The sequence below is a fragment of the Microbulbifer agarilyticus genome (genome assembly GCF_019800665.1).
Classification (GTDB): domain Bacteria; phylum Pseudomonadota; class Gammaproteobacteria; order Pseudomonadales; family Cellvibrionaceae; genus Microbulbifer; species Microbulbifer agarilyticus_C.
Window position 1 is genome coordinate 1 of sequence record NZ_JAHVKO010000004.1, and the last position, 115,343, is coordinate 115,343.

Annotated in this window: 104 protein-coding genes, 1 tRNA gene and 1 pseudogene (1 of these 106 running past the window's edge); 44 read left to right on the plus strand and 62 right to left on the minus strand. The window is 54.7% G+C overall.

From position 1 onward, the window contains the following. Positions 1-768: 768 nt before the first annotated feature. The 16 genes and pseudogenes from KUV22_RS09390 to proC all read right to left on the minus strand — a co-directional run bounded on the left by KUV22_RS09390 (position 769) and on the right by proC (position 15,713). Positions 769-1,680, minus strand: coding sequence for a DKNYY domain-containing protein (locus tag KUV22_RS09390; protein WP_222230484.1), 912 nt, complete (start codon positions 1,678-1,680; stop codon positions 769-771). Next, a complete protein-coding gene (locus KUV22_RS09395) occupies positions 1,650-2,009 on the minus strand; it encodes a hypothetical protein (RefSeq protein ID WP_222230486.1) in 360 nt (119 codons plus the stop codon). The genes KUV22_RS09390 and KUV22_RS09395 overlap by 31 nt, the downstream gene beginning before the upstream one ends. A gap of 156 nt (positions 2,010-2,165) precedes the next feature. After that, positions 2,166-2,627 (minus strand): hypothetical protein, encoded by a 462-nt coding sequence (locus KUV22_RS09400; RefSeq protein WP_222230488.1) that lies wholly within the window; start codon positions 2,625-2,627, stop codon positions 2,166-2,168. Positions 2,628-2,753: 126 nt separating this feature from the next. After that, on the minus strand, positions 2,754-3,143 hold the full coding sequence (locus KUV22_RS09405) for a hypothetical protein (protein ID WP_222230490.1): 390 nt from the start codon (positions 3,141-3,143) through the stop codon (positions 2,754-2,756). A 29-nt stretch (positions 3,144-3,172) separates the two neighbouring features. Further along, the gene (ubiD, locus tag KUV22_RS09410; RefSeq protein ID WP_222230492.1) at positions 3,173-4,636 is read right to left on the minus strand and encodes a 4-hydroxy-3-polyprenylbenzoate decarboxylase; all 1,464 of its coding nucleotides are present in this window, start codon (positions 4,634-4,636) and stop codon (positions 3,173-3,175) included. A 157-nt stretch (positions 4,637-4,793) separates the two neighbouring features. Then, positions 4,794-5,063 (minus strand): RNA recognition motif domain-containing protein, encoded by a 270-nt coding sequence (locus KUV22_RS09415; protein WP_010133764.1) that lies wholly within the window; start codon positions 5,061-5,063, stop codon positions 4,794-4,796. A gap of 296 nt (positions 5,064-5,359) precedes the next feature. Further along, entirely contained in the window at positions 5,360-6,619 is a 1,260-nt protein-coding gene (gene rho / locus KUV22_RS09420; RefSeq protein ID WP_010133763.1) for a transcription termination factor Rho, read from the minus strand. Between the two features lie 510 nt (positions 6,620-7,129). After that, on the minus strand, positions 7,130-7,456 hold the full coding sequence (gene trxA / locus KUV22_RS09425) for a thioredoxin TrxA (RefSeq protein ID WP_077399614.1): 327 nt from the start codon (positions 7,454-7,456) through the stop codon (positions 7,130-7,132). 170 nt (positions 7,457-7,626) lie between these two features. Continuing rightward, the gene (hemW, locus tag KUV22_RS09430) at positions 7,627-8,868 is read right to left on the minus strand and encodes a radical SAM family heme chaperone HemW (RefSeq protein WP_222230494.1); all 1,242 of its coding nucleotides are present in this window, start codon (positions 8,866-8,868) and stop codon (positions 7,627-7,629) included. Then, on the minus strand, positions 8,869-9,513 hold the full coding sequence (gene rdgB, locus KUV22_RS09435; RefSeq protein WP_222230496.1) for an RdgB/HAM1 family non-canonical purine NTP pyrophosphatase: 645 nt from the start codon (positions 9,511-9,513) through the stop codon (positions 8,869-8,871). 84 nt (positions 9,514-9,597) lie between these two features. Beyond that, positions 9,598-10,047 carry a DUF4426 domain-containing protein gene (locus KUV22_RS09440; RefSeq protein WP_077399605.1) on the minus strand — a complete coding sequence of 150 codons (450 nt, stop codon included), beginning with the start codon at positions 10,045-10,047 and terminating at the stop codon, positions 9,598-9,600. Positions 10,048-10,133: 86 nt separating this feature from the next. Next, positions 10,134-10,730 (minus strand): annotated as a pseudogene (gene metW / locus KUV22_RS09445) (methionine biosynthesis protein MetW); the annotation flags it as partial. Continuing rightward, positions 10,724-11,947, minus strand: coding sequence for a homoserine O-succinyltransferase MetX (gene metX, locus KUV22_RS09450; protein ID WP_222230500.1), 1,224 nt, complete (start codon positions 11,945-11,947; stop codon positions 10,724-10,726). The gene metX and the pseudogene metW, both read right to left, overlap by 7 nt. Positions 11,948-12,070: 123 nt before the next feature. Then, positions 12,071-14,047, minus strand: a complete 1,977-nt coding sequence (locus KUV22_RS09455) for a dynamin family protein (protein ID WP_222230502.1) — start codon at positions 14,045-14,047, stop codon at positions 12,071-12,073. Positions 14,048-14,258: 211 nt separating this feature from the next. Next, a complete protein-coding gene (locus KUV22_RS09460) occupies positions 14,259-14,864 on the minus strand; it encodes a YggT family protein (RefSeq protein ID WP_222230504.1) in 606 nt (201 codons plus the stop codon). Between the two features lie 12 nt (positions 14,865-14,876). Then, positions 14,877-15,713, minus strand: a complete 837-nt coding sequence (proC, locus tag KUV22_RS09465; protein WP_315857529.1) for a pyrroline-5-carboxylate reductase — start codon at positions 15,711-15,713, stop codon at positions 14,877-14,879. Between the two features lie 237 nt (positions 15,714-15,950). Between proC and KUV22_RS09470 the strand changes: the two genes are divergently transcribed. Next, positions 15,951-17,987, plus strand: coding sequence for a S9 family peptidase (locus KUV22_RS09470; protein WP_222230506.1), 2,037 nt, complete (start codon positions 15,951-15,953; stop codon positions 17,985-17,987). 72 nt (positions 17,988-18,059) lie between these two features. On the opposite strand, the gene KUV22_RS09475 is transcribed toward KUV22_RS09470, so the two are convergent. Continuing rightward, positions 18,060-18,755, minus strand: coding sequence for a YggS family pyridoxal phosphate-dependent enzyme (locus KUV22_RS09475; RefSeq protein ID WP_222230508.1), 696 nt, complete (start codon positions 18,753-18,755; stop codon positions 18,060-18,062). Positions 18,756-18,851: 96 nt separating this feature from the next. Here KUV22_RS09475 and KUV22_RS09480 point away from each other — a divergent pair, with 96 nt between their 5' ends. The 5 genes from KUV22_RS09480 (at position 18,852) to KUV22_RS09500 (ending at position 24,447) form a co-directional block, all read left to right on the plus strand. Beyond that, positions 18,852-19,886 (plus strand): type IV pilus twitching motility protein PilT, encoded by a 1,035-nt coding sequence (locus tag KUV22_RS09480; protein ID WP_222230510.1) that lies wholly within the window; start codon positions 18,852-18,854, stop codon positions 19,884-19,886. Between the two features lie 215 nt (positions 19,887-20,101). Then, the gene (locus KUV22_RS09485; protein ID WP_222230512.1) at positions 20,102-21,250 is read left to right on the plus strand and encodes a PilT/PilU family type 4a pilus ATPase; all 1,149 of its coding nucleotides are present in this window, start codon (positions 20,102-20,104) and stop codon (positions 21,248-21,250) included. 66 nt (positions 21,251-21,316) lie between these two features. Then, the gene (locus tag KUV22_RS09490) at positions 21,317-22,093 is read left to right on the plus strand and encodes an SDR family oxidoreductase (RefSeq protein WP_222230514.1); all 777 of its coding nucleotides are present in this window, start codon (positions 21,317-21,319) and stop codon (positions 22,091-22,093) included. Positions 22,094-22,108: 15 nt separating this feature from the next. Further along, positions 22,109-22,726: a LysE family translocator gene (locus tag KUV22_RS09495; protein ID WP_222230516.1), complete on the plus strand. Its 618-nt coding sequence runs from the start codon at positions 22,109-22,111 to the stop codon at positions 22,724-22,726. A 32-nt stretch (positions 22,727-22,758) separates the two neighbouring features. Next, positions 22,759-24,447, plus strand: coding sequence for an amidohydrolase (locus tag KUV22_RS09500; RefSeq protein ID WP_222230518.1), 1,689 nt, complete (start codon positions 22,759-22,761; stop codon positions 24,445-24,447). A 69-nt stretch (positions 24,448-24,516) separates the two neighbouring features. Here KUV22_RS09500 and KUV22_RS09505 read toward each other — a convergent pair whose 3' ends face one another. Together KUV22_RS09505 and KUV22_RS09510 are read right to left on the minus strand one after the other, a co-directional pair. After that, positions 24,517-25,275, minus strand: a complete 759-nt coding sequence (locus KUV22_RS09505; RefSeq protein ID WP_390625267.1) for a LytR/AlgR family response regulator transcription factor — start codon at positions 25,273-25,275, stop codon at positions 24,517-24,519. After that, entirely contained in the window at positions 25,272-26,543 is a 1,272-nt protein-coding gene (locus KUV22_RS09510; RefSeq protein WP_222230520.1) for a sensor histidine kinase, read from the minus strand. The genes KUV22_RS09505 and KUV22_RS09510 overlap by 4 nt, the downstream gene beginning before the upstream one ends. Before the next feature lie 100 nt (positions 26,544-26,643). Between KUV22_RS09510 and argH the strand changes: the two genes are divergently transcribed. Further along, on the plus strand, positions 26,644-28,056 hold the full coding sequence (gene argH, locus KUV22_RS09515) for an argininosuccinate lyase (RefSeq protein WP_222230522.1): 1,413 nt from the start codon (positions 26,644-26,646) through the stop codon (positions 28,054-28,056). A 58-nt stretch (positions 28,057-28,114) separates the two neighbouring features. Here argH and cyaY read toward each other — a convergent pair whose 3' ends face one another. Continuing rightward, positions 28,115-28,447: an iron donor protein CyaY gene (gene cyaY, locus KUV22_RS09520; protein ID WP_222230523.1), complete on the minus strand. Its 333-nt coding sequence runs from the start codon at positions 28,445-28,447 to the stop codon at positions 28,115-28,117. Positions 28,448-28,549: 102 nt separating this feature from the next. On the opposite strand from cyaY, the gene lptM reads away from it, so the two are divergent. Genes lptM through KUV22_RS09540 form a run of 4 tightly spaced genes read left to right on the plus strand, consistent with a single transcriptional unit; the run spans position 28,550 to position 31,773 of the window. Continuing rightward, the gene (gene lptM / locus KUV22_RS09525) at positions 28,550-28,819 is read left to right on the plus strand and encodes an LPS translocon maturation chaperone LptM (protein WP_222230524.1); all 270 of its coding nucleotides are present in this window, start codon (positions 28,550-28,552) and stop codon (positions 28,817-28,819) included. Beyond that, on the plus strand, positions 28,816-30,075 hold the full coding sequence (gene lysA / locus KUV22_RS09530) for a diaminopimelate decarboxylase (protein ID WP_222230526.1): 1,260 nt from the start codon (positions 28,816-28,818) through the stop codon (positions 30,073-30,075). The genes lptM and lysA overlap by 4 nt, the downstream gene beginning before the upstream one ends. Before the next feature lie 46 nt (positions 30,076-30,121). Then, positions 30,122-30,952 carry a diaminopimelate epimerase gene (gene dapF / locus KUV22_RS09535; RefSeq protein ID WP_222230529.1) on the plus strand — a complete coding sequence of 277 codons (831 nt, stop codon included), beginning with the start codon at positions 30,122-30,124 and terminating at the stop codon, positions 30,950-30,952. A gap of 59 nt (positions 30,953-31,011) precedes the next feature. Next, positions 31,012-31,773, plus strand: a complete 762-nt coding sequence (locus tag KUV22_RS09540; RefSeq protein ID WP_222230532.1) for a DUF484 family protein — start codon at positions 31,012-31,014, stop codon at positions 31,771-31,773. A 268-nt stretch (positions 31,774-32,041) separates the two neighbouring features. On the opposite strand, the gene KUV22_RS09545 is transcribed toward KUV22_RS09540, so the two are convergent. The 5 genes from KUV22_RS09545 to KUV22_RS09565 all read right to left on the minus strand — a co-directional run bounded on the left by KUV22_RS09545 (position 32,042) and on the right by KUV22_RS09565 (position 35,599). Then, positions 32,042-32,254 (minus strand): hypothetical protein, encoded by a 213-nt coding sequence (locus KUV22_RS09545; RefSeq protein ID WP_222230535.1) that lies wholly within the window; start codon positions 32,252-32,254, stop codon positions 32,042-32,044. A 422-nt stretch (positions 32,255-32,676) separates the two neighbouring features. Then, on the minus strand, positions 32,677-33,015 hold the full coding sequence (locus KUV22_RS09550; protein ID WP_010133727.1) for a P-II family nitrogen regulator: 339 nt from the start codon (positions 33,013-33,015) through the stop codon (positions 32,677-32,679). Positions 33,016-33,130: 115 nt separating this feature from the next. After that, positions 33,131-34,390, minus strand: a complete 1,260-nt coding sequence (locus tag KUV22_RS09555) for an ammonium transporter (RefSeq protein WP_077399553.1) — start codon at positions 34,388-34,390, stop codon at positions 33,131-33,133. A gap of 91 nt (positions 34,391-34,481) precedes the next feature. Continuing rightward, positions 34,482-34,820 carry a P-II family nitrogen regulator gene (locus KUV22_RS09560; protein ID WP_222230538.1) on the minus strand — a complete coding sequence of 113 codons (339 nt, stop codon included), beginning with the start codon at positions 34,818-34,820 and terminating at the stop codon, positions 34,482-34,484. Positions 34,821-34,876: 56 nt separating this feature from the next. Further along, a complete protein-coding gene (locus tag KUV22_RS09565) occupies positions 34,877-35,599 on the minus strand; it encodes a TorF family putative porin (RefSeq protein ID WP_222230540.1) in 723 nt (240 codons plus the stop codon). 436 nt (positions 35,600-36,035) lie between these two features. On the opposite strand from KUV22_RS09565, the gene KUV22_RS09570 reads away from it, so the two are divergent. The 4 genes from KUV22_RS09570 (at position 36,036) to KUV22_RS09585 (ending at position 39,381) form a co-directional block, all read left to right on the plus strand. Further along, complete coding sequence (locus tag KUV22_RS09570; RefSeq protein ID WP_222230543.1) at positions 36,036-36,275, plus strand: accessory factor UbiK family protein; 240 nt, start codon at positions 36,036-36,038, stop codon at positions 36,273-36,275. 101 nt (positions 36,276-36,376) lie between these two features. After that, entirely contained in the window at positions 36,377-37,867 is a 1,491-nt protein-coding gene (locus KUV22_RS09575) for a YifB family Mg chelatase-like AAA ATPase (RefSeq protein WP_222230546.1), read from the plus strand. Between the two features lie 31 nt (positions 37,868-37,898). Beyond that, positions 37,899-38,063, plus strand: a complete 165-nt coding sequence (locus tag KUV22_RS09580) for a DUF2256 domain-containing protein (protein WP_222230548.1) — start codon at positions 37,899-37,901, stop codon at positions 38,061-38,063. Positions 38,064-38,076: 13 nt separating this feature from the next. Continuing rightward, positions 38,077-39,381 (plus strand): DASH family cryptochrome, encoded by a 1,305-nt coding sequence (locus tag KUV22_RS09585; protein ID WP_222230551.1) that lies wholly within the window; start codon positions 38,077-38,079, stop codon positions 39,379-39,381. 23 nt (positions 39,382-39,404) lie between these two features. On the opposite strand, the gene KUV22_RS09590 is transcribed toward KUV22_RS09585, so the two are convergent. The 4 genes from KUV22_RS09590 to KUV22_RS09605 are packed head-to-tail and all read right to left on the minus strand — an operon-like array spanning position 39,405 to position 41,149. Further along, complete coding sequence (locus KUV22_RS09590) at positions 39,405-39,950, minus strand: GNAT family N-acetyltransferase (protein ID WP_222230554.1); 546 nt, start codon at positions 39,948-39,950, stop codon at positions 39,405-39,407. After that, positions 39,940-40,461 (minus strand): GNAT family N-acetyltransferase, encoded by a 522-nt coding sequence (locus KUV22_RS09595; RefSeq protein WP_222230557.1) that lies wholly within the window; start codon positions 40,459-40,461, stop codon positions 39,940-39,942. Before KUV22_RS09595 ends, KUV22_RS09590 begins: the two co-directional genes overlap by 11 nt. Then, entirely contained in the window at positions 40,461-40,916 is a 456-nt protein-coding gene (locus tag KUV22_RS09600) for a YaiI/YqxD family protein (protein ID WP_222230560.1), read from the minus strand. The genes KUV22_RS09595 and KUV22_RS09600 overlap by 1 nt, the downstream gene beginning before the upstream one ends. Next, on the minus strand, positions 40,916-41,149 hold the full coding sequence (locus KUV22_RS09605; protein ID WP_222230561.1) for a DUF3565 domain-containing protein: 234 nt from the start codon (positions 41,147-41,149) through the stop codon (positions 40,916-40,918). The genes KUV22_RS09600 and KUV22_RS09605 overlap by 1 nt, the downstream gene beginning before the upstream one ends. 191 nt (positions 41,150-41,340) lie before the next feature. On the opposite strand from KUV22_RS09605, the gene rep reads away from it, so the two are divergent. Continuing rightward, positions 41,341-43,374, plus strand: a complete 2,034-nt coding sequence (gene rep / locus KUV22_RS09610) for a DNA helicase Rep (protein WP_222230564.1) — start codon at positions 41,341-41,343, stop codon at positions 43,372-43,374. 69 nt (positions 43,375-43,443) lie between these two features. Here the strand turns inward: rep and KUV22_RS09615 are convergent, their stop codons facing one another. Further along, positions 43,444-44,334 carry a hypothetical protein gene (locus KUV22_RS09615; RefSeq protein ID WP_222230567.1) on the minus strand — a complete coding sequence of 297 codons (891 nt, stop codon included), beginning with the start codon at positions 44,332-44,334 and terminating at the stop codon, positions 43,444-43,446. Further along, the gene (locus KUV22_RS09620) at positions 44,334-44,699 is read right to left on the minus strand and encodes a hypothetical protein (protein ID WP_077399516.1); all 366 of its coding nucleotides are present in this window, start codon (positions 44,697-44,699) and stop codon (positions 44,334-44,336) included. Before KUV22_RS09620 ends, KUV22_RS09615 begins: the two co-directional genes overlap by 1 nt. A gap of 273 nt (positions 44,700-44,972) precedes the next feature. Between KUV22_RS09620 and KUV22_RS09625 the strand changes: the two genes are divergently transcribed. The 3 genes from KUV22_RS09625 to KUV22_RS09635 are packed head-to-tail and all read left to right on the plus strand — an operon-like array spanning position 44,973 to position 48,784. Further along, entirely contained in the window at positions 44,973-46,868 is a 1,896-nt protein-coding gene (locus KUV22_RS09625; RefSeq protein ID WP_222230569.1) for a DUF3604 domain-containing protein, read from the plus strand. A gap of 33 nt (positions 46,869-46,901) precedes the next feature. Further along, a complete protein-coding gene (locus tag KUV22_RS09630) occupies positions 46,902-47,780 on the plus strand; it encodes a peptidyl-prolyl cis-trans isomerase (protein WP_222230572.1) in 879 nt (292 codons plus the stop codon). 35 nt (positions 47,781-47,815) lie between these two features. Then, positions 47,816-48,784, plus strand: coding sequence for a HupE/UreJ family protein (locus tag KUV22_RS09635; protein ID WP_222230574.1), 969 nt, complete (start codon positions 47,816-47,818; stop codon positions 48,782-48,784). A gap of 61 nt (positions 48,785-48,845) precedes the next feature. Here the strand turns inward: KUV22_RS09635 and KUV22_RS09640 are convergent, their stop codons facing one another. Next, positions 48,846-49,271 carry a c-type cytochrome gene (locus KUV22_RS09640; protein WP_077399507.1) on the minus strand — a complete coding sequence of 142 codons (426 nt, stop codon included), beginning with the start codon at positions 49,269-49,271 and terminating at the stop codon, positions 48,846-48,848. 240 nt (positions 49,272-49,511) lie between these two features. Here KUV22_RS09640 and KUV22_RS09645 point away from each other — a divergent pair. Then, positions 49,512-49,588 (plus strand) — tRNA-Arg (locus KUV22_RS09645). Between the two features lie 253 nt (positions 49,589-49,841). Here KUV22_RS09645 and KUV22_RS09650 read toward each other — a convergent pair. Together KUV22_RS09650 and KUV22_RS17500 are read right to left on the minus strand one after the other, a co-directional pair. Continuing rightward, positions 49,842-50,096 carry a DUF2164 domain-containing protein gene (locus tag KUV22_RS09650; protein ID WP_222230577.1) on the minus strand — a complete coding sequence of 85 codons (255 nt, stop codon included), beginning with the start codon at positions 50,094-50,096 and terminating at the stop codon, positions 49,842-49,844. Positions 50,097-50,574: 478 nt separating this feature from the next. Beyond that, positions 50,575-50,814 carry a hypothetical protein gene (locus KUV22_RS17500; protein WP_315857530.1) on the minus strand — a complete coding sequence of 80 codons (240 nt, stop codon included), beginning with the start codon at positions 50,812-50,814 and terminating at the stop codon, positions 50,575-50,577. A 280-nt stretch (positions 50,815-51,094) separates the two neighbouring features. On the opposite strand from KUV22_RS17500, the gene KUV22_RS17380 reads away from it, so the two are divergent. Further along, entirely contained in the window at positions 51,095-52,054 is a 960-nt protein-coding gene (locus tag KUV22_RS17380; RefSeq protein WP_261319530.1) for a polysaccharide lyase, read from the plus strand. Between the two features lie 88 nt (positions 52,055-52,142). On the opposite strand, the gene KUV22_RS09660 is transcribed toward KUV22_RS17380, so the two are convergent. The 6 genes from KUV22_RS09660 to KUV22_RS09685 form a co-directional block, all read right to left on the minus strand. Next, positions 52,143-52,670: a hypothetical protein gene (locus tag KUV22_RS09660; protein WP_222230583.1), complete on the minus strand. Its 528-nt coding sequence runs from the start codon at positions 52,668-52,670 to the stop codon at positions 52,143-52,145. Between the two features lie 69 nt (positions 52,671-52,739). Then, positions 52,740-53,132 carry a DoxX family protein gene (locus KUV22_RS09665; protein WP_315857531.1) on the minus strand — a complete coding sequence of 131 codons (393 nt, stop codon included), beginning with the start codon at positions 53,130-53,132 and terminating at the stop codon, positions 52,740-52,742. A 79-nt stretch (positions 53,133-53,211) separates the two neighbouring features. Next, a complete protein-coding gene (locus KUV22_RS09670; RefSeq protein WP_222230589.1) occupies positions 53,212-53,895 on the minus strand; it encodes a methyltransferase family protein in 684 nt (227 codons plus the stop codon). A 322-nt stretch (positions 53,896-54,217) separates the two neighbouring features. Beyond that, a complete protein-coding gene (locus tag KUV22_RS09675; RefSeq protein WP_222230591.1) occupies positions 54,218-54,688 on the minus strand; it encodes a helix-turn-helix domain-containing protein in 471 nt (156 codons plus the stop codon). A gap of 977 nt (positions 54,689-55,665) precedes the next feature. Then, positions 55,666-57,408 carry a phytoene desaturase family protein gene (locus KUV22_RS09680; RefSeq protein ID WP_222230594.1) on the minus strand — a complete coding sequence of 581 codons (1,743 nt, stop codon included), beginning with the start codon at positions 57,406-57,408 and terminating at the stop codon, positions 55,666-55,668. A 125-nt stretch (positions 57,409-57,533) separates the two neighbouring features. Next, a complete protein-coding gene (locus KUV22_RS09685) occupies positions 57,534-58,469 on the minus strand; it encodes a LysR family transcriptional regulator (protein ID WP_222230598.1) in 936 nt (311 codons plus the stop codon). A 160-nt stretch (positions 58,470-58,629) separates the two neighbouring features. Between KUV22_RS09685 and KUV22_RS09690 the strand changes: the two genes are divergently transcribed. The 4 genes from KUV22_RS09690 (at position 58,630) to KUV22_RS09705 (ending at position 61,521) form a co-directional block, all read left to right on the plus strand. After that, entirely contained in the window at positions 58,630-58,863 is a 234-nt protein-coding gene (locus KUV22_RS09690; protein WP_222230601.1) for a hypothetical protein, read from the plus strand. After that, a complete protein-coding gene (locus KUV22_RS09695; protein ID WP_222230604.1) occupies positions 58,864-59,805 on the plus strand; it encodes a sodium-dependent bicarbonate transport family permease in 942 nt (313 codons plus the stop codon). A 72-nt stretch (positions 59,806-59,877) separates the two neighbouring features. Continuing rightward, on the plus strand, positions 59,878-61,113 hold the full coding sequence (gene nhaA / locus KUV22_RS09700; RefSeq protein ID WP_222230607.1) for a Na+/H+ antiporter NhaA: 1,236 nt from the start codon (positions 59,878-59,880) through the stop codon (positions 61,111-61,113). 159 nt (positions 61,114-61,272) lie between these two features. Beyond that, entirely contained in the window at positions 61,273-61,521 is a 249-nt protein-coding gene (locus KUV22_RS09705) for a DUF6482 family protein (RefSeq protein ID WP_077399450.1), read from the plus strand. Positions 61,522-61,626: 105 nt separating this feature from the next. Here KUV22_RS09705 and KUV22_RS09710 read toward each other — a convergent pair whose 3' ends face one another. After that, a complete protein-coding gene (locus KUV22_RS09710) occupies positions 61,627-62,130 on the minus strand; it encodes a YHS domain-containing (seleno)protein (protein ID WP_222230610.1) in 504 nt (167 codons plus the stop codon). Positions 62,131-62,548: 418 nt separating this feature from the next. On the opposite strand from KUV22_RS09710, the gene KUV22_RS09715 reads away from it, so the two are divergent. From KUV22_RS09715 to oppF, 5 genes are all read left to right on the plus strand, one after another. After that, a complete protein-coding gene (locus tag KUV22_RS09715) occupies positions 62,549-64,225 on the plus strand; it encodes a peptide ABC transporter substrate-binding protein (protein ID WP_222230612.1) in 1,677 nt (558 codons plus the stop codon). Positions 64,226-64,357: 132 nt separating this feature from the next. Further along, positions 64,358-65,281 carry an oligopeptide ABC transporter permease OppB gene (gene oppB, locus KUV22_RS09720; protein ID WP_222230615.1) on the plus strand — a complete coding sequence of 308 codons (924 nt, stop codon included), beginning with the start codon at positions 64,358-64,360 and terminating at the stop codon, positions 65,279-65,281. Positions 65,282-65,296: 15 nt separating this feature from the next. Continuing rightward, a complete protein-coding gene (gene oppC, locus KUV22_RS09725; RefSeq protein WP_222230618.1) occupies positions 65,297-66,205 on the plus strand; it encodes an oligopeptide ABC transporter permease OppC in 909 nt (302 codons plus the stop codon). A gap of 11 nt (positions 66,206-66,216) precedes the next feature. Then, positions 66,217-67,194, plus strand: a complete 978-nt coding sequence (gene oppD / locus KUV22_RS09730; protein ID WP_222230620.1) for an oligopeptide ABC transporter ATP-binding protein OppD — start codon at positions 66,217-66,219, stop codon at positions 67,192-67,194. After that, positions 67,194-68,201 carry a murein tripeptide/oligopeptide ABC transporter ATP binding protein OppF gene (oppF, locus tag KUV22_RS09735; RefSeq protein WP_222230621.1) on the plus strand — a complete coding sequence of 336 codons (1,008 nt, stop codon included), beginning with the start codon at positions 67,194-67,196 and terminating at the stop codon, positions 68,199-68,201. The genes oppD and oppF overlap by 1 nt, the downstream gene beginning before the upstream one ends. Positions 68,202-68,347: 146 nt before the next feature. On the opposite strand, the gene KUV22_RS09740 is transcribed toward oppF, so the two are convergent. From KUV22_RS09740 to KUV22_RS17510, 4 genes are all read right to left on the minus strand, one after another. Next, entirely contained in the window at positions 68,348-68,755 is a 408-nt protein-coding gene (locus tag KUV22_RS09740; RefSeq protein WP_222230624.1) for a hypothetical protein, read from the minus strand. 42 nt (positions 68,756-68,797) lie between these two features. Further along, on the minus strand, positions 68,798-69,619 hold the full coding sequence (locus tag KUV22_RS09745; protein WP_261319362.1) for a zinc metalloprotease: 822 nt from the start codon (positions 69,617-69,619) through the stop codon (positions 68,798-68,800). 508 nt (positions 69,620-70,127) lie between these two features. Then, the gene (locus KUV22_RS09750) at positions 70,128-70,541 is read right to left on the minus strand and encodes a DUF1330 domain-containing protein (protein ID WP_222230629.1); all 414 of its coding nucleotides are present in this window, start codon (positions 70,539-70,541) and stop codon (positions 70,128-70,130) included. A 106-nt stretch (positions 70,542-70,647) separates the two neighbouring features. Continuing rightward, positions 70,648-71,496, minus strand: coding sequence for a prolyl hydroxylase family protein (locus KUV22_RS17510; protein ID WP_222230632.1), 849 nt, complete (start codon positions 71,494-71,496; stop codon positions 70,648-70,650). Positions 71,497-71,652: 156 nt separating this feature from the next. Between KUV22_RS17510 and KUV22_RS09760 the strand changes: the two genes are divergently transcribed. After that, a complete protein-coding gene (locus KUV22_RS09760) occupies positions 71,653-73,491 on the plus strand; it encodes an IlvD/Edd family dehydratase (RefSeq protein ID WP_222230635.1) in 1,839 nt (612 codons plus the stop codon). Positions 73,492-73,551: 60 nt separating this feature from the next. Here the strand turns inward: KUV22_RS09760 and KUV22_RS09765 are convergent, their stop codons facing one another. Next, positions 73,552-74,580: a zinc-binding dehydrogenase gene (locus KUV22_RS09765; RefSeq protein WP_222230638.1), complete on the minus strand. Its 1,029-nt coding sequence runs from the start codon at positions 74,578-74,580 to the stop codon at positions 73,552-73,554. 229 nt (positions 74,581-74,809) lie between these two features. Between KUV22_RS09765 and KUV22_RS09770 the strand changes: the two genes are divergently transcribed. The 3 genes from KUV22_RS09770 to KUV22_RS09780 are packed head-to-tail and all read left to right on the plus strand — an operon-like array spanning position 74,810 to position 79,788. Then, entirely contained in the window at positions 74,810-76,477 is a 1,668-nt protein-coding gene (locus KUV22_RS09770) for a VRR-NUC domain-containing protein (RefSeq protein WP_261319363.1), read from the plus strand. Next, positions 76,474-78,981: an ATP-dependent DNA helicase gene (locus KUV22_RS09775; protein ID WP_222230641.1), complete on the plus strand. Its 2,508-nt coding sequence runs from the start codon at positions 76,474-76,476 to the stop codon at positions 78,979-78,981. The genes KUV22_RS09770 and KUV22_RS09775 overlap by 4 nt, the downstream gene beginning before the upstream one ends. Before the next feature lie 12 nt (positions 78,982-78,993). After that, positions 78,994-79,788, plus strand: coding sequence for a CLCA_X family protein (locus tag KUV22_RS09780; RefSeq protein ID WP_222230644.1), 795 nt, complete (start codon positions 78,994-78,996; stop codon positions 79,786-79,788). Here KUV22_RS09780 and KUV22_RS09785 read toward each other — a convergent pair. Continuing rightward, the gene (locus KUV22_RS09785; RefSeq protein ID WP_222230647.1) at positions 79,745-81,544 is read right to left on the minus strand and encodes a DUF885 domain-containing protein; all 1,800 of its coding nucleotides are present in this window, start codon (positions 81,542-81,544) and stop codon (positions 79,745-79,747) included. The two genes, KUV22_RS09780 and KUV22_RS09785, sit on opposite strands and share 44 nt — an antisense overlap. 187 nt (positions 81,545-81,731) lie before the next feature. After that, the gene (locus KUV22_RS09790; RefSeq protein WP_222230650.1) at positions 81,732-82,526 is read right to left on the minus strand and encodes an SDR family NAD(P)-dependent oxidoreductase; all 795 of its coding nucleotides are present in this window, start codon (positions 82,524-82,526) and stop codon (positions 81,732-81,734) included. A gap of 185 nt (positions 82,527-82,711) precedes the next feature. Here KUV22_RS09790 and KUV22_RS09795 point away from each other — a divergent pair, with 185 nt between their 5' ends. Next, positions 82,712-83,371 (plus strand): DsbA family oxidoreductase, encoded by a 660-nt coding sequence (locus KUV22_RS09795; protein ID WP_222230651.1) that lies wholly within the window; start codon positions 82,712-82,714, stop codon positions 83,369-83,371. 41 nt (positions 83,372-83,412) lie between these two features. After that, positions 83,413-84,030: a hypothetical protein gene (locus KUV22_RS09800; protein ID WP_261319364.1), complete on the plus strand. Its 618-nt coding sequence runs from the start codon at positions 83,413-83,415 to the stop codon at positions 84,028-84,030. A 40-nt stretch (positions 84,031-84,070) separates the two neighbouring features. Here KUV22_RS09800 and KUV22_RS09805 read toward each other — a convergent pair whose 3' ends face one another. Both KUV22_RS09805 and KUV22_RS09810 read right to left on the minus strand, forming a co-directional pair. Then, positions 84,071-84,994, minus strand: a complete 924-nt coding sequence (locus KUV22_RS09805) for a hypothetical protein (protein ID WP_222230653.1) — start codon at positions 84,992-84,994, stop codon at positions 84,071-84,073. Beyond that, entirely contained in the window at positions 84,987-86,183 is a 1,197-nt protein-coding gene (locus tag KUV22_RS09810; protein ID WP_222230660.1) for a glycosyltransferase, read from the minus strand. The genes KUV22_RS09805 and KUV22_RS09810 overlap by 8 nt, the downstream gene beginning before the upstream one ends. 547 nt (positions 86,184-86,730) lie before the next feature. On the opposite strand from KUV22_RS09810, the gene KUV22_RS09815 reads away from it, so the two are divergent. After that, a complete protein-coding gene (locus KUV22_RS09815; RefSeq protein WP_222230663.1) occupies positions 86,731-87,279 on the plus strand; it encodes a putative glycoside hydrolase in 549 nt (182 codons plus the stop codon). Positions 87,280-87,424: 145 nt separating this feature from the next. Here KUV22_RS09815 and KUV22_RS09820 read toward each other — a convergent pair whose 3' ends face one another. Beyond that, positions 87,425-89,608: a carbohydrate-binding protein gene (locus KUV22_RS09820; protein WP_222230665.1), complete on the minus strand. Its 2,184-nt coding sequence runs from the start codon at positions 89,606-89,608 to the stop codon at positions 87,425-87,427. A gap of 342 nt (positions 89,609-89,950) precedes the next feature. After that, positions 89,951-92,542: a glycoside hydrolase family 3 protein gene (locus KUV22_RS09825; RefSeq protein WP_222230666.1), complete on the minus strand. Its 2,592-nt coding sequence runs from the start codon at positions 92,540-92,542 to the stop codon at positions 89,951-89,953. Between the two features lie 249 nt (positions 92,543-92,791). On the opposite strand from KUV22_RS09825, the gene KUV22_RS09830 reads away from it, so the two are divergent. The 3 genes from KUV22_RS09830 (at position 92,792) to KUV22_RS09840 (ending at position 97,700) form a co-directional block, all read left to right on the plus strand. After that, a complete protein-coding gene (locus tag KUV22_RS09830) occupies positions 92,792-93,925 on the plus strand; it encodes a sensor histidine kinase (protein WP_222230667.1) in 1,134 nt (377 codons plus the stop codon). Beyond that, on the plus strand, positions 93,912-94,748 hold the full coding sequence (locus tag KUV22_RS09835; protein WP_222230668.1) for a LytR/AlgR family response regulator transcription factor: 837 nt from the start codon (positions 93,912-93,914) through the stop codon (positions 94,746-94,748). The genes KUV22_RS09830 and KUV22_RS09835 overlap by 14 nt, the downstream gene beginning before the upstream one ends. Before the next feature lie 255 nt (positions 94,749-95,003). Then, entirely contained in the window at positions 95,004-97,700 is a 2,697-nt protein-coding gene (locus tag KUV22_RS09840; RefSeq protein ID WP_222230669.1) for a TonB-dependent receptor, read from the plus strand. Positions 97,701-97,826: 126 nt separating this feature from the next. Here the strand turns inward: KUV22_RS09840 and KUV22_RS09845 are convergent, their stop codons facing one another. The 8 genes from KUV22_RS09845 to KUV22_RS09880 form a co-directional block, all read right to left on the minus strand. Further along, complete coding sequence (locus KUV22_RS09845) at positions 97,827-98,834, minus strand: fumarylacetoacetate hydrolase family protein (protein WP_222230670.1); 1,008 nt, start codon at positions 98,832-98,834, stop codon at positions 97,827-97,829. A gap of 28 nt (positions 98,835-98,862) precedes the next feature. Further along, entirely contained in the window at positions 98,863-99,411 is a 549-nt protein-coding gene (locus KUV22_RS09850) for a VOC family protein (protein WP_222230671.1), read from the minus strand. A 39-nt stretch (positions 99,412-99,450) separates the two neighbouring features. After that, positions 99,451-100,542, minus strand: a complete 1,092-nt coding sequence (gene hppD, locus KUV22_RS09855) for a 4-hydroxyphenylpyruvate dioxygenase (RefSeq protein WP_222230672.1) — start codon at positions 100,540-100,542, stop codon at positions 99,451-99,453. 339 nt (positions 100,543-100,881) lie between these two features. Next, positions 100,882-101,616 (minus strand): tyrosine-protein phosphatase, encoded by a 735-nt coding sequence (locus tag KUV22_RS09860; protein ID WP_222230673.1) that lies wholly within the window; start codon positions 101,614-101,616, stop codon positions 100,882-100,884. A gap of 145 nt (positions 101,617-101,761) precedes the next feature. Beyond that, positions 101,762-103,945 (minus strand): GumC family protein, encoded by a 2,184-nt coding sequence (locus KUV22_RS09865; protein ID WP_222230675.1) that lies wholly within the window; start codon positions 103,943-103,945, stop codon positions 101,762-101,764. 8 nt (positions 103,946-103,953) lie between these two features. Next, the gene (locus KUV22_RS09870) at positions 103,954-104,517 is read right to left on the minus strand and encodes a polysaccharide biosynthesis/export family protein (protein WP_222230677.1); all 564 of its coding nucleotides are present in this window, start codon (positions 104,515-104,517) and stop codon (positions 103,954-103,956) included. Positions 104,518-104,528: 11 nt separating this feature from the next. Then, complete coding sequence (locus tag KUV22_RS09875; RefSeq protein ID WP_222230679.1) at positions 104,529-105,740, minus strand: outer membrane beta-barrel protein; 1,212 nt, start codon at positions 105,738-105,740, stop codon at positions 104,529-104,531. A gap of 50 nt (positions 105,741-105,790) precedes the next feature. After that, complete coding sequence (locus KUV22_RS09880; RefSeq protein WP_222230681.1) at positions 105,791-107,203, minus strand: undecaprenyl-phosphate glucose phosphotransferase; 1,413 nt, start codon at positions 107,201-107,203, stop codon at positions 105,791-105,793. A 571-nt stretch (positions 107,204-107,774) separates the two neighbouring features. Here KUV22_RS09880 and KUV22_RS09885 point away from each other — a divergent pair. The 4 genes from KUV22_RS09885 to KUV22_RS09900 all read left to right on the plus strand — a co-directional run bounded on the left by KUV22_RS09885 (position 107,775) and on the right by KUV22_RS09900 (position 113,969). Continuing rightward, entirely contained in the window at positions 107,775-108,437 is a 663-nt protein-coding gene (locus tag KUV22_RS09885) for a hypothetical protein (protein WP_222230683.1), read from the plus strand. A gap of 138 nt (positions 108,438-108,575) precedes the next feature. Beyond that, complete coding sequence (locus KUV22_RS09890) at positions 108,576-111,281, plus strand: AMP-binding protein (RefSeq protein ID WP_222230685.1); 2,706 nt, start codon at positions 108,576-108,578, stop codon at positions 111,279-111,281. A gap of 41 nt (positions 111,282-111,322) precedes the next feature. Beyond that, the gene (locus KUV22_RS09895; RefSeq protein ID WP_222230687.1) at positions 111,323-112,966 is read left to right on the plus strand and encodes an MBOAT family O-acyltransferase; all 1,644 of its coding nucleotides are present in this window, start codon (positions 111,323-111,325) and stop codon (positions 112,964-112,966) included. A 4-nt stretch (positions 112,967-112,970) separates the two neighbouring features. Next, positions 112,971-113,969 carry a hypothetical protein gene (locus tag KUV22_RS09900; RefSeq protein WP_222230689.1) on the plus strand — a complete coding sequence of 333 codons (999 nt, stop codon included), beginning with the start codon at positions 112,971-112,973 and terminating at the stop codon, positions 113,967-113,969. Positions 113,970-113,993: 24 nt separating this feature from the next. Here KUV22_RS09900 and KUV22_RS09905 read toward each other — a convergent pair whose 3' ends face one another. Together KUV22_RS09905 and KUV22_RS09910 are read right to left on the minus strand one after the other, a co-directional pair. Then, positions 113,994-115,217: a sulfotransferase family protein gene (locus KUV22_RS09905; protein ID WP_222230691.1), complete on the minus strand. Its 1,224-nt coding sequence runs from the start codon at positions 115,215-115,217 to the stop codon at positions 113,994-113,996. Between the two features lie 18 nt (positions 115,218-115,235). Continuing rightward, positions 115,236-115,343, minus strand: the 3' portion of a protein-coding gene (locus KUV22_RS09910; RefSeq protein ID WP_222230692.1) for an oligosaccharide flippase family protein. It continues 1,272 nt past the right edge of the window; only the last 108 of its 1,380 coding nucleotides appear in the window; the start codon falls outside the window, past its right edge; it ends in the stop codon at positions 115,236-115,238.

Consider the following 115,343-nt stretch of genomic DNA (forward strand, 5'->3'; position numbering starts at 1 on the left):
TAACGGCTTGAAGCTTATAAGCCAGAGTATAACGATCGTAATTACGCTTTTTTGTTTGTCCCATACTGGACCTCTTTCGTGGATAAAAATACCGTCCACGAAAGTGGTTTCAGATCAGCAGCTTACCTTGTGCACATTTTGCGCAAAAATGGGAGCGTAGCGACCTGCGCAAAAGGTGCACAAGGTAAGCTGTCCCGCGGAGGGCCCCAGGCCCGGAGCATTTTGCCCGGCTTTGTTATGTGGAGCTACCTTGATTTGTTGTAGCTTATTTCGATCTCAGCACCTAAATCTTTAACTAAGATAGGCGAGATGCCTGATTCAATATTTTTGGCTATCTCAACAGCGACCATCCTATAACCTAACTGATCCTTGGGGACTCTAGCGCTTGCGTTATACAAACATAAGCTCGCCAATTTATTTAGATATGGATTTACTTCCTTCTGAGTCATATTTGTCCGTATCTGAATATATCCGGTTACGGGTGAACTTACATTCTGAAACTGAGTAAAAGTCTTTTGCTTTACATTAAATGAAATTCTTGTTCCTTGAAATTTCTCACTCCACGAATTCGCTTGATCTGGCGCACTAACAGCGCAAGACCTAGTAATTGGTATCTCCGCGACAATTGGAGAATCTCCGGTGCAAGAGGAGACAAGTAGTAGCAATGCTATAAAAACTAGTGGTTTCATTATTCTCATGAATTTGATCTACACATAACGCCGCAAGTTGCGGCAAGCTTTGCTTGTCCGCAACCTTGCCTCGTTATATTCATTCATTTTTATGCCACCTGTCGTAATCGCGACCACTCTCACCCACCACAACATCGTTTAAATATCTATTATTCTTGTCTTTAGCTAATTGTGAAAATCCGTCTTTTGGAATGACAACTTCGAATGTATCTCTATCTGCCTCTTTAATAATTCTATTATAATAAAAAACATTTCTTTTATCTTTAGAATAATAACCACCTAATTTTTCCCAGCTTTCTACCTCTACTTTTTGCAAAACAGAGGCGCCACAAAAGACAAAGTCATCATCTTTACCGAAAACACCATCATTAAGTGATACAAAGTTTTGAGGATTAGCCTTTCTAACTATTTTTGCTTTACCTTGGAAATCATAATAAAAAACATTGTTGGCATCTTTCCCATAACCATATGGGGTTAACAAATTACACCCATAATTTATTTTTCTACCTTCATCACAAGCTTCAAATGTTGAGGAATCAGCTTCTTTGAGAGAACCCATCAAATAATAAACATGGTTCTTATCTTTGTAGAATGTATTACTCAGTGCATGAAACGAACTGGGGTCCGCCCCGCTTATTCTTTGGGCGCCATTCCAACAATATTTTTTATCTTTTGCAAAACCGCCTAAATAGAACAAGAATGTTTCAGGGTCTGCTCCTTCCAGAATATCTTCCTCGTTAAAGTATATGTTTTTACCATTACTTGCGTATTGCTTATATGGATTTTCTTCATCATATTCAGATGAAGGTTTCATTTCTTTAACCAAATCTTCAGATGGAATTATTATCTGCTTCATATGCTTTAAATTTTGGAATATAACGCCCGGCTTTGGGGCGGACTTGGAGCCGCAAAGCGGCGGAAAGGCCGTCCCAGCCCCGCAGGGGCGATAACAGCCGTTTGTTATGTTTCGACCCCACTTTTTACTCGCCAATAGAGGTCCACGGAGACTAATGGGATAAACGCTGCAAAAATTGCCAGCGTTTTCCGCGTAATCTCAACTCTGCCACCAAATAGATCGATGGGAATTTTACCCTCAAAAAATTTGAACACTGCGACCATTGTGACAAGACCGATAATCAGTGGAATCTTTGACTCGACAATTCTCAGCATTTTTCCAAGACTAATGCTCAGTATTATCGCAAAAAATATTATCCCAAACTCGAATACTGGATACTTCTCAGTCGAGACTAGCAATGCGCCAAGTGTTGGTGTTACAGCCAATGCCGTTCCAGGTATGTAGGCTCCGTAATTCGGTTTCACTCAACGTCCTTGCCAGAAACATAACGCCCACGGCAGGGGCGGCTTACCTTATGCGCGTTTTGCGCGAAAATAGGAGCGAAGCGACCGCGCAAAACGCGCATAAGGTAAGACGTCCCGCGGAGGCCCGAAGGGCCGTAGCCTCGCTGCCCGTGATTGTTATGTATTTTGCACCAGTTGCGCCGCAACGACAGCTAGAACAGCGACAAGTAAAAGATATCTGGCTCCAGTTTTTTTGCTTTCGGCTTGAGTTTTTATGCCTGTAACTTGCGTTGGGTCTACACTCAGGAAGCCATTTTCTGATATTTCCTTGACGAACCGATCGAGATTTTTCTGAAAGCGAGGCTTCATCATAAGTGGTTCAAATGGAAACCCCCAGTTCCCGACGCGAATTTCTAGCTCATGGCCGACAACTTCGAGAAACACCTGCATCTCGATCGTCTCTGCGGAGTAGTCAAGCTCTAAGGCAAGTGCAGCCCCCCGCTTATAAAGCCACTTATTATTGCCACACTCTTTCTCAACGAAGCCATTTTCGACAAAAGACTCCTGCAAACGAGCAAGGTCACCAGGAGTTGCGATTCGTTCCGCTACATAGCAATAAACAATTTCTTTAAATTTCACGGAATCACTCCGAATACATAACAGTTTTATTCATAAGCCCCAGATATAGACATAATTGCCATATCTGGTCATGACATGGCTACATCTAGGAATTATTGCTAAATATAGCCATGTTGCGACTTGCGCCTAGATGTCTACATCTAGACATTGATCGATCAAGCCTTCAACTATGCGATGCTCAATATCCATGCGTTTTGCAACTGAGCGTTTGGCTACCCAAGCTTTGGCAACGCGGCTCCAGCGGCCACCCATCCTTCGCACTTCGTTACGCAGCTCGATTTCTTCAAAGGCGATTTTTATCGCCACCCAGTCGTTTTTGTTAATCGCCTGGGGAGTTGCCTGAGGCCTTTTTTGAACATAAGCCTCCCTTTGCGCGACAACAATTTCTACCGTGGTATACACGGTTTTTTTGCATGGCGAGCGTCGATAACGCACGGCGCAAAGTTGCTCGCCGTATTTTTCTTGGTAACGCTTACTACCGTCGTGGCCTGGCCTGATTGTTTTTATGATTTCCATACGCCCTCCTTGGCGTTGTGGTGGCTTATTTAAAGTCCGAGTTCATCCCAGATCTCATCAACCTTCTGTGTTACTTCTGGGTCTTTCACAATTGGGCGTCCCCATTCGCGGGTTGTTTCACCCTCCCACTTGTTGGTGGCGTCAAAACCGATTTTGGATCCAAGGCCAGATACAGGCGAGGCGAAGTCCAGGTAATCGATAGGTGTGTTTTCGACCATTACGGTGTCCCGCGCGGGGTCCATCCGGGTGGTCATGGCCCAGATCACATCCTTCCAGTCGCGGGCGTTCACGTCGTCGTCGGCGACGATGACGAACTTGGTATACATAAACTGGCGCAGGAAGGACCAGACTCCCATCATCACGCGCTTGGCGTGGCCGGGGTACTGCTTCTTCATGGTGACCACGGCGAGGCGATAGGAACAGCCTTCCGGTGGCAGGTAGAAGTCGACGATTTCCGGGAATTGCTTGCGCAGGATGGGCACGAAGACTTCGTTCAGCGCCTCGCCGAGTACCGCCGGCTCATCGGGTGGGCGGCCGGTGTAGGTACTGTGGTAAATGGGATCCTTGCGGTGGGTAATTTTCTCGACGGTGAATACCGGGAAGCTGTCGACCTCGTTGTAGTAACCAGTGTGGTCCCCGTACGGGCCCTCATCTGCCATGTCTTCGGGGTAGATATACCCCTCGAGCACGTACTCGGCGCTCGCCGGCACTTGCAGGTTGCTGAGTTTGGCCTCGGCCACTTCGGTTTTGCTGCCGCGCAGCAGGCCGGCAAAAGCGTATTCCGACAGGGTATCTGGTACGGGGGTGACAGCGCCGAGGATGGTGGCGGGGTCGGCGCCGAGTGCGACAGCCACCGGAAAGGGCTCACCGGGGAATTCCTGCTGCCACTCGCGGAAGTCCAGGGCACCCCCGCGATGAGACAACCAGCGCATGATCAGGCGGTTCTTGCCGATCAGCTGCATGCGGTAGATGCCCAGATTCTGGCGCTTCTTCTCCGGTCCGCGGGTAATCACCAGCGGCCAGGTGACCAGCGGTGCGGCGTCGCCGGGCCAGCAGGTCTGAATCGGCAGTTTGGTGAGGTCGATGTCGCCAGTTTCGATTTCGATCTGCTGGGAGTCGGCCTTACTCACGACCTTGGGCCCCATATTCATGACTTGCTTGAATATGGGGAGCTTCTGCCAGGCGTCCTTGAAACCCTCTGGCGGCTGCGGTTCCTTGAGGAAGGCCAGCAGCTCACCGACCTGGCGCAGCTCGGAGATGGACTCTTTACCCATACCGAGGGCGACACGCTCAGGCGTACCAAATAGATTGGCGAGCACCGGGGTATCGTAGCCGGTGGGGTTTTCAAACAGTAACGCCGGGCCACCGGCACGCAGGACGCGGTCGGCGATTTCTGTCATTTCCAGATAGGGGCTTACCGGGTGGGTAATACGCTTCAGCAGGCCGCGCTTTTCCAGCAGCTTGATAAAGTCGCGCAGATCTTTGTATTTCATGCTTTATTGGTCGACGGGAAATTCACCGGCCAGTGTAAAACAGTCAGCACAAAATAGGGAATGAACGCTGCCAATTCGACAGAGTTGGGGGGGGGATTTTGAGAGGGAAGAACAACCCGCAGTACAGGACTGCGGGCTGCCGAACTTCTAAGAGATCTTAGAAGCGGGGACGACGCGGACGGTCTTCGCGCGGCTTGGCTTCGTTAACACGGATGTTACGGCCAGACAGCGGCTGATCATTCATTTCTTCGATTGCCTTACGCGCTTCGTCGTCGTTCGGCATTTCTACGAAACCAAAACCTTTAGAACGGCCAGTTTCCCGGTCAGTGATTACAGTAGCCCGGGAGATTTCACCGAACGCACCAAAAGCTTCGTGCAGTTCGTCAGAGGTTACGCCGTAGGCCAGATTTCCGATATAGATATTCACAAAAAAGTCTCACATGAGTAAGTGGGCTGTCGTGCATTCACAAACGGATAACCAGCACCACCACGTTATCCACTTGAGTTTGGTCCGGAGTCAGACAACTTCCCAGTTATCTGGAACCAATTCGGTAAGTGTTGAAATACCGATCAACACATTGGTGAAAGCCTTTATATGCCTAACACCGCGGCTTTTCAACTTAATTCGGCGTTATTTCACGCCTCATTCAACGCATTGCAAATTTCATCTGCATTACACGAAAAAGGCCGGCAATTAGCGCCGGCCTTTACAATAAAAGAGAATTATTTCCGTTTCATGGACAGGAAGAATTCGTCATTCGTTTTAAAGTCTTTGAGCTTATCGATAAGGAATTCAGTGGCGGCCAAATCTTCCATATCGTGAAGCAACTTGCGCAGAATCCAAACCCGCTGCAGCTCGCCTTCCGGCATTAGCAGTTCTTCGCGGCGAGTACCGGAGCGGCGCACGTTAATTGCGGGATATACGCGTTTTTCAGCGATCTTGCGATCCAGCTGCAGTTCCATGTTGCCGGTACCTTTGAATTCCTCAAAGATCACTTCGTCCATTTTGGAGCCGGTATCCACCAGTGCGGTGGCGATAATCGACAGGCTGCCGCCCTCTTCGATGTTACGCGCCGCACCAAAGAAGCGCTTCGGGCGTTCCAGTGCGTGCGCATCCACACCACCGGTGAGTACCTTACCGGAGCTGGGCACGGTGGTGTTGTACGCACGTGCCAGACGGGTAATGGAGTCCAGCAGGATGACCACGTCTTTCTTGTGTTCTACCAGGCGCTTGGCTTTTTCAATCACCATCTCTGCAACCTGCACGTGACGTGCAGGCGGCTCGTCAAAGGTAGAGGCAACCACTTCACCGCGCACCGAGCGCTGCATTTCAGTTACTTCTTCCGGGCGCTCGTCGATCAGCAGAACAATCAGGTGGCATTCCGGGTTGTTACGGGTAATCGCCTGGGCCATGTTCTGCAACATGATGGTTTTACCAGCCTTGGGCGGCGCCACGATCAGGCCACGCTGGCCCTTGCCGATTGGGGCGACCAGATCGATGATGCGGCCGATCAGGTCTTCAGAGGAGCCATTACCGCACTCCAGTCCCAAGCGGTCATTCGGGAACAGCGGCGTGAGGTTTTCAAACAGAATCTTGTTGCGCGCGTTTTCCGGCTTGTCGAAGTTGATGTCGCTGACTTTCAGCAGGGCGAAGTAGCGTTCACCTTCTTTGGGGGGACGAATTTTGCCGGAGATGGAGTCGCCGGTGCGCAGATTGAAGCGGCGAATCTGGCTCGGGGAGACATAAATGTCGTCCGGGCCTGCGAGGTATGAGGAGTCTGCGGAACGCAGGAAACCAAAACCATCCTGAAGGATTTCCAATACACCTTCGCCGTAGATGTCTTCACCGCTTTTGGCGTGGCGCTTGAGGATATTGAAAATAATGTCCTGCTTGCGCGAGCGGGCGAGGTTTTCGAGCCCCATGCCCTTGGCAATTTCAATCAGCTCTTCAATGGGTTTGGTTTTTAATTCAGAAAGGTTCATACCAATTGCTTTATTACGGTTTCTTCTGTCGGTTCGCGCGGACGCGCTGGACGTTTCTGCGGAGGGAGTTGAAGTTTCGATGGTGATAATGCCTGGTTCGACATGCTGACTGGATTACTGACCGAAGCAACGCTCATTCAAGTTATTCACATTCGATCCCGAGCCCTAATCGATAACAACGGCTCAGATAAAACGAATACCCACTTACCACGGCACTAGTGCCAGATTGCCAATATGGCTGCGGCAGATATGCCTGTGGGGGATGTTCAACTTGAGGAGTTTGCGCCGGAGAGGCCGCGTCAGCAGCGGGGTTGGCGACTTGGCTCAGGTTTGGACTGAACAGTTAATTTGATTACTAGCCAGTATAACCGCAGTTCGGCATCCTGCAAGGGCTATTTCGCAAGCTTGGGGCGCCATTACCCGGGGGCTGCAACCCTCTTATCTCCTGCCCCGCACGGGGCCCAATGCCCCAAAACGACACAGGGCGCCAATGGCGCCCTGCGGGATCAATCAGATCTGGCTGTCGATGAACTCGGTCAGCTGAGCTCGGGACAGGGCGCCAACCTTGGTGCCTTCCACGTTGCCGCCCTTGAACAGCAGCAGGGTCGGGATGCCGCGCACGTTGTACTTGGCCGCAGCCTCTTTGTTCGCATCTACGTCCACTTTGACGATTTTCAGCTTCTCGCCGTAGTGACCGGAAAGATCTTCCAGAACCGGAGCGATCATCTTGCAGGGGCCACACCACTGTGCCCAGAAGTCTACCAATACCGGGCCTTCGGCCTTCAGTACTTCGGCTTCAAACTCTGCATCGGTTACGTTTACGATGTTCGCGCTCATAATGCTTTCCTGTGGTTCTGTTTCTTCAGGCCGGTGCCCGGACTGGCAGACATAATAAGTAGGGTCCGCAGCCCCCGCAAGGCAATTACTTTCACCATTCATGGCGTTTTGCCCTATATGCGGCCCGATTCCGGGTTTTCAAGGGCAAAGCTGTGGAATGCTGCAGCGGCTCAGCTTTCCGTCAGGTATCGCTGCAGTATCTCGTCTATGTAGTCATACCCAAATCGGCTGGTACCGATGGTAGGTCCCAGCGGGCGCACCAGTTCCATCGCCTCGAGGTGCCGCCATTCCCGCCGCAGGGTGTCGAGCGGCAGGCCGGTATATTGCTCAAAACTCTCCGCGGGCACCCCGGCTTCAAGCCGCAACGCATTCATCAGGAACTCCAGCGGACGCTGCTCCTCCACCACCTCCTGTAATTTGGGCAAAGGAAATTCCACGCCGCCCGTACCGGTTCCACACCCCAGCGCCAGGTAGTGCTTGGGCGCACGGGTGCGCTGAGTGCGCAGAATCCTCTCGGTTTGCGGCAGGGTGACCTTGCCGTGGGCACCGGCACCAATCCCCAGATAGTCGGCAAACGACCAGTAATTGAGGTTGTGCCGGGAGGCAAGCCCCGCGCGGCCATAGGCCGACACCTCATAGCGGTCATAGCCCTGCTCTGCCAAGTACGCCCGGCCGACCTTTTGGATCGCCGCAATCTGCTCGGACCCGGGAGTAACCGGGGGTGCCGAGTAAAAGGCGGTATTGGGCTCGATGGTGAGCTGGTACCAGGAGATATGTTCAGCACCCAGATTAACCGCCTGCGCCAGATCCTGCAGCGCTTCGGCCTCGCCCTGCCCCGGCAGGCCGTGCATCAGGTCGATATTGATATTGTCAAAACCCGCCGTGCGCGCCTGGGTCGCCGCGGTCAGTGCCTCGGGGCCCGAGTGGATGCGCCCGAGGTTCTGCAGCTGCAGCGGGTCGAAGCTCTGCACGCCGATCGACAGGCGATTGACGCCGGCATGGCGATAGCCGGCAAACTTGGCCTGCTCAAAGGTACCCGGGTTCGCCTCCAGGGTGATCTCGATGTCGTCGGCAAAGCCCACCAGCGACTCGGCGAGATCGAGAATGCGGCCGATGGCCAGCGGCGAAAACAGGCTCGGCGTACCGCCGCCAAAGAAAATGGACCCAAACTTGCGCCCCTGGACCCATGGCAACTGGCTGCGCAGGTCGCGCTCCAGCTGATCGACATAATCTGCCTCTGGCAGATGGCGTTCACCGGCCGGACTACCCTGCGCATGCTCCAGCGTGCCGGCAACAAATTCATGAGAGTTGAAATCGCAATACGGGCACTTGCGCACACACCAGGGGATATGCACGTAGAGGCTGAGCGGAGGCAACGCCAACAGTGAGCGGCTGGTACCCTGAGCATTCATTTAGAAAAACTTCGTGCCGGTTGCGCTGTGGGCCTGCTGCTCCGGCACCACCATTTCCTCATGCCACAGCTGCTCGAATTTCTTCACCGCATGCGCCCGATGACTGAGACGATTTTTCACTTCTCGTGGCAACTGCGCCGAGGTGAGCTGTTCCGAGGGAACGTAAAACAACGGATCGTAGCCGAAACCCTGGTCGCCGGCGGGCGCAGTCAGAATTACCCCACTCCAGCGCGCGGTACATACCAGCGGCACCGGGTCGTCGGCGGTGCGCACAAAGGCCAGGGCGCAGTGAAAACTGGCACCACGTTTTTCTGCAGGCACGTCTTTAAGGGCTTGTAACAGTTTCTGGTTGTTCTCTGCATCACTCGCGCCGGCACCGGCGTAACGCGCAGAATAGATTCCCGGTGCACCGTCGAGCGCATCCACCGCCAGTCCCGAGTCATCCGCCAGTGCGGGCAAGCCGCTCGCGCGGCTTGCATGGCGCGCCTTGATCAGCGCGTTCTCGATAAAACTGAGGCCAGTTTCTTCCGCCTCCTCCTGCAAAAATTCGGACTGTGGCAACACCGCAATCTGCCAGCCGGAAAACAGCTGGGAAAACTCTTTCAGTTTGCCCGCGTTGCCGCTAGCGAGGACGATTTTTTCCATGGGAAGCGAGTTCCATTCAACGCAAAACAGCGAACGCGGTGCGCTCGCTGTTAGTCAGATAGTTAAAAGGTGACGGGGTGCGATTCAGTTCTTGTGCAACTGGCGGCGGAAGGTCAGCTGCTGCTTGCTGCCGTCGGGCATTACCAGATCGATTTTGAAAGTCAGGCTTTCTTCGTTCTCAAAGCGGAACGGTGCCAGGTAATACACCGCGTCGCCATCGCGGACTTCCTGAAACACCAGGGGGCGCGACTGCTGGATCAGGTTCATCGCGTTGCCGGAAACATCGGCACTCTCGCCTTTGGTGCCGTCTTTTTTACCCACGGAAATATTCACAAAGGCGCGGTCACGGGCACGCACCAGATTGTACTCACGGGCAATTTCCGGGGTGATGAAATCGCTGTTAAACACCGAATAGCTCACCCGATAATCGCCGAAATCCTGATGGTTCTCGATGATTTTGGCTTGTTGCGCCGCGGCCGCTGCAGCCCACAGCAGTAAGGCCACAGAAATAAAAGCAGCAAAATAACGTTTCACGGCGTCCTCCTGTCAGGTTTCCGTGCGAAACCAGGCTTATCGCGGCCTGTCCGCATGGCGGATAAAACGACCCACTACAGATAATATTAGCGAGTCAGATGGTAAATCGCTGTCTCGCCGAATAAATTCGGCAAAAAGTCCTTCAACACGCCGGAAACCGGGGACTCCGATACCGCCTGGCGGTGCAGAATCTTCCAGTTGTGCTCCCGGCACAGCACTTCAAAGTCTTTGAAAGTACAAAAGTGAATATTGGGCGTGTCGTACCATTCGTACGGTAATAAATCCGATACCGGCATGCGGCCGGAGAAGGCCAGGTGCCAGCGCGCTTTCCACTGCCCGAAATTGGGGAAGGTAATAATGCATTCACGCCCGACCCGCAGCATTTCCTCCACCACCAGATGGGGGAAGCGCAGGGTTTGCAGCGCCTGGGTCATTAGTACGGTATCGAAACTGTGGTCGGCAAAGTTTTTCAGGCCGTTATCCAGGTTCTGCTCCACCACGTTGACACCGCGCTCGACGCACTTCTGGATTTCTTCCGGATCAATTTCAACGCCGTAACCACTGACCTGCTTCTCACTGGCCAGACGCTCAAGCAGCGCACCGTCACCACAACCCAGGTCGAGCACCCGCGATTGCGCCGGCACCCAGTTGTGGATGATATCGAGATCCTTACGCATCATTGGGCCACCTCGCTGCGCGCGCTGTCGGTTAGTTCGCGGGCAACATTGTTCATGTAAGCGGCGAAAATATTTTCGTAGCGCGCGTTCGGCAGCAGGAAGGCGTCGTGGCCCATGGGGGACTCTACTTCCGCATAGGTGACCGGGACATTGGCATGCATCAGGGCGTCGGCGATTTCGCGGGAGCGCTCCGGGGCAAAACGCCAGTCAGAGGTGAACGACACCAGCAGGAATTTACTGCGTGCATGGGAGAATGCCGCCACCGGATCGTCGCCGTACTCCCGCGCCAGGTCGAAATAATCCAGAGCGCGGGTCATCAGGATATAGGTGTTCGGGTCAAAGCTGCCGGAGAAGGAATCGCCCTGGTAGCGCAGATAGCTCTGCACCTGAAATTCCACCAGCTCTTCCACGCCCTGCTCAAAGGTACCGGAGCGCAATTCGCGGCCAAACTTTTTACCTAGCCCATCGTCCGACAAGTAGGTGATATGCCCGATCATGCGCGCAACGGCGAGGCCATGGCGCGGCAACGTATCTTCTTCCAGATAGCGGCCATCGCGAAAGTCCGGATCTGAAGTGATGGCCTGGCGGGCGGTTTCGTTAAACGCGATATTTTGCGCAGACAGTTTCATCGCCGAGGCGATCACCACGCAGTGGCGCAGGCGCTCGGGGTATTCCAGTGACCAGCGCATGGCCTGCATGCCGCCGAGACTGCCACCGACCACCGCCGCCCACTGCTGGATACCCAGCAGGTCGGCCAGTTGGGCCTGGCTGTGCACCCAGTCGCGCGCGCGCAGCGGCGGGAAGTCCGCCCCCCAGGGCTTACCGGTTTCCGGATTGATGGAGGTTGGCCCGGTGGAGCCGTGGCAACCGCCGAGATTATTCAGGGCAACCACGAAAAACTTGTTGGTGTCGATGGGTTTGCCGGGGCCGATATAGTGGTCCCACCAGCCCGGGCGCTTGTCGCTGGCACTGTGGTAACCGGCGGCGTGGTGGTGGCCGGACAGCGCATGGCAGATGAGTACGCCGTTACTTTTATCGGCGTTCAGTTGCCCGTAGGTTTCGTAGACCAGGGTGTATTCGTCCAGCACCCGGCCACAGGCCAGTTTGAACGGGCCGGGGAATGTGTGGCTTTTTGACTCGACAATACCGACGGAGTTGGCGGGCAGCCCTGCCGGTTTTCCTGAGTGGTGAGATTGCGCTTCCGTGGTCAAAATTTTTCGCATTTACTTACTGGGCGGGGCGCCAAGTTTACGAAAGCTGGGGACTGGAGTACACCTGTTAGCTTGTTGTGGTCACTCGCCGCCGTGCCCCCGGGGGCACAGCTAACCGCGAAAATTGCCCACAGGCTAGGAAGTGGCGGGCGCCTTTAACGGGGTGACGTTATCCGCAACCGCAGCCACCGGCGCCGGTGCGATCGGCTGTGGCGTCGCCTGAGTGTGTTTGAGCAGATCTTCCAGCGCACCCAGCGCGCTGTGGTTGCGCACCAGCTCTTCTTCCAGTGTACGCAGATCGGTGCGCTTGCTCTGGGTTTTCTGCTTCAGCTCGGTGAGCTTGATCATGTGGCGATTCAACAGGTGCTTCTGGTACTGCACATGCTGTTTCAGCGGTTCGAGTACCTGTTCCAGCCAGCCATCCACCGAGGAGATCATCTGGCTGTACATGCGGCCCACCTCGTTGGCGAGGGTTGCCACGAAGCGTTCGGTCAGGCGATTGCGTCGCGCCAGCAGCAGCTGCGGTGAACGGCGCAATTGCGCCGCCTGGCGGTGCAGACCGCGCAGTGCCGCCCGGAAGCCGCCAATATCAAAGTGCTGCTCGTTGGAAACGATGTTGTTCAGGGTGGAGCGATCGTAAATCGCGTCTACCAGACGGTTGGTCTGATCCACTTCCCGCTCGAGGTTGGACAGCTGATATTCCACGCCACCCATGAAGCCGTCGATGGCGCGGGCCAGTCCCAGCGGTGACCAGCGCTCATTCAACGCTGTGCGCGTCTCGTCGATCAACTGCTGCAATTGCTGGCTAGATACCGGCGCCAGCAGGGAGGCGCGCTGGCGGGCCAGCATGCGCTGGCTGGATTTGAGGGTCAGCAGTTCCTGGTGACAGTACTTGTGCTGTTCTTTGGCAGTGGCGTGCAGCTGTCTCAGCTCTTCGAATTGTTCCGGGCTGGCGGAGCCACGGCGCTTCAGATGCTCCAGGGTTGCACGACCACTGTTGAGGCGGTTTTTGAGTAGGTCGCGGGTATCCGCCATCAGCGTCAGTGCCTGATGCAGCGAACGGTGGTTGGCCACCTTGTCGCGGTGCTCCATCAAACGCTGCACCAGCAGTTTTTCAAACTCGCCGAAGCAGCTTTGTTGCAGCAGCATCGGGTCGCGCTCGGCGCGCGCCAGCAAAGCTTTTTTCGCGGACACACCGACCACGTTTTCCTGCGGCAGCGACAGCAGCTTGCTCACCTCGCCGCGCATCTTGCGCAACATCTGGTCTGGATCTTCGTCCGGATCGTCCCACAGCACGTCGATCTTATTCAGCAACGCCATCACCGCGGTGCCGCGATGCTCCTTGAGCGGCACCAAGTGGGTTTCCCACATATTGAGATCGGTGCCGCTGACGCCGGCATCGGCGGAGAGCAGGAACGCCACCGCCTGCGCGCTCGGCAGGGTGGACAGGGTCAATTCCGGCTCGTTACCCAGGGCATTAAGCCCGGGGGTATCAATAATGCGCAGGCCCTGGGCCAGCAGCGGGTGCGGCAGGGAAATCAGCGCGTAACGCCACGCCGGGATCTGCACCAGATTGCCATTGCCATCCAGGTGGCGGCGATCAAAACCGTAGCGCGCGGCCTCTTCCGGCGTTACCGCCTTGGTGGCGGCGACTTTCATCAGCGCTTCGCGAGTAGCGCCAGCGTCTTCCGGGTCAAAATCGAAGTTGACCCACTTCTGCGGAATACGGCGGAAGCTTTCCAGGCTGGTATTGGTAGCGAGGGTCTCGATTGGCAACAGGCGCACCGAAGCCTGTTCGGTGCCATCGCTGTAAATTTCGGTGGGGCACATGGTGGTGCGGCCGGGGCGCGAGGGCAGCAGCCGCTTGCCATAGGTGTGCGACAACAGCGCGTTGATCAGCTCGGTCTTGCCGCGGGAGAACTCACCTACCAGCGCGACGGTGAACTGGTCGTCCACCAGCAGCTGGCGCGCCTGCTGCACCACCTGGCGGGCACCGGCAGAATTGGGAAAGTGCTCTTCCAGCCAGTGACTAAACCGGTGGAACTGCGTATCCAACCCCTTCTTCCAGAGATCGTAGTCGGCTATGTGCTGGCGCAAGGTCACATCTTCCATGTTTGGGAGTTCTTATTCTTACTACTTCAGATAGATTTTCAATTTCACCGGGCATTTTCCAGCAAGCGCGCGCGGAGTTAAACCCTGGCACAGGGATTTCGCGAACTGGATAGCGTTAGAAAAGTGAAATGCGGAGAGAGAAAAGAGGGGCTGACAGTTAAGACAGCTTTAATAGAATGGGAGGGGGCCGGCATGGCGACCCCCAAATGCCTTAAAAGGGGATATGCCAGAACAAGTTGTATACCAGCTGCGGCATGTTGGCGCTCTGGGCAAAACCCACCAACAGTTTGTCTGCCACCGTCAGCAGGATAAACACGAAGATCGGGCTGATATCGATCACCCCCAGTGGCGGAATGATCTTGCGCACCGGCGCATACACAGGCTCCAGCAGCTGGCGCAGCAGCATCAGCGCCGGGTGTGAGCTTTGCGGCGCGATCCAGCTGACCACAATGGAGATCAGCATACCCACAAACAGGATGGCGATCAGCGTCATCAGCACCCCCAGCAGCGACCACAGCAACGCACTCAGCGGGTTCAGCATGCCGGCACCGGCGAGAAAACCGGCGCCGATGATCATTACCCAGCCCACCAGCAGTGCGAGTACCAGAGAGGCCATATCGATACCGAACACGCCGGGCACAATTTTTCGCAGCGGGCGCAGCAGCGGGTTGGTTACCTTGACGATGCCCTGAGAGATTGGATTGTAAAAGTCCGCCCTCGCCAGCTGCAGCATAAAGCGCAGCAGCACCGCAAACAGAAATAGAATCCCGATGGTGGCGAGAATGAATACGCCAATATTGCTAAAGGTGTTGGCCATTAAGCTTCCTTTTTACTTATCCAGTTCTTGCGCCATTTCCGCCGCGCGCGCCGCGCAGTCTGTCATCGCCTGTTCCACCAGTTGCGGCAGGCCACCCTCCTGAAAACGCTTGATCGCCCGCTCGGTGGTGCCATTCGGCGACATTACATTGCGCTTCAGTTGCGCCACATCCACATCCGCGGCCACCGCAAGTTTCGCCGCGCCCAGAGCGGTTTGCAAGGTGAGGCGCTCGGCGTCGGCACGATCCATGCCCGCCTTCTCCGCCGCGTCGATCATGGATTCCATAAATTGAAAGTAGTATGCGGGGCCGGAACCGGATACCGCGATGATTTCATCAATGCCGGATTCCTCCGCCACCCACTGGGAAATCCCCACCGCCTGCGCCATCTGCGTGGCTACGGATTTGTGCTCGTCGGTGACACCTTCGCCCGCATAGAGACCGGTAACCCCGGCACCCACCAGCGCCGGGGTGTTCGGCATGGCGCGCACGATCGGCACACCTGTACCGAGCCAGCGCTGATACGCGGACAGGGGAATACCGGCAGCGAGCGTTATCACCAGCGGTTTGTTGGCACTTACTTCCGGTGCGATGGTTTCACACAGCGCCTGCATGACCTGTGGTTTCACCGACAGCACGATCACGTCGGCCTCTTTTACCGCCGCCAGATTATCGGTACGCCCGTGCACACCGGTGCGATCACAAAATGCCTTGAGCTTCTGCTCGTCGCGGCCGGTCGCGATAATCTTGTCCGCCGGATAACCGTTGGCCACCATGCCACCAATCACCGCGCCTGCCATATTGCCGGCACCGCCGATAAACACCATCGCTGAATGCTGCTGTCCTGACACCCTTTCGCTCCTCTTTGCTGGCTGCTGCCTATGGCTACCTGTAGCTGCGTAATCAACTACTTTTGCTGCCGCGAATTATGGACACTCAGCACACCAATTGAAATCCTCGTCAGCCGGCATCGGCTCACCGCAAATGCGCCCGCTAGCGGTGGCATCCAATAGCGAGTTGGATACCATGGTGGAGACGGTACAAACCAAAGATTCAAAGAATAAAGATACAAGCAATAAGGAAAGCCCATGAACAAACCCCGTATGTTTGCATCGCTGTTGCTCGCGTCGGGTATTGCCTGGTCTGCGGTTGTCTCCGCAGCCGTGGAAACCCGCACCCTCAATAACGGCAATCTCGTTCTTGAAGATATTCCCGCCCTCCCCGAAAAAGTCGCAGCAGACCTGAATCGCTACCAGAATGTGCGCTCCGCGGCGGTACTGGGCTGGACCGAGGAAGGCGACTCGCTTTTTGTTTCCACCCGCTTCGGCGACGTAAACCAGATCCACCGGATAGATCAGCCGGGCGGCGCGCGCCAGCAGCTGACTTTCTTCAAGGAGCCGGTTGGGCAGGTGGAACCGCGCCCGGGATCCAATGAACTGGCATTTACCATGGATGCCGGGGGCAGCGAGGATGCGCAGATCTTCCTGTTCGACGCGACCACCGGCGAAAGCCGCATGCTCTCCGATGGTGAATCCCGCAATAGCGCCATCGCCTGGAGCCCGGATGGCTCCTTGCTTGCCTACCAGAGCACCCGCCGCGACGGCCGCGCCAACGACCTGTGGATAACCCGCATCGAAGAAAATGGCGAGACCAGCACCCTCGCCCTCGAATCACCGGACGGCAGCTGGTGGGGGCCGGTATCCTTCAGTGCCGACAACCGCCGGTTGCTGGTACAGCAGTACATCTCCTCCACCAATTCACTGGTGCATGTCCTGGATCTGGAAAGCGGTGATTTACGCTTGATCGCCGGCGACAAGGACAAGCAATCGCGCAACTACGCCGCAGATTTCACCGCCAACGGTAACGGGGTTTTCTTTGTATCCGACCGCCGCGGTGAGTTTGCCGAGCTGGTGTTCCACGACCTCAGCAACGGCGAAGAGCGCGTAATCACCGGCGATATTGCCTGGGACGTTGCCTCGGTGGTGTTCAGCGAAGACCGCCGCCGCGGCGCCTTCACCGTGAATGAAAACGGTATGGACCAGCTGTATCTCCTGGACCCGCGCTCCATGCGCTACCGCAAAGTCGAGGATATGCCGATCGGGGTCATTGGCGGCCTGGCGTTTAATGACGACGGCGATCAGCTCGCCCTGTCGATCAACACCCCCAAAACCCCCACGGATACTTTTGTCCTGAACCTGCGCAGCAACCCGTTGCGTTCCGCCGGGCTGCAGCGCTGGACCTTCAGCGAAGTGGGCGGCCTGGATACCGATACCTTTGTCGAGCCGGAGCTGGTGCACTACCCCACCTTTGACGAGGTGAATGGTGAGCCGCGCAAGATTCCCGCGTTTGTGTACCGCCCGCGCAATAGCGAAGGCCCCGCGCCGGTGATCATCTCCATCCACGGCGGCCCGGAAGCCCAGTACCGCCCCTACTTCAGCAGCACCTACCAGTTGTGGCTGGAAAAGCTGGGTGCGGCGGTCATTGCACCGAATGTGCGCGGCTCCGCCGGCTACGGCAAGACCTATGTGGCACTGGATAACGGCTTCAAGCGCGAAGATTCGGTGCGCGATATCGGCGCCCTGCTGGACTGGATCGAAACCCAGCCCGACCTCGACGCGGACCGCGTTGCGGTATTTGGCGGCAGCTACGGCGGCTATATGGTCCTGGCCAGCGCCATGCACTACAGCGACCGCCTGCGCGCCGCGGTGGATATCGTGGGTATCTCCAACTTCGTCACCTTCCTGACCAATACCCGCGACTACCGCCGCGACCTGCGCCGGGTGGAATATGGTGATGAGCGCAACCCGGATATGCGCGCCTTCCTGGAACGCATCAGCCCGAGTAACAATGTGGAAAAGATTCAGGTACCGATGTTCGTGGTACAGGGTGAAAACGACCCGCGGGTGCCGGTAACCGAAGCGGAACAGATTGTGGCGGCGCTGCGCGAAGGCGGTAAGCCGGTGTGGTACATGAACGCCCTGAACGAGGGGCACGGCTATCGCAAGAAGGAAAACCGCGATATCTATTCGCAGGTGACCGCAATGTTCTTCTCAGAACACTTGCTGGAGAAGCCGGTAGCCAGCTGGCAGACCGAGACCAGCAAAGAGATGCGCGCCGAGCGTTAATTCCGCTCCCTTTTTCGCACTAAACTCTCACAATCAAGCCCCTGATTGGCCTGGTCGCAGTATGCGTCCAGGCTAATCCCGGCGGCCGAAGATATCGGTGCCGATGCGCACAATGGTCGCGCCGCTGAATATCGCCGCTTCCATATCCCCCGACATCCCCATCGACAGGGTATCCAGAGGCTGTTCCGGCAGTTGAGATTTGAGCTGGTCCAGCAGCGTCGCCAGCTGAATAAATGGTGTGCGCTGGTCTTCCGACGCACCGCGCGGCGCGGGAATCGCCATCAGGCCACGCAACTGCAGGTTGGGCAGGCCCGCCACGGCCGCAGCCAATTCCGGCAGATCCTCCGCACTCACCCCAGACTTGCTATCCTCTCCATCGATATTGACCTGCAGGCACACATTCAGTGGCGGCATATCCGCCGGGCGCTGTTCCGACAGGCGGCGCGCAGTTTTTAACCGCTCAACCGTGTGCATCCAGTGGAAATGCCCCGCCACATCGCGGGTTTTGTTCGACTGCAGCGGGCCAATGAAGTGCCAGGTGATGGCGCAATCGGTCAGCTCGGCCTGCTTGTCCAGGGCCTCCTGCAGGTAGTTCTCGCCGAAATGGCGCTGACCCGCCTCATAGGCCACCCGCAGGTCCGCCGCCGGACGGGTTTTGGACACCGCCAGCAGCGTGACATCGTCGGCTTGCCGGTCACAACTGCGGCAAGCTGTGACGATTCGCTCAGCGACGGAATTCAGGTTTTCGGGGATCGACCCTTTGCGCATATACTGGGACCCAACTTTTGCTCGGCGGGCATTCTATGTGCTTGCGGCCCCCGCGTCATATCGACCAGTGAATGTAAGAAGAATAAAGGTAGCAGTATGGACATTACAGAACTCCTCGCCTTCAGCGCCAAGCAGAATGCCTCGGATTTGCACCTCTCCGCCGGTCTGCCCCCGATGATCCGGGTAGATGGCGATGTGCGCCGTATCAACCTGCCGCCCATGGAGCACAAGCAGGTGCACGGCCTGATCTACGAGATCATGAACGACAAGCAGCGCAAGGACTACGAAGAGTTCCTGGAAACCGACTTCTCCTTCGAGGTCCCCGGTGTGGCCCGCTTCCGTGTGAACGCGTTCAACCACAACCGCGGCGCCGGCGCCGTATTCCGGACCATTCCTTCCAAGGTACTCACCATGGAAGACCTGGGGATGGGCCAGGTGTTCAAGCAGATCTCCGACACCCCGCGCGGCCTGGTACTGGTGACCGGCCCTACCGGTTCCGGTAAGTCCACCTCACTGGCGGCGATGATCGACTACATCAATGACAACAAATACGAGCACATCCTCACCGTAGAGGACCCGATCGAATTCGTACACGAATCCAAGAAGTGCCTGGTCAACCAGCGGGAAGTCCACCGCGACACCCACGGCTTCTCCGAAGCACTGCGCTCCGCACTGCGTGAAGACCCGGACATCATCCTGGTTGGTGAGATGCGAGATCTGGAAACCATCCGCCTGGCACTGACCGCCGCGGAAACCGGCCACCTGGTATTCGGCACCCTGCACACCACCTCCGCCGCCAAGACCATCGACCGTGTCGTCGATGTTTTCCCCGCGGAAGAAAAAGCCATGGTGCGCTCCATGCTGTCGGAATCGTTGCAAGCAGTAATCTCCCAGACTCTGCTCAAGCGCAACGGCGGCGGCCGAGTGGCGGCCCACGAAATCATGCGCGGCACCCCGGCGATCCGGAACCTGATCCGCGAAGACAAGATCGCGCAGATGTACTCCGCCATCCAGACTGGTGCCAACGTAGGTATGCAGACCATGGACCAGTGCCTGCAGGACCTGCTTGAGAAGCGCATCATCACTCGCGAAGTCGCGCGTGAAAAAGCGAAGATGCCAGAGAATTTCTAAATAGCGCCTGCGTTACTGATTAAACGAGCGCTTACGAAGTACTGAAATAAGAATTGAAGGCGAGGTGCCGGGTAGGGATTTTCAGGAGCGTCGCAAACAGGATGTTTGCGACGCAGCGCCCAGGGATGGGTTTACAGCGGTTCTGAAAATCCCTGCCCGGTGCCTCGCCGCCACCGAATAAAGTTAAGAACGAACACCCCACGCGGTAAATAAAAATGGAAATCGAACGACTTCTACAACTGGTGAGCGAAAAAGGCGCATCCGACCTGTTCATCACCGCCGGCGTACCAGCCTCCATCAAACTGCACGGCAAAATCGTTCCCGTCACCACCTCACCGCTGTCCCCGGAAAAAGCCCGGGAAATGGTTGTCGGCATCATGAACGACCGGCAGAAAAAAGAGTTCATCGAAAACAAAGAACTCAACTTCGCCATCTCCCTGCGCAACGTCGGCCGTTTCCGGGTATCCGCGTTCTTCCAGCGCAATCTCGTCGGCATGGTACTGCGTCGAATCGAAACCAAGATTCCCACCATCGACGGACTCGGCCTGCCCGAGCAGCTCAAAGAGCTGGCCATGACCAAGCGCGGCCTGATCATCTTTGTGGGCGCGACCGGTACCGGTAAATCCACCTCGCTGGCCTCCATGATCGGCCACCGCAACGAAAACTCGAAGGGTCACATCATCTCCATCGAAGACCCTATCGAATTTATCCACCAGCACCGTGGCTGTATCGTCACCCAGCGCGAAGTGGGCCTCGACACCGAATCCTTCGAGACCGCACTGAAGAACACCCTGCGTCAGGCTCCCGACGTCATCCTCATTGGTGAGGTGCGTTCGCGGGAAACCATGGACCACGCCATTGCCTTCGCCGAAACCGGCCACCTGTGTCTGTGCACCCTGCACGCCAACAACGCCAACCAGGCGCTGGATCGGATCATTCACTTCTTCCCGGCCGACCGCCACGAACAGCTGTGGATGGACCTGTCGCTGAACCTGCAGGCCATGGTCGCGCAGCAGCTGGTGCCGACACCGGATGGCGACGGTCGCCGCGCCTGTCTCGAAATCATGATCAACACCCCGCTGATGTCGGACCTGATCCGCAAGGGCGAGGTACACAAAATGAAGGAGCTGATGAAGCGCTCCGTCGAACAGGGTATGCAGACCTTCGACCAGGCGCTGTACGAACTGTATGACCGCGGCGAAATCACTTATGAAGACGCTCTCGCTCACGCCGACTCCGCGAACGACTTGCGCCTGATGATCAAGCTCAAGTCCGAATCCGACGCCGAGTACCTCAACAGCGCCGCCGACGAACTAAGCCTGGCCGGCGACAACGACAACAGCAGCGGCCCGCAGCTGTATTGATTCAATGCCCGGCGGGAGCCATTCAATAGGCTCCCGCCCACTCCTCTACTCCACGAGAAGTTCACTGTGAAATTCCAGGAACCGAATGATGCTTCCGGGAAACCCATCGCCCTGGTGACCGGTGGCAGCCGTGGTATCGGTGCCGCCACCGCCGCTTTACTTGCCGAGCAGGGCTATGACCTGTGTATTAGTTACCGTGCCCGCGAAGCGGACGCGCACCGCATCGTGGAAAAATGCCGGGCAATGGGTGCAAACACGATTGCCATTCAGACCGATATCACCGTAGAGGCCGACGTTGAACGGCTGTTCCGCGAAGTGGACCAGCAACTGGGCCGACTGAGTGCACTGGTAAACAATGCCGGCATGCTGCTTACCCAGTCGCGACTGGAAGATATGACCGCAACGCGTATCAATCAGATACTGCAAACCAATGTAACCGGCACCCTGCTTTGCTGCCGCGAGGCGGTGCGCCGTATGTCCACACTGCGCGGCGGCACCGGCGGCGCCATAGTCAATGTTTCCTCCGGTGCCGCGCGCAGCGGCTCACCCAATGAATATATCGATTACGCAGCCAGCAAAGGTGCCGTAGATACCCTCACCATTGGCCTGAGCAAAGAGGTGGCCAAAGAGGGAATTCGGGTAAGCGGCGTGCGTCCGGGTTTTATTCACACCGAAATGCATGCGGACGGTGGGGAACCGGATCGGATCGCGCGTCTTACGCCGCAGATTCCCCTCGGGCGCGGCGGCAAAGATACAGAAGTGGCCGCAGCCATCGCCTGGCTACTCAGCCAACAGGCGGCATACAGCACCGGTACCTTTATTGACGTGACCGGCGGCTGCTAAACAGGAACAGCATTTATGACATTCGTTAACACCCTCGCCCTGTTCGGCGCCATGATCGTACTGGCGGCAATTCCCGGCCCGGGCACTTTTGCCGTAATGGCGCGCTCAGCCAGTGGCGGTATGCTGCATGGCCTGGTCACCACCATTGGTATTGTGTTCGGTGACTATGTCTTTATCGCCCTGTGCCTGTCTGGCCTCGCCTATATTGCCGATGTGATGGGCAATGCCTTTGTGATCCTGAAATATGTGGGCGCGGCCTATCTGATCTGGCTTGGCCTCAGCCTATTGCGCGCGCGCGGTACCGCGGAGGTAAACGCAACGCCGAAGCAAAGTTCGCTCGCCTCCAGCTGGTTGCTGGGCCTGACGACGACGCTGGGCAACCCCAAGGCGATCCTGTTTTACCTGAGTTTTTTCCCCGCATTTCTGCCCATCACGGAAATTACCGTGATGGATACCATTATTATTTTCGTCGTTGTTACCCTGGCGGTAGGCGGTGTTATGTTGACCTATGCGTGGGCCACGGTGCGCGCACAGGCGATATTGAAAAACCGCGCCGAGAGCCGGCTATTTAATTATATCGGCGGCGCCACATTAATCGGCAGTGGTATCTGGATGGCCGCACGCGGTAACTGAGTTAAGCGACAGCAGTAACAATAAGAATATAAATGCACTACACGAACCTTCTACGTTTTCTGCTTATTATTTTCGGCGCATTGATTTGCGCCTGTTCAAGTTCCGATAAAGCCGACCGCATTTTCATCAACGGCACCGTGATCACGCTGGACGGGAACAACACCATCGCCGAGGCAATTGCGGTCAGCGAAGGCCGAATCCTCGCCGTCGGCAGCACCCGCGAAATCCAGGCGCTGGCCAGCATCGATACCGAAGCCGTCGACCTCGCAGGCAAAACACTACTTCCCGGCTTTGTTGCCGCTCACGAGCACCCCGCCATCAGCGCCGTGTTCGGCAACTTCCTCGATATGAGCGGCTTTACCCATGCCTCGGCAGCGGAAGCCTGGCAAGCTCTCGAGAATGAAATCGCCAACACTCCGCACGGAGAGTGGGTGTATGCCATGGGGCTGGATCCAATTCTGCTTGCGGACCTGCAAACACCCGACCGCGCACAGCTGGACGCGCTGGCACCCCACAACCCGGTATTTATTCTCGCGGCCAACCTGCACACCGCCTGGGTAAATTCTGCCGCTCTAGTCGCCGCCGGAATCGATGAAAGCACACCGCCGCCCGGTGAAGGCTCATATTTCGGGCGGGACGAAGACGGGCGCTTGAATGGCATGCTGGTGGAAAAGGAAGCGATGGAACCGTTTACCGCGGTGCACAAAAAACCACTCAAAGTGGCTGCGGCATACCAGGCGCGTCTGGATGACCTGCGTGCTGCGGGTTTCACCAGCGTGGCTTCCCTCGGCTTCAATGTACCCGCGTGGTTGGCACGCTGGGCCGCGAGCGATAACTTCGCGCCGCGTATTCGCCAGTTCTTTTACTATCGCGGTGAGAACCTGACCAAGCTGGATGGGAAACCGGATTTCGACAGCGATTTCTTCCGCGTACTCGGCGCCAAATTCTGGTACGACGGCTCACCCTACAGCGGCACCATGATGGTGGAGCAGCCCTATCGCGATAGCGCGCTCAGCGAGCAGTTAGGCATTGGCCATGGCAGTCACGGTGAGGCGGTGATTACCGAAGAGTCCTTCCGCGCTCAGCTGCGCGATAAAAATGCACGCGGCTGGCAAACCGCCACCCATGTGCAGGGTGACCGCGCCGCACAAGAATTTGTCGAACTGCTGCAGCGGGAATTCGACGCGCTGGATGCGCGCGAACGCGCAGCATTTATTGGCAGACGCCACCGGCTGGAGCACGGTCTTTTAGTCGACCGCGCAACGCTCGCACCAATGGCCAAGCTGGGCATAACCCCCAGCTTCCATATCAACCATCTCTACTATTACGGCGATGCGTTGAAAGAAAGTTTACTGGGCCCCGCGCGCACCGAACAAATTCTGCCGGTAAAAACCGCGTTTGATCTCGGCATGTACCCAACCCTGCACGCGGACAGCCCGATGTTCCCGGCCGAACCGTTTAGCCTGATGCAGACTGCCATCACCCGCATGTCCCGCGCCGGCACCCCAATCGGTCGCCATGAAGCGATTACCCCGCTACAGGCACTGCAGTCCATGACCATCAACGGCGCCTGGCAACTGGGGATGGAACGTGAGATCGGCTCGCTGGAAGTGGGTAAGTATGCGGACCTGGCGATTGTGGATCAAAATCCACTACAGACGCCTGCACAAAACTGGCGGAATATTCGGGTACTGGAGACCTGGATTGCCGGCAGGCGCTGAGCCTTTCCAGGCTTCTCACACTCAAATCGGCTCACACTCAAATCGGCTCACATTCAGGCCACCGCAGACTCAGGCCATTTCCGTAAGCAGCGCCTTGATACCGGCGAGCAAGCGGCGCGAAACCGCCGGGCGGTGCGCGCAGCCCGCCAGGGCTACCCGGTAGCCGTCGCCCTCTTTTTGCAGGCCGGTGATATGCGTCTTTGCCACAATGGTATTGCGGTGCACCCGCGCAAAACGCTGGCCAAATTCCGCTTCCAGCTCCTTCAGCGATTCGTCCAGCAATGTCTCGCCGGCACTGTGGTGGGCAATCACGTATTTATCTTCCGCCACGAAACAGCGGATATCTTCAATATTGAGCAGCTGTACACCGCGGCGGCTCACCGCCTTGATCTGGCGACGGCCACCCGTTGCTTGCGCGGGTTCCGCGTTGCGGTCCAGCAGTTGCGGTTTGCTCAGTCTTCGCGCCTGGGCAATCGCCTGTGCCAGTTGTTCCACATTGACGGGCTTGAGCAGGTAACCCGATGCAGCAACCGCAAAGGCAGGGAGCGCAAATTCGTCGTGGGCGGTGCAGAATATGATCGCGGGTGGATTGGGACGGTTGGAGATTTGGTTGGCGAGTTGAAGCCCGTTTTCTCCGGGCATTTCGATATCCAGTAACAGCAGGTCCGGGTCGAGTGAATCCAGCTGTTGTAACGCGCTTTCCCCATCGGCAGCTTCTCCCAGCAGTTGGCAACCATCAATACTCTGCAACTGTCGGGCCAGTCTGGCCCGCGCCAGTGGCTCGTCATCGACGATCAGCACTCCCAGAGGGCGTTCGGCGACATTCACAACGCCACCTCGTCTCGAGCGCTAGCTTGAGGTCGCTCGCTCCGGGCCGGTGCATGCACTGGCTGAGTTGATCTGGTTTCCACTTCCGCGTTCATCGGCAGGTGTAGTTCTACTTGGTAGACGCCACCTTTCTGCTCCGCGCTAAAGCGGAAGCGATTGCCGTAAAACGCGCTGAGACGCTGGCGAATATTTTCCATCGCCATACCGTTGCCATCGTGTGCATCAAGATGGGCATTGCGGTTGCGTGCACTCTCAGTGTTAGCTTCTGCAACTGGATTATGAATCGACAATAGCAGTTCGCGTACCTCACTGCCAATGACATTTTGACGAGCACTTTGCTGCTCGCGCACCGCGATTTCTATCACACCACCACCGCGCAAGCGCGCCACACCGTGCAGCACCGCGTTCTCCAGTAACGGCTGCAACAACATCGACGGCACCTGTAGGCCATCACTCACAACATCGACCTGCCACTCCTGTTGCAGGCGATCCCCGAGGCGCAGGGACTCAATTTCCAGATAGCGTTTTGCCAGCGCAATTTCCTGCTCCAGCGGTACCATTTTCGAGTCCGCCAGTGATGCGCGAAACAGCGCGGACAAATCCTCCACCAGCTTTTCTGCACGCTCTGCGTCCACAGCAATCAGGCTGGCGAGGCTGTTCATGCTGTTAAACAGGAAGTGCGGGCGAATGCGCGACTGCAACGCCTCGATACGCGCGCCGAGTTCGGCCTGCTGCTGGTTGTGCAACTGCTGTTGCACATAGGCGTAGCGCAACACCACTCCCGCGCAGATAGCGCCAACTAAGAAATTCGCCAGCAGCGACAGCCAATCGATAGAGGTGCTCGCCATATCCGCCGCCCACCAGTGCTGGCCGAGCAGCACCAGTAACAGCACCGCAAGTACCGCGCAGTAGCTGAGTGCAGCGGCGAGCTTGTGAGTAAGTTGTGCCAGGAATGGACGCAGGCGGCACAGAATGGCGGCGGCAGGCAGGGTCACCCACTGCACCGTAAGCGACACCAGCCCCAAGCGTTGCCAGTTAAACGGGTGGATACCATCGGTGGCGAGCACCAGCACCAAAGCCAACAGCTCGCCCATCAGAACCAGGGCAGTTACACCGGTCACACTGCACAGGTCGGGGAGGAAGTGGGGATACTGGGGAGTATCCGAATTGCCAGAATCCAGACGCGCAGAATCTTTGCCTTTGGGGGCAATTTTACGAATTTGCTGCGCTATAATGCCCGCCGCTTGCGCGGGCCGGGAAGATGTCATACCACTTTATCTTTATTCTGGAGCCGCTCTAGAGAGTAAAGAAGATACCGCCATCCCGGATCGACTTCCATATTCCAACGCACATTCGAGCAGAGGCAGCATGAGTAACGACAACGCATCCACCAACAATCCCGCAGCCAAGCTCTGGGGCGGCCGCTTCAGTGAAGCCACCGATGCGTTCGTGGAGCGCTTCACCGCCTCGGTAATGTTCGACCAGCGCATGGCACTGGAAGACATTCAGGGCTCCCTGGCCCACGCGCAGATGCTGTCCGAAGTGGGCGTACTCACCGCCGATGAATTCCAGCAGATCGCCGGCGGCCTCAAGGATATCGCCGAGGAGATCAAATCCGGTGACTTCCCCTGGTCGGTGGAGCTGGAAGATGTGCACATGAACATCGAAGCGCGCCTGACCGACCGCATCGGCGCCACCGGCAAGAAGCTGCACACCGGCCGCTCGCGCAACGACCAGGTGGCCACCGATATCCGCCTGTGGCTGCGCAACCGCATCGACCAGATCGCCGCCGAACTGACCCGCCTGCAGACCGGCCTGGTGAACCTGGCCGAGCAGGAAGCCGACACCATTATGCCGGGCTTCACCCACCTGCAGTCCGCGCAGCCGGTAACCTTCGGCCACCACCTGCTGGCCTGGAACGAAATGCTGACCCGCGACTTCGAGCGCCTGATGGACTGTCGCAAGCGTGTGAACCGCTCGCCGCTGGGTGCCGCGGCACTGGCCGGTACCAGCTACCCGATCAACCGCGCGCGCACCGCCGAGCTGCTGGGCTTTGATGCGCCCACCGAAAATTCGCTGGATTCCGTGAGCGACCGCGATTTCGCCATCGAATTCTGTGCCTTCTCCGCGCTGCTGCTGACCCACCTGTCCCGCGCCAGTGAAGAGCTGGTGCTGTGGACTTCCAGCCAGTTCGACTTTATCGACCTGCCGGACCGCTTCTGCACCGGTTCCTCGATCATGCCGCAGAAGAAAAACCCAGATGTGCCGGAGCTGGTGCGCGGCAAGACCGGCCGGGTAAACGGCCACCTGATTGCCCTGCTGACCCTGATGAAGAGCCAGCCGCTGGCCTACAACAAGGACAACCAGGAAGACAAGGAGCCACTATTCGACGCTGCCGACACCGCGCTCGACTGCCTGCGCGCTTTTGCCGATATGGCGCCGGCGCTTAAACCGAAGAAAGAAAACATGCTGGCCGCTGCCGGCAAGGGCTTCTCCACCGCCACCGACCTCGCCGACTACCTGGTGCGCAAAGGTGTGGCCTTCCGCGATGCCCATGAGATTGTCGGCCAGTCCGTGGCTTTCGCCATCGACAAAGACTGCGACCTCGCCGACCTCAGCCTCGCCGAACTGCAGAAGTTCTCTGACGTAATTGGCGACGATGTATTCGACGTGCTGACTCTGGAAGGCTCCGTCGCCGCCCGTGACCATATCGGCGGCACCGCGCCGAACCAGGTGCGCGCTGCGTGTGAGCGTGCCCGTACACTGATCTCCGCACGATAAGCAGGCATAAAAAAGCGGGCTTTTTGCCCGCTTTTTTATTGGTGTTGCACCGCCACAATCATAGGCCGAGGGCGACCGCACTCCCCTGCTGCTCGGTCAACACGCGGTCCAGCAAGGTCGGCAGGTCTTCACCGGTGGTGGTGCACTTCCAGCCGGGGTTTTCGAAACTCAGGTGGTAACCGCCGGAGCGCGCCGCCACCCACAACTCCTGCACCGCACTCTGGCGCGACAGAATCACCTGGGTGCCGTTGTCTTCCAGCACAATCGTGAGCACCGCATCCGCGCGCTCGTAATCCATATCCACATCGCAGTTATCCAGCGCATCTTCGATCGCAATCAGGGTTTCTTCGATGGCGGCGTTGTAGCTGGCTTGGGAGGCGGCCTGGGTCATAATTCGGTTACTTTTGTTACTGTGTTGCATTAGAGCGAGGGTCGCTATACTAGCAGGCTTTTCTGGTCTTCTCGTCCCGCGTCACGGCGGCAGGTATACCCAATGCGCACACAGCTGATTTCACTGACCGCCATCGTCGCGCTTTCCGCGACACTTGGCGCCTGCGGCCAGAAGGGCCCGCTCTACCTGCCGCAAGATCCAGCTGCGCCCGGCGCAACTGGCGCTCCGCGCGCCGCCAGTACGACCACCGGCGGTCACAGCCACGGGCAGCCTGTGAACAGTAGCGAGGAGAAGCGGAACAAAGCCGATTCTGCACAACAAGAACAAGACAACCACCAGCAACACACGGAAGCGGAAGCAGTATCCAAATGAGCGATTTTCACTATCAGCAGGGAAGCCTGTGGGCCGAGGGCGTCAGTCTCGAGGAGATTGCCGAACAGTTTGGCACTCCCACCTATGTGTACAGCCGCGCCCACTACGAGCGCCAGTATCAGGCTTACGCCGATGCACTGGGTGATCACCCAGGGCTGATCTGCTACGCCATCAAGGCCAACAGTAACCTGGGGGTCCTCTCGGTACTTGCGCAACTGGGTGCCGGTTTTGACATCGTGTCTGCCGGTGAACTGGAGCGCGTACTGATGGCGGGCGGCGACCCGGCCAAAGTCGTTTTCTCCGGCGTAGGCAAGACCGCCGACGAAATGCGCCGCGCGCTGTCAGTGGGTGTGCACTGTTTTAACGTCGAGTCGGAATCCGAGCTAAACCGCCTTGAAGCGGTGGCCGCCGAAATGGGCGTGACGGCGCCGGTGTCCCTGCGGGTGAACCCGGACGTGGATGCGAATACCCACCCCTACATTTCCACCGGCCTGAAAGAAAACAAATTCGGCATCGCCATCGAGCGCGCACGTGCGGTTTACGCGCGTATTGCGGACTCACAAAGCCTCAATGCGGTGGGCGTGGACTGCCATATCGGCTCGCAGCTGACCGAGCTTGCGCCTTTCCTCGACGCCCTCGACCGCCTGCTGGTATTGATCGATGAGCTCGCCGAAGATGGCACCAAGCTGAAACATTTGGACCTGGGCGGCGGCCTCGGCGTGCGCTACCGTGGCGAAGAGCCGCCGCAAGTGAGCGATTACCTCGGCGCGGTAAAAGAGCGCCTCGCTGGCCGTGACCTGGAACTGGTACTGGAGCCCGGCCGCTCCATTGCTGCCAACGGCGGCGCACTGCTGACCAAAGTGGAATTCCTCAAGCGCACCGAAGATCACAATTTTGCTATCGTCGATGCCGCCATGAACGACAACCTGCGCCCGGCTCTGTACCAGGCGTGGCAGGATATCGTTGCGGTCACCCCGTCCAACGGCAAAACCGAGAGCTGGGACATTGTCGGCCCGGTGTGCGAAACCGGCGACTTTCTCGGCAAGCACCGCCCACTGGCGCTCGAAGAGGGCCAGTTGCTGGCCATGCTGTCGGCGGGTGCGTACGGCTTTACCATGAGCTCCAACTACAACTCGCGCACCCGTGCCGCGGAAGTACTGGTAGACGGCGACAAGACCTACCTGGTGCGCGCGCGCGAAACCCTGGCGGACCTGGTGCGAGGGGAATCCACCGTGCCGGCCAAAGACGACCAGTAAACGCACAGCTAGAGCAGACGGAATAGACGGACAGGAAATACAGTAGATGCGGCTCAAATTCACCAAAATGCACGGACTCGGCAATGACTTTGTCATGGTCGACGGCATCACCCAGCGGGTGAAACTGTCGCCGGAAAAAGTCCGTCAGATCGCTGACCGGCACACCGGTATCGGCTGCGATCAGCTGTTGCTGGTGGAAGCGCCGCGCAATCCGGATGTGGATTTCCGCTATCGCATCTACAACGCCGACGGCAGCGAAGTGGAAAACTGTGGCAACGGAGCGCGCTGCTTTGCCCGCTTCGTGCGCGACCGCCGCCTTACCAGTAAAGAGCACATCCTGGTGGAAACCGCCGCGGGTATTCTCGAGCTCAAGGTGCAGGAAAAGGACCAGGTGAGCGTCGACATGGGTGCACCGGTGCTGGAGCCCTCCGAGGTACCGTTTCAGGCGGACATTCAGGCAGAGTCCTACCCGCTGGAAGTCGACGGCGAAACCTATAACGTCGGCGCCGTTTCCATGGGCAACCCACACGCGGTGCTGCTGGTGGATGACGTCACCAAGGCGCCGGTCGACAGCCTCGGTGCCGCCATTGAATGCCACCCGCGCTTCCCTGCCCGCGTCAACGTGGGCTTTCTGCAGATTGAAGAGCGCGGTAAAGCGCGCCTGCGGGTGTTTGAGCGCGGCGTCGGCGAGACTCGCGCCTGCGGAACCGGCGCCTGTGCCGCGATGGTGTCCGCACGACTGCGCGGGTTGGTGGATGAAGAGGTGCAAATCACCCTGCCAGGTGGCACCCTGACGATTCACTGGCCGGGGCCCGGCGAGCCGGTTACCATGACCGGACCCACTGCCTCCGTATACCACGGCCAGATTATTCTCTGAGCCCGTTTACGCTTTGCACGCAGTGACTGCGATTTCGACAATACATAACGAACCCGAACATGACCGATCACAGCGACGCCCCCCTGCTCGATAGCGAAGTCGAAGCCAATCTGGACAAACTGGAAGCGGCCGACAGCGAAAACCAGCGCAACAAAAAGCTGCTGTCGCGACAGGTGGCCCGCTACCTGATCCAGAACCCTACGTTTTTCGCCGAGAATATGGAATTGCTGGAGACCATCCAGCTGCCGAAAGAATCCGGCAAGACCGTGTCGCTGATGACGCACCAGACCAACCTGCTGCGCGAACGCAATATCGAAATGCGCCAGCGTCTCGACCAGCTGCTGCAGGCCGCACGGGACAATGACCAGCTGTTTATGCACAGCCGCCAACTGGTGCTGGCGCTGCTGGAAGCGCGCAGCGTGGGCGAAGCGGGCGATGCGCTGCTGCGCAGCTTCGCCGATGACTTCAGGGTAGAAACCACCTCACTAACCGTATTTGGCCCCCTGCCCGGTTCCGGTAAACACCTCGGCCAGGTGCGCACCAGCAGTCGCGTCAGCGCGGAAAATGCGATTGGCTCCATTCTGCGCAACGGTCGCACCGTGTGCGGCACCCTGCGCCCATCTGAAACCACCTACCTGTTCGGCGACGCCGCCGACAAGGTGGCATCGGCGGCGGTGGTACCACTGGCAGGCCAGCTCGGCATCCTCGCGGTGGGCTCCAGTGACCCCAATCACTATCGCTCCAGCCTGGGCACCCTGTTCCTGTCGTATATCGGTGAAGTGCTCGAGCGCCTGCTGCCCGACCTGCTGGCGCGCAGCTAATCCCGCTGCACGCTCTCATCTCACGCCGCGCGCGTCGCCACCTACACACCACATATCCGCAGGGTTGCCTGCAGGCCTGCGTAACAAGTGGTGAAGGGAAACGAGAAGCGGAAGGAGAGGTGAAAGAAAGACGTGAAAAAGGGGCGAGTTCGGTAGAGAACTGGACCCCGGCACGGGCCGGGGTGACGCATTCAATCGGCGGGTGAGCCCCTTCAATCTGTCGTCTTGCCGGCCGAACCGGCACCCAGTATTTCCTGTTCCAGTGCGCTTAGATCGGCCGACTGCCGTACTTCGGCTGCGGCTTGCGCGGAGGGTCAGCAGTTACATCTGGCGCCACTTCATCGATGGCGCCGCCTCTGGCGAGAAAGGCCTCGACTTCGGCACTCAGTTGACTGCGGGCCCGCTGGCGGGAGGAAAGCGTGCGCTCTTCGGCGAAATCCTCATTGTCTTTCGATCGAGCGCTGGACTGGTCGTCTTTCATGTCAATTACCCTGTAACTTGATACCCCTGTTACAGAGGGAATACCCCTGCTGCCGCAGCACATCTCCGACATGCGTCATCGCTTGGCGGCAACTTTGCCTTTTCTCCCGCCGGTAAAAAACCGGCGCGGGAAAAACAGCAAATAAAACTCGCCAAGCAGAAGATTACCTGCGGCGAAATATTTATAGGCAGTGTCCAACCAGCCTGCCAGAAAAGGTTCCCTTTTCCGGTAGAGTTTTTTTGTGCGATTTTTGCCCGATTTATTGCTGTTGGTTATGCTTTTTTCGGCGCCACAATTACGACGTCATCCACAGCGACAAAAGCTTTTAGCCGCCAGGCAACGCACGCCTATTCAACATTTCTTTCACGCACAAAAAAGCCCCGCAAAGCGGGGCTCATAAAACACTGTGTCCGATTCTTTGATCAGACCGCTTCGCTGCCGGTTTCGCCGGTACGAATACGGATTACTTCTTCGAGCGCAGTGATAAAGATTTTGCCGTCACCGATCTTGCCGGTTTGCGCCGCTTTGGTGATGGCTTCTACAGCGCTATCTACCATGTCGTCGCCAACCGCCAGCTCCAGCTTAACCTTGGGCAGGAAATCTACGACGTATTCAGCGCCACGGTAGAGCTCGGTGTGGCCTTTCTGACGGCCAAAGCCCTTCACTTCGGTCACGGTCATGCCCTGCACGCCCACTTCAGACAGCGCGGTGCGCACGTCGTCCAGTTTGAATGGCTTTACAACAGCCGTAATCAATTTCATGACTTATCCCCTAATTATGTTTCTTGCGGGTACCGGCCCGAAAACCGGTACCGGAAGATTCCTTACTGCCGTCGATATTGGGAGCCCAACTATCGACGGCCTTCTTTAAGAGCAATTACTTGCTAGTAAATTCCGGATAAGCTTCCATTCCGCACTCGGCCAAGTCAACACCTTGTTGCTCTTCTTCTTCGGTAACACGGATACCGGTGATGAGCTTCAGGGCGTACCAGACTACGAAGGAGGCAGAGAATACCCAGCCAAAGATGGTAGCAGCGCCAATCAGCTGACCGCTGAAGGAAGAGCCATCGTTGGTAACCGGTACCAGCAGCAGACCCAGCAGACCAACAACACCGTGTACGGAGATGGCACCAACAGGATCGTCGATGCGCAGCTTGTCCAGGGTGATGATGGAGAAGACTACCAGGATGCCACCCAGCGCGCCGAACAGAGTCGCCTGCAGAGGAGTCGGGGTAGAAGGCTCAGCGGTGATCGCTACCAGGCCAGCCAGTGCGCCGTTCAGCAGCATGGTCAGGTCGGCTTTACCGAACAGGATGCGGCCAGTAATCAGGGCGGCAACAGCACCACCCGCAGCAGCGGCGTTGGTGTTCAGGAATACCAATGCAACAGAGTGTGCACTTGCAGCATCGCCCAACTTCAGTACGGAACCGCCGTTGAAACCGAACCAGCCCATCCACAGGATGAAGGTACCCAGGGTAGCCAGCGGCAGGTTGGCACCAGGAATCGCGTAGATTTCGCCGTTCTTGCCGTATTTACCTTTACGTGCACCCAGCAGCAGTACGCCAGCCAGAGCAGCAGCGGCACCAGCCATGTGTACGATGCCGGAACCGGCGAAGTCGGAGAAGCCCAGGTCGCCCAGGTTGTACAGGCCGAATACATCGCCGCCGCCCCAGGTCCAGTTACCTTCCAGCGGGTAGATGAAACCGGTCAGAGCAACTGCGAAGATCAGGAAGCTCCACAGCTTCATGCGCTCGGCAACCGCACCAGATACGATGGACATTGCGGTAGCAACGAACACAACCTGGAAGAAGAAGTCGGAAGCACCGGAGTACACGGAATCGCCTTCGAAACCGTTCTCAGCAGATGCAGTCAGAACATCGGTAAGGCTGAAGGCCTCGATGCCACTCAGCAGCCAGCCGCCGCCGTACATGATCGCGTAACCGCTGATCAGGTACATGGTGCACGCAATCGCGAACAGCGCTACGTTTTTAGTAAGAATCTCGGTGGTGTTCTTAGAACGCACCAGGCCTGCTTCCAGCATGGCAAAGCCCGCTGCCATCCACATAACCAATGCACCACACACGAGGAAATAAAATGTATCAATTGCGTACTGCAACTGAAAAATTTGATTTTCCATTTTTCGCTCCGTTTAACCCAAACTAGTCCGGGTTACCCCGGCAGTTGTTGTCTATTGATCAAAGAATCGTTTTGGCAATCTGTTCTATTAATTAGATCGCTTCTGCGCCGGACTCGCCGGTACGAATGCGGATTGCCTGCTCAAGGTTTGCAACAAAGATCTTGCCGTCGCCGATCTTGCCGCTTTGCGCTGCTTTACCAATTGCTTCCAGCACGGCATCCACCTGGCTGTCTTCAACGGCAATTTGCAGCATGGTTTTGGGCAGAAAATCCACTACGTACTCCGCTCCACGATAGAGCTCGGTATGTCCTTTCTGCCGCCCAAAACCTTTTACTTCGCTCACGGTAATGCCATTTACACCGGCTTCTGCCAGGGAATCGCGCACTGCGTCGAGCTTGAAAGGTTTGATGATTGCGGTTACCAGTTTCATGGTCTCCCCCCTAAATAATTAAGCCCACTCAAAGAGCGGGCTCATTTTTGTTGCTGTTACCAGCTGTAAGAAGCACCAGCCAGAACGGTCGGCTCACACCAATCGGTCAGGAAGCACTCTTCGTCGCTTACGTCGGTACCAACCAGGGAAGCGCTCAGGGCCAGGCCGCCGAATTCTTTACCTACAGATACGGAGTAGTCGATGTAAGAATCGGAACCGTTCAGGAAGATTTCTTCGTCAAACAGGTTCAGGCCAGCGCTCAGGTCCAGGGAAATGTCGTTGGCCAGGCTGAAGGAGTAGCCAGCGTTCAGGTAGTAGAACGCACCACTCTGCAGCCAGTAGTCGTCGGAGTAAGCGAAGCCAACAGAAGCGTCGCCGAAGCTCAGGCTACCGTAAACTTCCTGGTAGTCTTCGTCCTGATCGCTACCGTGGTAGGCGTAGTAGATGTAGCCAACGTCGTAGCCAACACCGCCGGCAGTTTCACCGGCGTAACCGCCATAGAAGTCCTGTTCGAAATCGGTTTCGTCAGCACCGTAAGCGAAGTCAACCTGGGAAGCCCAGGTACCTGCGTAAAAGCCGTTGCCCAGGTCCAGATCTACACCAGCCTGAACAGCAGGGTTGCTGTCGGACTGAGAAATACCGCGGAAACGGTAGTCGGTAACAACACCAACATTGGCGCTGAAGCTGGGGCCAGATTCTTCGGCAGTAGCGGCGCTGGAAATAGCCATCGCCAGAACGCTACCGGATACGATTGCTGCAACTTTTTTATTGAATCCCACTTTTAGGTTCTCCTAGATCTCTGTGTGAAATATTTGTTTTGTATTTTTTATGTAACGGCGCTGACTACGTCGGGGAGACGACACTGACCGCTCTCGCCCGGGTGCTTCACTAGAAGACCTGTTCCCTGCCTTCGTTACCAGGGCGATTCGCTGAGACTACTTGCAGAGTTAGTGCCAACTTTTAAAAAGCCATAAAAATCAAGGAGTTAGATCTATATTTGGACATTTCTCACAGAAATCGCCACGACCGCCTCACACCGCTGCGCAAAAATAGTGCGCACCAAAATGGAACCTGCACCCAAAGTGGGCACCAATCTGAGCTGACTTGCCGGTGCGTGACCTAAATAGGAGCAGCGCCAGATTGCCTTGGTAGGAAATCCGGGCTGCGGTACTATTTGCAGCTACGAATATCGTGTTTTGTAGTGGAGAATTGCGCTTGGCCGCGGAAAAATTGCAACAGTTACTCAATGAACTGCAACAACAAGGGGCAGTCATCAGCAGCGATCTGAAGGATGCGCTGGCGGTGGCGCTGGGCAAACTCCCGCTGGTAAGCCAGCAGGAGTTCGATATTCAGGCCGCCAAACTGGCGCGTGCAGAGGAAAAGCTCGCGCAACTGGAAACGCAGATCGGCGCGCTGGAACAACAACTGGAACAACAGCTGCAAGATCCGCAGTAACTGCCACACCCAGTTACACAGCAAAGCTGCGGGTTAATTTGTCTCGCAGCCGCTCGCAATGAGCAAAAACTTTCACGGAAGACATTTTTTCAGGACGAAAAGTGAGCCTATCCATTACCTATGCCCGTGCCCAACTGGGGGTCGCGGCGCCACTGGTCACCGTAGAAACCCATCTCGCCAACGGTTTGCCCGCATTCAATATTGTCGGCTTGCCGGAAGCCGCCGTGCGCGAGAGTCGCGATCGCGTGCGCAGCGCCATTATCAACAGTCATTTCGAGTTTCCCCAGCGACGCATCACCGTCAATCTGGCGCCCGCCGATCTACCCAAGGCCGGCGGGCGCTACGATCTGGCGATTGCCCTGGGCGTGCTGGCCGCCTCCGGCCAGATACCCGGGGAAACCCTGGAGCAGCTTGAATTTATCGGTGAGCTGGCCCTGTCCGGCGGCCTGCGCCCGGTGCCCGGGGGGCTGCCGGCGGCCATGGCCTGCGGCGACAGCGGCCGCACCCTGGTGATTTCGGCAGAGTCGGCGCCGGAAGCGGCGCTGATCAAGACCCCGGTCAAATCCGCCACCAGCCTGCTGCAGGTCTGTGCGCAACTGCACGGGCGCGAGCCCTTGCCCGATGCCGTCGGCGATGAACCCATAGAAGAAGCACTGTATGCGGACCTCGCTGACGTGCGCGGACAGCTGAAGGCACGGCGCGCTCTCGAGGTGGCCGCCGCTGGATCGCACAATCTGTTGTTTTACGGACCACCGGGCACCGGCAAAACCATGCTCGCCAGCCGCCTGCCGGGAATACTGCCGCCATTGACCGAGCGCGAGCGCATCGAGGTAGCCGCGCTCTATTCCAGTGCAGGGCTCGCGCGGGAGAGCCAAAGGCCCTTCCGTGCACCACATCATTCCGCTTCACCTACCGCACTGGTGGGCGGAGGCAGCAACCCGCGCCCGGGGGAAATCAGCCTCGCCCACCGCGGCGTACTGTTTCTCGACGAGATGCCGGAATTCCCCCGTGCGGCGCTGGAGATTCTGCGCGAGCCACTGGAGAACGGCGAGGTACGCATTTCCCGCGCCCGCGCCCAGGTGACCTTTCCCGCCCAATTCCAGCTGGTTGCGGCAATGAACCCCTGCCCCTGCGGCTATCTGGGAGAATCCCGCTGCCGCTGCACCCCGGATCAGATCGACCGCTACCGCAACAAACTCTCCGGCCCGCTACTGGACCGCATCGATATGCAGGTAGAAGTCGCCAGCATGAGCGCGGCCCAACTGCAGGATTCGCCCGCTGGAGAATCCTCGGCAGTGGTACGGGATCGGGTGCGCAGCGCACGTCAGGCGCAATTGCAGCGGCAAGGGAAGATCAACGGCGAGCTGCAGGGCAGTGAACTGGATGAATACTGTCGTTTGGGAAAAGCCGAGAGCGCACTGTTGCGCGCCTCGGTAGAAAAGCTCGGGCTGTCTGCGCGCAGTTACCACCGGGTACTGCGAGTGGCACGCACCCTGGCGGACTTGAGTGAGCAGGAACATATCGGCACAGCGCACATCGCCGAGGCTCTGGCCTACCGCAACCTCGATCGCAAAACCGTTATCCCTGCCTGAGCATGCCGTCTATTTCACACTAGAGTAGAAAGTGACTCGGAAAAGCGCGCTACCCGAAAAAACCTGCCCGGTATGCGGGCGCCCCTTCAGCTGGCGGCAGAAATGGAAGCGCTGCTGGCATGAAGTGCGTTACTGCAGCGAACGCTGCCGGCGGCAGCGCCGCAGAAGCACGACGAAAACTAGCGATGAAAAATAGCGGCGGAGGCTAAATGAAGCTGGTCTGGTTTCTCAATAATCTGCGCAGCCATGACAATCAGGCGCTGACTCGGGCCTGCACTCCAGAGCATGGTGATGAACCAGTTATCGCACTCTACTGTTTTGATCCACAATTTTTCAGCAATGATCCATTCGGATTCCCGCGCACTGGAAAATTTCGCGCGCAGTTTCTCCTGCAGAGTCTGGAAGATTTACAACAGCAGCTAACCGACCTCAATATTCCGCTGCTGATACGCCAAGGTGCGCCGGCACAAGTGATTCCACAACTGGTCACCGAGCACAGGGTAACCGAGCTGTTTTTGCAACGTGAGTGGACGCGCGATGAACGCACTGCGCTGGCGTCCCTGCAAGCGGCACCGGCCATGGACGCAGTGCACTTCCACACCGATTACGACCAATTTCTTATTCACCCCGACGACCTGCCGTTTGCGGAAGTCGCAGCGTTGCCAGAAGTGTTTACCCAGTTCCGCAAGGTGGTCGAGCAACAGTTACCCATACGCTCGCCACTGCCCACCCCCACAGCGCGAGCCGTAAAAAACCTCACCTCGGCGGGTGGCAGCTCGCCGTTACCGGCTCTCGAAGTACTTGGTCTGGAACAGACCGTAGCGGATCCACGCAGTGCTTTTCCCTTTGTCGGCGGTAGTTCCGCGGGCAGGCAGCGCATGGAAGACTATTTTTGGCGTAGCGAAAACATTACTCGCTACAAGCACACCCGCAACGGATTAGTCGGCACCGAGTACAGCAGCAAGCTCTCCGCCTGGCTGGCCAATGGCAGCCTGTCGGCACGGGAGGTGTATGCCGAACTGAAACGTTTCGAGCGGGAGGTACAGGCCAACGAAGATACCTACTGGCTGCAGTTTGAACTGCTGTGGCGCGACTACTTCAAATACATATCACTCAAGCACGGCGATCGCCTGTTCGCTCTCAGCGGTATTCGCGCACGGGAATACGAATGGCAGCTGGATCCGGAAAAACTCGCGGCATGGATAGACGGGCGCACACCCTACGACTTCGTCAACGCCAATATGCGCGAATTCGCCGCCACCGGCTGGATGAGCAACCGCGGGCGGCAGAATGTGGCGAGCTACTGGGCGAAGGAATTACAGCAGGACTGGCGCGCCGGCGCCGCCTGGTTTGAAAGCCAGCTCATCGACTATGACGTGCACAGCAACTACGGCAATTGGATGTATAACAGTGGCGTGGGGAATGATCCGCGCGACCGGCGATTTAATATCGAGCGGCAAGCGGAAAATTACGATCCGGATAAACAGTATCGCACGTTGTGGTTAGGTAATTAGCTGAAATTAAACACGCACAACGATCACGCAGATCGCGATAGCCGGTACAACACATGGTCCTGCATCGGGTGCCCGGCGGGTAATCCCGGATGCAAAAAGTTATCTTCCCGCACCATGCCCAGCTTTTCCATCACCGCGCGCGAACGCAGGTTGCCAGCTACGGCAAACGAGACAATTTCCTCAAGCCCTAACCGGGTAAACCCGTACTCGATACTCGCACGCGCGGCTTCTGTAGCGTACCCCTTACCCCAGGCTGCGGGGGCCAGGCGCCAGCCAATCTCCACCGCCGGGGCAAACGGCATATCGTCGGTAACATTTTTGATGCCAACGAAGCCAATAAATTGCTTGTCTGCCAGAGTTTCTACCGCCCAGAAGCCCCAACCGTGCTTGTCGATATGCGCAATCTGGCGGTCGACGCCGGCATCACTCTCTTCACGGCTCAGCAGCTTGGGGAAATATTCCATCACCACCGGGTCAGCGTTCATTGCGGCAAACGGTGCCCGGTCGCTATCGCGCCATTGACGCAAACACAGGCGCGGCGTTTTTATCTGGTCGGAATTATCCTGCATCGTCGCCCTCCCTAATTACACTTATAACCGAGGCCACCATGTAATAACAGATATCCAGCCCCTGTTCCGGTTCTGGATACTCGCACTGCTGAAAACCCAGTTTTTGATACAGCGCCAGTGCCCGGGGATTATCTTTCAGCACAAACAGGGAAGCGCGCTCGAGTTGTAGTTCTTTACTACCGTGAGCTAACAGCTGGGTTACCAGCTGCCTGCCCAATCCTGCACCGCGCACCTTGGGCGACACGATCAGGCGCGCCAGGTGGCAACAATCCAGACGGTTGTAATACTGGCCGAACGCCAGAATTTCACCCTCCGCCCCTTGCAGCACGAAAGTGGGCAGGTCCTGCCAGCGGCAGTCGCGGGAAAAACTGTGCTGGTCAAACGGGTATTCAAACCAGGTCCCAGCCCACTGTCGACACGCCTGTTCGCTATCAATCCAGGACATCAATTCCGGTATGCAGTTAGCGGTAAACGGGACCAGCTCGGCTTTTATGGTTTCGCGTAACGGCACTAGGTTTTTCTCCTTTGCACCAACCAGCGGTCCAGCTGATCGGCAAACGCCTTGCGCTCCTGTTGCCCGAGCGGCGGCGGCCCACCGGTATGCACACCACTGGAGCGCAAGGTCTCCATAAAATCGCGCATGTTCAGGCGCGCGCGAATATTGGCCTTGGAATATTTCTCACCGCGCGGATTCAACGCGGTGGCACCCTTGTCGATCACTTCCGACGCCAGCGGGATATCCGCGGTAATAATCAGGTCGCCCGCCTCACAGCGCTGCACGATTTCGTTATCGGCCACGTCAAAGCCCGAGGTTACCTGTACCGCGCGGATGTATTGGGAGGGCGGCACGCGCACATACTGGTTGGCCACTAGGGTCAGCTCGGTCTCGGTGCGCTCGGCGGCGCGAAACAGGATTTCTTTGATAACGGTGGGACACGCATCGGCGTCCACCCAGATCTTCGGCATTAATTGGACTCTCTCGATTGTGAGGGCGGCTGTTCATCCAAGGGGACACCCTCGTCGCACTTTTTGCACTGGAGTTTGAACCCCAGCATCTTGGCCCGGCCCTCCGGGGTAGTGACCCACGGCCGATTTTGCCACGGCGGGTCGTGACGCACATGCTGGTTGTGGCCACAGGCCAGCTGCGCCACCCAGTGATCCTCGTCATCGCGATGGTAGCCGGTTATCGGCTGCTGCATAGCGCTCCCTCTTGCTGCTCAACCCCATCTCGTTTGGGCGCCCTTTATAGACAAAATCCTGTTGCAGGTAAAAGCGGCGGCCTGCTGGTCACAATAAAACCTCACCACAGGCACAGCCAAGCCGCCCTTGCGCTGGTAAAATCGCCAGATTCTGTCGCCCAACCCAGCTGTATCTCGATCCTGTTTCGCTTATGACCAAGCTCAATCCACGCCAGGCGGAAGCCGTCAAATACATCGACGGCCCCTGTCTGGTACTGGCCGGTGCCGGCTCCGGCAAGACCAGTGTAATTACGCGAAAAATCGCCTATCTGATCGAAGAATGCGGCTATCAGGCACGAAACATCGCTGCACTGACGTTTACCAACAAGGCCGCGCGGGAGATGAAGGAGCGGGTCGGCAAGCTGGTTACCGGCGCCGATGGCAAGAAATCCAAGGCCTCCCACGGCCTGACCGTGTCTACCTTCCACAACCTCGGCCTGAACATCCTGCGCAAGGAATACCGCGCCGCCGGCTTCAAGCCGGGCTTCTCCATCTTCGACGCCGAGGACGCCCGCGCCCTGATCAAGGAGCTGATGCTGCGCGATGGCGACCTGGATACCGACCTGCTGGATCGGGTACAGAACCAGATTTCCAACTGGAAGAACGACATGCTCACCCCGCGCAAGGCGCTGGAAATGGCGCAGAGCCCCGGTGAGCAGGCCATGGCGGTGGCCTACGGGCGCTACTGCGACGCCCTCAAGGCCTACAACTCCGTGGACTTTGACGACCTGATCATGATTCCGGTGGAGCTTTTCGATACAGACCCCGAGCTGCTGCAGCGCTGGCGCCGCAAGATCCGCTACCTGCTGGTGGACGAATACCAGGACACCAACAGCTCCCAGTACCTGCTGGTGAAAATGCTGGTGGGTAGCGGCGGTGGCCTCACCGTGGTGGGTGACGACGACCAGTCCATCTACGCGTGGCGCGGAGCGCGCCCGGAAAACATGAGCCAGCTGAAGCAGGACTACCCCAACCTGCGCCTGATCAAGCTGGAGCAGAACTACCGCTCCACCAGCCGTATCCTCAAGGTGGCCAACCACCTGATCGCGCACAACCCGCACGAATTCGACAAGGCACTGTGGTCCGACCGCGGCCTCGGTGACGAGATCCGCGTGCTTAAGGTGGCCAACGAAAACGAGGAAGCCGAGCGCGTCGCCAACGAGATCTTCCTGCAAAAGGCCCGCCGCGGCTGCAAGTTTATGGACTTTGCCGTGCTCTACCGCGGCAATCACCAGGCGCGCCTGATCGAAATGAAACTGCAGGAAAACCAGATTCCTTACCAGCTGTCCGGTGGCACCAGCTTTTTTGCCCGCGCCGAGATCAAGGACGTAATGTCCTACCTGCGCCTGCTGGTCAACCCGGACGACGACAACGCCTTCCTGCGCATTATCAACACCCCGCGCCGCCAGATCGGCACCAGCAGCCTGGAAGCCCTGGGCAACTATGCCAAAGGGCGCGAGATCTCCATGCTGAGCGCGTGTACCGAGATCGGCTTCAAGGAGCACATCTCCGAGGCCGGTTACGAGCGGTTGAACCGCTTCGCCCTGTGGCTCGAAGGGGTGGCGCGCAACTGTGCCAACAACAGCGCCGAATCGGCACTCCGCGAGATGCTCGACGATATCGATTACGCCGGCTGGCTGTCACAAAATGCCAGTAGCGAGAAGGTGGCCGAGAAGCGCATGGAAAACGTGTACTGGCTGCTCGACTCGCTAATGAAAACCATGGAAGGGACCGACGACGAACTGGAACAGGACGTGCGCCTGGAGCAGGCGATCTCCAAACTGATCCTGCGCGACATGCTCGACCGCCAGGAAGAGGAAGAAGCCACCGACAAGGTCAGCCTGATGACCCTGCACGCGTCCAAGGGGCTGGAATACCCGCACGTGTTTATGATTGGTATGGAAGAAAATTTGCTTCCGCACCGCAACAGCATCGAAGACGACAATATCGAGGAAGAGCGTCGCCTCACCTACGTGGGCATTACCCGCGCGCAGAAAACCCTTACTATGACCCTCGCCGGCAAGCGCAAAATGTTCGGGGAAAATCAGGATACGACGCCGAGCCGCTTCCTCGAGGAACTGCCCGATGAAGACTGTATCTTCGAGGGCTTTGGCAAGGCGACGCCGGAGCAGAACCAGGCCAAGGGTAATGAGACGCTGGGATCGTTGCTAAGTATGTTTGACTAGGTGGAAACGGGCGGCGCTATACATAGGGTGCTATCCATAGATAGCACCGCCGTCACCTCGGCACCGAACTTACAACCCCAGTGCCGCCAGGTCCCAGTTCCAGCCCAGCTTGAAGGTACTATCCGCAGCCCGATCCAATGGCAACTCACCATCGGTATAAGCAATAAACATATTGTTTTTCAGATTGAGGACCGCTTTGGCATGACCGAATCGGTCCAGCTCCGCTTGCTCGATAACCTCAGGCGCGTCCACCTCGGAAAAGTAACGGTAACTCAACTCCAGGTCTTCGGCATAATCCCCAAGCAATTGATCAACCCGCACTTTGTAAAGGGCCTGAAGATCCCAGCGATTAAATGGCTCCAATGCATCACCGAGTATTTGCTGGCGCTCGCCGTCCGCTATCGGAGTGACTTCCCCAAAAGCCACGCTTAGATACAAGTCGCTACTCGTTTTATAGGTACCCGGCACACGGAAACCATAATGGGACAGGTAGCGCAGCCCCAGCACCGTTTGCTTGTCATCTAAAGACTGGTCTGCCTCATATTTGTAAACGCCACCGAATTGGTGCTGCCAGGGATCGCAAGTAATACTCTGGCAGTCACTAATTGACTTAAGATCCGCAAGCTTCACGTAATTCAAGAAAAGATCAAACTCCATAAAGTTCTCCGGATTGTTTTCCGGATCACCCGTGATGGTACCTTTCAGGGTATAGCCCCACTCCAGCTTGTCGGTATCGATTTCCTCCCAATCATCACCACCATCGGCGGCTGGATTGGAAAAATCACGCGACGACTTGCGCTTGAATTCATACGCAAGCCCCAATACCGCAGACCCGGAATCACCAGTAACTACTATGGGAGAAACCAACCTTTTTTCTTCCTGCCCATCTGCGTGGGCCGGAAAAGCCAGCATTAATGCGGCGAGTGAGCCCAGGGCCCAACGTATCTTGCTAATTGGCATCAGAATTCATCCTCAAACTTGCAGAAGCGATCCACCGTCGACGCCAGGTCAGTCAAGGTTTTTTCATCGCTGGCAAACAATTCGATTAACTCCCCCAAGAATTGCTCACTGGTCATTTCCCGCTGCTCTTTCTTGGGGCTGTAATCGTCCCGTAGCGCGCGAAAAAACATCAGCGCGGTAGGCTTTGCTTCATAGCCATCAAAATTACTGGTACTGGTAATGCGAAAGCGCAGATTCTTCAGCTTGAGATCACCAGCCTGCGCAAGCGGATAGTCTTCCGAATCAAACTGGTCCATCTTGTTCTGGCCGGACAAGATCTTGTAGGTAGCCAAACAGGCCAGGTTATTTCTCCACTCGTAAGACACTCGGATCTCCTTTGATATTATTTTCAACCGAAATACTTAAACAAAAAAATTTCTGCAATTTGGCTCACAAAGAGGAAAAACACGCTAAAGGAAAATGAGACACGTGTCACGAAGTGATCGCACCCATGGCGCGATAAGCATCTTATAGCCTCACGCGCACTACGGCGCTACCAGCACGCGCGACGATAAATCCGCCCTAACCAAGAGTTCGCCAGAGCAGAGTCTCGCCATCTTCTATATTTGGGCAGTTGATCCAATCGGAGCACCCTGCCCATGCGCTTCCAGTTCACCCTGCCCGCCTCACTTTGCGCCTTCCTGCTTGCAGCCTTGGCCAGCCCAATAACGCTCGCGCAGGGCGCTAAATTCGAGCCGGCGCCGAAAGACCGCATTTATTCACCCTACCCCGCGGAGAATTTTCCGCGCCGGGTCTATTTTGGTGACACCCACCTGCACACCAGCTACTCCACCGATGCCGGCATGGCCGGGCAGGAAAAGGTTGGCCCGGATGAGGCCTATCGGTTTGCCAAGGGTGCGGTGGTGGAATCGCAAACCGGGCAGAAGGCGCGACTGCGTGCGCCACTGGATTTCCTGGTCGTAGCCGATCACGCCGAGCTTCTCGGCCTGGCCCCGTTTATCCGCAAGTCGGACCCGTCCGTATTGAATGATCCGCTGGGCAAGAAGTGGCACGACATGGTCAAGGCCGGCAAGGGCTATGACGCTTTTATCGAGTGGCTGAATTTCGGCTCCGAGAAACCGTTCGATAGCCCAGAAATGACCAAGTCTGCCTGGAGCGAAATCGTAGATGCGGCGGAGAAACACAACCAGCCGGGCGCCTTTACCGCGTTTATCGGTTTCGAATGGACCTCACACCCGGACGGCAACAACCTACACCGGGTGGTGATCTTCCGCGACGGCGGCGACAAGGCCAAACAGGTGGTGCCATTTTCCGCCTATGACTCGGAAGCACCGGAAGAATTGTGGAAATACATGGACCGCTACGAGCAGTCCACCGGCGGCCGTATGTTGGCCATCCCCCACAACGGCAACCTCAGCAACGGCCGCTTCTTTGAAAAGAAGAAGTTTGACGGTTCCAAATGGGATCGTAACTATGTGGAGGCACGGGCCAAGCGCGAACCATTAGTAGAAATCACCCAGGCCAAGGGCACCGGCGAGACCCATCCGTACCTCTCGCCCAAAGATGAATTCGCCGATTTTGGTTTGCTGGATAAAACCAACCTGCAGGGTTCCGCGCCCAAAACCAACGACATGTTGGCAAACGAATACGCGCGGCAAGCATTAAAAGATGGCCTGGCCCTGCAGGAAACCTACGGCACCAACCCGTTTAAATTCGGTTTGATTGGCAGCACGGATAATCACACCGGCCTCGCCACCTCCGCGGAAAACAACTGGTTCGGCAAGGCGCACTTTGTTGAGCCAAGCCCGGAGCGCTACAAGGATGTACTGATCAAATCCCTGGTTGATCCGAACCTGAATATTTCTGCGGTGGACCTGCAGGCATCCGGACTGGTTGCAGTCTGGGCCAACGAGAATACCCGCCCCGCCCTGTTTGATGCCATGGAGCGCAAGGAGGCTTATGGCACCAGCGGTACCCGCCTGCAGGTGCGGGTATTTGGCGGCTGGGATTTTTCCGAAGACGACCTCGCCAGTTCGGAGTTCGCAAAAATTGGTTACGACAAGGGCGTACCCATGGGTGGTGATTTGAAGAGTGCGCCCAACGGCAAGGCACCATCCTTCCTTGTGCGCGCCATGCGCGAAGTCGAGGGCGGCAACTTGGATCGTATTCAGGTGGTAAAAGGTTGGCTCGACAAGGATGGCAAAACCCACGAGCGCATTTACGACGTCGCCGTTTCGGGTGATCGGAAAATTGACAGCAGCGGGCGCTGCAGGACTGCGGTAGGTAATACCGTGAACGAAGCCGACGCGAGCTTCACAAATACCATCGGCGCGCCCTTTTTGCAGGCCTACTGGAAAGACCCGGATTTTAATCCGGAAGAAAAAGCGTTTTATTACATTCGCGTACTGGAAATCCCCACACCCACCTGGCTTGCCCACGACGCTAAGTACTACGGTCTGAAAATGCCCAAGGGTACGCGCCTGTCTTCGCAAGAACGCGCCTATACCTCGCCCATCTGGTACAACCCGAGTTAGCGGCCCACAAAAAATTTATCCCAGGGGCACCCCATGATCAAAAAAATAATCAAAGAGCCACTGCTGCATTTCGCTGTTATCGGCGGGCTGGTGTTCGCGCTCTATGCGACGGCACCGGGCGATACAGGTATTGGGGAAAAGCAGATCGCTGTGTCCGCGCAGGATATTGAGCGGCATGTGGCACTGTTCGAGCGCAAATGGCAGCGGCTTCCCACCGCCAACGAACTCTCCGCGCTTCTGGAAAATGATATTCGCGAAGAGATTTTCTACCGGGAGGCGCTGGCACTCGGGCTGGATCGCGATGACGCACTGGTGCGACGCCGGCTCGCGCAAAAAATGGAATTCATTTCTGCCGATATCGCACAAATGCGCCGGCCCAGCGACGAAGAGCTGCAAACCTATCTGGACAGCAACCCCACCGCGTTTACCGCGCAGGCGCGCTACCACTTCGAACAGGTCTACCTGGATCCCGCTCGCCGCTACAGCAATGCAGATGTACTTGAACTGCTCGGGCAACTGCGCGCAGCAGCATCCGTGGATCACCGCCAGTTCAGTGACCCGATCATGCTGCCGGCCCAGCTCGTAGATACCGACACCCAGACAATCGACCGCACCTTTGGCGAAGGCTTTGCCGCTGCGCTTGCCAATGCACCCACCGGCCAGTGGCACGGGCCCATCCAGTCCAGCTACGGCATGCATCTGGTGCGGATCGCCAGCCACCAGCCAGGCCGCAATGCCAAGCTGGTCGAAGTGCGCGATGCAGTGGAAGGGGCCTGGCGGCAGGCGGAGCGCAAGCAGGCACAAGCGGCACTCTACCAATCACTGCGAGCGCAGTATCAGGTGTTGATACCGGAGGCTGCGCATCACTTGCTGGCGCCAACTGAGGTGCAGGTTGAGGTAGCAGCCGAATGAGACGGGTATTGCTAATACTGGGATTGGGAATCCTAGTGCCGCTCGCACTTGTGACCGGCACGCTCAGCCATGCCCACGAAATAAAGCCCGCATATCTTGAACTCAAACAAGCCAGCAGCGATGTATGGGAGGTGCTGTGGAAAATGCCCATCAAGGGTGGCATCCCGGCACCGATGGAGCCTACCTTGCCGGCAAACTGCCGCGAACAGGGCGAGCGGGTTAGCTTTGAAGTCACTGGAGCGCGCGTGCACCGCTGGCGGCTGGCCTGTGAGGGCGGTATCGACGGGCAGCCCGTTGCCATCGCCGGCCTGCAGCACTCGATGACCGATGCCCTGGTGCGGATTGCCGGAATCGACCGGCCCATCCAGACCGTCAGGCTGACACCCCGGCAAAACAGCACCATCGTGGATGCCGCCCCCGGTACCGGGGCGATTGTGTGGAGCTATTTCACGCTGGGTGTCGAGCACATATTGCTGGGTATCGACCACCTGTTGTTCGTGTTCGCACTGTTGCTGATCGTAATTGGCTGGCGTCGGCTGCTGGCCACCATTACCGCATTCACCGTGGCCCACAGCATCACCCTCAGCGCAGCGTCGCTGGGTCTGGTCCAGGTTCCACAGGCGCCGGTTGAGGCGGTGATCGCCCTCAGTATTCTGTTGCTGGCCGCAGAAATCGTGCGTGCCCAATTCGGACGGCCCGGTCAGACCCACCGCAGCCCCTGGCTTGTGGCATTTGGCTTTGGCCTGCTGCACGGCTTTGGATTTGCCGGCGCGCTGACGGAAATCGGCTTGCCGGCGACGGATATTCCGCTCGCGCTGCTGTCGTTCAATGCCGGAGTGGAGGTCGGCCAGCTGCTGTTCGTGGCCGGGGTGGTAGGCCTTGGTTACCTGGCGGTCGGGGTGGCGCAGCGCTATCGACAACTGGCACGGCTGGCCGCCGCCTACAGTATTGGCAGCATCGCCATGTTCTGGACCATCGAGCGCATTAGCGCCTTCTACGTATAGCCGGGGCAACAAAAAAGGCCGCTCAGTGAGCGGCCTTTTTGCGGGATAAGTAAGCGGTCGCTTACTTGCTGCCTTCTACCATGTAGTCAACGGCAGCCTTGATCTCGTCGTCGGAGCAGGTCATACACAGACCTTTCGCCGGCATCGCGCCGATACCGCTGATGGCGTTGGTATAAAGGGTATCCATGCCCTTGGCAATGCGCGGCGCCCAGGCAGCGACATCTTCATACTTGGGTGCACCAGCTGCGCCGGTCATGTGGCACGCTGCGCAGTGCGCGCCGTACACATCGCTACCGCTGCGGGTACCGCCGGCAGATGCGCTGGCTGCAGGCGCTGCCGCCGCACACTCATCGCCCTGCATGCAGGTCTTGCCAGCAGGCGCCAGGCGCTCGGCAATCTCTTCATCGACAGACTGGGTCTGGGCTACTGCTACTGCTGCGCCCGCCGCCACGGCCAGGGCCGCTACAAAATTGAATACAACCTTCATCCATTCCCCCTAAAGGCCAAGTCCGGCCCGCAGATTCCGGCGCAATCGCCACAAACCTCTACCAAATTGCCGCGCATTATAAGCATTGCGCCGCCCGCTGCGAAGGGCCGCGAGCCATAAGTGGGCAAATCTCCCGGATTTCCTTTGCCCTGCCATAGCCCTTCTGTATAATCCGCGTCCGCGCCAGACGTCGGTAAACCCTTGATTTGGCGCCGTTTTGACCACCAAGGTCACCCCAATCCGCCCGTAGCTCAGCTGGATAGAGCGTCGCCCTCCGGAGGCGAAGGTCAGAGGTTCGAATCCTCTCGGGCGGGCCATATATAAAAAAGGCCACCCACCGGGTGGCCTTTTTTATATATCGTCCAAGCCCGAGGGCTTCGCCCAACTCCCAGGTTCGAGCCGGAGGTGGCAAAGCCACCGGAGACCAGCGACCGTAGGGAGCTAATCCTCTCGGTTGGCCTAGCTCATGTATCTAGTCCAACCCCGGGCACTAGGCCCGCGCCCAGCCCAACCCAGCCCCAAGGCCCAAAACCCACCAGCTTCACACCCTAGAGCAACCGCCGTGATGATCTACCTACTGAATTCCGTAGGGCGCTCCAGCTCATAGATCGACTCCCCCAGCTCATCAACCTTCTTTGAAAAAAGCGCCTGAGCATCATACAGGCCTCGATTGTAGAAATACGCACCTACTTCGTCAGCGAAGAAGTCGATAAGAAATTCCGCATCAAAATTTCCAATATCTTGATCCAACTCCTCAGTGAAGTAGATCTTTACTTTTTGGACAATCTGCCGTTTTTCTTCTTCAGAAAATTTTAGTTTTTCCATCTTCCCTTTTACATATCTATCAAACCCACCAAGAGGCGGAAAACAATGAAATAAGAATTATCTAAATCTTCGTTTTATTAAAGGCACACCGCGCATACGCGAACATTACCAATATCACATCTTTATCGATGTTGATCGCTAACGGATTCTTTTCAACACAATAAACTGGTAAATTACTTGGTAATAGCAGCCGTCAGAGCCCGCTAATATAAATAACAAGCCCCTACGCCAGAGAGAATATGTAATAAATTCAAATACATATGAGGCGTACCGTGTTCAAACATATTTCCCTGTGGCGCAATAGCGCTACGCTCGTTTCTTTATTTATCGCCCTTTATGGGAGCCAAGCGCAAGCTGCTGTCGATTGTTCGGCGATGGCCAACTACAGTCCCGGTGCGGTCGCTACGGGCGAGCAAATCCGACATAACGGCGCCGCGTTCGAATGCACCGTTGCCGGCTGGTGCAATACCGGCGGCCCCTATGAGCCCGGTATTGGCTGGGCGTATAGCAGCGCGTGGATCGATCTGGGTAGCTGTGCTGTGGGCTCTGGCTCGTCCAGCTCTTCCTCCAGCTCTAGTAGCTCTTCCAGCTCGAGCAGCTCATCAAGTTCTAGTTCGTCCTCGAGCTCAAGCAGTTCATCATCGTCCAGCTCTTCCAGTTCTGGCAGCTCCTCCGGCGGCGGCTGCGAACCAGTTTGGGATAGCGCTGCGGTATACACCGGCGGTGACGTGGTGGGCCATAACGGGAGCCTGTACCGCGCCAAGTGGTGGACCCAAGGTGAGAATCCCGACACTGCGGCTGTCTGGGAATTACAGGGATCCTGCTCTTCAAGCTCGTCATCCAGTTCCAGCTCCTCATCCAGCAGCTCGTCGTCTAGCTCCTCAAGCTCCAGTTCCGGCTCAAGTAACTCATCGGGCTCCTCCTCATCGGGTGGCAGTAGCGGCTTTGTCTATTACAACGATTTTCAAAAACACCCAGTCGGCCCCTATTCAGCAAGCATGTTTGAGAGCGACTGGGGTTTCAGTCCGAATACTTCCGCCGGCGTTGCCGATGGGCGACTGGATATCGTCAGCGACCCCTACGATAGTAATAACGCCATATTACGCGTGAGCTATACGGCGAACGCGGTGGGTGGTAGCTCCGCTTCGGTATTTACTTATCAAATACCCGATGCCCCACACAGTAACTTGTGGCTGCAATACCAACTCATGTTTGACGATCAGTTTACTTGGGTGAAAGGCGGTAAGTTACCGGGCCTGGGCGGCTATACAATCAAGAAGCCCACCGGTTGCCTTGCGAACAGCGAAATCGATGGTTTTAGCGGTCGCTTTATGTGGCGTGAGTCCGGGCATGTATTCCAGTATTTGTACAATCCCAGCAAGCGTGAATACTGTGGCGACTACTCCAGCCTCTACCGCTTCTTTAGTGTTGGCCGCTGGCACACTATTACCAGCCATGTTGAACTCAATTCGGTTGGTGCAAGCGATGGAAAGATTACCGCCTACCTCGACGGCGAGCTGGCTCTGGAGTTGACTGGCCTTAACCTGCGGACCGACGAATCGGTGAGCATCGATAAACTACTGTTCGAAACCTTCTTCGGTGGCAGCAGTAGCGAGTGGATGCCAAGTTCACAGCAGTACAGTTATTTTGACAACATCATTATTAGCACCACAAGTCCGTTAGATTTTGTCGCCACCACCCCAGATAACGGTACCTATGAAGGCCCCCACCCAGCGCCGGGTTACAGCGAGTGGCAGGCCGATACCGGTTATGATGAAAATGACCTGGTTTATGCGATCGATACCGATGGAACCTATCACTACTATCGTGCGCGCTACGGCATTGCGGCCAACAAAAATCCGCTCGATAACTCTCTGCCGGAAAATTATGTTGGAATCTATAGTCCGGAACGCCTGGATAATGGCGCCCCTTGGGTAGAGTTGAACTCGCCTGAATAATCAACAGCGTAATTTGAAAGGAAGATCGCTTTAGATTTACCGCGAGCAGTCTTATCGACTGCTCGCGGCTTCTGAAGCCACTTGCTCGTCAAGCGCGCTCCATACCACGCAATTTCCACAGCGCATTGCCCAACCCAGAGGCGCCAAAAGAGAGAAATCCACCAATCACTATCTCTATTACCGTAGTAATTTGCACTATTACTGTTTCAGCATAGTTACTATCGTTTGTATATGCCCTATCTGAGAAATGAGCAAGCCACATCCCGTTATTGATTAAGTCAGGAATTGCCCATGAGAGGATGTAGACACCCATGATGCAAAAAGCTACCGAGAGCAAGTACCGTCCATTCTTGGATAGCTCAATGCTTTCTTCGCACTCACTAGGCAACAGTTTACGTGCTAGCAAATTTGGAAATTTAATAAATACAAAGGCCAAGAAGAAAATCAGAAAAATCTGAACTACTGTCAAAACAGCATAAAATCGAATATTCGGATCTTCATTGAAAGAAAGCATTGCTAGGGACATATATTGATTAGATACAGTTCGCAGCCCCAGAAAAACCAATATCACGCCGCAAACTCGTAGCCCCACTGACATCAGTTCACGATATTTCATTTAATTTCCTTTTTCCTTCAATAGAGCCATCTCTAGCATCTTGTGACGCCCGCTGCTTTTTCGTTTTCATCAGCGAAAAGCACCTACTAGGTTCCTAATATCCGCACGACCAGACCAACCACGACACCCAGCAGCGAATGCTATAGCTACCGCAACAACCAACATGGGCCACTCTCCATGAATCAGATGAGTTGTGATGGCGCCTAGCATTAGCAAGGCAAGACAAAATGAAGCAAGTGCGGACACCCGAGGAGCGAGCAACCCAATCGCGCCAATCACCTCGAGTATACCAATGGTATACATGAAAACCGGGGAGTAACCCCAACGTTCAAATGCTTCAACCTCGAATGGCAATGACAATAATTTTGCACCACCTGAAGTGGCAAAAATAAGCGCGAGAACATAGCTTACGATTCTTGTGTGTATCGAGGGCTCCATTGAGCAGTTACCATTAAGGGGCATTTATTCCCGCAATTACCACCATCAAAAAAGAATTGCGAAGATAGCAGAATAGCCTGCATCTCATTCGACCCTTCCAAATTCAGTAAACACCTGGCATCAAACGGTAATGCACCCGTTGCGCATACTCTCGATAACCAGGCAACTCTTCTTGCAAAGTATGGTCTTCAAGCATGGTTCGAATAACAGTTATGATTGACGCGACTAGCGCTGGAATCAGTGACCAGAGCGAACCCAGAGCAATAGCAATGCCAAATAGTGCAAGGATACTTCCCGCATAACCAGGATGCCGAACCGCTCGATAGGGGCCGGTATCACACACTACATGACCTCTGTCCAACCGAATACAGACGACGCTGTAGAAAAACCGGTTTTCAGCCAGTGCCCATACAGAGAACATGTACCCTAAAGTGATAAAGGTAAAGCCAATCGCATTTAGCCAAAGCGGAATTTCCGGCGACCAGCTATAACGATGATCCAGCCCTGCCACAATCACCATAGGGAACACGATACTAACTGCCATCATTGGAGCCAGCAATTTATCCCAAGCCTTTGCTCCCTGAAAAATTTCCTTATTTTGCCTTGCTGAAATTATTCCTGGATGTCGATGCTCAGCCCAATAGTGGCCACCAATACCAGTGAGCAAGATCAACATGGAATATAACCAAGCCTGCCACCAACCCAGCTCACCGCCACAAACCAAAAGGGTCAGCGGGATTAGCAGATACACAAAGATTAACCTGGCCCATTGCCTGATGGATGCCATTTGCGCAGCTTCTTCACTAGTTATTTTTTTGAAAGCATGTCATTTCTGGGCCTGAAATCGATTAATGTTGACCTCAAACCATCAACAAAAGTGGTTACCGGCCATAGAGAGACACGTTAAAGATGAACGAGGTACGCCACTCCTTTTCAACCCAGACCCGAAGTAAATTGTCCGGATGCATTATCTCATCTAGTTGGGAGCATGCTAACGCCGCGTTCAAGGGCTACCGGAGGAGCACACCGCTTTGTGTAAAATGTGAACGCCGTGAACTACACAAAACGGTGTATAGCTTTGGAAACCTCCTGCAACACTTTGTTATTTACTACCAGATTTCGTAGCGATCACCCGCGCGAATTACATTGGCGATACCATAAGCGACAACCAATATCCACAATGGGCCTATAAATGCTTCAGTTTTGAACTCTCCTTGCAAGGCCATTACTACAAGTAGACCTATCGCAAATATAAAGGAAAAGACTGCTACTTGCTTCTCCGCCTTAACCCAGTCTTCCCGCTTAGACATACCGAGCCACCCAAACTCTGAGCCTATAAAGTTCATGCGAAATAATAAAGGAAGCTTTTTCCAATCATCTGTTGTTTTGTCTATCACGCCTATCTCCTGTTCCAATATTGAAATATCAACCTCAAATACTGAAGCAAGAGATTTTAAAGACTCCAGACTAGGCTTTTTGCCGCTCTCGATCCTCTGAATAGTACGAACATTCAGCCCACTAAATTCTGCAAGCTGTTCTTGAGTCCACTTTTGACGCTTTCTTAATTGTTTAAGATACACATTTCTATCTCTTGCTGTCAGTCAAACAGGATATTGACTTAAAACATGTAATGTCGGCCACGAAATTTACCCGTAATCGACCCGACATTTGGGTTTTCAACTATAAAAGCACATAACAGTTCATTTATGAGCCACAGGCTCTATATCCACTTGACCGCTGTTTCTGGATCTTGAGCCAAGGTATATTTTTGATTGGAAAATCACTAATTTTCAGTAGGTTATATGTTTCAGATCAAATAGCAACTAGCAAAGAAGAGCCGTTGGCGTAAGTCGGCTGATTCAACGTGTGGCTTTTGATCGAGTTTTCGCGCTAATAAAATCAATGTCGTGGACAAAATATTCTGAGATACGAGCGATAGCTCATTAATTGAGCCTTGACAGTTATTGAACGCAAACCACAAAAATCAGATAAATTTATCCCGAGAGCCCATAGTAATATACATGAGTCGGGCCCTCGCTTATCAAATAGAACAAACATACATCCATTTGATAAAGCGATTTATTCATTATTATAAATTGCGTCATCCCCGTGGAATTTGTCTTGCGAAGTTGAAGTTTTCCTCAGTTATTTCGTATTTGATTATATTTGCGCTGTCAATATCCAACGTATAACACTCAATGCCCTTACCTATCTATGTAAGCGAGTATTGGGGATAGACCAACGTGTCAACACGTGGCGCCTACCTGTTGTTTATAGTCGTGAAGAGATTAAAGCTATCGTTTCCCAGCTAAACGGAGTTTACCGACTGGAGGTGAAGCTGATGTATGACTCCAGATTGAGGTGAGCTAAGCTGCTATCTCTCAGGGGCAAGGACACTGATTTTGGCACTGATAATGTGTTCGTGCGTGCGGGCAAAGGGGTACTCAGCCCGTGGATAGATTATAGGCCCGAGAAAATAGGGAGCTCTTCTGATCAGTTTACCTGTGAGCGATCATAAGAACTCCGTATTGCAATCGATATGCTTGCGATCTAGCAGTTACTGCGTTGAAGTATCAGCGGCGACCGGCACAGCGCTCGGGAAAGTTACTTTCTTTCCAGAGAACACCTTGCGTAGCAACGGCAAGCCGCGACGTAAGCCGAGGATGCTCTGTGCAGTAATCACACCCCCAAACATGGCACCGCCGACGCCACAGCTGACGATATCCTGCCCGGTAAGATACAAACCTTTGATGCGTGTTTTTGGTCGCAACCAGCTCTGCTGCCAGCGCGACGGCCCGTGTTGCAAGCCATAGATCTCGCCACTGCCGTAAGCACAGAAGTGTTTTGTGGATAGCGGTGTGGACAGCTCGTAGTAGTCGATCTTATCGCGCAGGTGTGGGAAATGGGTGAACAGTTTCTCCAGCATACGCCGGCTGAATTTTTCTTTCAGTGCGTCGTACTCTTCACCGCGCTTGCCCCAGGTCTCCTCTTCCCACTGTTTGAACCATTCGTAGCGCGCCGGAGTGACAATTTCGATGGTGGCGCGCCCGGGGTAACGGCGCAGGAAGTCCGGATCTTTTGCCGAGGGGAATGAGATATAGGCGAGGGGGAAGTCCGCCTCCATATCTTCCACAAAGGCTTTTACGTCGCGATCGTATTCGGCGCTGCTGTAGACCCAGTAGTTGGTCTTGGGTAGCCCCAGCTCTTCGGCAGTGTGCTGCAGTCCGATATACAGGCACAGGTGGGACATGGAAGGCTCGACCGACTTGAGGTCACGGTCGTAGCCGGCGCGCTCGGACGCGCTGTGCGGCAGCAATTGTTCGAAGGTATTGAATACACCGGCACCGGAGATAACGATGGGCGCTTCGATTTCGGTACCGTCTTTCATACGCACGCCGCGGGCGCGGTTGCCGTCCAGCAGAATGGTTTCCACCTCTGCGTAGGTAAATACCTCGCCGCCGGTGGACTGGATTTGCGGAATAATCGTTTCGGCAATACGGCTGGAGCCACCCACCGGGTAATAGGCACCGTGCAGGTAATGCCGGGCAATCATTGCGTGAATCACGAAGCTGCTTTCTGACGGCGGCATGCCATTGTCACCCCATTGCCCGGTTAGCACCGCGATCAACTCTTCGTTGTCGGTGAGCTCCAGCAAGACTTCGCGGGTGGTTTTAAATACGTAATCGGGTAACCGCCAGCGGCGCAGCGCACGCATCATTGGCCCGCACCAGCGCGGCAACACCTTTTCCGTTACCAGCATCGGCATAAAGCGGTTGGCTTCCGCCAGGCGTTTGAGATATTCACGCAACGCGGGTTCTTCGTTGGGGAAGCGCTTGAGCAGCTCCTGAATAAACTCCTCGCGGCCGGCGACCAGGTCGGACTGTTTGTCGCCGTGAATAATCCGGTCGTAGGCGGGGTCCATGGGTGCCCATTTAAGGGCACCGGCGGAGAGAAAATCGTAGAGGTGGCGACTCATGGAGGGACGCTCGCCCACATCGCCAATGTAGTGCACCCCCACGTCCCATTCGTAACCGTTGCGATCGTAGGCGTGGGTCATGCCACCGGCGGTGTAATGCTGCTCCAGTACCAGCACTTTTTTGCCGGTTGCGCTCAGCAGTGTGCCGGTGGTCAGCCCACCAATGCCGGAGCCAATAATGATGGCATCGTAGGGGCCGTCGAGGCGACTGGGGCGATAGCGCCGGCCGATGCGCAAGCGGCTGGGCTTGGGCGCCGACTTGGATGTCGATTCGGCTTTGGACCCGGGGGCAGATTTTGGGGTCTCGGTTTGCTGGCGTTCCACGGTTGTTTCCACGGCAGTGGACCTCTGTCTGATTATAGTTATGCGTTCCCCACCTTAGTCATTGCCAACCCGCGCTGCAATGGCCGCTTTCTATCAGCTGCCTTGGCCAATTCCGTAATACGTTGTCACTCCCCCGGCAGCATTGTGGTCAGCTGGGCGAGGCGATCTTCCTGCTTCACATAATCCAGCAGCGCCTCGGCCACCGGGGAGATCGGGCGGCTGCGCGAGCGCACCAGAAACCAGTTGGTTTTGATCGGCATGTCTTCCACATCAAGCACCACCAGGCCAGAAGAATCACCCACACTCAAGGCGTGCTCGGACAGGATCGACACCCCCATGCCCGACATCACCATATGCTTGACGGCCTCGTTGCTTTCGATGGTCATGCGCACATTCAGGTCGCAGTTGTGTTTTTCCATATGCCGCTCGATGGCATAGCGGGTACCGGAGCCCTGCTCGCGCATCAGTACCGGCGCGCGGGCAAATTCCTGCAGCGGGATACGGCCGGCCTTGCTCAGGGCATGTCCACGCGGGGCGATGGCCACCAGGTTATTGGGCAGGAATTCGGTGAGCAGGTATTCGGCTTTCTTGGGTGGGTGGCTGAACACACAGAAGTCGTCGATGCCCTCGGCCATACGCGCAGAAATCTGCTCGCGGTTGCCCACCTTCAGTTCCACGTTGATATCCGGATACAGCTGGCAGAAATCGCCGATCAGGTGCGGAATAAAGTACTTGGCGGTGGTGACCACGGCGATGCGCAGGGTACCGGCCGTCAGTCCGCGCATCTTGGTGAGATTCATATCCAAGCGTTCAAAGCACGAGAGAATTTCCCGCGCACTGGCGACCACCGCAAGGCCCGCATCGGTCAGCTGGATTTGCCGGCCCACCTGGAAATACAGCGGCATCTCCACCGCTTCCGACAGCTTGCGCAGCTGCATGGATACCGTGGGCTGGGTCAGGTGTAGGGCCTTGGCGGCGGCCATCACGCTGCCGTGATCCTTGAGCGCACACAGGATCTCCAGCTGGCGGATGGTCCCCACACGGGCGTGTAATCGACTCATCGGCGCCACTCTCCTCATCTTTGGATATATAAATGTTTATCTAATTTAGCCTTAGATAATATCTATTTTTGTTTATGCATAACAGCTCACATACTTACCGCCAATTCAGCATCGGTCACACCTCTCACAGGGTGCATCAACCACTCAAAGGGTAAGCAATATGCAAAAACAGCAACGGATGTTTGGTCTTTTCTGCGGCGCCACGGTTCTCGGCCTCGGCGCGGCACTCGCCACGGTCGGCATTATCGGCTGGGCACTGGCGGCGGTGGGTGCGGGCCTGTGCCTGCTCAATCTCGCAAGCCTGATTGTGCCGATGGTCAAACGCGCCCGCGCGGTACCGGCGCGCCTGCCCTATCTAGCGAATTCAGCGCCAGCCGGTGAGGGTGCGCGCTAAATGGGCATCGATATTGTCGTAGCGTTCTTTCTGTTCGGTATGGCCGCCACGCTGATCGGCGGCCGTATTGAATTCCCGCGGGGGCTGTACCAGGGCCTGACCCTGTTCCTGCTTCTGGCGATCGGTTTAAAGGGCGGCGTCGCCTTGAGTGAGCATGCCAGTGCGCGCCTTATACCCCAGGCGTTGGTAGTACTGCTGCTGGGGCTGGCGCTGCCTTTTATTGCCTACCCGATTCTGCGCAAGTTTGGGCAGTGGGACCGCACGGATGCCGCGGCGACGGCGGCGCATTACGGTTCCGTAAGTGTCGGGACCTTTGCGGTTGCGGTGGCACTGCTGGAGAGCCGCGGTGTCGATTACGAGGCGTATTTCCCGCTGTTTGTGGTACTGCTGGAAGTCCCCGCCATCGCCCTCGGTATCTATCTGGCCAGCCGCCGCGGCGCCGAAGCATCGGCACTTAACTGGCGCAGCCTGTTGCTGAACCAGGGCTGTGTCTTGCTGTTGGGTGGCCTGCTGATCGGCTGGCTGGCGGGTGTCGAGGGGAGTGCGAAGGTCATGGCGATGTTCGAGACCGCCTTCCACGGTGCGCTGGCTCTGTTCCTGCTGTACATGGGCCGCCAGGCCGCGCGGTATTTCCCGGAAGTGGTGCGCAACGGCGCCTTCCTCACCAGCTTTGCCATCGTCATGCCGCTCATCGGCGCGACCGTCGGTGGTCTGCTCGCAGTGAGCATGGACTTCTCCACCGGTGGCGTTGCGCTGCTGGCAACGCTCGGCGCCAGCGCCTCGTATATCGCGGCACCGGCGGCACTGGGCGTCGCCCTGCCAAAAGCCAACCTGAGCCTGCCGCTGACCGCTTCACTGGCGATCACCTTCCCGTTCAACGTGCTGATCGGCATCCCCATCTATCTCTCGATCGCCACATACATTCACACGCAGTTCGCGTAAGTAATCGCAAACAAAGCGCGTTACGCCCCGAGCACCTTGCGTGCCCGGGGCAATCATGGAGGACAAACAGCAATGACTGCTGTACGAAAATTTATTGAGCACGAATCTTTCGGCGGGATACTGCTGGTTTCCGCCGCGCTGATCGCCATGCTGCTGGCGAACTCGGCACTACAAGGGTTTTACTTCGACGGACTGAACACCACCGTTGCGGTGATCTTCGGGGACTTCTCGATCCAGAAGCCGCTGTTGCTGTGGGTCAACGATGGACTGATGGCGCTGTTCTTTCTGCTCGTGGGACTGGAGATAAAGCGCGAAGTGCTGGAGGGCCACCTGTCTTCCAAAGACCAGGTGATACTGCCCGGCCTGGCTGCAGTCGCCGGTATGGCGTTTCCCGCGCTTATCTACACCGCAATCAATTTTGATAACCCGGAAACCATGCGCGGCTGGGCCGTGCCCTCGGCAACGGATATCGCCTTTGCCATCGGCGTCTTCACCCTGTTCGGCAAACGCCTGCCGGTGAGCTTGAAACTGTTTCTGCTGTCGGTAGCGATTTTTGACGACATCGGTGCCATCCTGATTATCGCGTTGTTTTACAGCAGCGATCTTTCCATGGTGTCGCTGGGCGTAGCCTCCGCAGGCTTTGCGGCGCTGTTTATGCTGAACCGGGCGCGCGTGACCAACCTGGCGCCCTATGTACTCATCGGCATCATCATCTGGATCGCGGTGTTGAAATCCGGGGTGCATGCAACGCTCGCCGGCTTCTTAACCGCTTGGTTTATCCCACTGCGGGTCAACCGTGCCAAGCCGCGCGTGCCTCTGCACCGCATGGAGCACGGCTTGCTGCCCTGGGTGACATTATTGATCCTGCCGGTATTTGCCTTCGCCAATGCCGGCGTATCCCTGAGTGGTTTTTCCCTCGAGCGCCTCTTGAACCCGGTGACCCTTGGCATCGCCCTCGGATTATTTTTCGGCAACCAGGTGGGGATATTTTCCACCGCCTGGCTGACCGTTAAGAGTGGCCTCGCCCGTCTGCCCGCTGGCGCCAACTGGCTCCATGTGTACGGCGTCGCGCTGCTGTGTGGTGTCGGCTTCACCATGAGCCTGTTTATCGGCACCCTGGCATTTGAAGGCTACCCGCCCGCGTATCAGGAAAATGTAAAAGTGGGCGTGTTACTCGGATCCTTCCTGTCAGCGTTTGCCGGTATTGCGGTGCTCTATTACTCCTGCCGCAAACCGGCAGAGGAAGGGTTGAGCCGCAACGAACAACGCGCCGGAATTTTCCAGGCATCATCCGCTGGCAAAGCGTAACCGTACAAACTTAAGGAGGTTGCAGTACCGAAAAGTCAGGCATAAACACACAGCGAACAGTGACTATCGCGGGAACCTGTTTGTGCCTGAAGCACCACATTAAGCTTTAACTGTGTAAGTGCGGCTCAACATACCGATTGAGCCGCCGAGGGAGGCAATATGAATCTGCAGATCATCTCGCTGGAAGGACAGACGTACTTGGTAAACACCATCGATGAGAACGGTGTTCACCCTCTTGAGGACCGCAATAAAAGGCCCATGCAGTTTCATTGCCTTGAGGAAATCAAGGATTACCTGAACCCCCGCGCTTACGATGAAGTGTGGCTGGAGCAGCGCACACCCTACGAAGAAATGTGTGGACTCGGGGACGATACAGGGCCGCTCAGGGTACAGCTGCACTGGAGCTGACCATCCGCAGCGAGCAAGACATCGACGGCATTTAGCAGAGAAAACTAACCTTCTCACGCAAACACACGGGGCTAACTTTTAGCATCGTGCTTTGCGTCGCAGGCTTCACTCTGCGCTGTTGATTTCCGTCCAAGCCTCGTCGGCCTTGCTGATATTGCCTGCGGTATCCCTTTCCCAAATTTCGAACGACTTGGCATTGTTGTTGAGGTACAGCTTGCCATCGATGATGACCCAGCTGTCCGGGCGCGGCGGCGCTTCAAAACCCTTGGACATGGCGTAGGCACAGTGACCGCCGTAAGCGGGCACGTACTTTGCAGGGTCTGCGGCAAACAGGTTGCGGTTTTCTCGTGTGGCGAAACGCCAAGTCACATCACCCCATTCATAGGTGATGCTGGCGGAACCTTTTACCGCTTTTTCACCGGGCTTGAGGCTGTAATAAGCAACAACGTCGGCGCCCTTGAGCGCGTCGCGGAAGAAGTGGGAATAGACATTCTTGTCGGCGGAGACAGCCGCTGATTGGACGGGGCTCGCTTTGGGCTCGCTGTCATCGGCCAGAGCGAATACTGAAATGATCCCTAAACATGCGGCGAGAGCGGTACGTAGCAACATAAAACATCCTTGAGTATGTGTTCAAAGTATTTTTATAGGCTTTGGGTACGTAACTAGATCACCCACTTCGAGTGTACGGGAAAAGCACGTTTTGGGTAGAGGATCGCGACCGGTTTATTGGTGCGCTGGGGTATCAGTTGCGGTGATAGGAAGGCCTGTTACGACAAGGCGAGTAGCACATTCGTCCGTTTTTCTGGCTGCCTCATGGAAGGAGGACGGCCAACCCACGAAATCCGCCCGGCGGGAGTCGCCACCTTTTGCTATACCTAGCAATTGAATGACAAGACCGGTATTTTCTGTGGGTAACGCGGAACTTTTTGCGACGGTCTGATGTATAAATTCTGACCAACTAATAAATCGACGAACCAAAGTCACAAAATAAGCACAGGTTCCTACAGGAACCGTTGAGGAAAGAACAATGCTTCCCCATCTTCAGCTGAAACGCAGCCGTCTCTGGCATACCGGGCCATTACTGGCAGCGCTGCTTGCACTCGGCGGTTGCGGCGCGCCCACCGATTCCGGCACCGAAACCAACAAGCAAGCGGCGGTCAAACTGGACCCAACCAAGCTTGCCGCTGACCAGACCCTGGTACGCGGTGGCGGCTCTGAACCAGAGACTCTCGACCCACACAAGATCTCCGGCACCGTGGAATCCGCGCTGCTGCGCGACCTGCTGGAGACACTGGTAATCGCATCCGCTGACGGCGGCGTGCGCCCGGGTGTTGCGGAGAGCTGGGAGACCACCGACAACCAGCATTACTTCTTCAAGATTCGCGAGGACGCCAAGTGGTCCAATGGTGATCCGGTGACCGCAGAAGACTTCGTCTACTCCTGGCGCCGCCTGGTAGACCCGGCCACCGCCTCCAAGTACGCCTGGTACCTGGCCGCCGGCAAGGTGAAAAATGCCCAGGACATTACCGAAGGCAAGCAACCCGTGGAAAGCCTCGGTGTAGAAGCGGTAGATGCAAACACCTTCAAGGTTTCCCTGGAAGCACCGGTACCCTACTTCGTCTCCATGCTGGTACACGCCTCTACCTCGCCGGTACACAAGGGTACCGTTGAGCAATACGGCGACCAGTGGACCCGCGTCGGCAACTTTGTCGGCAACGGCGCATTCCGACTGACCGAATGGGTGGTGAACGAGCGCATCGAGTATGTGAAGAGTGAAAACTACTGGGATGCCGCCAACGTCAAACTGCAGAAAGTACGCAGCCTGCCGATTGCTTCTCCCAACGCAGAACTGAAACGCTACGAGGCGGGTGAGATCGACTTCGCTTACGACATCCCCATCGAGCACATCAACCGCCTGCGCAAAGAGCGCGGCGATGAAGTAAAAACCACACCGTATATCGGTACCTACTACTACGAGTTCAACACCACCCAACCGCCGTTTAATGACGCGCGCGTGCGCAAGGCGCTGGCCTATGCCATCGATCGCGAAATCATGGCGTACAAGGTGATGGGTCGTGGCGAAGAACCCTCCTTCCACCTGACCCCGGGCGTGGTAAAAGGCTTTGATGCACCGCCTACCGCGTGGAGCCAGAAAACCCAGGCCGAGCGCGTGGCCAAGGCCAAGGAACTGCTCGCCGAAGCCGGCTACAACGCACAAAACCCGCTCAAGTTCAGCGTGCTGTATAACACCAACGACAATCACAAGAAGGTCGCAGTGGCGATCACTGCCATGTGGAAGCAGACCCTCGGTAATGTGGATGTCACCCTGGAAAACCAGGAGTGGAAAACCTATCTGGACACGCGCGCCAATACCGACTTTGATATTGCCCGCGCCGGCTGGATCGGCGACTACAACGAGCCGTCCACCATGCTGAAACTGTTGCTGACCGATGGCGGCAGTAACTATTCAAAATACAGCAATACAAAATACGATGAGTTGCTGGCAAAAAGCTCCAAGGAACTGGATGTTAACAAGCGTGCGGAATACTACGCACAGGCAGAAGAGATCCTTGCCGAAGATATGCCGATCGCGCCTATTTACCAGTACGTGATCCAGCATATGGTGAAGCCGCATGTGGGTGGTTACGCCGCAGATCCACTGGATAACTACTACTCCAAGGACATGTGGATCATCGAGCACTAATTGATTAAAAGCCCGGGAACCCGTTGTGGTTCCCGGGCTTTTTCAATTCCAGGGGAACCCAAAGTTCCCAAGAGGTATGGAAGCGCTTCAGAACAAGTACGTTCCAAACTAAAGCTATAACAGAAGACGCTTATGTTGAGATTTATCGCCAAGCGCGTGCTGGAAGCCATTCCCACGCTGTTTATCCTGATTACCGTCTCTTTTTTCCTGATGCGCTTTGCGCCGGGAAATCCCTTCTCCGCCGAAATCGCCATGACCCCAGAAGTGATGGCAAATATCGAAGCCAAATACGGTTTCGACAAACCGGTGCACGAACAATATTTCAGTTACCTTGGCGGCCTGTTGCAGGGCGACCTGGGGCCCTCGTTTAAATACAAGGACTTCACGGTTAATGAACTGGTCGCGCAGGCATTCCCGGTTTCCCTGAAAATCGGCCTGCTGGCATTTATTGTGGCGGTGACCTTCGGGATTACCTTCGGCACCATCGCCGCCCTGCGCCAGAACACCTGGCTCGACTACACCATTATGACCAGCGCCATGGCTGGGGTGGTGATCCCCAGTTTTGTACTGGCACCGCTGCTGGTACTGATTTTTGCCATTGGGCTCGACTTGCTACCCGCGGGCGGCTGGCATAACGGCGCAGCACAGTATGTGATACTGCCGGTAATGGGTATGTCCCTTTACTACATCGCCTCCATCTCGCGGATTATGCGCGGCAGCATGATCGAGGTGCTGAACTCCAACTTTATTCGCACCGCCAAGGCCAAGGGCCTATCGATGCCCTACATCATCGTACGCCATGCCTTGCGTCCGGCAATCCTGCCGGTGCTCTCCTACCTCGGCCCGGCCTTGGTGGGGATTATTACCGGCTCGGTAGTGATCGAAACCATTTTCGGTTTACCCGGTATCGGCCAGCTGTTTGTGAACGGCGCGCTGAACCGCGATTATTCCATGGTGCTCGGGCTGACCATTCTGGTTGGCGCCCTGACCATTACCTTCAATGCCATCGTCGACATCCTGTACGCGGTGGTCGACCCCAAAATCCGCTACGCATAACCAGAGGCTTACGAGATGTTATCCACAACAGCCAATAAAGAAGCGGTCGAAAACTTTTCCGAACAGCTGGAGGTCAAGGGCCGCAGCTTGTGGGACGATGCCCGCCGTCGTTTTTTCAATAACCGCGCCGCGCTCACCAGCCTGGTGATCCTCGGGTTTATCACCCTGTTTGTTTTTGCCGGGCCAATGCTCAGCCAGTTCGCGTTTGACGAGGTGGACTGGGGTGCAATGCACGCGGCACCGTCGGTGGCCAGTGGCCATTTCTTCGGTACTGACTCCCTCGGTCGCGACTTGTTTGTGCGCACCGCCATGGGCGGGCGTATCTCGCTGATGGTCGGCGTGATGGGTGCACTGGTGGCAGTATTGATCGGCACCCTGTACGGCGCCACTGCCGGTTTTGTCGGCGGCCGTACCGACCGCGTGATGATGCGCACCCTGGAAATCCTTTATTCCTTCCCGTTTATGTTCTTCGTCATCCTGCTGGTGACGTTTTTCGGTCGCAACATCCTGCTGATCTTTATCGCCATTGGCGCGGTGAGCTGGCTGGATATGGCGCGCATCGTGCGCGGCCAGACTCTGAGCATCAAGGGCAAGGAATTTGTCGAAGCGGCGACCGTGTACGGTGTTTCCAAGTGGGCGATGATCACCCGCCACATCGTGCCCAACGTGCTCGGTATTGTTGCGGTGTATGCAACGCTGCTGGTCCCGCAGATGATCCTGTTTGAATCTTTCCTCAGTTTCCTCGGCCTGGGTGTACAGGAGCCGATGACCTCCTGGGGCTCGCTGTTGAACGAAGGCGCGCAGACCATGGAAATTGCCCTGTGGCAATTGATTGTGCCGGCCGTATTTATGGTCACTACCCTGTTCTGTTTTAACTTTATCGGCGACGGCCTGCGCGATGCGCTGGACCCGAAAGATCGCTAAGGAGCTGCGCCATGACTTTATTGAATGTGAAAGACCTGCGCGTGGAATTCACCACGCCGGAAGGGGCGGTAACCGCCGTCAACAACCTGAACTTCTCGCTGAACGCCGGTGAAACACTGGGCATTGTTGGCGAATCCGGCTCGGGTAAAACCCAGACCGTGTTTTCCATGATGGGTTTGCTGGCCAAAAACGGCATCGTCAGCGGCAGCGCCAAATTCAAGGGACAGGAAATCCTCGGCTTGCCGGAGCGTGAACTAAACAAAATTCGCGCAGAAAAAATCGCGATGATTTTCCAGGACCCAATGACCTCCCTGAACCCCTATATGAAAGTGGGGAATCAGCTGGCCGAGGTGCTGGTGAAGCACAAGGGTATGAGCAAGAAAGAAGCGCTCGCGGAAGCCGTGCGCATGCTGGATGCAGTAAAAATCCCTGAAGCGCAAAAGCGCCTCAACATGTACCCGCACGAATTCTCCGGTGGTATGCGCCAGCGCGTGATGATTGCCATGGCGCTGTTGTGCAGCCCGGAACTGCTGATTGCCGACGAGCCCACCACAGCGCTGGACGTTACCGTACAGGCGCAGATCCTGGCGCTGCTGAACGAACTGAAGCGCGACTTCAATACCGCCATCATCATGATCACTCATGACTTGGGCGTTGTTGCCGGCGCTTGCGACAAGGTACTGGTGATGTACGCCGGCCGCACCATGGAATACGGCAGCGCGGACGATATTTTTTATCGCCCGACCCACCCCTACAGTGAAGGCCTGCTCAAAGCCATTCCACGGCTGGACAGCGTCGGCGAAGAGCTGCCGACTATTCCCGGCAACCCACCCAACCTGTTAAGCCTACCTACCGGCTGCCCGTTCCAGGAACGCTGCCACCGGGTGCAGGACCGCTGCCGCCAGGAGGCACCAGCACTGCACAATTTTGATGCCGAACGCCTGCGTGCTTGCCATGCAGATGCCAATCAGATTCTGGAGGCCAGCTAATGACTGTTGCAAAAAAAGAATTGCTGCTGGATGTGCAGGACCTGAAAGTGCATTTCCAGATCAAGAAGGAAAATGCCTGGCCTTGGACCAAGCCAGCCAACCTGAAAGCAGTGAACGGAGTCGACCTGCAACTGTATGCGGGTGAGACCCTGGGTGTGGTGGGCGAATCCGGCTGTGGTAAGTCCACCCTGGCACGGGCGATCATCGGCCTGATCAAGGCCACCGACGGCAACGTGCTGTGGCTGGGTCAGGACCTCACCGAGCTGGACGACAAGGCGCTGCGCGCGACTCGCTCGGATATCCAGATGATCTTTCAGGATCCGCTGGCTTCCCTGAACCCGCGTATGACCATCGGCGATATTATTGCCGAACCCCTGCGTACCCTGCGCCCAGACATTCCCAAGCAGGAAGTCAGTGACCGGGTACAAGCGATGATGATGAAGGTGGGCCTGCTGCCCAATCTGGTCAACCGCTACCCCCACGAATTCTCCGGCGGCCAGTGCCAGCGTATCGGTATTGCGCGCGCACTGATCCTGGAGCCGAAGCTGATCATCTGTGATGAGCCGGTATCCGCGCTGGATGTTTCCATTCAGGCGCAGGTGGTCAACCTGCTCAAGCAGTTGCAGCGGGAAATGAACCTGTCGCTGATCTTTATTGCCCATGACCTGTCGGTGGTGAAACACATCTCCGACCGCGTGGTGGTGATGTATTTGGGTAATGCCGTGGAAGTGGGAACCGCGGACGCGCTGTTCGCCGATCCCCAGCACCCGTACACCCAGGCGCTGATGTCGGCGGTGCCGATTCCGGACCCCAATATTGAGAAGGGAAAAGACATCCAGCTGCTGGAAGGCGAACTGCCGTCCCCCATCAATCCGCCCAGTGGCTGCGTGTTCCGCACTCGCTGCCCCCATGCTGATGCGGGCTGTGCCGAGCAGGTGCCCAGCCTCAGCGGTAGTGCCGATCACCAGAGTGCCTGCCTGCGCCTGGATGCACTGCAGGCCGGCTGATTCAAGAATTAGCTGGAGCTATGCTTGTAAAAATGGCTGAGTAAACTTGCGCAACAACAAACTGCGGAGTAGCTAGGCCAGCTATAAAAAAGCCCAGACATTAATGTGTCCGGGCTTTTTTATATCGCATAAATGATTGCAAGCCTTCAACGACCAGGAAGCTGCCAGTTTACGATAGGCTGCTGATCCGCAGCCTGGCACAACCAGACAATCGCACGCAATCCGGGCTGGTGATTACCCTCGGTATCGAAGAGCCGATCCCAGTCGTCAGCCCTAAAGGGCCGCCCTGCAAGGCGAAACTGTGCCAGAACTTCTTCCCAGCTTGCCCCGGTCATTGTCAGGGACTCGCTGGTACCGTAATCAGTTGCGATCGCGAGATCGATGCCATTGCCCTGGCGAGTTACTCGCGTTATTTCACCTTGCCAGGAAGTCAGCTGATTCCTGTCACAGGTAACGTATTCAGGGACGGCAAGCCGTTGCGCGGCCACTTCCAATGGGGCCACGAGACTGAGCATACAAGCGAGACTGAAATTGCGGATGGTATTGGTATTCATAGGTAACAGGATATCGGGGGGTGTTAGCCCCCCGTACAACAATTACAAACCGCGGTAGGTACTACTTTGCTCATCGGCACGCGCGGACTGACCTTCAGAAAATTCATACATACAGCTGTCGTCAGTGTAATCCATGAAGTTCGTGATCGGATCCAATCCATCTGCGTTTTTACCCTTTGTACAAGAGTCGCGCCCTACCGGACATCCGTAGGCCGGAGACTTTTCCGCAGGTGTGTCGGCAACATAATCGCCACTGCCGGAGCATCCTCCCTGGAAGGTGTGGTACAGACCCAGCCAGTGCCCGACTTCATGGGTCAACGTATCCCCTTCATTGTATGGGGCCGCATCACCGCCAGGCATTGAGCCGGTTAAAATCACTACACCGTCATCCAGCGGAGCGGAAGCGTAACTGCTCGGGAAAGTGGCCCATCCAAGCAGACCATCGCCAATATTCGCCGCGTAGATATTCAGCGTGCCGGCATCGCCCTGACGCAGGGAAGTTTTCATGTCCTGCTCAGCAGCAGTGTTATAGCCAACGTTGTACCAGGCATTGTTCGCGGTTACCGTGGTTGCAACCAGATTGAACGTAAACGGCGTGCCCGCATAGGCATCGTTGAGCACGGCCATCTGCGAGTTGATCTCGCCACTGGAGAGTGCGCCATTATTGGAACTGTCAGTGATCACATGGAAATGCACGTCGACACTCACCGAGCCGGCCGGGCGCGGTGTGTAACCGCCGCCATCTCCACTACCCGGTTTGCCCCGCATAGCGGTAAAGTGCTGTTCTTTCAGCGCCGCTTCCTGAATCGAGGGGTGTTTGGTTCCGCAGCGCTTGAACTTTGCATTGCTGTTTGCGTTATCCATAGCAGAACCGCTTTGCGCAAGTGCGATACCCGGTGATGCTAATAGACACAGAGACAGAACTGTTTTGATTGATACTGAGAGAGCGGTTTTTTTCATAAACCTAGCCTTACATTTATTATTGAGTTGGATACCTCTTCAGACCCAAGCAACCTTCGGTTCTAAACCAAACTAAAGTCAATAGAACTAGTGCATACAGTTATAATAACGGCGTCAAATCCACCAAATTGGCGCCGTTTTCAAAAAATATAAATGTATTTCGCCAGTAAGACAGAAATAGCCTCACCTTGAAACAAACCCGTCAGTGGCTCCGTTTTCTGAATCTGATGTCCCCATGTTTATGAGGACTGCATCGCGCAAGCAAACAACCAGGGGGAAAATATGAATCACCTGAACAGTTGTCTTTGCCCGGAGATTTAAAGATCAGATAAAAAAACGGCCGCGCCATAAATGGTGCGGCCGCGCTATTTAAGCATGGATGTTCAGGCGCAAGGCGGCGCCCAAGAGTTGCCTAGAAATTGACGTGTAAGCCACGCTCATAGATGGCTACCGTCAGATCACCGGCTTGCTCGCGGAGCACTGCTAACTCGGCGTTGCCTTGACTGCGCCAGAATGCTTTTGCGCGGTTTTCGCAGGGGAAGCGCGTCAGCATTAACACTTCGGCACCGGACTGGTTGCCTTGCAGTACCGCACTGGGTGATTGCTGTGTCAGAACCTGGCCATCGTAGTCTTCTATCTGCTCGGCGTATGCCGCACGGTAACTAGCCATGGCACCGTCACTACGTAGCGAACCGCTCTGTACCAGATAGGCAGTGCGGTTACAGCTATTGCTGTAGCCATTCTGGCCGCTATCGGTAACATTGATCGACACACATCCACTAAGGCTGGTGAACATGGCGGCCAGGAGTACTGCTCGAGTCATCATTGGTTTTCTCTCTAGTTCCTACAAATGGATCAAATCGACCATTTAGACGCGCAGCGGGAGCAACTGGATGCAGGAGGTCATATAATTAATTGAGCCACCATTCGATTCAGCGCAAAAATTGCTCCCCTGACCCCCGCGTGCGAAACCACTTGGTAAGAATTACCTTTTCACCACGGGTTACTGGCATGCCACAGTGCATACTGTCCGGGTTCGGCAATCCGTTTTTATCCAAGCTGTTCCAAATCACCGCTTGGCCGGTCTGCGGCTGGAAACTTCGGTTCAGTCTGGTAAACCGAGTCTCGCCTCCCTCGCAATCGCCGTTCAGATAAATCATAAATGTCCAGGTGCGCTGGCCTCTGTCGCTGGCAAAGCGGCGATATTCATCACTGTCCGGCTCAAAATAATCTGTATGTGATTTGAACTCTTGTCCTTCGCTATACCACTGTGCCTGGATTGATTCTGAATAACTCCAATGGATGCCAAGGACATGGCAGATACGTTGATCCACAACTTCTGTCAGTTGTTTTTGCAACAGACCTAAATCGCAGGTTCGGCTAGTTCTATAACCGCGATATTGATCCGCTGTATTGGTGGTAGTTGATGGGCGGAGATTTGGTCGAATGAAGTGGATGAGCTGACGGCACTCGGCGGCGCTTAACAAATTGTCTAGTGTGAAAAGTTGCAACTTGCCCTGCGTGTCGATCGACGTGGCACCCTTGGGCTGTACGAGCGCGGCGGCGATTTCGCCCTGGCTGGGTGACCAGCTGGTATTGTTTTTATTGCTACTTCCCGTAATTTGTGAGTTTATGGGAGCATAATTGAGTGTACGCGTCACCAGACGGGGGCAAAATTTATTCGCCAACAGAATCCGGTAGAGCTCGCTGAGTTCACAGCCGCGCGCAATATTGGTCTGGATCCATTGACGCCAGCGGGTATCGAATTCGGTGATAGACACCTAAAATTCCTGCATTGTTATTTTTATTTCGACCCGCTGAAATTGTTATTTTGACTAAGGCAAGTCTGTCTCGACAGCATAACCCATTTTTCATCCCGACTAGCAGTATCACTGCGCTGTTAATTTTTCAGCAATAACTAGTAAGCCAATTTAACTATGAGCGATTCCAGCAAAAAACCCGCCCGTCCGTTTCGCAGCGCCCGCTGGTTTGATGACAAGGCACACGCCGACCATACGGCGTTGTACCTGGAACGCTATTTCAATTTCGGCTTGACCCGGGACGAGCTGCAGTCGGGTAAGCCGATCATCGGCATTGCCCAGACCGGCAGTGACCTGACCCCGTGCAACCGTCACCACAAGGATCTCGCCCAGCGTGTAAAAGACGGTATCCGCGATGCCGGCGGTATTCCCATGGAATTTCCGGTGCACCCGATCTTTGAGCAGGGCCGCCGGCCGACAGCCGCGCTCGATCGCAACCTCGCCACACTGGGGCTAATCGAAACCCTGCACGGTTATCCTATCGATGCGGTAGTGCTCACCACCGGCTGCGACAAAACTACCCCGGCCACCCTGATGGCCGCCCTGCAACTGGACCTGCCCGCCATCGTGTATTCCGGTGGCCCCATGCTGAACGGGTGGAAACCGGTGAGCTGTGAAGGGGATGGGGATTCCAAAGAACAGGAACACGAAGAACGTGTTGGCTCCGGCACTGCCATCTGGCAAAACCGTGAGCGCCTGGCCAAGGGTGAGTTAGATTACGCGGGTTTTATGGATGCATCCGCAGAATCCGTACCCAGCGTTGGCCACTGCAACACCATGGGCACCGCACTTTCCATGAACTCTTTGGCGGAAGTACTGGGTATGTCTCTGCCCGGTTGTGCGGCCATTCCCGCGCCCTACAAAGAGCGCGCCCAGATGGGATACCACACCGGCCGTCGCATCGTGGAAATGGCGTTCGAGGACCTGAAACCTTCAGATATTCTCACCCGTCAGTCGTTTATCAATGCGGTGGTGGCGTGCAGTGCGCTCGGAGGTTCTACCAATGCACTTGTGCACCTGCTGGCGCTGGCGCGCACTCTTAAGGGTGTGGAGCTGAGCATGGACGACTGGCAGCAGTATGGGGAAGATATTCCATTACTGGTGAACTGTATGCCCGCCGGTAAATACCTTGGCGAGGAGTTCTACCGCGCCGGTGGTGTGCCGGCACTGCTCCGCCAAATGATTGCCGACGGCCTGATTGACGGCAACCAGAATACCGTCACCGGCAAGTCCATCGCACACAACTGTGAAGGTTTCCGTGTGCGCAACCGCGATGTCATTTTCCCCACCGAAGAACCGCTGATGGAAAAAGCCGGTTTCGCGATTATGCGCGGCAACTTCTTCGACTCCGGGTTAATGAAGAAATCGGTGATCACCGACGCGTTCCGTGAGAAATATCTGTCGCACCCAGATCACCCCCAGTGCTTTATCGCACGCGCTATCGTATTTGATGGCCCGGAAGACTACCGTGCACGTATCGATGACCCCGCTCTGGATATCGACGAGCACTGCATACTCGCGATTCGCAACGTCGGTCCGATCGGCTACCCGGGCTCCGCCGAAGTCGTCAATATGTTGCCGCCCAAGCGACTGGTTAAGCAGGGCATCACCTGCCTGCCGACGCTGGGTGATGGCCGCCAGAGTGGCACCTCCGGCAGCCCGTCTATTTTGCATATTGCACCGGAAGCAGCCGCTGGTGGCGGTATCGCACTAGTTAAAACCGGCGATCAGATTCGTGTGGATATTGCCAACCACCGGGTGGATGTACTGGTCTCGGACGCGGAGCTGGCGGAGCGCCGGAATGCACTGCAAGCACTGCCACTGGTAAACCAAACCCCGTGGCAGGAAATCTACCGCAATACGGTGAGCCAGCTGGATACTGGCGCGGTAATGGAAACCGAAGAGGAATACGTACGGATTCTCGACGAGCACCCGGTGGGACGCCACTCCCACTAAGCGTGGGCAGTAGCGTCTCGTGTGGCGATGCCATGCAGCAAAATTCCGTCAGCGTAAAGTTTAGCTGCTGATATTCAGCACCACCTTGCCGATGGAATTGCCACTGCGCAGGCACTCGATGGCATCGTGGGCGTGTGCAAAGTCGTATTCGTGACCAACATGGGGCGCGGGCAAACTCAGACCTGCGCAGCCGCTCAGCAGCTCATCGAACAGCGCCTGCTCCTGCCACAACCAGATCAGGTTAAATGCCAATACGGATTTGTTGGTGCTGATCATATCCATCACGTCATAGCGCGGACGCTTCAGGTACAGCCAGGCTGCTTTTAGCCAGTTGGGCTTGTCCCCCGGGGTAAATTCCGCCGCACCGAACACCACCAGGCGTCCGGTCGGCGCAAGTGCGGCGAAGCACTGCTGCTGGAGCTTGCCACCAATGCCATCGAGCACCGCGTGCAGCGGTTGACCGCTCAACTGCAACTTTAACTGATCGGCAAAATGGTCACCGCGCACAATCACATCGGTAAAACCCTGCGCGGCGAGAAACTCACGCTTATTTTCTGAACTGACCGTGCCGATGGGGATGGCCCCCATCTGCTCCGCCATGCGCATCGCCTGCAAACCCACACCGCCGGCAGCACTTTGAATCAACACCTGCTGCCCCGGCTTTACCGCCGCCAGATTGGTCAGCGCATAGTAAGCCGTGAGGCTCTGGGCGGGAAAGGCAGCACCCTCGGCAAAACTCCAGGTATCTGGGACCTTGCGGCAGTGTTGTGCGGGTACATCGATCACGGTGGCATAGCCACCAAAACGGGTACAACCGTACACACGGTCTCCCACCTTTAGATCCGTTTGCGTATCTGCGGCTACCTCACTCACCACCCCGGCAAATTCCAGCCCGGGAATAAAACTCCCTTCCGGTGTCGCGGAATACAAACCAGTCAGTGCAAAAATATCCGCGAAATTAAGCCCGACGGATTTCACCGCCACGCGCACCTGGCCACTGGCGAGGGGCGCAAGCGGCTCTTCTAGCAGCCGTAGATTGCTGATCGCACCCGCCTTGTGTGTACGCCATACGTGCCGGGTTTGCTCCATCTGTCATTCCTTAGTTTTATTTTCCGGATCCTACTGAGGACCGGTGCTATACCGTCTCTAGATCGGTATATGAGAGTAACGATATTCCGGGGCCAAGCGCCAGTGAACTGTGCATGGCTCAGCGGTCGATGTGAAGTTTGTCCCACTTCCACACATGCTGTATAACCATACAGCCCCTGGATGGCGTCCATACCCTTCAACAGCAATTGATTTCCCTAGCGAAACTCCCATGGCCGAGCCCGTCGAACTGGCACCAGACTATTACCTAAGCAATTTCCACGCCCTCGTGGAATTTGTGGTAACGCGTTATGACGCGCTGCTGTCTGACGAAGAGCGGTGTTTCCACCAGTGCTTCTGCGCACTCGATACCGATAGCCAGAAACTCTATGTACGCCTGCTGTCACGCAAGGGCGTGCCCTCCACCGCTGGTGCCCTCTTTCGCCAATCCAAACTGGCGTACCAGGAAATTCACAATCTGCCGCAAGCGGCGGAAACCCTGGTGACGACCGGCCTGTTCCTGCGCAACCCTGCCGTGGACCTGACAGAAATTCTGCCGCTATTCACCAAAAGCGAACTGTTCGCCAGTAGCGCTGAACCGCTGCCCAAAACACTCAAGCGCCCGGCACTGGAGCAGGCACTCCTGGAGCAGGACCACGACTCTGTTCGCGCACAGCTGACCCTTGATGAACCACTCCTCGCGGTACAGGCGGCAGCAAACTTCGAGACCTTCAAGCTACTGTTCTTTGGCAACCTGAATCAGGATCTTACCGATTACGTACTGCGGGATCTTGGACTATTCCGCTACGAAAATTATCCGCTGGAGCAGTCGCAACTGCCATTTAAAAGCCGCGCGCAGGTCGAGCGCCACCTGCACTATTACGCGTGTCTTGCACAAGCCGAGCAGGTACTCAGCGAAGATGCGCAAGCCATCACCACCCTCGCCACCCAACTACCGGAAAACGCGCAAGGTGATACCACACTGCAACGGCGACTGGATCGCCTGCGCCTGGCACTGGCGCGCCAACTGGAGCGACTGCAAGCATTGGAAGCGGCCAATACACTGTACCACCAATGCCAGCGCCCGCCGGCGCGCGAGCGCCGCTCCCGTATCGCCGCCACTCAAGGCAATACCGATGCGGCCCTGGCCATCTGTGCACAAATACTCGGGCAGCCGGAGAATGAGCAGGAGCGCGAATTCGCTGCGAGCTTCGGCCACCGCACCGCCAAGAAAACCCCACACTGCGACAACTGGCCTGCACCAAAGCGTTATCGGGCACCGACGCAAACTGTCACCCTCGTACAAACCGATGAGCGGGTGGAAGTCCGGGCTGCACAATATCTCGCTGACACCGCTGCCGGCAATCAATGCTTTTATGTGGAAAACACCCTGATCAACGGCGTATTGGGCCTGGCCGTATGGGATATCGTGTTCGCGCCAATTCCCGGCGCTTTCTTCAATCCTTTTCAGGTTGCGCCGAGCGATTTTCGCAGCGCAGATTTTTATCCACAGCGGCAAGCGGCATTCATCCAGCGGCTGGGGGAACTGCAGGAAACCGGGCTCGGTAAATGGGTATGGCACCACTATCGCGAGAAGCGCGGCATCGCCAACCCGCTGGTGCACTGGGACGGACTTTCAGAGCCACTACTGGAACTGGCACTGTCACAGATCCCCACCGGGCACTGGCTGGCACTGTTTCGCCGGCTGCTGAACGACATTGCCCATCACCGCAGCGGCTTTCCGGACCTGATTCTGTTCCCCGCTGGCGGCGGCTATGAGTTGGTAGAAATCAAAGGGCCGGGAGATCGCCTGCAGCAGAACCAGCAGCGCTGGCTGGCTTATTTCGCCCAGCACCGGATACCGCACCAGGTATTGCATGTTGAGTGGGGCACTTTGTGACTGGCACCGCGAACGCGCCTCTAGACAGCGCTGAGTGCCGTTCTAAAACGGAAGATGTTCTGCGACTCTCGGTAGGGGAACTGGTGGAGTTTGCCTGTCGCAGTGGCGACCTGATTAGCGAGCACAGGCACGGCGGGCCTACAGCCGCGGAAGGTATCCGCGCGCACCAGCGCCTGCAACGCAAACGCCCGAAAGGCAGCGAGGCGGAATATCGCTTGCAGGTAGAACTGGAACAGGACGGTCAGGCAGTGGCGCTCAATGGACGCGTTGACATACTGCACCCCCAGGTGGACGTGCACAGCCCAGTCCAACTCGACGAGATCAAAACCACCTATGTACCACCGGAAGTGCTCGGGGAATCCGCACGCGCCCTGCACTGGGCGCAGCTGAAAATCTACGGCTTCTGCTACGGTCTGCAGCACCAGTTCACGGCAGATACACCCGTGGCCCTGCAAATGCTCTGGCACAACCTCAAGGACAAGAAAACCTACCCCGAATCCCGCGAGTTCCGCTGGGGAGAACTTGAGGCCTTTACCCGCGAAGCGCTCACCACCTACATACAGTGGCATCGGCGCTGGCAGGCGCACCGGCATGCCGTGCGCGCGTCGGCTCGCGCACTGGCATTTCCTTTTCCAGACTACCGCGCCGGCCAGCGCGAACTGGCTGTGGCCGCCTACCGCCGCCTGCGCGACGGTGGCGAGCTGGTGGTGGAGGCACCCACCGGTATCGGCAAGACCATCAGCACGCTGTACCCTGCCATCAAGGCGATGGGAGAGACCCCGCTCGATCAGCTGGTCTACCTGACTGCAAAAAATTCTGGCCGTCAGGTAGTGCGGGAAACGGCCACACGCTTACATGATCGTGGACTAACACTGTCGGTGCTGGAGATTCAGGCGCGGGACAAAACCTGTGCGTGCAGCCTGGGCCTGTGCAGCCGCGACGACGCCGGCATTTGCCCACGCACCCGCGACTTCTTCGACCGCCTGCCGGAAGCCCGTATCAACCTCCTGGGCAAGCCGTTGCTGACCCCAGAAGTCATTGCCGAGGAAGCCGACCGCCTGCAGCTGTGTCCGTTCGAACTGTCACTGCAGATGCGCCCGTGGGTGGATTTGGTGGTATGCGATTTCAACTACGTGTTCGACCCGCTGGTACAAATACATCGATTGCGGGATACGAGCCGGCAACGCGCACTGTTAATCGATGAAGCCCACAATCTGGGGGATCGCGCCCGTGGCATGTTCAGCGCAATCCTCAAGCGCGGCGACAGCCGCCGTGCCGCAGCCGCCAGTAAAGGCTCCCACCCGAGCCTGCACCGAGCTATCCAGTCGCTGGTGAGAGCGCTGGACAAATGGGTAGAGGAGCAGCGCGGCAGTGCGGAAGGTCCGGCAGAGAACGCTGCCGAGATATCCACAGTGGCAGATTTTTCCACCGAGGGAACAAAAAAACGCGAGCTGTGGATAACTTCACTGGCGGACGGCTCACCGCAAAAGATCAGTGCCGCGGTGCAAAAAGTGCTGCTGGTTGTGAACCAATTGTGGGAGCAAGGCCAGCTACCCCCAGAGGACATCAATGACTGGCTGCGATCGCTGTTTCGCTATCAGGTAATCGAGCAGTTTGTGGCGGAACAGCATCGCTGTGTTACCCGCGCCCAAAGCGCCACGAAGCCCGACAGTCGCTGGCGGGAACAGGAAGTCGAATTACTTTGCCTGAATGCCGCCATGTATTTACAGCAGGCATACCAAGCCTTCCATGCCGTCATCGGGTTTTCCGCCACCCTGCGCCCGCCCGGCTACATCTACCAGCAGCTCGGCTGGCAACAAGATGCGCCTTACCTCGCCCTGCCCTCGCCATTTCGCAGCGAGCAGCTGGGACTTTTCCTGTGCCCATACGTGGATACCCGCTACCGTGCACGGAACCGTGCCGGCAAGCACCTGGTGGAGCTGATCGCGCGCACCTATCAAAGCCGCCCGGGTAACTACCTGGTGTTCTTCCCCTCCTACCGCTTCCTGCAACAGGTGGCCGAGCGCTTTGCCAGTACCTACCCGGAGGTCACGCTTCTGCTACAGGAGTCGGGTAGCTCCGACCAGCAGCGCGCGGAATTCCTGCAGCAGTTTCAGTCGGGTAACCGCACCCTGGGGTTTGCCATCATGGGGGGGATCTTTGGCGAGGGGATCGACTATGTGGGCGAACAGCTGATCGGTACCATTGTGGTCGGCACCGGCTTGCCACAGATCAATGAAGAGCAGGAACTGTTGCGAGCAACCTGGGAGCAGCAAGGGCAAAATGGTTTCGATATCGCCTATCGCTACCCCGGACTCACCCGGGTGCTGCAAACGGCCGGGCGGGTAATACGCACAGAGAACGACCGCGGCGTGGTGATTCTGGCAGACTACCGCTTCGCCGACCCTTTTTATCGGGCCCTTTACCCGCAACACTGGCAACCTCACAGCTGCCGCAACGGTCAGACGCTGTCCGACGCACTGGCAAGGTTCTGGAACGAATAATTTTCTGCAAGCATGGTTTTAGATCGCAAGTTTTACCGGCGCAGCCCACACCTGCGCCCCCAATCGGGTGCACAGGAAACTGTGGGCTTTAACGATGTGCGCAAACGCTTCGACTTCCGCTCCATCGCTATTGGGCGCTGGGTCACCGAGGCGGAAAAAACCCGCGCGGCGGGATTGTTTTACGGCGCGCTGGAAGATCTGATGACTATTTTGCAGGGGCCGGAATTGCTCATTTCCCTGCGCGGCACCCTCGCTTTCCAGTACGGCACCGGCGGCCGCCCGGGTATCTGTGCCCACTATGAACCCGGCACCCGCACCTTTGCCCTGGCAAAAAACGCCGGCCCCGGCTCCATTGCCCACGAGTGGTTCCACGCGCTGGACCACTACCTCGCCGGCAAAGCGTTTAGCGATGCACCGGGAAACATGTTCGCCTCGGAAGCCTGGCTGCGCGAAGCCACACCGGTGCCCCACCCCATCAATGACCGGCTATTTGCCTGTTTCCGCGCGATTATGCTGGATGAGAGTGGGGAGCACCCCAGTGACATGTTCCGCGCATCAAAAGCGGCGGACAAAGCGAATGGCTGCGTCTACTACGCGTCACCAGCAGAGATGTGCGCACGGGCCTTCGAAGCCTTTGTGCAGGACGCGACCATCTCCAATAATTTCCTGGTAGCCGGCACCAAAGCAACGGAAGAGGCAAGATTGGGGCTGTATCCACAGGACGCGCAACGCACGCAGATCAATCTTGCCTTTACGGATTACTTCACTGTGCTGGGCGCGAGCTTGCGGCGCGCTGATCAGCAATAAACTGGTTCATCTGCGCTTCCAGCATCTCCATGGGCACCGCGCCGTTGGCAAGCAGCGCATCGTGGAATGCACGCAGATCAAATTGATCGCCCAATTCCCGTTCGGCTTTTTCGCGCAACTCGCGGATCTTGATCTCACCCATCTTGTAAGACAGTGCCTGCCCCGGCCAGGAAATGTAGCGGTCTACTTCCGCGCGTACATTGCCTTCGGATAAAGAGGTGTTGTCGGCGAGGAAATCCAGTGCCTGCTGACGGCTCCAGCCCTGGGAGTGGATGCCGGTGTCGATTACCAGGCGCGCGGCGCGCCACATTTCATAACTCAGGCGCCCGAAACTCTGGTAAGGGGTATCGTATACCCCCATCTCTTCACCCAGCCGCTCGGTATACAGTGCCCAGCCCTCGCCAAAGGCGCTCAGGTACAGGTTTTTACGGAATGCGGGGACATCTTCCAGCTCCAGTGACAGCGCGCCTTGCAGGTGGTGCCCAGGTACTGCTTCGTGCAGGGTCAGCGCAACCAGTTCGTAGAGCGGGCGCTGGTCCAGTGCATAGGTATTCAGCCAGTAGGCGCCACCGCGGGTGCCGCCAATCGCGGCGGGATTGTAGGACGCGGTGGTGTAGTTGGGGGCGATTTCATCGGGCACCGGTACCACGCCGTAGGGCAGGCGCGGCAGCTTGCCGAAGAATTCCGGCAGGCGGTAATCGATGTTCTTCGCGATGTATGCGGCTTCCTTGAGCAGTTCCTGCGGTGTTTCCGCATAGAACTGTGGATCGGTACGCAGGAACTCGGTGAACTCCTCAAAGCTGCCCTCGAACCCGCTGTCTTCGATCAGCTGATTCATTTCCCCACGGATACGCTTAACTTCCGCCAGCCCAATCTTGTGGATGGCATCCGGGTCCATATCCAGGGTCACATAGGTGCGAATAGCATGGCGGTAGTAGTCTTTGCCGCCGGGCAACTGCTCGGCACCGAGGCTGTCGCTGGCCGCCTTCAGGTAATCGCCCTCCAGAAAGGTCGCCACGCGATCAAACGCGGGCATGGCGTATTCGCGAATGGCCTGCTTGCCCTGCGCCTGCAGGCGCTGCTTGTCTTTGTCTGAAAAGCTCTCGGGAAACTTTTTGAAGGGCTCGTAAAGACTACTCTTGGTCGGATCCTGGTAAACCTGTGCGCGCACCGTCGGTGCAATGCCCTCGATCACAATTTTCGGCAACACGAAACCGTCTTTGATGCCAGCGCGCATATTCGCAATATTTTCATCAAAGAAGCGACCGGTATCCTCAAGGCGTTTGATGTAATCCTCGTAGTCGGATACCCGTGGCATATTCAAGCCGCGACTGGCGCCGAGGGCGGTATTCCAGAAGCTGTAGAAGGTATTGATCGGGGTGCGGTCCAGATAGAGTTCGTTTGAATCGATGGAATTATTCAGCACCCACAGCAGCAGGTCGCGGTTGACCTGTTGATCCCGCGACAGCTTCTCGGAGTCAATCTTCTCCAGTCGCTCTACAAATGCTTTTTCTGCCTGCAAGCGACGAGCGCGATCGGCATCGGCGACGCCAGGCAGGCGGTCGTTATAGCGTTTGTCACCCATGCGGCTGGCCGCCGTCGGGTTCTCTTCAAGGTAGTACTGCCAGTGATCGTCGATAACTTGCTGTAGCTGCTGCGCCGCGCTGTCAGCTAGAGCGCTGGCGCTGAAGATAAGAAGTGCAAACGCAACCAATAACCGTGGCAGGCTGCGAGAGGGGGAAAACATGACCGACATGTGGTTCTCCGGTTCTGTACCTAGTCGGTCATAAACATACCATGTCCACCGGACGCTTTGTTGTCCTATTCACATTGGCCTAGTCACATTGGCCTAGTCACATTGGCCTAGTCACATTGGCCTAGTCACATTGGTCTAGTCACGCCGCCCCATGCAAGTTAACCCATTCATCGAGACGGGTTCCTTATTAAGCAATACTCTTGATCAACCCGCCTTCCGCTTTGATGCTCGAGCCGTTGATGGCGATACTCAGCGGTGAGGCGACAAAAGCCACCACCGCGGCAATTTCTTCCGGATTGATAAAGCGCTGCAACAGTGACGTCGGCTCGGTCTCCTGAAAGAAGTCACGTACAAAATCCTCTTCCGATTTGCCCTGCACTTCCGCACTCTCCTTGAGCCAGGTTTCAACGCCCGAGGTAAGCGTCGGGCCCGGCAGCACAGAATTGACGGTGATATTGCGGCCGCAACCGCGGGTCAAATTTGCCATGCCCCGTCCCATGACAATTTGCGCCCCTTTGGTAACCGAGTAGTGCACCATGCTCTCCAGGCCGCGCATACCCGCCTCGCTGGAAATATTGATCACACGACCGAAATCCTGCTCCAGCATCTTCGGGAAGTAGTAGCGCGACAGTCGCACGGTACTCATCACATTGACATCGAGGAAGTTGCGCCACTCTTCATCGGATATCTCCGCAAAGGGTTTCGGGTTAAAAATGCCCATATTGTTCACAAGGACTTCAAGTGCTCCATGCTTGTCGATCTCGCCACAAATTCTTTCTGCATCACCTGCGTCCGCCAGGTCACCATCGATGCCGATCGCTTCCCCATATTGTGCGAGTTCCGCCGCCGCGTCAGCGCTGCCGGAGCGACCGTTGACGATTACCCGGGCGCCCTCCTGTAACAGGGTAACGGCAATAGCGCGCCCTATGCCTTTGGTCGAACCACTGATAAATGCCAGGCGGCCGTTTAGTTGCAGGTCCATGGTTTACCTCCCGATAAATTCCCCCATAGTAGTTTCGGTCTGTTTTGGATCAAAAAGGTGCCGTTCTATGCCCGCTGGACTACACTATGCGCGCCCGCGCAATTTCTTGGGCAGATTCAAGTTGGGCAAATTCGAGCTTATCGCCCTCGGCGCCATGCACAACCCACAACACAAGACAAATCGTTATGCAGAAGCTTCCCCTGCGAATCGACATCGTTTCCGATGTGGTTTGCCCCTGGTGTGTCATCGGGTACTACCGACTGCAGCAGGCCCTGGATAAGTTTGACGAGGCCATTGATCCCACGATTAACTGGTTACCGTTCGAGCTGAATCCGGATATGCCCAGCGAGGGGCAAAACCTGCGCGAACATATCGCCGAGAAATACGGTACCAGTCTCGAGGAAAGCATTACCGCACGCGAGCGCCTCACCAAGCTGGGTGCGGATGTGGGCTTCCACTTTGATTACTTCGATGAAATGCGCATGGTAAACACCTTCCATGCGCATCAGTTATTGCACTGGGCAGCAAGTGAGGGCAAGCAGCATGCTCTTAGCCTGCAGCTTTTTGCTGACTTTTTCAGCCACCGAAGAGATGTCAGTGCGTTCGACGTATTGATCGCCGCGGCGGAAAGCGTCGGTTTAAATAGCTTCGCCGCACGAGATGTACTGGCGCAGCAGACCTATGCCAATGATGTGCGTCAGCTGGAGCAGGGAATCGTCAGCAAGGGGGTGCGCGGTGTGCCGCTGTTTGTGTTTAATGGGCAATACGCGTTAAGTGGCGCCCAGGAAATAACGACCTTCGAAGCGCAACTGCAGCGCATAATTGATGACAAACATACTGCATGACACCCGTCTCAGTTCAATTTCTATCTAAGTTGAGAGTAAATATGATGCGCTTATCCATGGTAACCATGGGATGCCTTGTGGGCCTGGTCGGTCTACTGCAGGGCTGCCAACAAAAGAATGCCGCCACGGTTCCTGCCGACGAATTCCTGAAAAATATTTCCGCCTATTGCGGCAAGGCGTTTGCCGGCAAGATAGTCGCCAATGAGCCAAAAACGGATACGCCCGATCCATTTGAAGGCAAGCAACTGATTATGCATGTGCGGGGCTGTGAGCAACCCGATACGCAAATCAAGATTCCCTTCCATGTTGGTGATGACCATTCCCGCACCTGGATACTCACTCGTACCGACAACGGCCTGCGCCTGAAGCACGACCATCGCCATGAAGATGGTAGCGAAGATGCTGTGACCATGTATGGCGGTGATAGCCAAACGGTCGGAACCGAAAACCGCCAGGAGTTTCCGGTGGATGCGGAATCCATAGCCGTGTTCAACAAAGAGGGCTTATCTGCTTCTGTGGAGAACACCTGGGCGATGGAGCTTCACCCGGGATCGATGTTTGCCTATGAACTCACTCGTCCAACTGGTCGCAAATTCCGCGTGGAGTTTGACCTCAGTCAACCGGTCACGATACCTCCTATTCCGTGGGGATACGAATAACGCGAAGATTCTCGGATACCTATACCACGACTAGAAAATATTAAATTTCATACCCCAGTTGATCCAGTGGAAGCCCCGTCAGACGCATGGTTTTCTGATTACTTTGCTTAAAGCAGTTTTGATATCGTTCGCGAATTTTCTCTGTGAATTTCGCTTGTAATCGGTGGCTTACAATATCGCCAGGCAGCCTATTGAAGTGCCAAAATATTCTGTTCAAAAACTTTGCAAATCCCGAGTTTCGCGGCCGGGTCGGATCAACAGAAAGTAAGCGGTTAGCTTGCCTCCGAACCTGCAATGTGAACAACTTTTCACTAACATGGTCGCGGGTAAAATCACTGCTTGCTTCGGACTCCCTCCCTGTAAATTCACTTAACGCTGAAAAGTATTTCTCGGGAGCCTTCGATATCCACTCCAATGGCAAGACAAGTACATTTTTCTTACCGAATTTAGTCTGATAGTAGTCAATCGCACGATCATAGTGCAGGAAATCTTCTCGTAAAATCGATGTAAACGAGGATTGCTGCTTTGCCTCGCCAATAAAGCTGCGTAAAGAAGCGACCCCACCACCGAGCACATACTCACGATACATGGACAAGGCAATGGACTGTTGCCGTCTAATCGTTATTAGAATCTTTGCGTTGGGGTAAATCTTGTGAATTTTTATCGCATTTTGTAGCCCGTCGTAACGGGGTGACGGCGGGTTTCCGAGCAACATTTCTTCGGACCACACCGGTAGTTTTCCCTCCGCTCTTATTGGTTTAGCAAAACGCTCCAACTGTTCACGCACTTGATCGGAATCAAACGCGTACTCATTAGCGAGGAGAATATTCTTTACGAGTTGTGCCCTAGTATCCGGTCCAGCGGCTAATGCCAACTCGCCTGAATTCCCGGAAAAAACCTGATTTTGCAAAAATGTTGTTGCGGTTTTTATATACCCAACATGGACCAAAACAGGATCATGCATGCTTCAGCTTCTCCGCATGAAATGCCGAAAGGGTACCTAACAAATGGTCAATTCTCTGAGAAAATACTTTTTCAAACGCGTGCTTATTTGCGTATTCCAAGGATTTCTTGCATTGACTGATTGTATCCTTGCGATTTACGGATGCCTGCGCAACTTTTGATGCAAGTGCTTCATAGTCTCCCAAAGGGGCACACCAACCAGATTTGGAATCCTCACACAACGCCGTCCACATACGATTTGAATATCCCGCAATAGCGACCCCACACGCCATATTTTCGATATAGGAACACGAAGGGTCGGATTGTCGATGGCAACTCAAGTAAACATCTGCATTTTGACGTACAAACGGTACCAATTCTGTCTCAAAATCTATAGCGCCGCGCAAAAAAACTCGGTCTTGTAGCGCATAGAGTTCTATATCTTCTCGGATATCGGACTCGAGGCTACCTGCCCCGAAAATATGTAACTCGAAATCAATATTTTTTCGTGTCAATGCCCGAGCAATAGGAATGAGGTCTTGGGACCCTTTCATTGGTTCTAACCGCCCCGAGTGGACAACCCTAATTCGCTTTCCTGTGTTCAAGTGATCTACGCGGCTCGCCATTTCTTGATCCGTCGCAAACAATAACGAGCCTGTACGATTATCAAGGTAGCGTAAGGTATTTTTGCTTAACTTCTGATACGCGGAAAATGATGGAAACCCATTAGCTTGCAATCCGTCGGCACGCTTGAACGCCCTGCGGCGGTAAAATTCTGTCTTTACGTTCCATACGGCTGAGTACAGTTTCTCAAAAAAGTTTTTCTTAGGATCCAAGAAATTAATTTGTAATCGTGTTTCAAGTATATATTCGATGACATAGACCAATTTTGTCTGTAGCCCCGCACATATATCTGACATATAGAAGTATTCGTGATTGTCTCCACTACATAACACTAAGTCCACATTGACCAAATCTTCTGCTGTAATCCGCTGACCACGATTGAGCAGGCGCAGTTTAAAAGGAAGGTCGCCCTCTTCAAATTCCTGCCCAAATGGAAAAGCTGCTTCACGAAGATATGCAACGCAACTAACAGGCCCACCCCAAGCTTCCGCATAGAAACGCATGCCCTCACAGAATTTTTTATCCAAAAATGGTTTTCCAGCCACGCGTGCGGCGGGTGCCGATGTAATGATCAGGAGGCTTTTCATTTCGCTCAACATCCATGTTAACGAGAGGCTAATTCATTGATCTAGTCATTCACCGACTATTGCATATTAATCAAGATGGACAGTAAATAATCAATCACTCAACTAGCATATTTGAAAGGTAGTATTTGGCTATAAATGATACCCAATATGGTATCCATGACTTTCACACTTGTCACACCACACAAGATGATTTTGGCGACACAAGGCATATTTTCTTTCAGTACCGGGAAGGGTTATCTCTCGACTACTTTAACGAGTGATGTTAGAGGCTGACACCACTACGCTTTTGAAAAGTTCGATATATCAGTATGTCTGTGAGTGATCTATTCATTCGGCTTTTATCCGCTCGTCTCACACAGATACCCGGACAGCGCGATCTCCGGCCCGAAATACATAAACGTGCCAGTATTCAATTTCATAAAATAAATTGAATAGGCCAAAGATGATTAGGTATTTCGGGTATGGTTTCGCGCTCGCCTGCGTCCTGTCTAGTGGGGTATCACACGCTGGTACTAGCGATGTTGCAAATAATGCGTTAGGCAATGGCGTGCTGTTGTCTGGCGGTGCAGTGGGTGATCCCTGGAAGTTCTATGTGGGCAACCCAACAAATTGGCACACTCCAGTGCGCGACGGCTCCGCTAACACGCGCTCGCCGAAGAATGTACAAGTCGATTTTGTCGAGGATGCTATCGGCTACAACGTAATAGAGGCAAAGTGGCGAGCGGGGAGTACCGGTCAGATACTTTGGCAAAGCAAACGCAAGCTCGACCTCGAACCGCTGGCCACTGAAGGTGGTGCTCTCAGTCTGGTATTGCGTGTAGATGAAGCACCCAGTGACAAGGTGACTCTGCGAATGGATTGCGGTTACCCGTGTGCGGGTTCCTTTAAGCTCGGGCAGATTCTTTCTGCAGTACCGGAAAAGCAATGGTTCCATCTCGCGATCCCTCTTTCCTGCTTCGCGGATGCTGGTACCAAATTATTCAAGGTGGACTCACCCCTCGTTGTTATCACCAATGGCAGTATGGGACTTTCCCTTGCGGACGTCCGCTTGGTAACAAACGCGCCTGAGAGTTCAACGATCAATTGTTCAACTTAAAGGTTTTGCTGCGCTGGACTTGTAGAATAGCGATAAAAAAATAGCCCCACCAAAGTTTGGTGGGGCTTAGGCGAAATAACCGTGACGCACGGCTTAGTGCCTGAGAGGAAACTGCAACAATCTCTTATCTAACAATCTGAATCACTTAGAAACAGCGGTTGACGCTGGATGTCTCGTCGTAATTCAGGCTACCGCTGACGTCACTTACGCAGAACTCGACCGTCAGGTTGCCACCAGCACTTACACTGCTCTGTAGTACCGCAACACCGTTGGCATCAGTAACGCCAGATATGCCATTCTCGATAATGCCGCTGGTGAAATTACCGGTTACAGTGGCACCGGAAACCGGGTTGGCGTTGTTGTCCAGCACGGTAACCGTCGCAGTGCCGTACTTCTGGCCACGACCCGCACCCGCGGTACCGGTTACCACCGAAGATACATACATGTCGGTGCCAGCCGGAGGCGGCGGAGCGCTACCTTCCTGGATATCAAAACTGATCAGGTTAAAGCCGCCGGCACTGGCCATTTTCATTACCTGTATACCGGAAACGAGTTCAACTTCTTTGGTGATGTCAACCCAGTTATTCCAGGCACCAGTATTCGGCGTGCTAATCGGGCCGGAGACATCCACACCATCAAATTCCATATGGAAGCTGCCGTTGTCTGCAGCGGACGCCACACGGAAAGTAAAGCTGTAGGTACCGGCACTCTGCACGTCGACGGTGTAGGTCAGCCATTCACCGGGATCAATCCAACCTACGTTGGGTACACCCTCATTACTCGCCTCAATATCGACACCTACGTCAAAGCGATAGGCACCGCCCCAGTTCTCGTCGTCGATGTCGTGGTAGGCAACACCCTCACCGCCGTGGTCAAAATCTGCTGCGAGCAATGGGCTAGTAGTTGGAATCGCGGTCGGTGAACCATTGAAAGGACCGGGGGGCGGCGGCGGAGGCGGGGTCGGTGCATCAGGCGCGCCACCGGCTTCGGTCACATACGCCAGAGTGGCGGGGCCGTTGATGGAAGCATTATCACCGTTAGCAGAAAGTTTGCCCGCGTTTTGGCCGCGCTCAACACTTCCCCACAAGTGACCACCACCACCCCATGGGCGCAGGGCGAAGTCGCCTGCCGGTAGCTCCAGCCATTCCCATTTCTCTGCATTGCCAATACTGGTAGCCGTCACGGTCATCGGTAGGCCATCACCCGCCGCAGAGACATAGTTGCCGTTATCTGCGCGCAGGCCAACATAACCGTTGCCCGCATCTACCACAGTGAAGTTCTCTCCACTGGCTTTGCTATAGGTGGCCTTGTTTGCGCTGAGCTTGTCTCCATCCAAACTCACGAACATTCCCTGTCCACGACTATAGATACCAATCTCCGCACCCAGTGGAATGTTGGGCGCGCCGCTGGCCGGCCAAGTGGTTTCCGCCAGTTCGGGCTTCCACACAGTACCGGCATTATCCAGCTTGTTTTTCAGGTTCTCCAAGTCCAAATCATTCGCGCCCAGCCACTGGAACTGCTGCCAGCCGATGTGATACGTTTCAAACGCAGCGTTGTAACCGTTTTCTGTATCGCCCGGCCAGAACTCGGTACAGATCAGCGCGGGGTAGTCCGTGCTGGCCAGGAACGGTGCGATGGTCTTTTCAATATCCGGCAGATTCCAATAGCCATGGAAAGCGAAACCGGCGTTATCCCAGGATACGCCCTGTGCTTTCAGCTGGTCGGCACCTGCAATGGCCGCGCTACCGCCGAAGAAGGACATAAAAGAACCCAGCAAGATCATGGTGTCCGGTGCAATGCCACGGATATGGTTATACATGATCAGCTGGTTATCCCAGTCTTGCTGGGTCCAGTTCGATAATGTTGAAGGCGCCGGCTCATTGTGCGCCTCGAAAACCACATGGGTCTCGTTCTTATAGCGCTCGCCATACAGGGACCAGAAATCCAAGGTCTTTTGCATACTGTGGATCGCGCCGTTTTCACCGTTATTACCCACAGTAATAATCAGATACAAATCCGCGGCGCGAGTACGTGCGACCAGTTCATCGGCGAGCGCCAGATTAATGCCAACAGGATCAGGGTTTTGGCCCGCATCACCCTCAAGATATACGTGTACGGTGTTATAACCATACTCCGTATTCAACGCATCCAAAGACTCCTGCGACGGCATTACCGCGGGTAAAGTCCCATATGGATCACCACCATCGAAAGACAAGCTGACACCACGTAACGTGGTGTTTTTATCGGAGAGGATGACATTGTAGCCAAGTGACTGATCAATATGCGGGCGGTCCCGCACCGCCAGCGCATCGTTCGCGGCCAAAGTCATACAAAGCGCGATCCCTGCCGTACATATGCGCCGCCATCCTGGCTGCACTCTTCTCATCAAGATATTCATCGGAGATATCCTATATTTATTGTTATGCCGGCTCGGATACTGCAGACAAATCTTATATTTCTTTCCGTGCCGAGCTTTGGGCACCCGGTATATTGCATTGCTACCGGTAAGAGGTACTGCTACATCAAGTTCTAACGGCTAAAGAGAACGTGAAATTGGTCAAGCGCTTTTTCGGGCAAAGTTCGCCCCTCAGCATTAATAATTTGCTGAAAAATTTTCTATTTTATTGATGCGGCGCGACTGCGCCGCCCAGTGAGTTTGCTAGCTGTTAAATTAGCTACTGCAAGTCATATGATGTTTCGCCGGCGAGCCGATGGATATGCGACTGAAACTAAGCTGCATGGTGCCGTCGGTCGATAGCTGGAAGGGCATATCGACTTTACTAAAGTCCATTTCTCCACTTCCGAAACAGCTCAAGTCAACACTCAACTTTTGCCATTCGGATATCGAGAGATTTTTTACCAGGTCCGACACTTCCACTTTTGCACCACAATTGTCGCCACAGCGCATCTGGGCGAATATTGATGCGCTCGGCTTTTTGTCGAGGCGCACTTCTGCGACCAATGCACCATCCGCAACCAAGTACTCAGAAAGATCGAGTCGATTCCACGCCTTCAGGTACACCGAGCCGGTGCCGTTCCCGAGCCATTCGATGGAGCGCGCATCTTCCTGCATGTTGCGATCGATAGCCGCAATACTCATATGCGCATTATTGTGACGATTACCGGTCATTTCGAGCTCGGCACCCTGATCATCACCAATAAATAAATGCCAGGGTTCCATTGGTCGCGCGGCAAACAAATCCAGTTCTGCCAATTCCGACACATCAATTTGTGGACGCTCCTCATTCAAGCGAGCAAGGGAAACTTCGTCGTCAGCGCTCATACCAAATCCGTACTCGAATAGCGCTGTTGTTTTGTCATCGTGGCGATTTACCACTTTTTGCGCGAGACTCTCCGGCCAGCTAAATGAAAGCTTTCCGGTAAAGTCATGATTAATCGATCCATCACTGTTGCGGAAAAGGACGTCGGCGACCGCGGCGCCCTCGCTCCCCGGTAGCCAGGCGACAACAAAGGCATCAGAAGCGTTAATTTCCGCATTCACCCAAAGAGGACGGCCAGTCAGAAAAACGGAAACCACCGGGATACCCTGAGATCGGAGTTTATTTAGTAACTTCAGATCTTTGCGATTACCGGCCTGGTATTCGAGGGTCTTCAGGTCACCCTGCATTTCTGCGTAAGGATTCTCACCAAACACCACAATGGCAACATCCGCGTCAAAACCCTCTTCGATATCGCCCGACACACTCAGTTTGGCGACGCCGCCAGCTGCCTCAACAGAAGACTGAATGCCGTCATAGATTGACGTACCACCCGGAAAATCCGAATTTGAGTTTCCGGTCCCCTGCCAGGAAATCGTCCATCCCCCCGATTGCTTACCGATGTTATCGGCCCCATCTCCGGCAACCAGTACACGCATATCGCGCTGCAGCGGTAGCAACCGATTTTCATTTTTGAGAAGTACCAGAGACTCGCGTACTGCCTGGCGCGCAACCTCCCTGTGTGGCTCGGAACCGATAATGTCGAGTTCACCGGCGAGTGGACGTTGTGACGGGGGTGCGTCAAACAGACCCGCACGTAATTTCACTCGTAGAATACGGGTTACTGCATCGTCCAGACGCTGCTGCGGAATTTCACCCGTCTTCAGCTGGTCAATGGTGTTGTGATACAGGGTCTTCCAGTCTGCATTGGACGCCATAAACATATCGAGGCCGGCGTTTATCGACTGTGCGCAACTTACTTCACTACAGCCGGGCACAAATGCATGCCCAAGCCAGTCACCCACTACAAACCCGTCAAAGCCCATCTGCTCCTTGAGAACCTCCGTGAGCATGTAGTGACTGCCGTGCAGCTTTTCACCATTCCAGCTGTTGAACGACGCCATGACGGTTTGCACACCGGCTTGCAGAGATGAGAAATAGCCCTGGCCGTGAATCTCCATCAATTCACGCTCTGTCAGCTTGGTATCACCGCGATCGATACCGTTTTCGGTACCTCCGTCACCAATAAAATGTTTTGCCGTCGCGACTAATTGCCCCGATCCAAAACGCCCGCGCTCGTCGCCCTGGATACCGCGCACAATTTCGCCAGCATATTGATAGATAAGCTCCGGATCTTCCGAGTAGCCTTCATAGGTACGGCCCCAGTGATCATCTCGCGGGGCGGCGACAGTGGGCGCGAACAACCAATCAATTCCGGTCACCGCGACTTCACGAGCGGTTACCTCACCTATCTTGCGCATCAGCTCGGGATTGCGGGTCGCACCGAGACCGATATTGTGTGGAAACAACGTGGCTCCGATCACATTATTGTGACCGTGCACGGCGTCTGTGCCCCAGATAATAGGGATTGCGCGCCCGCCCTTCGATGTATCCATAGAGGCGAAGTAGTATTTATCGGCAAGCGCAATCCAGTCTTCGGGCGTCGCGTATTTGTTGTTCCCAGGGAAACTGCCTCCACCATTCAGCACCGACCCCAAGTGAAAATCGCGCACATCGTCCGGAGTGGTGAACTTGATCTCCGTCTGGATGATCTGACCGACCTTTTGCTCCAGCGTCATAGTCGCCAGCAGTTCCGCCGCACGCTGCTCCAGTTCGCTGTTTGGTTGCACTTCGCTGGCGATTTTTGGCCAACCTGAAGCACTGTTAGCGGACCCGGAGTTGGGGTTTTCCGCCTGCGCTATCGGCGCGCTGGGCCATTTGATTTGCTGCGCACTGTATTCGCTTTGTGGGTCCACACGCTCGCAACCCGCCATTAACAACAATGAACCCGCCGCGGCGGCAAATAGTGGGAAATATTTTCTCATCATTCACTCGTCAATCGCATAGTGGCAATCGACCCTATTAGAGTTATTCACGGATTCGACGGTAACAAACCGCCCCACCCTAGCTCCATGCGGATGCGACAAGCCGGAACATCGTTACGACAACCTACACAGCCAGTTGCCAAGTAGCGTCCACATACCTGCTCTGCTCGATGGCGGGGGTTATTCCAGCGTTGTCTCGCTTTGCCATTGACAGCCTCCGCCACTCAACACTACCCTCAAGAAAAAATAATGATTGCCATGTATATAGCGAACCCTTCTCTCCACTATCCGCCAGCGTTGTCGTTGCTGCGGAGCCACAATCGACTATTCTGGGGTCTTCAGGGCGCTGGTTGGTCAGGCTATTTTTTGTTGGTTTACGTTGCCGTTGTGATCCCAAGGCTGACGCCCGACAATCTATTGATTGCGCACACACATATTTTTCTGGAGACAATGACCGGATTGCTGACGTCCCTGGCACTCAGACGGGTGCTGCGACTGGCAATACGGCTGCCCCTATCGATGGCGGCCATCGGAGCCGTCATCCTTTCCGCGCTGTTCGCCGCAGTATGGAACTTCTTCAAGCTGTGCACTTTCGACTTTCTTTATAACTTCCCGTGGCTCAACTGGAGCTGGCACGATTTCGGCTCCTGGTATCTGTTTTCCCTAACAACCATGGCCGCCTGGACAGGCCTGTATTTCGTATTCAAGTTCTATGGCGCTTTACAGGCGGAGCACCACAAAGCGCTGCAGGCGGAGAGCTCAGCACGTGAAGCGCAGCTAAAAATGTTGCGTTATCAGCTAAATCCGCACTTTATGTTCAACACAATGAACGCTATTTCCACGCTTATTCTCAAGCGGGAAAATGACACTGCCGGTGAGATGGTTGATCAGCTCTGCCAGTTTTTGCGCAGCTCGCTGGACAATGATCCATCCACCCAGGTCACCCTAAAAGATGAGCTTGAAGCGTTAGATCTATATCTCAACATTGAAAAAGTTCGCTTTGAAAAACGTCTTCTTATTAAAAAATCGATAGCTCCAGTGACCCAGTTTGCACTGGTGCCCAACCTCCTATTGCAGCCACTCGCTGAAAATGCCATCAAGTATGCCATCGCCCCGCGCAAGCATGGCGGTGAGTTAATCATCAAAACGACCAAACAGGGTGGTGAGCTGGTGATCGAAGTTGGTGACGACGGGCCTGGATTAGAAGACTCTAAGGAAGGCAATGAGCACCCATCTGGCATCGGGCTAAGTAATACCCGCAATCGCCTGACAACACTTTATGGAAGCAACCACAAATTTTCCCTGAAAAGCCATGCAAACGGGCTGACTGTGGAAATTCGCATTCCGTTTCAATCCGGGAGCACGGCAAATGGCACAAAATAAGTTAAATACGCTTCTCGTAGATGATGAACCACTGGCACTGGAAGGGCTGCGCTTACGCCTGTCGCAAATCGATCAGGTAAAGATAATCGGTGAATGCAGCAGTGGCGAAGAGGCTATTGAGTTAAACAACAAACTTAAGCCAGACCTTATCTTTCTCGATATGGAAATGCCGGGTATTAACGGTTTGGAAGTCGTTGAAGAACTGCGCACATGTTCTGACCCGATTATTATTTTCGTCACGGCGTACGATAAATATGCAGTTGATGCATTTGAACTAAATGCAGATGACTATCTAGTAAAGCCGGCAAGCCTTGGGCGCCTGAAACAGGCTATAGATCGCGCGCAACAGCGCCATGTACCGTTAGCAAATGATGGCTGTCAGGAAAAACTCATGGCGGCTTTGCACGATGTATCCGGGATCTCGATGCCCGAGCTCGAAGAATGGCTTGATAGTGATGTACCGCTTCCCAGCGGGTACCCGGATAAACTGGAAATTAAAAATTCAGACAATGAAACTGTAATGGTGCCGACAGCCTCAATCGACTGGATCGATGCCGCAGGTGACTATATGTGTATCCATGCTGCCGGCGAGACACACATACTGCGTATTACCCTCAAGAAACTTCAGCAACTGCTGAACCCGAAACTTTTCTTTCGCATTCACAAATCCACCATAGTTAATGCTGAACGAGTGTCCAAGATTATTCCACTGCGTAATACAGAATGTATTCTGGTGCTGGATGGCGATATTCAACTTAAGGCAAGCCGCAATTTCAAGGATCAGGTCCACGCACTGCGCAGCCGTCAGGCGACACACGCCTAATCCCAGTTAGGATCCTGCAGGTTATCGCAGGTAGATCTCACCTTGTCGTGCAGTCCCGCAGTGTCTGCGCGACGTCTAGGGCTTCTCTCCCGATACCGATTTCCGATTGAGACCAGCGCGCAAGGTCAACAAACTAAATACTGGCGGTTAAGTGGGGCAGCCATGGCACCAGTATCGGTGCACTAGCGACCGCCGGTAAATCGGCCAGGAGTTATGGCCATTAAAATCATAACGATATGAGAGAGAACACCGACGATGATGCGCTACAAAAAACTTGCAGCAGCAATCGCTCTGTCAAACCTCGCCTTTGGTTCTGTGGCCCTGGCCCAGTCCAACGAGACCGCTGACACACAAGACGAAAATAATGATGCGGCGCTGGAACAGGTCATCGTGACCGCCACCAAGCGCGAAACCAACCTGATGGACACCCCCATCGCAATATCCGCATTTTCGGAGGAGACCCTGGACACCCTTGGTGTAAAAAACATCAAGGACTTGAACAACCTGGTGCCGAACATGAGCATCATGGTGGACAATGAGTCCTCGGCACCGATTATCACAATGCGGGGTATTCGCTCGACCAATACCACAGAGTGGGGTGACCCGGCAGTGGGTGTCCACTTTGATGGTGTGTACACGCCACGTCCGCAAGGTGCAATGGCGCTGATGTTCGACATTGAAAGGGCCGAAGTGCTCCGAGGCCCCCAGGGTACGCTGTTTGGGCGCAACTCCACTGTGGGCTCGATGAATATCATTTCAGCCAAGCCAAATACTGAAGAATTTGAAGCATCCACCCAATTTGAAATGGGTCGTTTCAATCAACGTGCACTCAAGGGCATGATCAACATCCCTGTATCTGAGACTTTTGCATTACGAGCCGCGTACATGACGGAGAAAAAAGACTCCAATCTTACCGGTTACTATGATCCCAACCAGTGGGATCAGCGCTACCTCCCGATCGACGAACTAGAACCCACAGATTCGGCGGTTAACCCAGCCGCAAACAGCTGGGATGCTTGGTTCTTCAACACCCAATACTACAAGGAAGTTAAGGCTGATCCGGAGGATTTTTACAACAACGCAGACCAGTGGGCTGCTCGGGTTGCGGCCAAATGGACTCCGACTGAAAAAGCGGATTGGCTCGTAACAGTTGAGCGTTTCCGTGACAAGGGTGCCGGCGGTATTGGGCAGCGCGACTGTGAACGTATTGAAGATCGGCCTTCCGACGTTAACGGCGGCTCCTGTACGGATATCTGGGGCAGCGAAGACAACTTCGTTGCCTATGTGAATGTGCCGGGCAAAGTCGACATGACCATGGACAGTATCCGGTCTCACTTTACTTACGATATTAACGACGAGCTGCAGTTCGTTTATAACGCGGGATACCAAAACCAGCAGCGAACTGGCCAGTTCGATATCGATCAAGGTTACTACCACTGGGATCAGATGATTAAGTGGGTCGATACGGACTACTCTTCTTGGTCCCACGAACTGCAATTGAAGTCCACCGGTGACGGCCCACTGCAGTGGATTGCCGGGTATTTCAATTTTAAAGAAGACAACTATATGAATGGGCACTACCAAGGTGCCATGGGTGGGGCGAGCCTTTGGATCCAGCCCGAGCGTATCATTAAATCTGAAGCGCTTTTTGGACAAGCCACATATTCAGTTACCGACAAGACTCACTTGACTCTGGGGCTGCGCCATACTGAGGATAGCAAGGAGGATGTTGGCGGACGCAACTGGGGCTGTTGGGGCGAGTGCTCAGGCCCTATCGATGCCTGGGGACACATCGGCCAGTACGGCTGGGATGTTGTATGGGGACAATTAGACGATTGGATGGACAACCATGCTCGGGTACCGCGTGATACGCTGAATGCTCTACCTGCTGATTACTATGATTATCCGCGCGAAGGATTCGTCGTAGAAACCCAGAATGATGTATACGAGGACTGGTCAAAAACCACCTGGCGCGTGGGTATCGACTATGACTATAGCGATGAGACCCTGATTTACGGTTATGTAGCCAATGGATACAAGGGTGGCGGTATTGGCGATGTGATTTATAAAGAATCCACCATTACCCCAGATAACCCAACTGGAGACCGTTTCGATACCAGCTATGATGGTGAGACCGTAGTTACCTATGAGCTCGGTATCAAAACAACTGCTCTCGATGGCAATATGAATCTTCGTGCGAACTACTTCTATAGTGACTACGAGGATCAACAGTTCACGCAGTGGGAGCTCTATGACACCGTGTTCAGTGAGGGTATCGATGAAGACGGTAATCCTATTACTATCGCTCAAGACAAAGGTACTTTCCTGACTCGCAATGCATCCAACTCTCGGATTCAGGGCCTGGAACTTGAAATGGAATGGGCGCCTTGGGCCGGTGGCCATATAGGCGGCTATCTAACCTTCCTAGATACTGAAATCACTAGTGACTATATCGGTCAATGGGGCCAGGAGGTACGCCAGGTATTTGGCATCGGACCTAATGACTCACTGAACTACGATGATACGGCTTATCCTCAGATTTTCCGTAATCTTAAAGGCAATGAGCTCGCATATTCGCCTAATGCAGCACTCACATTGAATATCAGTCATGACTTTGAATTTGCGGACGGCTCTTCATTGACGCCATTCCTAAATATTCATTGGGAAGATGAGTCTTATACCTCTATCGATAACAACGAGCGCTGGACCTTCGAAGAAGGTGTAATAGCTGACAATATCGATCTAGATATTTATACCGACAAGCGAGATGCCTGGGCAATGGCAACGGCCAGCCTGAAGTACACTTCCGCCAGTCAAAACTGGTTTGCGGAAGCATGGGTATACAACCTCACCGACGAGGACGTGAACTGGTGGCAAGGCTATGCTGGTACTACTCCCGTAGCCGGAAAAGCCCAACGCAACTACGGCCTACGCTTCGGTTATAGCTGGTAAGCCTTTTTCATCACTGTCTCCCTTCGACATGGCCCGCAGCAATGCGGGCCTTTTTTATGCATAAAAAAACCGACACCTTTCGATGTCGGTTCTTTTTATTCACACGTGTGAATCTGGGCGTCAGCCTTACTGTTGCTCTACCACCTGCTCGATGCGGCCAAAAATGGACTGGCCTTTGTCATCCAACATTTCGATGGCGATGCTGTCACCGAACTGCATAAACGGCGTGGTGGGCTTGCCGTCCTGGATGGTTTCAATCATGCGAATTTCCGCAATACAGCTGTAACCAACACCACCCTCTTTCACCGGCTTGCCCGGGCCACCGTCGAGCTTGTTGGATACAGTACCGGAGCCAATAATGGTGCCGGCACCCAGTGGGCGGGTTTTCGCAGCGTGGGCGATCAACTGACCAAAATGGAAAGTCATATCCACTCCGGCATTGGGTTCACCGAACTTACCGCCATTCAGGTGGGATACCAGCGGCAGGTGCAGCTTGCCCTGCTGCCAGGCATCGCCGAGCTGCTCCGGGGTTACACACACCGGGGAGAAGGCACTGGACGGCTTAGACTGGTAGAAGCCAAAGCCCTTGCCGAGTTCGTTCGGGATCAGGCCACGCAGGGACACGTCATTTACCAGCATCACCAGCTTGATGTGTTTCAGTGCATCGTCGGGGGAAATACCCATGGGCACGTCGTCGGTGATGACGGCAATTTCCGCTTCGAAGTCGATGCCGAAGCCTTCGCTCTGCGGCATTACTACCGGCGCACGAGGTGCGAGGAAGGTATCGGAACCACCCTGGTACATAAGCGGGTCGGTCCAGAAGCTCTCTGGCATTTCTGCGTTGCGCGCCTTGCGCACCAGCTCAACGTGGTTCACATAGGCACTGCCATCGGCCCAGTGATAGGCGCGTGGCAGGGGAGAATGACACATGGCCTGGTCGAAGGTCTCGCCCGCGACTTCACCGCTGTTCAGTTTGCTTTGCAGCGCTTCCAATTGGGTAGAAACAGTTGCCCACTCATCCAGGGCGCTTTGCAATGTGGGTGCGATTTCGCTGGCATCCGCCATGCGGGTTAAATCATCGCTCACCACGACGAGCTTGCCGTCGCGGCCACTTTTCAGGCTGGCTAACTTCACTGTGCCGTCCTCTTAATAATTGATTGGTTTAGGGGTCGAGAGCCTTGAACTCTTCTTCGCCATGCATCCAGGCCGCGTGTCGCGGTGCCTTCTTGGTACGCGACCACTCTTCCAGCATATCCTCGGCGACGCGCTTCAACTCCTTGTGCATACCGGGCTTGGCGGTATTGGCAGCGAGCTCGATGCGGTGGCCGTTTGGATCAAAGAAATAGATGGATTTAAAAATCGTGTGGTCGGTGGGGCCGAGCACATCGATACCGGCATCTTCGAGCTTCTGCTTCATCGACAGTAGTTCGTCCATGCTCTCCACTTCCATGGCAATGTGCTGTACCCATTGCGGGGTATTTTCATCGCGGCCCATGTCCGGGGAATTCGGCAGTTCGAAAAACGCCAGTACATTGCCCTGCCCTGCATCGAGGAACACGTGCATGTAAGGGTCGGGCGCCCCGGTGGAAGGCACCTTGTCTTCGGCGATCGCGAGCTGGAATTCCATACCGAGGAGATCGCGGTAAAACTCCACGGTCTCCTTGGCATCTTTACAGCGATAGGCCACATGGTGGATTCGTTGAATCGCCATAGCTATATATCCAAGTTATCCAAAGTGGAACCGGGGCGCTTAGGCCGCCGGCTTGTCTTCGTTACCGATCACACCACGCTCGAGCTGGTCGCGCTCGATGGATTCGAACAGCGCCTTAAAGTTACCTTCACCGAAACCTTCGTCTTCCTTGCGCTGGATAAACTCAAAGAACACCGGGCCGAGCATGTTGGCGGAGAAGATCTGCAGCAGCAGGCGCGGCTGGCCACCCTCGGTGGTGCCGTCCAGCAGAATGCCGCGAGACTTGAATTCTTCGGTGGGCTCACCGTGTCCCGGCAGGCGCTCTTCCAGCATGTCGTAGTAGGTGTTCGGCGGCGCAGTCATAAACTCCATGCCGCGCGCCTTGAGGCGATCCCAGCAGGCGATCAGGTCGTCACAGGCAAAGGCGATGTGCTGGATGCCTTCACCGTTGTACTTCATCAGGAACTCTTCAATCTGACCGCCGCCACCGGCGGCTTCTTCGTTCAGGGGGATACGGATCTTGCCGTCCGGTGCGGTCATCGCCTTGGACAGCAGACCGGTGTATTCGCCCTTGATGTCGAAGTAGCGGATTTCACGGAAGTTGAACAGGTCTTCGTAGTACTTGGCCCAGTAGTCCATACGGCCGCGGTATACGTTGTGGGTGAGGTGGTCGAGGGTGTGGAAACCACAACCTTCGGGATGCTTGTCGACACCTTCCAGCCACTGGAAGTCGATGTCGTAGATGGTCTCGCCTTCTTTATAACGGTCGATCAGGTACAGGGTGGCACCACCGATGCCCTTGATCGCCGGCAGACGCAGCTCCATAGGGCCGGTTGCAACATCGACTGGCTGCGCGCCCTTCTTGATCGCTTCGTTGTAGGCAAAGGTGGCGTCTTTAACGCGGAATGCGAGGCCGCAAGCGGAGGGGCCGTGCTCACGTGCATAGTAGTCGGCGTGGCTGCCTGGCTCGTAATTGGTGATGAAGTTGATATCACCCTGGCGCCACAGTTCCACATCTTTGGTGCGGTGGCGGGCTACCTTGGTGAAGCCCATGGCCTCGAACACGGTTTCCAGAATGCCCTTCTCAGGTGCAGTGAACTCGACGAATTCAAAGCCGTCCAGGCCCATGGGGTTCTCAAACAAATCGGCCATGTGATCCTCCGTTATACAGGATTCGTTATTAGGACCAGGGATGCGGCTTGTGGCCGCTCGGTCCACTTGGTTTCAGGTGCAACGAATTTAGTTACGCGTGTAACTAATGTCAATAGGTAGATGGGACAGCCCATCTATTGATAGATCCAGAATGGCGATTTGGGAGGGAAATAAGTGACTAAGAGGGAGATTTCAGTCTAAATCTGAATTTGACCGCAAAACGGCTGCAGTTAGATCAAGTACGTGCCGGGCACACACTTTTCATTTTCCGTAAACTTCTAGCGAAAATGATTGAATACCGAGCTGGACTAAGTCCGATACGGGCACTGCCAAGTTCACTCAGGGCAGGAAAGTCCGCTCACGGACAATTTTTTCAGGGTTGTCCCTGACCAGCTGCCAGGCGAGTGATTCACCCACAATCTCTTCAGCGGCTTTGCGGCCTTCCGCCAGGTTTGGAGGGCGCCGGATTATATGGTGCGCGTCAGTGGCCAATACGGTGACCAAACCTTGCTTGAGAATTTGCTTCGCGCGCACCTGTGCTGGCATCCCAAACTGTCCCACCAGAGCACCTGCAGTAACCTGAAATAAACAACCCACATCTACGAGAGGCTTGATTCGGCCAAGATCCCGCAAAATCTCTTTGTTCCGCTCCGGGTGCGCGATCATAGCGCGTATATTTTGACGAGCCAGCCAGCCGACCAAATTCGTAATACCCGCAGGAATATGACTATGCGGCATTTCTAACAAGATGATGGGATCACCTTCCCAGTGACCGAGCGCAGGTAGCTGACCGGAAGAGACAAGGTTTATAAGGTCCTCCGATACTCGTATCTCTGCGGCAAGGGCAAATTTGACACCAAGATCTTCATCCGCAGGGAGCTGGTCGAGAAACTTGCGAAAGGCATTACCAATTGAGTTCACCGTGTTGGGGTAACGCCCCGGGTGAATATGCGGCGTTGCCACGATATGAGTGATGCCATTTGCTGCAGCAGCACGAACCAGACGCATGCTGTGTTCGAACGTGCGAGGGCCGTCATCTATGCCCGGCAGAAAATGGTGATGGAGATCTATCATGCGAGAATACTACCGCATTTAACGCGCATAGATCGTAAAATCGAGAGTCAGGTAAAGGCTCACCTATACCAGGACCAGAGCCCAGGGCGAATCACCAAGGAGCGCTGCCGGATAGCGCTCCTGCCCGCCAAAATTCTGACTCTACCTAATGTGCGTAGTCCGGATAATGTCCGTAATATTGGTCTGAATAGGCTCCGCGACGCTTCATAACAACGCTATTTAGGACGACCCCTTCTGGCTTCACTCCTAAGTTAAGTAGACGTGAGATACCGGCACGGATAACACCGATTCTCGTTTCTTCGGCCCGCACGACATAAAGCACAGAACAGACTAGTCTCGAGATGACCAATACATCACTCACGGCTTGTACCGGTGGAGTGTCGATAATAATACGGTCATATTTTCCGCGGAGTTCCTTAATCAGCTTTTGGAACTGAGAAGAGCCAAGCAGTCGCTGCGGATCTTCCGGTCGAATTCCCGCGGGAATGATATCAATACCGCTTCTTTCGTCTTTCACCACGCATTCATCGACGGTAAAGCGACCGGACAAAATATCCGCGAGACCCGGGCGACTCGGCGCAACAGAAAACCTTCGACCAACGGAGGGCCGCCGCATATCAGCATCTATTAGCAGCACTTTTTCCAACTGACCGAGAGAGAAGGAGAGATTGGTCGATATCGTCGTTTTGCCTTCTGATGGTGCAGACGAGGTAACGCAAATTACATCCGCCTTATCATCCATGCGCGATAACACAACACCTGTACGCAAAGAGCGAATAGCCTCGGAGAATTGTGGCTGGCTGGAGTCAAAGTATGTGTACAAATCGAGCTGCTCATCCTTCTTTAGGGAAAGCTCCGGTACCATACCCAAAAGCGGCAGACCAATTTTCCGACCCACATCCTGCGGATCGCGAATACCACTTTTCAATAAGTCCAATAAAATTACGATTCCCGCACCAAGGCCTGCACTGGCAAAAAACGCAAACAGAATGAGAAGCTGCTTTTTCGATGCGAGTGGTCGACGCGGAATTACCGCAGGGTCCGCCACGCGAGCGGCTGTGGTTTCATAGTCAGAGACCTCCCGGGTCTCCTTAAACCGTGTTAGGAAAGTGTTGTAGAGCTGCCGGTTAACCTCTACTTCGCGCTTCAGTTCATCGTAACGAATTTCTTTTTGCGCAACATTTTGCAAGCTCGATTTGGCACCTGAGAGCTCGGCCTCCAACCCGTATACCTTTTGCGCGGCCTGCTCATAATCCACCTCAATACTTGCGACCAGCTTGCGAATTTCCGTTCTCAACTGTGCACGCGCACTCGCCAGCTCATCTTGTGCTGCAAGCATCGTCGGGTGTTTCGGGCCGTAACGCCGCGCCAGCTCTGTGACCCCTAACTGGGCATTTGTCACTGACTGACTGGCTGCCTGAATCAAGGGGTGATTCAGTACCTCAGGCTGGCTCAAAAACGATTCTTCCGGCACATCCTTGGGCCGCACCTGGTTATACAACAACCTGACGTCTTTCAGTTCGCGCTTGGCTTCCAGCAATTGCTGCATCGTCTCGTTTAACTCTTGCGAGGCTAACCCTCTTACTCCTTGCAGATCGACGAGATCTTCTTGCTGCTGAAACTGATTCAGCGCGTGCTCCGATAGCTCCAATCTGTCACGAAGACTCTCAAGGCGCTCACTCAACCAACTCGTCGCTTTTTCAGTGACGTCGCTGCGAACAGTCTGTTGTTCTGCAATATAGGCACGAGCCACGGCGTTAGGGATTGCGGCAGCAAGCGATGGTGAGTAACTCTCGTAGGAAAGTTTGATTAACTTGGTATTGCGAACCGGCGAAACTTTGATATTTTTCGCAATAATGTTAATGATTCGCTCACGCTGAATTCGCGCTTTTTCCTCAGGGCCAGCGTTTTGGACAGCGGCTTCAATCCCAAACAGAGACTTAATATTGGCTTTTAGAGACGGCTTTGGTGCTTGATTAAAGATTTCGTGATTGACCAGATCTAAGTCATCTACCACTCGCGCCGCTATCCCACGGGAACGCAACATTTCCACCTGCGTCATAAGAAATTCTCGACGCTGGACACCGGCCTCATAAACATCTCGAATGGATACAAGATTGGCCTGATTACCACCGAGCAACAGCGTAGCCGTTGCCTGATAGCGATCAGGAATATTTTGAACTGAAAAGTAGGCAACAACGGTCATTAGGATAGCAAAGGCTATGATGAACCATTTTCGCTCATATACAGAAAAAAATAGAGCTACCAGGTCAATATTACCAACCTGCGAAGACTCACCCTCTTCCGTGTTGTTCGTATACTTCTCCATATAGTTATCTAAAAGAATCCTTGTTCGATAGTGATGACATCACCCGGCTGAAGTTTTGTCGACATGTCTGCCCGGACTTTCTGATTTTCAGCCATGCCCTCGCGGGTGAGAAAAATTCTTTTTTCAGATCCTCTTTCTGTCATACCCTGAGCAAGTGCTGCGGCCTTACCGACGGTAAGACCGGGCTGATAACTGTAACCACCGGGCGCCTGCACTTCGCCATAGATAAATACCTGCCGATACTCGGTTACCGAGACCGTAACACTCGGGCTGATCAAATAATCCCCTTTCAGTCCTCGCAGAATCAAATTCTCAAGTTCTGCAGGGGTAAGTCCGCTTACTTTCAACTCACCTAAAAACGGATAATTGACAACACCGGACTCCCCCAGCATTACATCAACACTCAAGTCGCTCTCACCGTAGACGCGGATTGAAATACTGTCTCCTGAATCGATGCGATATTCGGGGGTAGCAGCTTTCACCAGAGATGCTTGGAATATAAGGCCAAAGAAAATAGCGATCGTTGCCTGAAGCGATCCGAATAGATACTTAAAAGTGGTGCGATGCATCATAGATCCGCTCTTCAAAGTGGAGCCTCAATACCAACAAAGTACCGGGTATTTTGCAGGCTAGCAGGAACTTGTTCTGTCTCATTTTTCAGGTCAATCAGCCCCATCTGTAACTGAAGCCACTCCAACGGCTGATAACGCAAAGAAAAGCGTGATCGGGAAACCAAATCCGTACGCTCTATTCCTACAAACTCACCTTCAGACTTACTGAAGGACATATCGCTGCTAAAACTTCCCGACCACTGATGCGACCAAGAGAACACACGGCTGTCAACATCAACGAAATCGGCGACACCAGCTGCCTCCTGGGCATTTCGACCAACAGTTATTGACAGAGTGCTGTAGGTGCGTGGGCGCCACAACGCCGTAATGTCCCAGCGCGGTCCGCTAAAATCCGGACGCTCGTCCGCAGCAAAAGAGCGCTGCAACTCACCCATGCGAACCTGGATACTAGTTTTCGGCAGTCCATAGGTAATGCTACCCATGATGGACCGCTCTTTACTGTCTCTCGAAACGATGTCATCGACCTCGACATAGTCGAGCTCGCGATCAATGACTTGCACACCAACAGACCACTGCTCTGTTAACGCATAGTCGCTATCCAACAAATTATAGGTGTCCGTAAAGTCGCGAGATGAATCTTCAAATTCGTTCTCCTGGAAACCGTGTGTAACCTGCGTTTGCAACAATCCGTTCTGCCGACCGAGTTGTAAGGCGATATCTGTACTGGGCCGCTTTACTCTCTCTGCCTCAATCAAAATCGGCGCGAGACCGGCATCCGGCGCACGACCTAAAGACTGCGCTACGTCAACATAACCAGCAGACACATTTACGCCCAGAAAAGATGCCGCACGCCATTGCCAACCCAGGTCAGCGATGTAGTCTGTATATTCTTGCCGTGTATCACTCTGATATACACCGTGCGTACCCACCACATCCACTTCGAGGCTGGTGATATCGGTCTCGCGAGCCCATCGGACCTTGGGTGAGACTCTTGTTACCCAGTCATCCTGCTGGTTATCTACCGTGAGGAATACATTGTCATCATATTCCCGCTCCAGAAGCAGGCTACTGGTCATCTCAATACCCGCTGGCAGAGCCACCGTGATGCCATGCGCATCATGCGTCAAAAACGGTGCACAAATACCAAGCAAACATACCGCCGCGCAAGAGGCTTTTCGTCGCGGTAAATTTTTCTCGAATTGAGCAAAACGTAAAGATTGCATTATATTCCGAGCCCTTCTTTTGAAGTGAAATGTCTCAGTAGACGAGTCACTTAATAGGCGTTCTTATGATAAAAGCCGCGATATATAGTCAGAAAAACGATCCGCAAGTCGAGAATGATTGACCAACGACGAATGTATTCGAGATCGTATTCCACGCGACGGCTCATCTTGTCCAGCGTATCTGTTTCTCCGCGGAAACCTTTGATTTGGGCGAGGCCTGTAATACCCGGCTTTACCTTGTGCCGCAGCATGTAACCATTCACAAGGTTGCGATACTCTTCATTGTGCGCTACGGCATGCGGCCTGGGGCCAACGATGGACATGGTGCCACGCAACACGTTGAAAAACTGCGGTAATTCATCGAGCGATGTACGCCGCAAGATTCGTCCAACGGTCGTAATTCTCTGATCCCCACTTTTTGCCTGCACGACTTTTTCACCATCATCCATGGCAGTCATGCTGCGGAACTTCCAAACATAGATGGTACGTCCATCAAGACCATATCGTCTCTGTTTGAATATTACTGGTCCAGGGGACGAGCACTTAACTGCGAGGGCAATCAAGAGCATTAATGGTGAGATCGCGACAAGGATCGCGGTCGCAAGTACCAGATCCTCAAGTCTCTTAAGCCACCCGTCAAATCCTTGGATCGGTGTATCAAATACACTTAGCAGGCTGCTCCCACCCACCTGATGCCAGCGCGCATGGAGCATTTTCGCAACAAAGAAATTTGGAAGAATATGTACGGTCGCGGTGGTATCTGAGAATTTATCCAGAATCTCACTGATGAGATCTTCCGCGCGCATCGGCAACGCAATAAATACAACATCCAATTCGCCAGAACGACCTTTTGCAACTGCATCATCGACGCTACCCAGTACATTAAAGTCTGAGTCCATAATACGGCGTGATGCTAGGTCCTCTGCTTCAGTGACCTGATAAAACCCGCTCACGCGGATGCCATGCTGAGGGTTTACCGAGAGGTCTTTAGCGAGCTTGAAGCCTGAATCGGTACAGCCAATGATGACAGCATTGCGGGTATTTCTGCCGCGAACGCGAATAAAGAAGAGCAACTGACGGAGACAAAAACGCCAGAACGCAAGTCCGAAAAAGGTAAACACCAACCACGCGGCAACCGCCGGACGCAGAAAATCAGCCGCGAATGCGTTGAAAGAATACGCGAGGATGATAAGGAATATACACACTGCTACCCACGCGACCGTCACTGTACCCAGAATACGTACATACGTTTCGCCACGCCAGGATCGATACAATTCGACCGATTCAGCAATAAACGCGAAGCTAACCGACGCCAGAAGCCCGGCGATCAACCAGTCTTTGTCTGGCGTGACATTAAAGTATGCCAGACACGCATAAAGTACGCCCTGAATCAGCAATACATCGAAAAGTCGATAGAGCGCTATGATTCCACTCTGCCGACTGCGGACCCATCCTTGTTCCACGAGAACCCCCTGAGGTGAGATCAATCGATCTCCACGTTCCTTGTTATACCTGCTAATTTTCAGCAACCATGCCGAAAGCAGCAGTACGGTTGGTTGAAAGCTATCGAGAGCTTGTTACATCTCCAATCTCACCAACCTCAAATCCTTCCCTGCACAATCCGGGCCGAAATCTCGCAGGCGAATAACGAATGGTTTTTCGTCTTGCCTCGTCGCGCCACTGGATACTGCGGGGCGCGATTATCATAAAAAAATGTGATGGAACTCAACTATTCTTGTCGCAAGAATCTACCTGAAGCGTAAAAAGGCGCAAGTTGGCACAAAACACAGCAAATGAAACTGAAGTGAAATATTTAGAAGAAATACGCGCCATGCATGTTGGCACTGCCCTAAAATGATTTCCAAAACGTGCATCACGCACAATTTTGAAACACAAATTTGAGAGCGTGTAATTTTGTGTACCAGTTCTCAGAACTTTATTTGTTGACATTATTTTTCGCGCTGCCATATTAGGCGGCGCTAGTCGCAGGGTTTGCGACAGGGAAGCTATTTTCTCATTTTGGGGGGACACGGAATGTCTAGAGTCAACAGAGTTGACCATATCGCCTATGCAGTCGCATCAGGCATGATCGAAAAATGGGCGTGGTACCATATTGCGATCGAAGGCGGAAAGCTGACAAAGCGGGTAGACGATGTTCGACCCGATGATGAAGACAGCAGCATGAAGCTTTGGTGCATTGATTTTGAAAGTTTCGGCATTGTTCTGGTTGAAGGGATTGATCGCAAGAAGATAAGCCAAGTTTCCGCGTTTGCCGAAGCGCATGGTGACCACAGCGTACAACATATCGCTTTTGATACAGTAAACCTCGAAGACTTCGTCACCCATGCTATTTCGAACGGCGTAAACCTGCGCGGCCAGCAACTCGTTAGTAACGATGGATTCGGTGACTTAAAGCAATTATTCGGAAAAGGATATGCAAAGCAAAATGCTGCGCTCATGTCCTTTCCTGAATACGTTGAGCGGCCGAAAGGTGGCGAAGGCATGAGTACAAGTGTCCCGCAAAATACGGGCAAGAATTTCTATCAGCGTATTGAAGATGCGCGAAATAGCGGTGACACGTCGACGCTAATTGATTTCTCGCGCATGCCCAGGGACTGGGACCCACTCAAGAGTCAGCCAACTGAAACCCAACCAAACGACGCACCAAACCATACCTTAGAAGCCGAGCCAGCGTAATCGTCCGTGACTTTCACTGCTTCTGCATAAATCACACGCACAGCGGCTAGAAACCACCATGCTGTGCGTGACTTCTTTTAAAAAGTAGTCTCACCTATACGATGTTAATTTGTTGAGCTGCGCAAGGACGGGATTCGCGTGGAAGATATTCAAGAAAGGCCATCACCTACGGAGAGTCTTGAAAATAGCAGTGCATTAAAGCCGGCGCTTAGTAAAAAACACCCAGCAGCGAGACCATTACCTAAAACAATACCAATCCAGATTTATGAAAATGGGCTGAATACACCAAAAAAAACCGCAATAGTGTATGCCGGTCAAGAATACACCTATGCCACTCTAATCAATAACGCACAGCAGATTGCCTTCGGCCTGCAGGCGCTTGGGGTACAAAGTGGTGCGCGCATCGCGGTCGTCATGCAGCCAAGCTATGACCTGGTAGTAAACCTACTCGGTATTCACTTCACCGGCGCAACATACGTCCCTATCGATCCGGGGTTTCCACACAGCAGAGTCGACATGATCTTGGAGGACACAGTACCTCATTCGATCATTTGTGATCGCGATGGCATTGCGGAACTCAAACAAAAAATCAACGCTGTGTTTTCCAATCGAGTGCACGATTCAAGCTCGATCAAAGCGGCCGCAGCAGGCGACCACGCACATGATTTGAAGCTTCCTATGTCTCTCGACCACGAGTCGCATATTTTCTTCACGTCCGGTACGACCGGTCGCCCCAAGGGCGCTATTTCAACACACGGTAATCTTGCGCACGGAATGCAGTCCTCGAGGCATTGCTTTGCGCTTGAACCAGATATGGGAATACTTTCCGTCGCCGGTGCATCATTCAGTATCAGCACGTTTGAATTGCTGTCGATGCTTGCTTGTGGTGGACTTACCCTCATCGCCGAGCGGCAAGATATCCACGACATTGCGCAACTATTTGAATTGGCACGTACCGTGTCAGTTTGGCATTTTGTGCCGACGCTATTGGCTAGGATTATCGATCACATAGAAAGTGATCCTACAAGAATCGCTGCCGTACAGGGCCTCAGACGTATATTGACTGGCGGGGATAATGTACCGCCCGATCTACTTGCCCGTATTCGCAGGTTGCTTCCCTCAGTCAAACTCTTTGTGAATTACGGCGCGAGTGAAACAAGCTGTATGGTCACTTACTGGCCAGTAACCGATTTGGCACCCACCACAACAAAGATTGGCTTCGCACAACAGAATGTCGAACTAATTGCTTTGGATCAAAACAGAGAGCCTGTAGCAACTGGCGAAGTTGGCGAGCTGTTTGTTTCAAGCCCCGGCGTAATAAAAGGCTACCTCAACCGTCCAGAACTGGATTTTGAGAAGTTCTTCAGCAGAGAAGGGAAGCGCTTTTTTTCCAGTGGCGACATGGTTCGAGGTGACGAAAGCGGCGCCTTCGAGATGCTCGGGCGGGAAGATTTTCAGATCCAAATTAATGGTAACCGTGTCGAGCTACTCGAAGTAGAAGCAACGATTAAGCAGGTAGAGGGCATTCAAAACTGTGTTGTCGCAGCGAAACAGCTCACCAACGACAGCAGTACTCCAACACTGATCGCGTATGTTGTGACTAGTGCCGACCGATCACCGTCTGTCACAAAAGTTCGATCCTATTTATTGTCGATCCTTCCCGGATATATGGTGCCGTCGATGTATCTTGTACTCGACCGCATACCGACTAATCATAACGGTAAGGTTGACCGGATTAATCTCCCCGATCCAATAGCCTGCCAGGTACTGCATTCCAGCCACCATGAACCCCTCGCAAGCGAACTAGAACACAAAATCGCCAAAGTTTGGGGGTCACTACTTCCAGCACAAGAAATACACGCGCGCTCTAATTTTTTCGAATCAGGCGGGGACTCCATTGCCGCTGTCCGAGCAATGACCAAGCTCTCCGAAATCCTGCGCCAACACCTATCAATAACAGATCTAGTCAAACACCCTACAGTACGCGAGATTGCCGTGTTCATATCGGACAATCGAAGCGCCAACCAAAATCTGGATCACGAAGACAGTACGCTTCCTGACGGCATTTTACTGCTGAAATCAGGACGTCAGGATCTTGCCCCTTTACTTCTTATAAATGGAGTTGTCGAATACCTGGAGCTTGCCAGTGCTCTGGAAACAGAGCGGCCGGTGTATTCTGCCTTTTTGCCGGAAGAAGTGGACTTGATTGTCAGTGGCGCTGACTCATCAGCGGCGGAAAGCACCAATTCCATCGCAGGCATGACAAAGCTCTACCTCGCACTTATTCGACGCTTTCGGCCAAAAGGTCCGTATGTATTCGCAGGTAAATCTTACGGTGGCGTTATCGCAATTGAAGTCGCTCGCGAGCTTACCAAAAATGGCGAGGTCGTAGAATTTATTGGACTGCTCGATACCGTAGTACCCGACACATTCAAGGCCCACAAGAAGCTTGCGTTTCGTTTATCACAACATGTCAAACGCACACTCGAATTCGGCCCAAAATACTTACTGACGAGATTCCAGAGACGCCTATTTGGGAATCAAGAGTACACCAGCGCCGATTCCGGCATCGATCGCAATTCAGATATACAAAAAATTAAGGCGCGACATCAGGTACGGAGAGAAGCCATTCTAACCACGAGTATCGAGCAGGTAGAGATGCCGCTGACCTTAATTAAGGCTAAAGACCGTGAAGCCTTATACGGCGAGAAAACCACGCGCGATCTTGGATGGAGTAAATACGCACCCCACTTGGCGATCCATGAGGCACCAGGAGATCATCATACGATGCTTCAAGGCAATAACGTGGCGTATGTTGCGCAAATTCTGAGAAATTACATCTAGACCAGCACACTGTTACATTAATTGATACCGGCGCAATAAACGTGCTTTTTAACTCGATAGAATTTATTTTAGTATTCTTGCCGATTGTTTTTGGCGGATTTTATCTGCTCCGGCAATTTCATCTTTTCGGCTTTTCTCTACTGTGGCTGTCGATCGCGTCACTGTTTTTTTACGGCTGGTGGAGTCCTACATATTTGCCGTTGCTGCTCGGATCGATTGCAGTCAACTATCTTCTCGGCCGAATTATCGAAGCATCTGCATATCGACAATTTGTATTGATCGCTGGCGTTTCCGCGAATCTCGTAGCAATTGGCATTTATAAATATCTTGGCTTCTTTTCTGATGTGGTCGCACAACTGACTGGATCCGCAACAAGCATACCGGCTCTGTTACTACCTCTCGCTATATCATTCTTCACATTCCAGCAAATTGCCTACTTAGTTGACACCTACAAAACTGGTAAATCTGAGCACGACCTTTCCCGTTACTTGCTTTTCGTATCGTTTTTCCCGCAGTTAATCGCTGGACCAATCGTAAAGCATAGCGAAGTATCTGGACAGTTTACCTCGTTGAATACTCGCTCAATTTGCACCACCAAAGTCAGTGCTGGATTCCTACTATTTACTATCGGCTTAGTGAAGAAAGTACTGATTGCAGACCAACTTGCACCCTACGCCAGCCCAGTGTTTGTCGCGGCTGATCAAGGCGCCGATATAGCTTTTCTTGAGGCGTGGGGTGGGCTCCTTGCGTACACATTCCAGCTGTACTTTGATTTCAGTGGCTACGCAGATATGGCTCTGGGCGTTGCGATGGCACTTGGAATAAAACTGCCTAAGAACTTTAACTCGCCCTATAAAGCAACCAGCATTATAGAATTCTGGCGACGCTGGCATATCACTCTTTCGCACTTTTTACGGGATTATCTATATATTCCGCTAGGTGGCAATCGTTCAGGATCCCGAAACCTAAATCTACTGCTCACTATGCTGCTGGGTGGACTATGGCATGGGGCCGGATGGAACTTCATTATTTGGGGCGGACTGCACGGAAGCTATTTGGTAATTAACCATCAGTGGCTAAAGCTCAAGTCATTCCTTACCATGCAATTACAAAGCAGAAAGTTTGCATCAGGCATAGCATCTAACGGTATGGCAATGAGTGTTTCGCGTGCGGGCAAAAACCGCACTGATGAACGACAAGGGCAGACGAGTTACTTCCTTAGCGCACTTCAGTCTCTGCCCGGCCTGGTTCTCACGTTCCTAGCGGTATGTGCTGCCTGGGCATTCTTTCGTGCAGAAACCTTTTCCGGTGCGATCGCGATCCTTTCAGGAATGTCGGGAATTAATGGACTTACGCTCCCGAATGAACTGGTTAACCTAGCGCCCATGGTATTCAGTGGCTATGCCGAGTCACATACAGCGGCAGCACTTGGTGCTTTTCCGCACATCAAGGGTTTTATTCTGATATTTCTATCGATGACGATAGCGATGCTTGCTCCTAATTCTTACCAGATCAGGGAATTCTGTTTTTCCAATGGAGACTCCAGTATCCCAGCGAATAAGCAGGCACAGATTAGTGGTTGGGTTACTGGTGGATGTATGTTTATCGCTGGTATCGCGCTCGGCTTGTGCCTCAAAGTCTTAGCGTTTTCACCAAGCACAGAATTCTTGTACTTTAACTTTTAAGACAATGCGATACCTCATTACATTTTTTATTGGTGTTCTTGCCTCCGCTGGAATTGTTGCGTTATTGGTAATGGTACAGGAAGGCGTGCCAACCTCGAGTTCTAAGTGGGCATCAGATCTTTACCAATTAAAAGATGCCCACGCGCGGGCAAGCGGTGAACCGAAGCTTCTCATCGTTTCTGGTTCTAACAGTGTCTTTGGCATTAATGCGAACACAATTAAAGATACTTACTCTCTGCCAACTACTAACTATGGCGTTCATGCCGGATTGGGATTACGTTATTTACTAGAGCGGAGCAAGAGGGTACTTAACGAAGGTGATATTGTTTACCTGCCACTGGAATATGCGCTCTACCAACAAACGCCAAAACCATCATCACAGTTAATGGATTTCTTGCTCGCCACTGATCCAGAGTATTTTCAGTCCCTACCGCCATATGAAAAGCTTCATGGCTATTTAAATATTTCATTTTCACGGATTTGGGAAGGGATCAAAGGCGGAAGCAATCGCTATCAAGGCAGTTCTGCCAAAATCTACCACGTAATGAATATCGATAAATCGGGCAATCAGCGCGCAGAATCTATTGAGCAAGCGGGAATACATACTGACAAGCTGGCAAACCTCCCGCCGAAAGATATAGGGAATGGTGAGTTAACGGCGTACTCACGAGAAATTCTTACAGGCTATTTTGAATGGGCACAATCTAAAAATATTTGCGTCATCGGCGCACCACCGAACCTGCTTTATCACGAAGCATACAAATCTGATAACTTCCAACAATTCTTTCGCGGGATAGTATCATTTTTTAACAGTAACGATATTCCGTTCGCGGGTTCAGCAAAAGATTATCTGCTACCCGTTGATTTGTTTTTTGACACTGAGTACCACCTCAACGCAAATGGGATTGAGAGCCGCACACAGTTAACCGTGCGCGACCTAGGCCCGGATCCAAAAAGGCTTTGCAAAGATAAAATTGCTTCGCTTAACTCAAATCCAATTTAGGCCGAGTCGGGTCCAGACTGCTCATCACCTCAGACTTCGACTTCGCCCAAAAAACAGTGCGACCTTACCAAGAAGCTTGTTTATAGATCCGATGCCAAGCTGCACTGCGGGATCAACGACAACTGGGTTTCCAGTAATACGTCTATATACAATATTTACCAATGCCAGCGCGCTGCGCACTATACGAGTCGATGTTTTCTTACCTAATGGAATATCTCCGAGCAACGTGTCTGGATAATTCCTGAAAACTTGACTGATTGAATCAGGGTAAGCAGCGCGATAAGGGCGGTACTTTAGGCCTTTTTTAGCGCAGGCAATAATATGCTGCTCGTTTGCTGCGCCAAAGTTTTCTCCCAACGGAAACACAACGAGCTCTTTTTCTGGTGCTTTCGCATCTGGATAGTTTAGGTCAACTAGTGCCTCGCTACATATCAACGATGCAGCGGTAGCAATATCTGGATCCATTTTCCTTTTCCAGGCATAGATATTGTCTGCCGTGATTTTCTTGTCGATATCACTCTTCCAAGTTTCCGAAGATACACGAACGAGTCCAGCGCTTTTTCGCTCTAGCATCTTTGGCTCATATTCTTCTTCGATAAAATCGCAGATGCGCTTGACCTGGCATTCCGTGTCTGTGACTAAATCTTCATAGCGAACCGTTATGCTATCTTTATCACTACTGAAGAATTCTGAGCTTTTGGTGTAAACATTCAACCAGCGATAAAATTCGCCTACATAAGAAGTTGATAAGCCGATATTTTTGATGACCGAAGGGATCGAATCGCGGGGATCACGCACAATGCGAATAATCATCGCGCTGGGATATAGCTTACGAATAGTATCTAAGTAAAATAAATGTCTGGGCGTCTTTTCAGCCCAACGCCTTTTACCTTGTGCTCTAGCGAAAGCTTCGGGAACTGCCGAATACACAGATTTTACAAAGTCTTTATCGCCCTTTATGACTGAGCGCACCTGTTCGTTAGTTAGCGCAAAATGAGCGGCGATGCTTTTTCCGTCTGGATAGCGGATCTCGTCAAGATACTGAACAGCTTGTTCGACCCGTGCAGTCATATTTTCGATGCGTTGCAGGCGCCGAATTGGCAAAGCCCGAAATAGATCGGTTTCAGGGCCACACGCTATAGCACTATGACTACCAATGATTGCGGAAAGTAGCGAGGTTCCTGAACGTGGGGGCCCGACGATAAAAATTGGGGCTTGATTACTGCTTGAACACACTGCGTTTTCCAATTTTTCGATCCTACCCTACTAGACTAGACTTGTCGTTATCATTAAAAATACATATCCCGCGACTGCGCCGGGAATGATAAATGTAGTGTACAAAAGTTCGCGAGATACGCTCATCAGGCCTGCTTT

Excerpts from the sequence above, each read along its gene's own strand:
- KUV22_RS09405 (WP_222230490.1), bottom strand. The coding sequence starts at position 3,143 with ATGGAAATCATAAAAACAATCAGGCCAGGCCACGACGGTAGTAAGCGT.
- ubiD (WP_222230492.1), bottom strand. The coding sequence starts at position 4,636 with ATGAAATACAAAGATCTGCGCGACTTTATCAAGCTGCTGGAAAAGCGC.
- rho (WP_010133763.1), bottom strand. The coding sequence starts at position 6,619 with ATGAACCTTTCTGAATTAAAAACCAAACCCATTGAAGAGCTGATTGAA.
- trxA (WP_077399614.1), bottom strand. The coding sequence starts at position 7,456 with ATGAGCGCGAACATCGTAAACGTAACCGATGCAGAGTTTGAAGCCGAA.
- hemW (WP_222230494.1), bottom strand. The coding sequence starts at position 8,868 with ATGAATGCTCAGGGTACCAGCCGCTCACTGTTGGCGTTGCCTCCGCTC.
- rdgB (WP_222230496.1), bottom strand. The coding sequence starts at position 9,513 with ATGGAAAAAATCGTCCTCGCTAGCGGCAACGCGGGCAAACTGAAAGAG.
- metX (WP_222230500.1), bottom strand. The coding sequence starts at position 11,947 with ATGCGAAAAATTTTGACCACGGAAGCGCAATCTCACCACTCAGGAAAA.
- KUV22_RS09455 (WP_222230502.1), bottom strand. The coding sequence starts at position 14,047 with ATGGAAGATGTGACCTTGCGCCAGCACATAGCCGACTACGATCTCTGG.
- KUV22_RS09460 (WP_222230504.1), bottom strand. The coding sequence starts at position 14,864 with ATGGCCAACACCTTTAGCAATATTGGCGTATTCATTCTCGCCACCATC.
- KUV22_RS09470 (WP_222230506.1), top strand. The coding sequence starts at position 15,951 with ATGAACAAACCCCGTATGTTTGCATCGCTGTTGCTCGCGTCGGGTATT.
- KUV22_RS09475 (WP_222230508.1), bottom strand. The coding sequence starts at position 18,755 with ATGCGCAAAGGGTCGATCCCCGAAAACCTGAATTCCGTCGCTGAGCGA.
- KUV22_RS09480 (WP_222230510.1), top strand. The coding sequence starts at position 18,852 with ATGGACATTACAGAACTCCTCGCCTTCAGCGCCAAGCAGAATGCCTCG.
- KUV22_RS09485 (WP_222230512.1), top strand. The coding sequence starts at position 20,102 with ATGGAAATCGAACGACTTCTACAACTGGTGAGCGAAAAAGGCGCATCC.
- KUV22_RS09495 (WP_222230516.1), top strand. The coding sequence starts at position 22,109 with ATGACATTCGTTAACACCCTCGCCCTGTTCGGCGCCATGATCGTACTG.
- KUV22_RS09500 (WP_222230518.1), top strand. The coding sequence starts at position 22,759 with ATGCACTACACGAACCTTCTACGTTTTCTGCTTATTATTTTCGGCGCA.
- KUV22_RS09510 (WP_222230520.1), bottom strand. The coding sequence starts at position 26,543 with ATGACATCTTCCCGGCCCGCGCAAGCGGCGGGCATTATAGCGCAGCAA.
- argH (WP_222230522.1), top strand. The coding sequence starts at position 26,644 with ATGAGTAACGACAACGCATCCACCAACAATCCCGCAGCCAAGCTCTGG.
- cyaY (WP_222230523.1), bottom strand. The coding sequence starts at position 28,447 with ATGACCCAGGCCGCCTCCCAAGCCAGCTACAACGCCGCCATCGAAGAA.
- lptM (WP_222230524.1), top strand. The coding sequence starts at position 28,550 with ATGCGCACACAGCTGATTTCACTGACCGCCATCGTCGCGCTTTCCGCG.
- lysA (WP_222230526.1), top strand. The coding sequence starts at position 28,816 with ATGAGCGATTTTCACTATCAGCAGGGAAGCCTGTGGGCCGAGGGCGTC.
- dapF (WP_222230529.1), top strand. The coding sequence starts at position 30,122 with ATGCGGCTCAAATTCACCAAAATGCACGGACTCGGCAATGACTTTGTC.
- KUV22_RS09540 (WP_222230532.1), top strand. The coding sequence starts at position 31,012 with ATGACCGATCACAGCGACGCCCCCCTGCTCGATAGCGAAGTCGAAGCC.
- KUV22_RS09545 (WP_222230535.1), bottom strand. The coding sequence starts at position 32,254 with ATGAAAGACGACCAGTCCAGCGCTCGATCGAAAGACAATGAGGATTTC.
- KUV22_RS09550 (WP_010133727.1), bottom strand. The coding sequence starts at position 33,015 with ATGAAATTGATTACGGCTGTTGTAAAGCCATTCAAACTGGACGACGTG.
- KUV22_RS09555 (WP_077399553.1), bottom strand. The coding sequence starts at position 34,390 with ATGGAAAATCAAATTTTTCAGTTGCAGTACGCAATTGATACATTTTAT.
- KUV22_RS09560 (WP_222230538.1), bottom strand. The coding sequence starts at position 34,820 with ATGAAACTGGTAACCGCAATCATCAAACCTTTCAAGCTCGACGCAGTG.
- KUV22_RS09585 (WP_222230551.1), top strand. The coding sequence starts at position 38,077 with ATGAAGCTGGTCTGGTTTCTCAATAATCTGCGCAGCCATGACAATCAG.
- KUV22_RS09590 (WP_222230554.1), bottom strand. The coding sequence starts at position 39,950 with ATGCAGGATAATTCCGACCAGATAAAAACGCCGCGCCTGTGTTTGCGT.
- KUV22_RS09600 (WP_222230560.1), bottom strand. The coding sequence starts at position 40,916 with ATGCCGAAGATCTGGGTGGACGCCGATGCGTGTCCCACCGTTATCAAA.
- KUV22_RS09605 (WP_222230561.1), bottom strand. The coding sequence starts at position 41,149 with ATGCAGCAGCCGATAACCGGCTACCATCGCGATGACGAGGATCACTGG.
- rep (WP_222230564.1), top strand. The coding sequence starts at position 41,341 with ATGACCAAGCTCAATCCACGCCAGGCGGAAGCCGTCAAATACATCGAC.
- KUV22_RS09615 (WP_222230567.1), bottom strand. The coding sequence starts at position 44,334 with ATGCCAATTAGCAAGATACGTTGGGCCCTGGGCTCACTCGCCGCATTA.
- KUV22_RS09625 (WP_222230569.1), top strand. The coding sequence starts at position 44,973 with ATGCGCTTCCAGTTCACCCTGCCCGCCTCACTTTGCGCCTTCCTGCTT.
- KUV22_RS09630 (WP_222230572.1), top strand. The coding sequence starts at position 46,902 with ATGATCAAAAAAATAATCAAAGAGCCACTGCTGCATTTCGCTGTTATC.
- KUV22_RS09640 (WP_077399507.1), bottom strand. The coding sequence starts at position 49,271 with ATGAAGGTTGTATTCAATTTTGTAGCGGCCCTGGCCGTGGCGGCGGGC.
- KUV22_RS09650 (WP_222230577.1), bottom strand. The coding sequence starts at position 50,096 with ATGGAAAAACTAAAATTTTCTGAAGAAGAAAAACGGCAGATTGTCCAA.
- KUV22_RS17380 (WP_261319530.1), top strand. The coding sequence starts at position 51,095 with ATGTTTGAGAGCGACTGGGGTTTCAGTCCGAATACTTCCGCCGGCGTT.
- KUV22_RS09660 (WP_222230583.1), bottom strand. The coding sequence starts at position 52,670 with ATGAAATATCGTGAACTGATGTCAGTGGGGCTACGAGTTTGCGGCGTG.
- KUV22_RS09665 (WP_315857531.1), bottom strand. The coding sequence starts at position 53,132 with ATGCCCCTTAATGGTAACTGCTCAATGGAGCCCTCGATACACACAAGA.
- KUV22_RS09670 (WP_222230589.1), bottom strand. The coding sequence starts at position 53,895 with ATGGCATCCATCAGGCAATGGGCCAGGTTAATCTTTGTGTATCTGCTA.
- KUV22_RS09685 (WP_222230598.1), bottom strand. The coding sequence starts at position 58,469 with ATGAGTCGATTACACGCCCGTGTGGGGACCATCCGCCAGCTGGAGATC.
- KUV22_RS09690 (WP_222230601.1), top strand. The coding sequence starts at position 58,630 with ATGCAAAAACAGCAACGGATGTTTGGTCTTTTCTGCGGCGCCACGGTT.
- KUV22_RS09695 (WP_222230604.1), top strand. The coding sequence starts at position 58,864 with ATGGGCATCGATATTGTCGTAGCGTTCTTTCTGTTCGGTATGGCCGCC.
- nhaA (WP_222230607.1), top strand. The coding sequence starts at position 59,878 with ATGACTGCTGTACGAAAATTTATTGAGCACGAATCTTTCGGCGGGATA.
- KUV22_RS09705 (WP_077399450.1), top strand. The coding sequence starts at position 61,273 with ATGAATCTGCAGATCATCTCGCTGGAAGGACAGACGTACTTGGTAAAC.
- KUV22_RS09710 (WP_222230610.1), bottom strand. The coding sequence starts at position 62,130 with ATGTTGCTACGTACCGCTCTCGCCGCATGTTTAGGGATCATTTCAGTA.
- KUV22_RS09715 (WP_222230612.1), top strand. The coding sequence starts at position 62,549 with ATGCTTCCCCATCTTCAGCTGAAACGCAGCCGTCTCTGGCATACCGGG.
- oppB (WP_222230615.1), top strand. The coding sequence starts at position 64,358 with ATGTTGAGATTTATCGCCAAGCGCGTGCTGGAAGCCATTCCCACGCTG.
- oppC (WP_222230618.1), top strand. The coding sequence starts at position 65,297 with ATGTTATCCACAACAGCCAATAAAGAAGCGGTCGAAAACTTTTCCGAA.
- oppD (WP_222230620.1), top strand. The coding sequence starts at position 66,217 with ATGACTTTATTGAATGTGAAAGACCTGCGCGTGGAATTCACCACGCCG.
- oppF (WP_222230621.1), top strand. The coding sequence starts at position 67,194 with ATGACTGTTGCAAAAAAAGAATTGCTGCTGGATGTGCAGGACCTGAAA.
- KUV22_RS09740 (WP_222230624.1), bottom strand. The coding sequence starts at position 68,755 with ATGAATACCAATACCATCCGCAATTTCAGTCTCGCTTGTATGCTCAGT.
- KUV22_RS09745 (WP_261319362.1), bottom strand. The coding sequence starts at position 69,619 with ATGGATAACGCAAACAGCAATGCAAAGTTCAAGCGCTGCGGAACCAAA.
- KUV22_RS09750 (WP_222230629.1), bottom strand. The coding sequence starts at position 70,541 with ATGATGACTCGAGCAGTACTCCTGGCCGCCATGTTCACCAGCCTTAGT.
- KUV22_RS09760 (WP_222230635.1), top strand. The coding sequence starts at position 71,653 with ATGAGCGATTCCAGCAAAAAACCCGCCCGTCCGTTTCGCAGCGCCCGC.
- KUV22_RS09765 (WP_222230638.1), bottom strand. The coding sequence starts at position 74,580 with ATGGAGCAAACCCGGCACGTATGGCGTACACACAAGGCGGGTGCGATC.
- KUV22_RS09770 (WP_261319363.1), top strand. The coding sequence starts at position 74,810 with ATGGCCGAGCCCGTCGAACTGGCACCAGACTATTACCTAAGCAATTTC.
- KUV22_RS09780 (WP_222230644.1), top strand. The coding sequence starts at position 78,994 with ATGGTTTTAGATCGCAAGTTTTACCGGCGCAGCCCACACCTGCGCCCC.
- KUV22_RS09785 (WP_222230647.1), bottom strand. The coding sequence starts at position 81,544 with ATGTCGGTCATGTTTTCCCCCTCTCGCAGCCTGCCACGGTTATTGGTT.
- KUV22_RS09790 (WP_222230650.1), bottom strand. The coding sequence starts at position 82,526 with ATGGACCTGCAACTAAACGGCCGCCTGGCATTTATCAGTGGTTCGACC.
- KUV22_RS09795 (WP_222230651.1), top strand. The coding sequence starts at position 82,712 with ATGCAGAAGCTTCCCCTGCGAATCGACATCGTTTCCGATGTGGTTTGC.
- KUV22_RS09800 (WP_261319364.1), top strand. The coding sequence starts at position 83,413 with ATGATGCGCTTATCCATGGTAACCATGGGATGCCTTGTGGGCCTGGTC.
- KUV22_RS09805 (WP_222230653.1), bottom strand. The coding sequence starts at position 84,994 with ATGCATGATCCTGTTTTGGTCCATGTTGGGTATATAAAAACCGCAACA.
- KUV22_RS09810 (WP_222230660.1), bottom strand. The coding sequence starts at position 86,183 with ATGAAAAGCCTCCTGATCATTACATCGGCACCCGCCGCACGCGTGGCT.
- KUV22_RS09820 (WP_222230665.1), bottom strand. The coding sequence starts at position 89,608 with ATGACTTTGGCCGCGAACGATGCGCTGGCGGTGCGGGACCGCCCGCAT.
- KUV22_RS09825 (WP_222230666.1), bottom strand. The coding sequence starts at position 92,542 with ATGAGAAAATATTTCCCACTATTTGCCGCCGCGGCGGGTTCATTGTTG.
- KUV22_RS09830 (WP_222230667.1), top strand. The coding sequence starts at position 92,792 with ATGATTGCCATGTATATAGCGAACCCTTCTCTCCACTATCCGCCAGCG.
- KUV22_RS09835 (WP_222230668.1), top strand. The coding sequence starts at position 93,912 with ATGGCACAAAATAAGTTAAATACGCTTCTCGTAGATGATGAACCACTG.
- KUV22_RS09840 (WP_222230669.1), top strand. The coding sequence starts at position 95,004 with ATGATGCGCTACAAAAAACTTGCAGCAGCAATCGCTCTGTCAAACCTC.
- KUV22_RS09850 (WP_222230671.1), bottom strand. The coding sequence starts at position 99,411 with ATGGCGATTCAACGAATCCACCATGTGGCCTATCGCTGTAAAGATGCC.
- hppD (WP_222230672.1), bottom strand. The coding sequence starts at position 100,542 with ATGGCCGATTTGTTTGAGAACCCCATGGGCCTGGACGGCTTTGAATTC.
- KUV22_RS09860 (WP_222230673.1), bottom strand. The coding sequence starts at position 101,616 with ATGATAGATCTCCATCACCATTTTCTGCCGGGCATAGATGACGGCCCT.
- KUV22_RS09865 (WP_222230675.1), bottom strand. The coding sequence starts at position 103,945 with ATGGAGAAGTATACGAACAACACGGAAGAGGGTGAGTCTTCGCAGGTT.
- KUV22_RS09870 (WP_222230677.1), bottom strand. The coding sequence starts at position 104,517 with ATGATGCATCGCACCACTTTTAAGTATCTATTCGGATCGCTTCAGGCA.
- KUV22_RS09875 (WP_222230679.1), bottom strand. The coding sequence starts at position 105,740 with ATGCAATCTTTACGTTTTGCTCAATTCGAGAAAAATTTACCGCGACGA.
- KUV22_RS09885 (WP_222230683.1), top strand. The coding sequence starts at position 107,775 with ATGTCTAGAGTCAACAGAGTTGACCATATCGCCTATGCAGTCGCATCA.
- KUV22_RS09900 (WP_222230689.1), top strand. The coding sequence starts at position 112,971 with ATGCGATACCTCATTACATTTTTTATTGGTGTTCTTGCCTCCGCTGGA.